This is a genomic window from Pseudomonas canadensis (assembly GCF_000503215.1).
Lineage (GTDB): Bacteria > Pseudomonadota > Gammaproteobacteria > Pseudomonadales > Pseudomonadaceae > Aquipseudomonas > Aquipseudomonas canadensis.
The window spans coordinates 171,124-286,466 of the sequence record NZ_AYTD01000001.1; the positions used below are offsets into that span (position 1 = coordinate 171,124).

The 115,343-nt window shown below is 59.6% G+C and carries 100 protein-coding genes, 2 tRNA genes and 3 pseudogenes (2 of these 105 only partly in view); 67 read left to right on the forward strand and 38 right to left on the reverse strand.

Features of this window, described 5'->3' with window-relative positions; all coding sequences use genetic code 11:
- From U367_RS0100745 to U367_RS0100755, 3 genes are all read left to right on the forward strand, one after another.
- On the forward strand, positions 1-1,889 hold the 3' portion of the coding sequence (locus U367_RS0100745) for an aminotransferase (RefSeq protein ID WP_028615328.1). It extends 1,012 nt beyond the left edge of the window; 1,889 of the gene's 2,901 nt are visible here — the last part of the coding sequence; the start codon falls outside the window, past its left edge; its stop codon occupies positions 1,887-1,889.
- A 122-nt stretch (positions 1,890-2,011) separates the two neighbouring features.
- The gene (aguA, locus tag U367_RS0100750; RefSeq protein WP_028615329.1) at positions 2,012-3,118 is read left to right on the forward strand and encodes an agmatine deiminase; all 1,107 of its coding nucleotides are present in this window, start codon (positions 2,012-2,014) and stop codon (positions 3,116-3,118) included.
- Between the two features lie 234 nt (positions 3,119-3,352).
- Positions 3,353-3,565: a hypothetical protein gene (locus U367_RS0100755; RefSeq protein ID WP_028615330.1), complete on the forward strand. Its 213-nt coding sequence runs from the start codon at positions 3,353-3,355 to the stop codon at positions 3,563-3,565.
- Between the two features lie 115 nt (positions 3,566-3,680).
- On the opposite strand, the gene U367_RS0100760 is transcribed toward U367_RS0100755, so the two are convergent.
- Positions 3,681-5,768, reverse strand: a complete 2,088-nt coding sequence (locus U367_RS0100760; protein ID WP_028615331.1) for a TonB-dependent receptor — start codon at positions 5,766-5,768, stop codon at positions 3,681-3,683.
- A 412-nt stretch (positions 5,769-6,180) separates the two neighbouring features.
- Here U367_RS0100760 and U367_RS0100765 point away from each other — a divergent pair, with 412 nt between their 5' ends.
- The 3 genes from U367_RS0100765 to U367_RS0100775 all read left to right on the forward strand — a co-directional run bounded on the left by U367_RS0100765 (position 6,181) and on the right by U367_RS0100775 (position 8,627).
- Positions 6,181-7,497 carry an OprD family porin gene (locus U367_RS0100765; protein ID WP_010214034.1) on the forward strand — a complete coding sequence of 439 codons (1,317 nt, stop codon included), beginning with the start codon at positions 6,181-6,183 and terminating at the stop codon, positions 7,495-7,497.
- A gap of 204 nt (positions 7,498-7,701) precedes the next feature.
- Positions 7,702-7,905 (forward strand): tautomerase family protein, encoded by a 204-nt coding sequence (locus U367_RS0100770; protein WP_016979078.1) that lies wholly within the window; start codon positions 7,702-7,704, stop codon positions 7,903-7,905.
- A 20-nt stretch (positions 7,906-7,925) separates the two neighbouring features.
- Positions 7,926-8,627, forward strand: a complete 702-nt coding sequence (locus U367_RS0100775) for an SDR family NAD(P)-dependent oxidoreductase (protein ID WP_028615332.1) — start codon at positions 7,926-7,928, stop codon at positions 8,625-8,627.
- A 15-nt stretch (positions 8,628-8,642) separates the two neighbouring features.
- On the opposite strand, the gene U367_RS0100780 is transcribed toward U367_RS0100775, so the two are convergent.
- Positions 8,643-9,017 (reverse strand): helix-turn-helix transcriptional regulator, encoded by a 375-nt coding sequence (locus U367_RS0100780; RefSeq protein ID WP_028615333.1) that lies wholly within the window; start codon positions 9,015-9,017, stop codon positions 8,643-8,645.
- A gap of 94 nt (positions 9,018-9,111) precedes the next feature.
- Here U367_RS0100780 and U367_RS0100785 point away from each other — a divergent pair, with 94 nt between their 5' ends.
- Both U367_RS0100785 and U367_RS1000000130600 read left to right on the forward strand, forming a co-directional pair.
- Positions 9,112-10,008, forward strand: coding sequence for a phage portal protein (locus U367_RS0100785; RefSeq protein WP_032864118.1), 897 nt, complete (start codon positions 9,112-9,114; stop codon positions 10,006-10,008).
- Between the two features lie 246 nt (positions 10,009-10,254).
- A complete protein-coding gene (locus U367_RS1000000130600; protein ID WP_073859983.1) occupies positions 10,255-10,581 on the forward strand; it encodes a colicin E1 family microcin immunity protein in 327 nt (108 codons plus the stop codon).
- Positions 10,582-10,592: 11 nt separating this feature from the next.
- Here the strand turns inward: U367_RS1000000130600 and U367_RS1000000132220 are convergent, their stop codons facing one another.
- The 4 genes from U367_RS1000000132220 to U367_RS1000000131435 all read right to left on the reverse strand — a co-directional run bounded on the left by U367_RS1000000132220 (position 10,593) and on the right by U367_RS1000000131435 (position 15,666).
- Positions 10,593-11,750 carry a colicin-like pore-forming protein gene (locus U367_RS1000000132220; protein ID WP_050587821.1) on the reverse strand — a complete coding sequence of 386 codons (1,158 nt, stop codon included), beginning with the start codon at positions 11,748-11,750 and terminating at the stop codon, positions 10,593-10,595.
- A 439-nt stretch (positions 11,751-12,189) separates the two neighbouring features.
- Positions 12,190-12,480, reverse strand: coding sequence for a DUF3077 domain-containing protein (locus tag U367_RS1000000130610; RefSeq protein ID WP_073859984.1), 291 nt, complete (start codon positions 12,478-12,480; stop codon positions 12,190-12,192).
- A 405-nt stretch (positions 12,481-12,885) separates the two neighbouring features.
- A complete protein-coding gene (locus U367_RS0100805) occupies positions 12,886-14,712 on the reverse strand; it encodes a hypothetical protein (protein WP_028615336.1) in 1,827 nt (608 codons plus the stop codon).
- A gap of 42 nt (positions 14,713-14,754) precedes the next feature.
- Complete coding sequence (locus U367_RS1000000131435) at positions 14,755-15,666, reverse strand: DUF4238 domain-containing protein (RefSeq protein WP_073859985.1); 912 nt, start codon at positions 15,664-15,666, stop codon at positions 14,755-14,757.
- A gap of 264 nt (positions 15,667-15,930) precedes the next feature.
- Between U367_RS1000000131435 and U367_RS1000000130620 the strand changes: the two genes are divergently transcribed.
- Complete coding sequence (locus U367_RS1000000130620) at positions 15,931-16,191, forward strand: ogr/Delta-like zinc finger family protein (RefSeq protein WP_073859986.1); 261 nt, start codon at positions 15,931-15,933, stop codon at positions 16,189-16,191.
- Here U367_RS1000000130620 and U367_RS0100820 read toward each other — a convergent pair.
- The 5 genes from U367_RS0100820 to U367_RS0100840 form a co-directional block, all read right to left on the reverse strand.
- The gene (locus U367_RS0100820) at positions 16,164-16,487 is read right to left on the reverse strand and encodes a hypothetical protein (RefSeq protein ID WP_028615337.1); all 324 of its coding nucleotides are present in this window, start codon (positions 16,485-16,487) and stop codon (positions 16,164-16,166) included. The two genes, U367_RS1000000130620 and U367_RS0100820, sit on opposite strands and share 28 nt — an antisense overlap.
- Before the next feature lie 239 nt (positions 16,488-16,726).
- Positions 16,727-17,035 (reverse strand): hypothetical protein, encoded by a 309-nt coding sequence (locus U367_RS0100825; protein WP_028615338.1) that lies wholly within the window; start codon positions 17,033-17,035, stop codon positions 16,727-16,729.
- 124 nt (positions 17,036-17,159) lie between these two features.
- Positions 17,160-17,411 (reverse strand): hypothetical protein, encoded by a 252-nt coding sequence (locus tag U367_RS0100830; protein ID WP_028615339.1) that lies wholly within the window; start codon positions 17,409-17,411, stop codon positions 17,160-17,162.
- Entirely contained in the window at positions 17,408-18,028 is a 621-nt protein-coding gene (locus tag U367_RS1000000132870; RefSeq protein WP_455566564.1) for a DUF7673 family protein, read from the reverse strand. Before U367_RS1000000132870 ends, U367_RS0100830 begins: the two co-directional genes overlap by 4 nt.
- Before the next feature lie 372 nt (positions 18,029-18,400).
- Positions 18,401-18,476: transfer RNA gene (locus U367_RS0100840), tRNA-Thr, on the reverse strand.
- Between the two features lie 183 nt (positions 18,477-18,659).
- On the opposite strand from U367_RS0100840, the gene U367_RS0100845 reads away from it, so the two are divergent.
- Entirely contained in the window at positions 18,660-19,070 is a 411-nt protein-coding gene (locus tag U367_RS0100845) for a hypothetical protein (protein ID WP_028615340.1), read from the forward strand.
- A 165-nt stretch (positions 19,071-19,235) separates the two neighbouring features.
- Here the strand turns inward: U367_RS0100845 and U367_RS1000000131440 are convergent, their stop codons facing one another.
- Positions 19,236-19,580: a hypothetical protein gene (locus U367_RS1000000131440; protein WP_134743117.1), complete on the reverse strand. Its 345-nt coding sequence runs from the start codon at positions 19,578-19,580 to the stop codon at positions 19,236-19,238.
- A 218-nt stretch (positions 19,581-19,798) separates the two neighbouring features.
- Here U367_RS1000000131440 and bcsQ (U367_RS0100850) point away from each other — a divergent pair, with 218 nt between their 5' ends.
- From bcsQ (U367_RS0100850) to bcsQ (U367_RS0100895), 10 genes are all read left to right on the forward strand, one after another.
- Positions 19,799-20,833 (forward strand): cellulose biosynthesis protein BcsQ, encoded by a 1,035-nt coding sequence (bcsQ, locus tag U367_RS0100850; RefSeq protein WP_028615341.1) that lies wholly within the window; start codon positions 19,799-19,801, stop codon positions 20,831-20,833.
- A complete protein-coding gene (gene bcsA, locus U367_RS0100855; protein WP_028615342.1) occupies positions 20,830-23,049 on the forward strand; it encodes a UDP-forming cellulose synthase catalytic subunit in 2,220 nt (739 codons plus the stop codon). Before bcsQ (U367_RS0100850) ends, bcsA begins: the two co-directional genes overlap by 4 nt.
- A complete protein-coding gene (gene bcsB / locus U367_RS0100860) occupies positions 23,046-25,313 on the forward strand; it encodes a cellulose biosynthesis cyclic di-GMP-binding regulatory protein BcsB (protein ID WP_028615343.1) in 2,268 nt (755 codons plus the stop codon). Before bcsA ends, bcsB begins: the two co-directional genes overlap by 4 nt.
- On the forward strand, positions 25,310-26,506 hold the full coding sequence (gene bcsZ, locus U367_RS0100865; protein ID WP_028615344.1) for a cellulose synthase complex periplasmic endoglucanase BcsZ: 1,197 nt from the start codon (positions 25,310-25,312) through the stop codon (positions 26,504-26,506). The genes bcsB and bcsZ overlap by 4 nt, the downstream gene beginning before the upstream one ends.
- Positions 26,488-30,336 carry a cellulose biosynthesis protein BcsC gene (locus U367_RS0100870; RefSeq protein ID WP_028615345.1) on the forward strand — a complete coding sequence of 1,283 codons (3,849 nt, stop codon included), beginning with the start codon at positions 26,488-26,490 and terminating at the stop codon, positions 30,334-30,336. The genes bcsZ and U367_RS0100870 overlap by 19 nt, the downstream gene beginning before the upstream one ends.
- Before the next feature lie 16 nt (positions 30,337-30,352).
- On the forward strand, positions 30,353-31,018 hold the full coding sequence (locus tag U367_RS0100875; protein WP_028615346.1) for an SGNH/GDSL hydrolase family protein: 666 nt from the start codon (positions 30,353-30,355) through the stop codon (positions 31,016-31,018).
- Positions 31,018-31,683 (forward strand): cell division protein FtsQ, encoded by a 666-nt coding sequence (locus U367_RS0100880; protein WP_028615347.1) that lies wholly within the window; start codon positions 31,018-31,020, stop codon positions 31,681-31,683. The genes U367_RS0100875 and U367_RS0100880 overlap by 1 nt, the downstream gene beginning before the upstream one ends.
- Before the next feature lie 17 nt (positions 31,684-31,700).
- Entirely contained in the window at positions 31,701-33,116 is a 1,416-nt protein-coding gene (locus U367_RS0100885) for an MBOAT family O-acyltransferase (RefSeq protein WP_028615348.1), read from the forward strand.
- Positions 33,117-33,128: 12 nt separating this feature from the next.
- Entirely contained in the window at positions 33,129-34,253 is a 1,125-nt protein-coding gene (locus U367_RS0100890) for an alginate O-acetyltransferase AlgX-related protein (RefSeq protein WP_028615349.1), read from the forward strand.
- 176 nt (positions 34,254-34,429) lie between these two features.
- Complete coding sequence (bcsQ, locus tag U367_RS0100895) at positions 34,430-35,332, forward strand: cellulose biosynthesis protein BcsQ (RefSeq protein ID WP_028615350.1); 903 nt, start codon at positions 34,430-34,432, stop codon at positions 35,330-35,332.
- Between the two features lie 241 nt (positions 35,333-35,573).
- On the opposite strand, the gene U367_RS0100900 is transcribed toward bcsQ (U367_RS0100895), so the two are convergent.
- The 5 genes from U367_RS0100900 to U367_RS0100920 form a co-directional block, all read right to left on the reverse strand.
- On the reverse strand, positions 35,574-36,761 hold the full coding sequence (locus tag U367_RS0100900; protein WP_028615351.1) for a methyltransferase: 1,188 nt from the start codon (positions 36,759-36,761) through the stop codon (positions 35,574-35,576).
- Complete coding sequence (locus tag U367_RS0100905) at positions 36,742-37,431, reverse strand: ABC transporter permease (RefSeq protein WP_028615352.1); 690 nt, start codon at positions 37,429-37,431, stop codon at positions 36,742-36,744. Before U367_RS0100905 ends, U367_RS0100900 begins: the two co-directional genes overlap by 20 nt.
- A 38-nt stretch (positions 37,432-37,469) precedes the next feature.
- Positions 37,470-38,165 carry an ABC transporter permease gene (locus U367_RS0100910; RefSeq protein WP_016979103.1) on the reverse strand — a complete coding sequence of 232 codons (696 nt, stop codon included), beginning with the start codon at positions 38,163-38,165 and terminating at the stop codon, positions 37,470-37,472.
- Positions 38,166-38,239: 74 nt separating this feature from the next.
- Entirely contained in the window at positions 38,240-38,992 is a 753-nt protein-coding gene (locus U367_RS0100915; protein WP_028615353.1) for an ABC transporter substrate-binding protein, read from the reverse strand.
- 13 nt (positions 38,993-39,005) lie between these two features.
- The gene (locus U367_RS0100920; protein WP_028615354.1) at positions 39,006-39,779 is read right to left on the reverse strand and encodes an ABC transporter ATP-binding protein; all 774 of its coding nucleotides are present in this window, start codon (positions 39,777-39,779) and stop codon (positions 39,006-39,008) included.
- 553 nt (positions 39,780-40,332) lie between these two features.
- Here U367_RS0100920 and gabP point away from each other — a divergent pair.
- Positions 40,333-41,724, forward strand: coding sequence for a GABA permease (gene gabP, locus U367_RS0100930; protein ID WP_028615355.1), 1,392 nt, complete (start codon positions 40,333-40,335; stop codon positions 41,722-41,724).
- A gap of 77 nt (positions 41,725-41,801) precedes the next feature.
- Here gabP and U367_RS0100935 read toward each other — a convergent pair whose 3' ends face one another.
- Positions 41,802-42,209 carry a hypothetical protein gene (locus U367_RS0100935; RefSeq protein WP_028615356.1) on the reverse strand — a complete coding sequence of 136 codons (408 nt, stop codon included), beginning with the start codon at positions 42,207-42,209 and terminating at the stop codon, positions 41,802-41,804.
- Positions 42,210-42,221: 12 nt separating this feature from the next.
- On the reverse strand, positions 42,222-43,199 hold the full coding sequence (locus U367_RS0100940) for an alpha/beta hydrolase family protein (RefSeq protein ID WP_032864045.1): 978 nt from the start codon (positions 43,197-43,199) through the stop codon (positions 42,222-42,224).
- A 101-nt stretch (positions 43,200-43,300) separates the two neighbouring features.
- On the opposite strand from U367_RS0100940, the pseudogene U367_RS1000000132875 reads away from it, so the two are divergent.
- The 4 genes and pseudogenes from U367_RS1000000132875 to U367_RS0100955 form a co-directional block, all read left to right on the forward strand.
- Positions 43,301-43,381 (forward strand): annotated as a pseudogene (locus tag U367_RS1000000132875) (antitoxin); the annotation flags it as partial.
- 61 nt (positions 43,382-43,442) lie between these two features.
- The gene (locus U367_RS0100945) at positions 43,443-44,408 is read left to right on the forward strand and encodes an arsenic resistance protein (RefSeq protein WP_028615358.1); all 966 of its coding nucleotides are present in this window, start codon (positions 43,443-43,445) and stop codon (positions 44,406-44,408) included.
- 86 nt (positions 44,409-44,494) lie between these two features.
- Positions 44,495-46,087 (forward strand): ArnT family glycosyltransferase, encoded by a 1,593-nt coding sequence (locus U367_RS0100950; protein ID WP_028615359.1) that lies wholly within the window; start codon positions 44,495-44,497, stop codon positions 46,085-46,087.
- Between the two features lie 88 nt (positions 46,088-46,175).
- Entirely contained in the window at positions 46,176-46,451 is a 276-nt protein-coding gene (locus U367_RS0100955; RefSeq protein WP_028615360.1) for a hypothetical protein, read from the forward strand.
- 126 nt (positions 46,452-46,577) lie between these two features.
- On the opposite strand, the gene U367_RS0100960 is transcribed toward U367_RS0100955, so the two are convergent.
- The 4 genes from U367_RS0100960 to U367_RS0100975 all read right to left on the reverse strand — a co-directional run bounded on the left by U367_RS0100960 (position 46,578) and on the right by U367_RS0100975 (position 50,300).
- A tRNA-Phe gene (locus tag U367_RS0100960) sits at positions 46,578-46,653 on the reverse strand.
- Positions 46,654-46,756: 103 nt separating this feature from the next.
- Positions 46,757-47,029: an oxidative damage protection protein gene (locus U367_RS0100965; RefSeq protein WP_028615361.1), complete on the reverse strand. Its 273-nt coding sequence runs from the start codon at positions 47,027-47,029 to the stop codon at positions 46,757-46,759.
- Positions 47,026-48,093: an A/G-specific adenine glycosylase gene (gene mutY / locus U367_RS0100970; protein WP_028615362.1), complete on the reverse strand. Its 1,068-nt coding sequence runs from the start codon at positions 48,091-48,093 to the stop codon at positions 47,026-47,028. Before mutY ends, U367_RS0100965 begins: the two co-directional genes overlap by 4 nt.
- Positions 48,090-50,300, reverse strand: coding sequence for an AsmA family protein (locus U367_RS0100975; protein WP_028615363.1), 2,211 nt, complete (start codon positions 50,298-50,300; stop codon positions 48,090-48,092). Before U367_RS0100975 ends, mutY begins: the two co-directional genes overlap by 4 nt.
- A 325-nt stretch (positions 50,301-50,625) precedes the next feature.
- Here U367_RS0100975 and U367_RS0100980 point away from each other — a divergent pair, with 325 nt between their 5' ends.
- The 7 genes from U367_RS0100980 (at position 50,626) to U367_RS0101010 (ending at position 56,466) form a co-directional block, all read left to right on the forward strand.
- Positions 50,626-52,287, forward strand: a complete 1,662-nt coding sequence (locus U367_RS0100980) for an OFA family MFS transporter (protein WP_028615364.1) — start codon at positions 50,626-50,628, stop codon at positions 52,285-52,287.
- 306 nt (positions 52,288-52,593) lie between these two features.
- Complete coding sequence (gene hisB / locus U367_RS0100985) at positions 52,594-53,190, forward strand: imidazoleglycerol-phosphate dehydratase HisB (protein ID WP_028615365.1); 597 nt, start codon at positions 52,594-52,596, stop codon at positions 53,188-53,190.
- Entirely contained in the window at positions 53,190-53,828 is a 639-nt protein-coding gene (gene hisH, locus U367_RS0100990) for an imidazole glycerol phosphate synthase subunit HisH (protein WP_016979116.1), read from the forward strand. The genes hisB and hisH overlap by 1 nt, the downstream gene beginning before the upstream one ends.
- Positions 53,829-54,086 (forward strand): DUF2164 domain-containing protein, encoded by a 258-nt coding sequence (locus U367_RS0100995; protein ID WP_028615366.1) that lies wholly within the window; start codon positions 53,829-53,831, stop codon positions 54,084-54,086.
- 39 nt (positions 54,087-54,125) lie between these two features.
- Positions 54,126-54,863 (forward strand): 1-(5-phosphoribosyl)-5-[(5-phosphoribosylamino)methylideneamino]imidazole-4-carboxamide isomerase, encoded by a 738-nt coding sequence (hisA, locus tag U367_RS0101000; protein WP_010213887.1) that lies wholly within the window; start codon positions 54,126-54,128, stop codon positions 54,861-54,863.
- Between the two features lie 9 nt (positions 54,864-54,872).
- Positions 54,873-55,643 (forward strand): imidazole glycerol phosphate synthase subunit HisF, encoded by a 771-nt coding sequence (gene hisF / locus U367_RS0101005; RefSeq protein WP_003171107.1) that lies wholly within the window; start codon positions 54,873-54,875, stop codon positions 55,641-55,643.
- A gap of 67 nt (positions 55,644-55,710) precedes the next feature.
- On the forward strand, positions 55,711-56,466 hold the full coding sequence (locus tag U367_RS0101010) for a substrate-binding periplasmic protein (protein WP_028615367.1): 756 nt from the start codon (positions 55,711-55,713) through the stop codon (positions 56,464-56,466).
- Here U367_RS0101010 and U367_RS0101015 read toward each other — a convergent pair.
- The 5 genes from U367_RS0101015 to gpmI all read right to left on the reverse strand — a co-directional run bounded on the left by U367_RS0101015 (position 56,419) and on the right by gpmI (position 62,875).
- Positions 56,419-57,693 carry a Vps62-related protein gene (locus tag U367_RS0101015; protein ID WP_028615368.1) on the reverse strand — a complete coding sequence of 425 codons (1,275 nt, stop codon included), beginning with the start codon at positions 57,691-57,693 and terminating at the stop codon, positions 56,419-56,421. The genes U367_RS0101010 and U367_RS0101015 overlap by 48 nt on opposite strands.
- Positions 57,694-57,792: 99 nt before the next feature.
- Entirely contained in the window at positions 57,793-58,566 is a 774-nt protein-coding gene (locus U367_RS0101020; RefSeq protein WP_028615369.1) for a divergent polysaccharide deacetylase family protein, read from the reverse strand.
- Position 58,567: 1 nt separating this feature from the next.
- Entirely contained in the window at positions 58,568-59,884 is a 1,317-nt protein-coding gene (locus U367_RS0101025; protein ID WP_028615370.1) for a S41 family peptidase, read from the reverse strand.
- Between the two features lie 30 nt (positions 59,885-59,914).
- The gene (locus U367_RS0101030) at positions 59,915-61,210 is read right to left on the reverse strand and encodes a murein hydrolase activator EnvC family protein (protein ID WP_028615371.1); all 1,296 of its coding nucleotides are present in this window, start codon (positions 61,208-61,210) and stop codon (positions 59,915-59,917) included.
- A 138-nt stretch (positions 61,211-61,348) separates the two neighbouring features.
- Positions 61,349-62,875: a 2,3-bisphosphoglycerate-independent phosphoglycerate mutase gene (gpmI, locus tag U367_RS0101035; RefSeq protein WP_028615372.1), complete on the reverse strand. Its 1,527-nt coding sequence runs from the start codon at positions 62,873-62,875 to the stop codon at positions 61,349-61,351.
- A gap of 151 nt (positions 62,876-63,026) precedes the next feature.
- On the opposite strand from gpmI, the gene U367_RS0101040 reads away from it, so the two are divergent.
- Genes U367_RS0101040 through secB form a run of 3 tightly spaced genes read left to right on the forward strand, consistent with a single transcriptional unit; the run spans position 63,027 to position 64,217 of the window.
- Positions 63,027-63,440, forward strand: a complete 414-nt coding sequence (locus U367_RS0101040) for a rhodanese-like domain-containing protein (RefSeq protein ID WP_010213877.1) — start codon at positions 63,027-63,029, stop codon at positions 63,438-63,440.
- A 1-nt stretch (position 63,441) separates the two neighbouring features.
- A complete protein-coding gene (grxC, locus tag U367_RS0101045; protein ID WP_016979125.1) occupies positions 63,442-63,696 on the forward strand; it encodes a glutaredoxin 3 in 255 nt (84 codons plus the stop codon).
- Positions 63,697-63,737: 41 nt separating this feature from the next.
- On the forward strand, positions 63,738-64,217 hold the full coding sequence (secB, locus tag U367_RS0101050; RefSeq protein ID WP_016979126.1) for a protein-export chaperone SecB: 480 nt from the start codon (positions 63,738-63,740) through the stop codon (positions 64,215-64,217).
- A 121-nt stretch (positions 64,218-64,338) separates the two neighbouring features.
- On the opposite strand, the gene U367_RS0101055 is transcribed toward secB, so the two are convergent.
- Positions 64,339-64,794 carry a tRNA (cytidine(34)-2'-O)-methyltransferase gene (locus U367_RS0101055; RefSeq protein ID WP_010213874.1) on the reverse strand — a complete coding sequence of 152 codons (456 nt, stop codon included), beginning with the start codon at positions 64,792-64,794 and terminating at the stop codon, positions 64,339-64,341.
- On the opposite strand from U367_RS0101055, the gene U367_RS0101060 reads away from it, so the two are divergent.
- Positions 64,793-65,233 (forward strand): hypothetical protein, encoded by a 441-nt coding sequence (locus U367_RS0101060; protein WP_028615373.1) that lies wholly within the window; start codon positions 64,793-64,795, stop codon positions 65,231-65,233. The genes U367_RS0101055 and U367_RS0101060 overlap by 2 nt on opposite strands.
- Positions 65,234-65,770: 537 nt before the next feature.
- On the opposite strand, the gene ntrC is transcribed toward U367_RS0101060, so the two are convergent.
- The 5 genes from ntrC to glnA form a co-directional block, all read right to left on the reverse strand.
- Positions 65,771-67,207, reverse strand: coding sequence for a nitrogen regulation protein NR(I) (ntrC, locus tag U367_RS0101065; RefSeq protein WP_003218003.1), 1,437 nt, complete (start codon positions 67,205-67,207; stop codon positions 65,771-65,773).
- The gene (gene glnL, locus U367_RS0101070) at positions 67,204-68,289 is read right to left on the reverse strand and encodes a nitrogen regulation protein NR(II) (RefSeq protein ID WP_016979130.1); all 1,086 of its coding nucleotides are present in this window, start codon (positions 68,287-68,289) and stop codon (positions 67,204-67,206) included. The genes ntrC and glnL overlap by 4 nt, the downstream gene beginning before the upstream one ends.
- A gap of 286 nt (positions 68,290-68,575) precedes the next feature.
- A complete protein-coding gene (locus tag U367_RS0101075; RefSeq protein ID WP_028615374.1) occupies positions 68,576-69,001 on the reverse strand; it encodes a cupin domain-containing protein in 426 nt (141 codons plus the stop codon).
- Positions 69,002-69,078: 77 nt separating this feature from the next.
- Positions 69,079-69,615 carry a chorismate mutase gene (locus U367_RS0101080; protein WP_028615375.1) on the reverse strand — a complete coding sequence of 179 codons (537 nt, stop codon included), beginning with the start codon at positions 69,613-69,615 and terminating at the stop codon, positions 69,079-69,081.
- A gap of 134 nt (positions 69,616-69,749) precedes the next feature.
- Positions 69,750-71,156: a type I glutamate--ammonia ligase gene (gene glnA / locus U367_RS0101085; protein ID WP_016979133.1), complete on the reverse strand. Its 1,407-nt coding sequence runs from the start codon at positions 71,154-71,156 to the stop codon at positions 69,750-69,752.
- A gap of 334 nt (positions 71,157-71,490) precedes the next feature.
- On the opposite strand from glnA, the gene thiI reads away from it, so the two are divergent.
- Complete coding sequence (gene thiI, locus U367_RS0101090) at positions 71,491-72,945, forward strand: tRNA uracil 4-sulfurtransferase ThiI (protein ID WP_028615376.1); 1,455 nt, start codon at positions 71,491-71,493, stop codon at positions 72,943-72,945.
- A 139-nt stretch (positions 72,946-73,084) separates the two neighbouring features.
- A complete protein-coding gene (gene typA / locus U367_RS0101095) occupies positions 73,085-74,905 on the forward strand; it encodes a translational GTPase TypA (protein ID WP_025859468.1) in 1,821 nt (606 codons plus the stop codon).
- 238 nt (positions 74,906-75,143) lie between these two features.
- Here typA and U367_RS0101100 read toward each other — a convergent pair whose 3' ends face one another.
- Positions 75,144-75,578: a YkgJ family cysteine cluster protein gene (locus U367_RS0101100; RefSeq protein WP_017529542.1), complete on the reverse strand. Its 435-nt coding sequence runs from the start codon at positions 75,576-75,578 to the stop codon at positions 75,144-75,146.
- A gap of 241 nt (positions 75,579-75,819) precedes the next feature.
- Here U367_RS0101100 and U367_RS0101105 point away from each other — a divergent pair, with 241 nt between their 5' ends.
- The 6 genes from U367_RS0101105 (at position 75,820) to U367_RS0101130 (ending at position 85,491) form a co-directional block, all read left to right on the forward strand.
- Complete coding sequence (locus tag U367_RS0101105; protein ID WP_028615377.1) at positions 75,820-78,270, forward strand: glycogen/starch/alpha-glucan phosphorylase; 2,451 nt, start codon at positions 75,820-75,822, stop codon at positions 78,268-78,270.
- Between the two features lie 200 nt (positions 78,271-78,470).
- Positions 78,471-81,989, forward strand: a complete 3,519-nt coding sequence (locus tag U367_RS0101110; protein WP_028615378.1) for a DUF2339 domain-containing protein — start codon at positions 78,471-78,473, stop codon at positions 81,987-81,989.
- Entirely contained in the window at positions 81,989-83,341 is a 1,353-nt protein-coding gene (locus tag U367_RS0101115; protein ID WP_028615379.1) for a DUF3999 domain-containing protein, read from the forward strand. The genes U367_RS0101110 and U367_RS0101115 overlap by 1 nt, the downstream gene beginning before the upstream one ends.
- 108 nt (positions 83,342-83,449) lie before the next feature.
- Positions 83,450-84,460 (forward strand): class 1 fructose-bisphosphatase, encoded by a 1,011-nt coding sequence (locus U367_RS0101120; RefSeq protein WP_003237460.1) that lies wholly within the window; start codon positions 83,450-83,452, stop codon positions 84,458-84,460.
- Between the two features lie 176 nt (positions 84,461-84,636).
- Positions 84,637-84,891 carry a hypothetical protein gene (locus U367_RS0101125; protein WP_010213853.1) on the forward strand — a complete coding sequence of 85 codons (255 nt, stop codon included), beginning with the start codon at positions 84,637-84,639 and terminating at the stop codon, positions 84,889-84,891.
- 30 nt (positions 84,892-84,921) lie between these two features.
- Complete coding sequence (locus tag U367_RS0101130) at positions 84,922-85,491, forward strand: lipocalin family protein (protein WP_028615380.1); 570 nt, start codon at positions 84,922-84,924, stop codon at positions 85,489-85,491.
- 130 nt (positions 85,492-85,621) lie between these two features.
- Here the strand turns inward: U367_RS0101130 and U367_RS0101135 are convergent, their stop codons facing one another.
- Complete coding sequence (locus tag U367_RS0101135) at positions 85,622-86,986, reverse strand: formimidoylglutamate deiminase (protein ID WP_028615381.1); 1,365 nt, start codon at positions 86,984-86,986, stop codon at positions 85,622-85,624.
- A gap of 147 nt (positions 86,987-87,133) precedes the next feature.
- Here U367_RS0101135 and hutC point away from each other — a divergent pair, with 147 nt between their 5' ends.
- From hutC to U367_RS0101245, 23 genes and pseudogenes are all read left to right on the forward strand, one after another.
- On the forward strand, positions 87,134-87,844 hold the full coding sequence (gene hutC / locus U367_RS0101140) for a histidine utilization repressor (RefSeq protein ID WP_232920667.1): 711 nt from the start codon (positions 87,134-87,136) through the stop codon (positions 87,842-87,844).
- Positions 87,841-88,401 (forward strand): HutD/Ves family protein, encoded by a 561-nt coding sequence (locus U367_RS0101145; RefSeq protein ID WP_028615382.1) that lies wholly within the window; start codon positions 87,841-87,843, stop codon positions 88,399-88,401. Before hutC ends, U367_RS0101145 begins: the two co-directional genes overlap by 4 nt.
- A gap of 404 nt (positions 88,402-88,805) precedes the next feature.
- Positions 88,806-90,476, forward strand: a complete 1,671-nt coding sequence (gene hutU, locus U367_RS0101150) for a urocanate hydratase (protein ID WP_028615383.1) — start codon at positions 88,806-88,808, stop codon at positions 90,474-90,476.
- Positions 90,477-90,620: 144 nt separating this feature from the next.
- The gene (locus tag U367_RS0101155; RefSeq protein ID WP_028615384.1) at positions 90,621-92,066 is read left to right on the forward strand and encodes a purine-cytosine permease family protein; all 1,446 of its coding nucleotides are present in this window, start codon (positions 90,621-90,623) and stop codon (positions 92,064-92,066) included.
- Positions 92,067-92,135: 69 nt separating this feature from the next.
- Positions 92,136-93,101, forward strand: a complete 966-nt coding sequence (locus U367_RS0101160; protein ID WP_028615385.1) for an ABC transporter substrate-binding protein — start codon at positions 92,136-92,138, stop codon at positions 93,099-93,101.
- A 71-nt stretch (positions 93,102-93,172) separates the two neighbouring features.
- Positions 93,173-94,024 (forward strand): ABC transporter permease, encoded by an 852-nt coding sequence (locus U367_RS0101165; RefSeq protein WP_028615386.1) that lies wholly within the window; start codon positions 93,173-93,175, stop codon positions 94,022-94,024.
- On the forward strand, positions 94,021-94,845 hold the full coding sequence (locus U367_RS01000000129830; RefSeq protein ID WP_005783958.1) for a quaternary amine ABC transporter ATP-binding protein: 825 nt from the start codon (positions 94,021-94,023) through the stop codon (positions 94,843-94,845). Before U367_RS0101165 ends, U367_RS01000000129830 begins: the two co-directional genes overlap by 4 nt.
- A gap of 137 nt (positions 94,846-94,982) precedes the next feature.
- Positions 94,983-96,491 (forward strand): histidine ammonia-lyase, encoded by a 1,509-nt coding sequence (hutH, locus tag U367_RS0101175; protein WP_028615387.1) that lies wholly within the window; start codon positions 94,983-94,985, stop codon positions 96,489-96,491.
- A 32-nt stretch (positions 96,492-96,523) separates the two neighbouring features.
- Complete coding sequence (gene hutH, locus U367_RS0101180) at positions 96,524-98,062, forward strand: histidine ammonia-lyase (RefSeq protein WP_152537898.1); 1,539 nt, start codon at positions 96,524-96,526, stop codon at positions 98,060-98,062.
- 197 nt (positions 98,063-98,259) lie between these two features.
- The gene (locus U367_RS0101185) at positions 98,260-99,669 is read left to right on the forward strand and encodes an amino acid permease (RefSeq protein ID WP_028615389.1); all 1,410 of its coding nucleotides are present in this window, start codon (positions 98,260-98,262) and stop codon (positions 99,667-99,669) included.
- A 15-nt stretch (positions 99,670-99,684) separates the two neighbouring features.
- A complete protein-coding gene (gene hutI / locus U367_RS0101190; protein ID WP_028615390.1) occupies positions 99,685-100,890 on the forward strand; it encodes an imidazolonepropionase in 1,206 nt (401 codons plus the stop codon).
- A 12-nt stretch (positions 100,891-100,902) separates the two neighbouring features.
- The gene (gene hutG / locus U367_RS0101195) at positions 100,903-101,703 is read left to right on the forward strand and encodes an N-formylglutamate deformylase (RefSeq protein WP_028615391.1); all 801 of its coding nucleotides are present in this window, start codon (positions 100,903-100,905) and stop codon (positions 101,701-101,703) included.
- Positions 101,704-101,893: 190 nt separating this feature from the next.
- The gene (locus U367_RS0101200) at positions 101,894-102,826 is read left to right on the forward strand and encodes a choline ABC transporter substrate-binding protein (RefSeq protein WP_028615392.1); all 933 of its coding nucleotides are present in this window, start codon (positions 101,894-101,896) and stop codon (positions 102,824-102,826) included.
- Positions 102,823-103,758: an alpha/beta hydrolase gene (locus tag U367_RS0101205; protein ID WP_028615393.1), complete on the forward strand. Its 936-nt coding sequence runs from the start codon at positions 102,823-102,825 to the stop codon at positions 103,756-103,758. The genes U367_RS0101200 and U367_RS0101205 overlap by 4 nt, the downstream gene beginning before the upstream one ends.
- 103 nt (positions 103,759-103,861) lie before the next feature.
- Positions 103,862-104,833: a prolyl aminopeptidase gene (gene pip / locus U367_RS0101210; protein WP_028615394.1), complete on the forward strand. Its 972-nt coding sequence runs from the start codon at positions 103,862-103,864 to the stop codon at positions 104,831-104,833.
- Positions 104,830-105,267, forward strand: a complete 438-nt coding sequence (dtd, locus tag U367_RS0101215; protein ID WP_016979155.1) for a D-aminoacyl-tRNA deacylase — start codon at positions 104,830-104,832, stop codon at positions 105,265-105,267. The genes pip and dtd overlap by 4 nt, the downstream gene beginning before the upstream one ends.
- A 267-nt stretch (positions 105,268-105,534) precedes the next feature.
- Positions 105,535-107,271, forward strand: a complete 1,737-nt coding sequence (locus U367_RS0101220; protein ID WP_028615395.1) for a glucan biosynthesis protein G — start codon at positions 105,535-105,537, stop codon at positions 107,269-107,271.
- Positions 107,264-109,834, forward strand: coding sequence for a glucans biosynthesis glucosyltransferase MdoH (gene mdoH, locus U367_RS0101225; protein WP_028615396.1), 2,571 nt, complete (start codon positions 107,264-107,266; stop codon positions 109,832-109,834). The genes U367_RS0101220 and mdoH overlap by 8 nt, the downstream gene beginning before the upstream one ends.
- 186 nt (positions 109,835-110,020) lie before the next feature.
- Complete coding sequence (locus U367_RS0101230) at positions 110,021-110,821, forward strand: transporter substrate-binding domain-containing protein (protein WP_028615397.1); 801 nt, start codon at positions 110,021-110,023, stop codon at positions 110,819-110,821.
- A 220-nt stretch (positions 110,822-111,041) separates the two neighbouring features.
- Positions 111,042-111,839: a transporter substrate-binding domain-containing protein gene (locus U367_RS0101235; protein ID WP_025999974.1), complete on the forward strand. Its 798-nt coding sequence runs from the start codon at positions 111,042-111,044 to the stop codon at positions 111,837-111,839.
- A pseudogene (locus tag U367_RS1000000132280) lies at positions 111,836-111,955 on the forward strand (outer membrane lipoprotein carrier protein LolA); the annotation flags it as partial. The gene U367_RS0101235 and the pseudogene U367_RS1000000132280, both read left to right, overlap by 4 nt.
- Before the next feature lie 25 nt (positions 111,956-111,980).
- On the forward strand, positions 111,981-112,940 hold the full coding sequence (locus U367_RS0101240; protein ID WP_028615398.1) for an amino acid ABC transporter permease: 960 nt from the start codon (positions 111,981-111,983) through the stop codon (positions 112,938-112,940).
- On the forward strand, positions 112,933-113,667 hold the full coding sequence (locus tag U367_RS0101245; protein ID WP_028615399.1) for an amino acid ABC transporter ATP-binding protein: 735 nt from the start codon (positions 112,933-112,935) through the stop codon (positions 113,665-113,667). The genes U367_RS0101240 and U367_RS0101245 overlap by 8 nt, the downstream gene beginning before the upstream one ends.
- A gap of 160 nt (positions 113,668-113,827) precedes the next feature.
- Here the strand turns inward: U367_RS0101245 and U367_RS1000000132620 are convergent, their stop codons facing one another.
- The gene (locus U367_RS1000000132620) at positions 113,828-114,700 is read right to left on the reverse strand and encodes a methyl-accepting chemotaxis protein (RefSeq protein ID WP_371317946.1); all 873 of its coding nucleotides are present in this window, start codon (positions 114,698-114,700) and stop codon (positions 113,828-113,830) included.
- A pseudogene (locus tag U367_RS1000000132625) lies at positions 114,686-115,343 on the reverse strand (methyl-accepting chemotaxis protein) (its annotated part continues 401 nt past the right edge of the window); the annotation flags it as partial. The pseudogene U367_RS1000000132625 and the gene U367_RS1000000132620, both read right to left, overlap by 15 nt.

Sequence of the window (115,343 nt, forward strand, 5' to 3'; positions counted from 1 at the left end):
CCATTCTGGGGTGCGTCGGGCAGGCGCCCGCACCCATCGCCAGCCAGGGCTTTGCGCCGTTGCTGCCAGGGTTGGTTGGGCGTGAGTTTGCGTTGATCGACCTGGGCGTGCTCAGCCCACATTTCGAGGCCGGTAACTGGGAACAACCCGGCGTTGATCAACGCTTGTTGCAGGAGGCGGCGGCGGTGCATGGCCTGGCGGCGAGTCGTTATGGGCAATACCGTTTGTCGCGTACCCAGCCCGACAGCGCGAATGAGCCAGAGACGTTCCCGTTGCATGTCGAACTGCACGTGCCGTCGGGTACATCGGTTGAAGCGCCGTTTGCGGGTGTTGTGCGACGGGGCGCCAACGGTGAGCTTCAGGTGCACAGCAGCGAGGCAAGCGTTTGGCTATGGGGCCTTAAAGTACAGTTGCAGCCAGGTGCCGCAGTGCTCAAGGGCCAGGTGATCGGTGAGGTCGAAGGCCCGCTCACCGTGCAGCTATGCCGTGCTGACATACCCGCACCGTTGTTTTGCACGCCGTCACGGGCACAGGCATGGCAGTCGCTGTGTCCGTCGCCGGCCGCGCTGTTGGGCCTGGCCTGCGACGCCGAACCCGAGTTGGACCCCGAGGCCCTGCTGGCCCGCCGCGACGCCAGTTTCGCCCGTTCGCAAAAGCACTATTACGTTGACCCGCCGCGTATCGAGCGTGGCTGGCGCAACCACTTGATAGACATGCAGGGCCGTTCCTACCTGGACATGCTCAATAACGTCGCTGTGCTGGGCCATGGCCATCCGCGCATGGCGGCGGTGGCCGCGCGGCAGTGGTCGCTGCTCAATACCAACTCGCGCTTCCACTACGCGGCGATTGCCGAATTTTCCGAACGTTTGCTGTCGCTGGCGCCAGAAGGCATGGACCGGGTATTCCTGGTCAACAGCGGCACCGAGGCCAATGACTTGGCGATCCGCCTGGCCTGGGCCTTCAGCGGCGGGCGCGACATGCTCAGCGTGCTGGAGGCCTATCACGGCTGGTCGGTGGCGGCGGATGCGGTGTCCACGTCGATTGCCGACAACCCTCAGGCATTAAGCAGTCGCCCGGACTGGGTACACCCGGTGACCGCGCCCAATACCTATCGCGGCGAGTTCCGTGGGCAGGACAGTGCGCCGGACTACGTACGAAGCGTGGAACACAACCTGGCGAAAATCGCCGCGAGCCAACGCCAACTGGCGGGTTTCATCTGCGAGCCGGTGTATGGGAATGCCGGGGGGATCTCGTTGCCGCCGGGCTATTTGCAGCAGGTGTATGGACTCGTTCGTGCCCAGGGCGGCGTGTGTATCGCCGATGAAGTGCAGGTGGGTTACGGCCGCATGGGGCATTTCTTCTGGGGCTTTGAAGAGCAGGGCGTGGTACCCGACATCATCACCATGGCCAAGGGCATGGGCAATGGCCAGCCGCTGGGCGCGGTGATTACCCGCCGGGAAATCGCCGAAGCGCTGGAGGCCGAGGGTTACTTTTTCTCGTCGTCGGGAGGCAGTCCGGTCAGTTGCCGCATTGGCATGGCCGTGCTGGACGTGATGGAGGAGGAAAAACTGTGGGAAAACGCCCAGGTGGTTGGCGGGCATTTCAAGGCAAGATTGGAGGAACTGATTGACCGTCATCCGTTAGTGGGGGCTGTTCATGGCTCGGGTTTTTATCTCGGGCTGGAGTTGGTGCGCGACCGCCAGACTCTGGAGCCTGCCACCGAAGAAACTACCTTGCTGTGTGATCGCCTGCGCGAGCTGGGTATTTTCATGCAGCCCACCGGTGACTATCTGAACATCCTCAAGATCAAGCCGCCGATGGTCACGTCCCAGCGTAGCGTGGATTTTTTCGTCGACATGCTGTCGAAGGTGCTCGATGAGCATTTGTAATTTGCCGATTGTTATCGGTTAATTGTTGTAATATTTTCCCGTTATTATCTTGTGTCGCTATTAAAGCCGATTTTTATCCATTATAAAGTCGGCCTTCACCCCCATTCGGAGTCCTGATCGCCATGACCACCCTGCACAGCACCCCCCGCGCCGATGGCTTTCATATGCCTGCCGAATGGGCGCCACAGACCCAGACCTGGATGATCTGGCCGGAGCGCCCGGATAACTGGCGCCTGGGTGGCAAACCCGCGCAAGCCGCTCATGTGGCGGTGGCCAAGGCCATTGCGCGTTTTGAGCCGGTCACCGTGGCGGTTTCCGCTGGCCAGTACGAAAACGCGCGCGCGCGCCTGGATGTGCCGAATATCCGCGTGGTGGAGATGTCCAGCGATGACGCCTGGGTACGCGATACCGGCCCGACCTTCGTGATCAACAACAGCGGCGAAGTGCGCGGCGTGAACTGGGACTTCAACGCCTGGGGTGGTTTTGACGGCGGTCTGTATTCGCCATGGAATCGCGACTCCCAAGTCGGCGGCAAGATTCTCGAAATCGAACGCGCTTCGCGCTATCGCACCGAAGGTTTTGTGCTGGAAGGCGGCTCGATCCATGTCGACGGCGAAGGCACCCTGATCACCACCGAGGAATGCCTGCTCAACCGCAATCGCAACCCGCACCTCGTCCGTGCCGAGATCGAAGCGGTGCTGAGCGCCAACCTGGCTGTGGATAAGATCATCTGGTTGCCGGACGGCCTGTTCAACGACGAAACCGACGGTCATGTGGATAACTTCTGCTGCTACGTGCGCCCAGGCGAAGTGCTGCTGGCCTGGACCGACGACCCACAAGACCCGAACTATGCGCGCTGCCACGCTGCCATGGACGTGCTGCAAAGCAGCACCGACGCCCAGGGTCGCTCGTTCACAGTGCATAAAATGCCGATCCCAGGCCCGCTGTATGCGACCGAAGAAGAATGCGCCGGCGTTGACCCGGTTGACGGTACCCAGGAACGTAATCCGACCGTGCGGTTGGCGGGTTCCTACGTCAACTTCCTGATCGTCAACGGTGGCATCATCGCGCCAAGCTTCGACGACCCGCTGGACAGCCAGGCCAAATCCATCCTGCAAGAGCTGTTCCCGCAGCATGAAGTGGTGATGGTGCCGGGCCGCGAACTGTTACTGGGCGGCGGCAACATCCACTGCCTGACTCAACAACAGCCGGCCCCGCACAAAAATTGAGTGCAGTTGTAACAGCGCTATGAGGATGAACCGGCGTTGATCGGTTCAGTCCTCCACAACAAGCCCGCGACCCAGACAGGTCGCGGGCTTTTTTGTGTCCAAACGCCTATGGGCACGAGACATTGGCATAGCTCTTGTATCGCCGTTGTCACAGTGGCCCAAGGCGATGACTGCGCAGTTCTGTCATAAACCTTGAGTAAGTTAGCCGCTCACGCAGTAGGAGAGAGCGCTGAAATGAATGCCGATATCAACCTGATGTACACGCGCACGTTTCACCCTTTGCGGGTCAACGGCGACGCGATCCATGCGCTGGCGCTCTGGTTGAAGGAAAACGGCTCGCGACAGATCAGGCAACAGCCTGACTTGCGCTGCGTGATAAATGAACGTTACCCGGCGGGGTTGTTCAGTGAGGATGAAGTGCACGCGTTGTGCGAGTTGATGAACTGATGCACTTGTAGGAGCGAGCTTGCTCGCGAAGGTCGCCAACGATAACGCAGCGATCCTGGTTAATCGCGGCGCTCTCGGGTTTTTCGCGAGAAAGCTCGCTCCTACAGGAAGACTTTTAGAAGCTGTAGGTAGCTGTCACCACCACACTACGCGGTTCCCCTGGCTGAATCTGCGCCACACTGGTCGCCGACGCGTAGTAGGTTTTATCCGCGATGTTGTTCAGCGCCGCCCTCACGTCCCATTCCTTCTGACGAAACCCGGCCAACGCATCCCAACGACCATAACCCGGCAATACGACGGTGTTGAGGCTGTCGGCGTAACGGTCGCCCACCAGCGTCAGGCCGGTTTCTGCGTACCAGCCCATCTCTGGCTTCCAGGTGATGAACACACTGGCATTGCGCTTGGCCACATCGCTGACGCGTTTGCCTTCGAAGCCGTTGTTGTCCTTCTCGACCTTGGCATCCTGCAGGCCGACACCGCCGCGCACATACCAATTGCCGACGATCTTGCCGGTGGCGGTCAGCTCCACGCCACGTGAGCGCTGCAAGCCGCTGAGCAGGGTGATGGTACGGTCCAGCGGGTCGCTGGTGCGGCGGTTGTAGAGTTCCAGCTCGTACACCGCCAGGGTGGTGCTCAGGCGGTCGTCGAGCCAGTCGCTCTTGACGCCGATTTCCTTCTGCTTGGTCAGCTCCGGGCTCAGGTCGTTGACGCTGCCGGCAGCGTTGGGAGTGATACCGATCAAGCCACCGCCCGCAGGCGAAAATGTCTTGCTCCACGATGCGTAGAACGAGTGATGTTCCAGCGGCGTCCAGACCAGGCCAAAGCGCGGGCTGGTGCTGTGGCTTTTGACGTCCTGTTGGGTGTTGAGCAACTTGTTCTTGGTGTCGACTTCAAAGCGGTCGTAACGCAGGCCGGCCAGGACTTGCCAATGATCATTCAGGCGCAGTTGATCCTGCACATAAAGGGCACGGCTTTCGACTTCGGTGTGGTTGTTACTCGACACGCTCATACGGCCGGTGTGGCTGAGGTTACGGTTGGGTTGGTTGAGGTCCAGGCTCGGCACGGCCTGACCGCCTCTACTGACGGCAGTGGCGGTGTACAGCTTCGGATCGCGGCGCTGGCTGCCCAGTTCGAGGCCGGTAAGCAGGCGGTGCTCCAGGCCGTAGGTGCTGAAGCCACCTTCCAGCTCGACGTTGTTGAAGATGTTGAGGGTGTTCAGGTCTTGCTGCCAGCGTTGGCGTGTGACGCTGTTGTTCGCCGGCACATAGGCGGTTTGGTAGGTATTGTCGAAATCACTGTCGAGCTTGAACACACCGAGTGTCTGGCGCAGTTGCCAGTTGTCGTTGAGCTCATAGGCCAGTTTGGAGCGCAGCGACTGGGATTTGTCGTCGATGTAGTCGCGGTTATCAAAATAGGTGGTGCTGCGGCTCACATCGGCTGGTCGGCCGTTAACCCCCGGAATGCCACGGTCCGGCGTGCGGTTGTAGCGGCTGTATTCGTATTGCACCAGCCAGTTAAGGTCCGGCGTGAGCTGCCAACTCATGGACGGTGCGAACAGCTGGCGATTGCCGCTGACGCCGTCGCGAAAGCTGTTGTTGTCCTGGTTGCCCATGTTCAGGCGCAGGCTGATGTTATCGGTGGGGTCGGTGCTGAGGTCGGCATACAAGCTACGCAGATCGTTGCTGCCGCCCTGCGCCTCGATACTCGATTTATGCCCGGCCACAGGCAGTTTGCTCACGCGGTTGACGATCCCTCCCTGACCGCCTCGCCCGTAGAGTACGGCTGCCGGCCCCTTGAGCACTTCAATGCGCTCGATGTTGTGCAAGTCGCGCACATATTGGCTGTCGTCGCGAATGCCATCCAGATAGAAGTCATTGCTCGCGTCGAAACCGCGGATGCGCAAGCTGTCGAAGCGGGTGTCGGCGCCGCTGCTGACGTTAGGGATGCCGCTCAATGCCTGGCCGAGGTCATTGGTGCCGTAGGAGCGCAGGCTTTCGGTTTTCACGGAGTCGATCGCCTGGGGCACATACCGCACAGGTGTGGCGGTGCGGGTGGCGGTGCTGGTTTCCTTGATGCGCGGGTCGTCTTCGTCAGCTTCGGCGCTGATCGACGTTTCGGGCAAGGTCGTGGCCGCACAGGCAAAACCGGCAGACAGCAGAACGGAAAGCCCAAGGGTGATGGGCGTTAGGCGAGGGGCAGGCATGGAGGAATGTATCCGAATTGTTAGGGAGGAAAAATGCGCGTTAATGGTAATGCTTTGCATTTGCGCGCGTTATCCATTACCAAACGTATCGGCTTTGAAATGTGTTACGAGATGTGTTTTTTGCCGTTTTGCGTGCGGTTTTTTGTCGCTTACAGGACTGCTGTAGGCGCTTGCTTAGAATTATTTCGCCTAAATACAGACGATTCGCGAAATTGACACATAGTTCCGGGCGCGACTAGGATTGCGCCCAACGCCTGTGGCTAACCGCCATGACTCATCCAATAAAAAAGGCCCGCGGCCTGTTAAGTCGTCCGCGGGCCTTCTTTTTTCCGGAATAAGTCGACACCAGAAAAAGCGACACGGAGCCTGGTGTCACAGCGCGTACTCAACCAGGAATAAGGAATACAAGAAAATGTTGAAGCAACGGATGAGTCTGATCGCTCTGGGGATTTTGAGCGCATCGACAGCAATGGCAAACGACCAGGACCAGTCCAAGGGTTTTATCGAAGACAGCCACCTGAACATTGCCGCACGTAACGCCTACATCAGCCGTGACTACAAGAACGGCAAGCAAGACAAAGCCGAGTGGGGCCAAGGCTTCATCGGCAAGCTCGAGTCCGGCTTCACCCAAGGCACCGTCGGTGTGGGTGTGGACGTGATCGGCCAATACGCTATTCGTCTGGACGGCGGTAAAGGCCGTGCCGGCGCTGGCGGTATCGACTTCTTCAAACAGGGCAATGGCACCACCAACCCTGATGGCTCGAACAACCCTGGCTCGGCACCACACGACCTGGCCAAGGGCGGCGCTGCCGTGAAGTTCCGCGTTTCCAACACCGTGCTCAAGTACGGTGATCAGTTCCCGGCCGTGCCTGTGCTGCAGTACGACAACTCCCGTCTGTTGTCGGAAACCTACACCGGTACCTCGATCGTTTCCAAAGAGATCGCCGGTCTGCAACTGGACGCAGGTCACTTCACCAAAGAAGCCCGCAAGAGCATGGAAGGCACCGACAGCGGTCGCCTGAAAAGCATCGACTACATCGGTGGTAGCTACAAATTCACCGAGAGCCTGTCGGCCGCGCTGTACGCCTCCGACATGCAGGACGTGCTGAAGAAGCAATACGTCAACGTCAACTACGTGCTGGCCCTGCCAGAGAAGCAGTCGCTGACCTTTGACTTCAACGGCTACAAAACCAAGCTGGACCGCAGCTTCGCCCTGGAAAACCAGAAAGACGCTGACGCCCGTGACAACAAGATCTGGAGCCTGGGCGCTACGTGGGCTGTCGGCCCGCATAGCTTCACCGTCGCGCACCAGCGCAGCACCGGCGACACCGGTTACCTCTACGGCGGATACCGCAACGCTGGCGGCATCGGCGACGGTGGTAACACCATCTTGCTGGCCAACTCCTACTGGTCCGACTTCAACGGCAAGGACGAGCGTTCGTGGCAGCTTGGCTACGGCATCGACTTCGCCACCTTCGGCGTACCAGGCCTGACCTACAACGTTGCCTACGTTCGCGGTACCAACATCGACGACGGTACCAACCGCGGCGACGGCACCGAGCGTGAGATCTGGAACCAGTTCAAGTACGTGGTCCAGAGCGGTCCAGCCAAAGACTTGAGCCTGCGTGCTCGCGCCTCCTGGCTGCGTGTCTCCAACAACGCTGACCAGTACAACGTAGGCGGTAACGAAATCCGTCTGTTCGCCGACTACCCGATCAACGTTTTCTAATTGATCCGACGTCGCGCCTGATTCCGGGCGATAAAAAACCCCGACTGGTTCGGGGTTTTTTTATGCCTGGCATTCCAGCGCTGTCTTGTTACACCGCAGTACGAATGAAGTACCCGGCCCCGTCTTTATCCCCTCCCGACGCAAGCCTAAATTGACCCCACTGCCCGCCCATCACCCCGATGGCCGGCCACTGGAGTCATTGCCATGCCCTTTGTCAGCCTGCGCATCACCCGTGACGGCGTTACCCCGGAGCAAAAAGCCCAGGTCATCGCCGAGTTCACCGAAACCCTCGAACGCGTCCTGCACAAACGCCCGGACCTGACCCACATCGTCATCGAAGAAGTCGATACCGATAACTGGGGCTACGCCGGAATCACCACCACCGAATACCGCAAATCCCAAGCCTGAATCCCTACCGGAGAACTCTCATGAAAAAAGTCGTCATCATCACCGGCGCGTCCCAAGGTATCGGCGCCGCCGTGGTCCAGGCCTACCGCGCTTTGGATTACCGGGTCGTCGCCACTTCGCGCTCGATCCAACCGTCCACCGACCCGGACATCCTTACCGTCGCCGGCGACATCGCTGACCCGGCCACCGCCCAGCGCGTCATCCGCGAAACCCTGGCCACCTTCGGGCGCATCGACAGCCTGATCAACAACGCCGGTATTTTTATCGCCAAGCCCTTCACGGCCTACACCCAGGAGGACTACGCCAATGTGCTCGCGGTGAACCTCAACGGCTTCTTCTACATCACCCAACTCGCCATTGCCGAGATGGAAAAGAACAACGCTGGCCATATCGTCAACGTCACCACCAGCCTGGCGGACCACGCAATCCACGGCGTGCCATCGGTACTCGCCAACCTCACCAAAGGTGGGCTGAACTCAGCGACCAAGTCCCTGGCGATTGAGTACGCCAAGCGTGGCATCCGGGTGAACGCGGTGAGCCCAGGGATCATCAAGACGCCGATGCACAGCGAAGAAACCCACGCGGCGCTCGGGCAATTGCATCCGGTCGGGCATATGGGGGAGGTGAGTGACATCGCCCAGGCGATCGTCTATCTGGAGCGCGCTGGGTTTGTCACCGGCGAGATTCTGCATGTCGACGGTGGGCAAAGCGCGGGTCATTGATGAACACGTCCCAGCCTACCCCGGCCGGGCGTTATCCTCCCGTGGCGAGCGACCAAAAAAGGCTTTGTAGGCGCGGCTGAACGCCGCCTCGGACTCATAGCCAATCGCAAAGCCAATTTCGCCGATACGAGCGTTCTGTCTGGACAGCATGGTTTTCGCCAAGGTCAGCCGCCATTCATTCTGATAACGCAACGGCGAGCGCCCGACCAGCGTGCTGAAGCGTTCGCAGAAGTTCGACCGTGACATGCCCGCAATCTCCGCCAGCGCGTCGATACCGACGCCACCGGCCACGCCGACATCGCCTGGGCGGTGATGCACGCCCTGGCCCACGAACCCCTCAACGTCCACAAAAAGCGGCGCAGCCGCTGGTCCACCCTCGAAGGCAGCCATGAACGATCACGCGCCACCGGCTACTCCCCGCAAGGTAAAAACATTCAGCTTCGGTGCGCCCGAGTCGGTACTGACCGGCCACCTGGGCGAATACATGGGCGTGTTCGCCAGCGACGATGGCCAGCTCTACACCCCGCCCGAATCCCGCACGGGGCTGGCCAAACTGCTACGCGCCAACGCCCACCACGGCACCATCCCGCGCTTCAAACGCAACCTGCTGCTGCGTGACTTCATCCCCTCGGCCGGGTGCAGCACGCAGACCATGGGGCGTGCGGCGCTGGATTTTATGGTGTTTGGGGAGGGGTACTTTCAGCGCAGAACCAACGTGCTGGGGCATGTTCTGGAGCTGGAGCACCTGCCGGCTTTGAACATGCGCAGAAAGGTCGGCGGCGGGTTTGTGATGCTGCTGCCGGGCGGCAAGCAGATCGAGTTTGACGAGGACCAGGTGGAACACGTGATGGACTACGACGTGGAACAGAACATCTACGGCGTACCTGACTACCTGGGAGGGATGCATGCGCTGTTGCTCAATGAGTCGGCCACGTTGTTTCGGCGCCGGTACTACAACAACGGCGCGCATGCGGGGTTCATCTTCTACACCAATGACCCGAACCTGTCCGAGGCGGATGAGGAACGCATGCAGGCGCAGATTGGGGCGAGTAAGGGCGTGGGGAATTTTCGGTCGTTGTTTGTGAACATTCCGGGGGGCGGGGATAAGGCGATTCAGATTATTCCGGTGGGGGATATTGCGACGAAGGATGAGTTTGAACGGATCAAGAACATCACCCGTAACGACGTGATCGCGGCGTGGCGGATGAACCCGGCGCTGGCGGGGTGCATGCCGGAGAATGCGGCGGGGTTTGGGGATGTGGAAAAGATTGATCGGGTGTATATGAATAATGAGATAAGGCCGATTAGGCAGTTGTTTTTGCAGGTGTACACACGTCTGAGGCAAGACCGAGAAATTAGCTGGAAATCCAGTGTTTTATGAATTTTACTACAAGGATAACAGGAGCGTAATTTCCTAAATTTTATCGGTTTTCTGGAAGTTAATTGGTCATATTGTTGATTGTTTGCTGATAGTTCTTACGTGCGTTGCGTCGCATTTGTACTAGTAGGCAGATCATTGAAAGCTGTAGTAATATGTATTTCGATGAATGGCTCTGGCAGTCAGTAGTCTACACGCATGGGATACGCTCACGTCCCTAATGTAAATGCTCAAAAATAGGTGGTAGTCGTGGAAAAAAGCTATTATTTGAAAAATTTAGTCATTGGGCTGGTTATGTTTGCAATTTGCTTCTTTGTTTTTAAATCTGATGATGATGCGGTTCTTTCTTTTTTAGTAACTGGCGTTAATGCTTTTTTATTTCCATTTGCAAAGCGCTTAGTCGAGGATGTGGTGTTTCGTTATACTCGTAAAGATTTTTGGAGTTCGGGTCCTTTAATGACTGGGGCTGCAAATGGTGGGTATGCACTATTGTATGGCGTCTATTTTGCATTGGCTATTCCGCTTGGTGTGGTGTTTTTTATTCGTATGTACATTGCAAAGAAGGCTGCCATATAGGCAGCCTTTTACTATAGCTCTGCTATGAAGTTATTTATTTTATCAACGTTCGCGTCAGTAATTAGAGCGCCAGTGATAGCCATCAAGAAAGCAAATGTCAGTATGCCCAATGGGGTTACCGCAATAAACCCAAACATTGCACTAACCAGCGCTGTTGCTGCGACACCAAGAGCAATGGATTCGACCTTTACGAAAAAAGGTTTCCAGTCATTTGACTTTTGAGAGTTTTTGTATTCAGTATAGGCATCTTTAAAGTCAAAGGCCGGTCCAATTAGCCCGAAGCCTTTACTAAATTTGGCTGCTGCTTTACTAATGGCTTCAAAGTCCATTGAGTCGATATATTTAGCTGCTGCGGCTCTGTCGCTGGCACTAAATTTTTTATTCAGTGCATCTTTATATTTATCGAACGCCTTAAATGCCTCATCCGCACTGCGAATTTTGCTCCCTTTAGCACTTTCTGCCAGCTCGCTTGCGACAATTAATGCTTTATCACCAAATTTTCCTGCCACCTCTTTAGAAAAGGCTGCTGTGAATTTGATAGGGTCTTCAATATTGTTAGTCGCAATCATCGCTTCTTTGGCTTGTGCGTCCACATTGGCTTTTTTTCTTGTTGCAAAATCAGCTAGGTCGTTGAGTCGTTTTACCTCATATGCAGCGTAAAGCGATTTTAGCCAGTCTTTATAACTGTCCTCCGGAATAGACACACCGTAGGTCAGGCGTGCAGCAGCTTCCCTAATAAAAGTGGTGACGGGCTGATCGAAAAAATTGCGTCGGTAAAAGCTATTGGCAACTGCTTGAAGTGAGACGACGTCAAGGGAGGTTTGTGAGATGATATTTTCTAGAGAGCGCATCTCACTCCAAATATTGGCAACCTCATCCTCAGGCTTAATATTTCGAAGCTTTTTGTCGTCTTCAGTTTTTTTCTGAACATCTGACGGGATTGACTGACGTTTTTTCGCGTATTCTTTTTCTTGGGTTTCGGCCGTGGTAATAATTGATCCTCTGAATTTTTCACTGACTTCTTTTCGGGCGTTCGCGATAATTTTTTTTCCAATAGCGCTGTTACCAAAATCATCGCCATAGCCACCGCCGCTTATTGGTCCGGCTCCATACGTCTGTTCTTTATAGGCGGTAATTACTACCGGACCGATCTCCATAGCTTCGCTCATGGTCGTTCTCCCTTCTTAAGTTGCTCGCGTATGGCCTGCTCATTCGTGAGGTAATGGATGGTACTAGGCAGATCGGCCAGTTGAATGTTCAAACCTTTTCGGGCACTTGCTCCCGTAAGGACGGCGGAGTATTTAAATGTAGTCATCAGTTATATCCTTATCTCAGATGAGTATTTCTATCCATGAAGTGGGCACGATATGGCTCAGTTGCTTTATAAGCATGAGACACGCGTTAACTGTATGCATAAACAGTATTTTGCGCAATCGATTTATGCAGTGGTGCATATTTTTTGGGGTAAATGGTAATGATTGTCAACTGCGGTCGTGCGTTTTGAGCTGACGTTGAGCTACTCAGATTTTGAAAGTGGGCATGGCTGCGTGCTTTAGCGCCCGCTGGAAGAGACGTCCGATGCGCCGTATCGGACGTCTGCGAGCTCAACTACAACGGGTGCGGACCACCTGGCTGAATAGCCAAGTGCAAGTCATCCAGAACCGCTTTGCCCATTTCACACAGGTAATGCGCGGCAAAGGCGAGCCTCGCGTTTCTGGGGTCCATGGCTACTTCAAGCGAAAGGATGGTGGCGCAGTCGAGGACGTGCGCGGCATGTTCAAGGGCTTCACGCAGTGGAACCCCGGCGTTGACACGGAACATCTTCAAATGGTGTTTGCCCTCGCCGCAGTCTGCGAAGGTTTGGACGCCAATGGTGGTTGCTGAGGGTGGGGTGCTCATTGCTGACCTCCCACATGATCGTTGGAGGTATAGGTACGGACGGCGCTACGGTAATCAAGCATGGTGTGAAACCTCTCTGATGACCAACTGAGACGGCCACACATCGTTTCCAGGCGATGGGTGGCAGCCGTGCGCAGGCTGGAAACCGAGACAGAGACTACTCGGCAGACACGAATGTCTCCCACACACGGCCGCCAAAAAGCACAAACGGCAGACATAAAAAAAGCGTCTGCTGATGGTTTGACGACGCTGCGTGCGTCTCGGTGACGGGTTTCCAGGCCCGGTCGCTGATGAGCAGCGACCATCAGAGGTTAACTGGCTACGGGCAGTGCTGCAAGATGCGTGTGCTTTACCCGACGAGCCGAAAAACGAGTGATAAATGTTATTCACGCAATAATGAGTGACTTAATCCATGTTCTGGCGCAGACGGCTTATTAGAACTGCTTCTTGTGTTGTCATAGAGCTTTTTGCTCTGACCCAGTCTAAAATAGGGCCTTGTGCAAATGAATCCGATTGCATGAAAACCTTCTGTAAAATCCATGCGCTTATTGGAATATACGCTGCAGCAGCTACAGCAGCTGGGGCGGTAATAGTCCCTGCAATTGCAGACGCAGCGCTCACTAATCCCAGTAAATCCATTTTTTGTAATTTTCTCTGATTTTTTTCGAATTTTTTGATTTGTATGTTTAGGCTGTGTATATACTCCAGCAGCGCCTCATTAGAACCTGCGTGCTCATAGATAACCTTTTGTAGTAAGAGTAAGTCCGATCCCTTGAACGCCTCTTCAATCTCTACTATTGAAGCGTCATTGTCTAAGCACAGGACTCCATTGATTAAAATGTTCATGTCGCACACTGGTGCGATAAGATTATTTTGTTTTACACCAGTCATGATGCTGGCAGAGAATTCCGCCAGTGGGCCTTCATTGAATTCACGGGTTTGAATTGGGCTGTAAGCTGCACCGAGGGCGGCTGCCCACTCTACTGATGCCATCGTCTCATAGATAACTGCACCTAACTCGACTCCGTGATGTTCTTTTGCGATTCCTTCGGCAACCCTGCTTAACCCATTGCGCATCATTCCGATGGCACCGAGATCACTAAAACTGTACTCAAGCGCTGGCCAGACTTTAGAGAAGTGCTCAATGAAAATTGTTGGCAATGCATTCGATTGCGTATCTTTTATATTTGCCAGTAAGTCTAAAACTGACCTTCTCTCCACATTGTTAAGGTTTGGGAATAATAATGGATTTCGTCTTCTTGATTCCGCAATAGACGCTGCAGCAAGTCTTTTTGAGAAGATTACTGACTTTGGAGACGCTTCAATTATTTTGGCAAGAAAACCTAAAGGGTACATAGGTAACTTTCCGGGTACGATAAAGCCGACTCGTCCATTAAGAACTAAATGTATTATTTCACTTTCTGTGATGTTAAGTCCTTTGAAGAACGAGTCGATGCGCGTATTTATAGGTAGAGCAATCCAGATTAGTTTGTAAAGTGTTAAATATGCTCTTATGTTCTTTGGTTCGAAGGCTGTGCTATTTATAAAGCAGGAGCAGGCCTCTCTAGAGTTGAAGGCGGTTAAGTAATGGTGCCTATCTGTATTTCCTTCTGCGAAAAGCGAGAGTCTACTGTCTACCCAAAAGTCCTCGTCTTCCTCTAGTGCGATTTTTATTATGTTAGGCGGTGAATTTTTTCTAGCATCACTTTCGTGCTTTGTACCACGAGGATGTTGCCAAGCCTTTTGGTTGACTACGATCTCTGCTTCGATGTTGAAGCCTAAATTTGCTAGCGCTAGGTCGACTTCAAGCTTCTGCTCATACGAAATATCCGTCTCGACCTCTAATCTGATTCCACCATGATCGGAGTGAACGCCGAATCTAGGAAAGTCTTTGGGTAATATAGTTTTGAGGAGTTTATTGAACTCAGGGGTCGAAAAAGGCACTCCGTGATGCTGGGACAGTTGAATGCTGGTTCTTGCGGGTACCGAAACAGCACCTTGAGGAGCCTCTCTAACGATCTCTACAGGAGTGCCCATAATCCTACACGATTCATGGAACCAGGCTGAGACCTCGTTGAATTCAGGCTCGGTTATATCCATGCTTTTTTTGTCGATCAATATGTAGTATCGATCATTGAGCTCCCACAAGCCTTCAAAAAATATGTTGTTTTTTTGGAGTATTAATCGTTCGTAGGATTCTTGAGCATAACCACGGATAAAGGCATTTTTCATACGGGTTAATTCCTGTTCTGATCGGATATAATTCAGAATAAGTCACATATGGAACCGTTGGCGGGTTTCTACTCCAGGAAGTCCGTCAATCAAAACATCAAGCGGGCCTTTAGAACCATATTTACGGTGCTCATCAAGGATGAAGTCATCCGTAAGAACAGGACGATCCTTCCTGAAAAACAGGGCGCTTTTTGAATAGATTTGTACGGCTTTGTTACATTCATCTACCTCACTGTCGTTGAGGACAAGCGTTGAGATTCTAGGCTCATTTTTGTATGAGGTCGGCTTGCTTACTATTACGCTCATCATTGGCGTAAGAGCCACCAATATTTTTGGGCTGTGAGGTGGATTAATGCAGCCTGAAATATTGTTAAATATGCCATCTCCGAAAATGAACTCCTTGTTTTCTGAAAGCAGTACAGCATACTTTCCGTCGCATCCAATGCTGTCAGCAATCATTCGTTGGGCATTTCTCATATTCAGTCCGATAATTGCGTTTCTTTCTTGTGATGGTAAACGGCCTCTAAGTTTTTCAGCTATTGCAACCGATGCCTCTCTGTTCATAGGGCTTCTAACTGCAAGAGAGACTACGCATTCAGTGAAGAGTTTAAGTTGGTCGTTAGTCGCTACTTCAGGGGTGAAGCGATCTTTAAAGTCTTTGTCTGGTATTTTTTCGTACCGTAGAGTACTCAACCATTCAATTAAAGTCGGGAAGTTGCTGTCGGCATTGTCAAAGACGTTCTCGAAGCTAGTGTCAAATGGTGAGTCTTCGGAAGGATTGGCGTTCAGCTTTATGTGGTGCCCATTGCCAATCATACCTAATTTCGCAGGTGGAATTTTTTTGCAAGTCCCATCAGGGCTGATCCAGCTGGTGAATCCATCATCATCCGCCCAGTTTTTAGAAACGCATCTCGGCCACCAATGATGCAAAGCAGATTTCATTTTCCGTTGCATACTAATTTCCGTCCTTTGAGGTTGATATAGGTAGCCCTCGATGGGCTAAGTTTTCGTAGTCTTCCGATAGGGCACGCTTGGCAAGAGCACGACGTAGTGCCGGATTTAGTTCTGAATAGTGGCATATCGCCTAGGATGCAAGGAAGTCCAATGCTTAAGGGATTTTCTTGTACGGGGAATAAATTTCGGTATAGCGAATGGTTTTCCGGCAGAGCGTGCTCACAGTGATAAACTGCTATCACATTGTTTCTTATAGAGAAGCCTATGCGGGTTTATTGCAAAGTATGTGGAGAAAAAGGTCGAATCGCCTCCCGCGACGAGCTAACCCTAGAATTCGCCCGCCTCTACTGCCAATGCAGCTCCCCTCACTGTGGCCACACCTGGGTCGCCAACCTGACCTTCTCCCACACCCTCAACCCCTCCGCCCAGGCGGTCGACCGTTTGCTGTTCGACCGCCTGCGCAGTTTGTCCAAGGTCCAGCAGCGCGACCTGTTTGATCAACTCGGCGTGGTCTCCTCCACATAGTTGCGCAGCATCTCTTCGGCTTTTTCAAAGCCATTGAGCTGGGCCACTCCGTAGTCAATCAGGGCGAGTCTGGCGCGTTGCGTCAGTTGTAAACCGGTGGTGAGCAGGGCAACCAGCAGGGCGAAGCTGTCGCCGCATTCCTCAAATTGGTCGCGCATTTTCATGATGCAGACGGGGGCATTCAACACAACGATTTCTCCTTTTTCGATGTAGTTGGCCGGTAGTTTAAGGGCCGGATTTTTCCCCGCCAGTGGGCGTTTGCCCTGCGTTTGTAAGTAGGTAATATCGCCAACCATCCTACGAAAAAACGTTCCATCGTCAGCGCCTTTGCCTCTGTTGCGTACGAACTCAGCTGTGTTCTGCTGAAAATTTTTGAAGCGAATTTGTGCATGTCGATGGCTCTAATTCGGGAGTTTCAGCGAGCCGTAGCGCACTGAATAACGGGGTGCCCAGCGTTCACTGAGTTCTGGCGCTGTTTCATTCATTTACAAAAACAAGGGCGCCGAAGCGCCCCTGTTTCACCTTGGCGTGTGCATCAGGGTGCGCTGAGGTGGATGCTCAAAGCATCGAGGGAGACGACGCCATAGACGCGCTGTCCATCTGGCCCTTCGAACACGACGACCACTTGTTTGCCGGGCAGTGGAATACGGGCCACACCGTAACCGCTGTCGAACTCCAACAACCGGGTAGCGCCCAGCAGGTACGCGTCAGAGCGTAGGCCCAGTTGTTGGCGGGCTTGTTTGAGTTGGTCTTCTGGCACGAATACCAGTTCGCCATCGATGCGCAGGCAGCGGGTGCCGGTGTGTTGTTGGGTGGGGAAGTGCGCAATGCGGCGCTTATCCATGGTGGTGTCCTCGGGCCGTGGTAGCCTTGTGCCCGCTGCTGCGCAGGTGCTGTGCTTGCATGGTGTGGCTCCTTGTTGTGGTGGCAGGTGTCGGGGAGGTGCGAACTCCTCGGCACCGTCTCTTTCAGGCTTGCTGCAAGGCGGTGGCCGTGTACACGGATCGCCATTGGCAGCGCACTTCAAACAACCCCAGGTCGTGGCCCTCGACGTTGTGCAGGTGCACGACGGTGACGAAGGTCGGCCGGCTGTCGGGGTGGGCGCGCCAGTGGTCGATAGTGGCGAATTCGGCCATTTCTTCCGGGGTGCCTTTTTCGCGGTACCAGTTGGGCAGGTAGACGCGGCCCATCAGGCCGTTAGCGCTGTAGTGCAGGATCATGGTGTGCGGCCCTCGGCGTGGGTGAAGTAGTACATGCGCAGCATGCGGAGGCAGTCTTCAAAGAGCTTGAGGTCCAGGCCGCGCAGGTCGGTGAGGTTGAGCCGGTAGTGGTGGGGGTGAATCAGGCTCATCAAAAACAGGCCGGTGATGAGGCTCTGGCCGGTGCCGGCTTCGGCGACGTGGATCAGGTTGTCGAAGGCCCGGATGCCGTCGGTGTTGATCACCTTGGAACGCTTCGAGCACAGCGCTGCTTTGCGTTGATCGGCCGGGCTGCGACCCCTGTATTCCAGGGGCTGGGTGCGCCAGACCTCCATCAGTTCCTTCCATACGGATTCGCCTTCGTCGACGCGTTGGTGCACTTCCACCTCCGGCATGTAGTCCATTTCCAGCACACGTAGGCAGTCTTCAAACTCGCTGAGCTCCAGGCTGTGCAGGTGTTTGAGGTTGAAGCGGAAGGTCGCGCCGTCGTACAGACCCAGCAGAAAGTGGCCGACGGTGTGCGGTTGAGGACGATGGTGCCTGGATGTCGTAGCGGATGATGGCCGGGCGGCGGCGTTGGTAAGCCCATAGGGCCTGATCGGCAGAAGGGCGCAGTCCGGTGTAATTATGATTTTTATGGCTGGGCCATAATTATTGCTGTTTCATCATTTTGAATAAAAGAACTGGGTAGGAATCTGGAGTACAAGTTAGTGCCCTCCTATCGCGTGATTTGAAGGCAGGTTGGGGGGAGCAGATATTTAGGTTGATGCGGTTAGGGCACCTCAGAAACACCCAAGCCTTCACGTGTTTGTCAGGGCTTGGTTGTTTCTGAGTGAGGGGGCGGTGAAGGTGACTCGTACAGCACATGGGTTTTTAGGTGCGTGATGTCGAGGCGTCCCTAAAATGAAATTGGACGAATCTTGGACTGAAGGGGGGGGTGGCGGTTTCAGAAAGATTGATTTTCCAAACCCCAGAAACCACAAAGCCCCGCGTTGCGGGGCTTCGAGATATGGTGCCGGCACCAGGAGTCGAACCCGGGACCTACTGATTACAAGTCAGTTGCTCTACCAACTGAGCTATACCGGCGTGTTAGGGCGACGATTATAGCGATTGGAAAGGTTCTGTAAACCCCTGAATTCTGACTATTTTTGCAGAACCCAAGGTTTTTTCATCTGCGCCCCTTTTTCCGATCAGCAAGGGTAGGATTCTTCCTAGGTCGCCGAAGGGTCTAACCCGGTGCAATCTCATCCCATCCAAAGGAAGCCCCACGTGAAACGGACTCTCTCTCTATCCCTCATCCTCCTCACCGCCGCGCTCAGCGCGTGTTCCTCCAATAAGCCCGGTAATGACCCCGCCCTGGTCGGCACTTGGAAAGGCCTTCGCACCGAAACCGGCAAATGCCAGTTCCTGTCGTGGACCAATAACCTCAAGCCTGACGGTCGCTTCGTCATTACCTTCTACCGCGACGCGCAGCAGACTCAGGTGATCCAGACCGAGCAGGGTTCATGGTCAGCGGCCAATGGCAAGAATGAGTTGCGCACGGACGGCGTACGTTCGCCGGATGTGTACACCTATAAGCTGCTCGACGCCGATACCGTTCACTACGTGAGTGTGTCGTCGGACCCTACCAGCGATTGCCAGGATGACTACGCGTTCACCGAGTGCCGCGTGCGCCAATAAGGCAGGCCCGCTCCAATACTGGGCGCCCGGGTGCCCAGTTGTTATGGGTATCAACGCCCCTTCCCACAGTTCTTCTCGAACTTCTTGTAGCCCACTGCCTATCTCTGTCGGCATTTGCAGCAAAAGCCAACAGCCAACAGGCTGACTGCGATCAATTTAGTTTAGTTAATGGGCGGTATCCTCCGGGCTTAGCAGATTGAGTGCCCTAGGGGAGTCATGCGGCGCGGGTTTTGCTTCGCTGTCCAGCGAGGCGCCGCCTGTACGCACCGATACACGGGCCGTGGCTTCGCGGGTGATTCGAATCAACCGCTCGGCTGGTTTTCCCTTGAATACAGGTGAGGTTTCCGTATTCTGTTGCGCGATATAAACCGTCAGATTAATCGCGGTTTGATGTAGGTAATTTTTCGAGACCATGTTGGGCAATCGAATATTTATTGATGGGTATGTCAGTTTTGCGCCGTTGTTGTCCACGCGGACAGCAATTTTCGCGAAATAACAGCGCAAGTTCATGTTCTTACAGCGAATGAATTTTTTATCACACAAAAGTCATAAAAATGGCGCTATGCCGTTCGTCGGATTAATTTGAACTAAAAGCATCAAAATACTGACACCATCAATGTGATATCACAGAATGCGCCCGACACCACATAACTAGAAAAATACAAGGTCAGCTTATTGCTGACCTTTTTATCGCCTTTAGAGCGCAAACAGGTGGGGAGGGGCAGTGAGTGAGTCGAGCAGATGACATTTCAAAACTATTCAACAAGCTGGGTGCCAACCCGAGTGGCTACCGCGAGATCGACTTTGTCCATGAGTTTATCGAGGACGATGTAGAGGTTCTCGAGACCCCAGCAGTCACTCAAGCCCTGCCTGTGATCGAAGCGCCTTCAGCGCCTTTGTTGCGTCTGCTGGAGGAGCTGAGCCAAGGCGAAGCCGACAACCTGCGGCCGCCCGAAGTGATGGAGGGGCGTGACGGTGAAGTGTATTCGGAGCAATCCAACCCCAACGTCGTGGTGGTTGTCTCGGTGAAAGGCGGCGTCGGTCGCAGTACCCTGACCGCCGCGATTGCCAGCGGCCTGCAGCGCCAGGGTCGCCCGGCGCTCGCCCTGGACCTGGACCCGCAGAATGCTTTGCGTCATCACCTGTGCCTTGGCCTCGACATGCCTGGCGTCGGCGCGATCAGCTTGCTCAATGAAAGCTGGGAAGCCCTGCCTGAACGCGGTTTTGCCGGTTGCAGGCTGGTGGCATTTGGCAGCACCGGCCATGAGCAGCAGCAGAGTCTGAACCGTTGGTTGGGTGAGGATAGCGAGTGGCTGGGCAAACGATTGGCCAGCCTTAAATTGAATGGCCAGGACACTGTGATCATCGACGTCCCGGCCGGCAATACCGTGTACCTCGGCCAGGCCATGTCGGTGGCCGATGCGGTGCTGGTAGTCGTGCAGCCGGATGTGGCCTCGTTCAGCACCCTCGACCAGATGGACAGTGTGCTTGCGCCGTACTTCACTCGCGAAAAACCGCCACAGCGCTTCTACGTGATCAACCAATTGGACGCGGCCCACCGCTTCAGCCTGGACATGGCCGAGGTGTTCAAGACCCGTCTGGGTGCTGCCCTGCTGGGGACGGTTCATCGCGACCCAGCGTTCAGTGAAGCCCAAGCCTACGGTCGCGATCCCCTCGACCCCACCGTCAACAGTATCGGCAGCCAGGACGTCCACGCCCTGTGCCGCACCTTGCTCGAACGCATCGACTCGGACCTTCCATGACCGACAATACGTCCTCCACGCCCTTCGTCGAAGGGCGCGCTGAACAGCGCCTAAATGGCGCGATTGCGCGCTTCAATCGGTGGCCTGCGGCGCTGCGTACGGTACTGGTTGTTGCCAGTTGCGTGCTCGGGGCCCTGCTGTTGCTGGGTATTATCAGCGCACCGCTCGACCTCTACAGCCAATGCCTGTTTGCCGGCGTGTGCTTCTTGGCGGTGCTGGTGCTGCGCAAAATTCCCGGACGCCTGGCGATCCTCGCGCTGGTGGTGCTGTCGCTGGTGGCGTCGTTGCGCTACATGTTCTGGCGGCTCACCTCCACCCTCGGGTTCGAGACCTGGATCGACATGTTCTTCGGCTACGGCCTGGTCGCCGCCGAGTTCTACGCCCTGATCGTCCTGATCTTCGGCTACGTACAAACCGCCTGGCCGCTGCGCCGTACGCCGGTGTGGCTCAAGACCGAGCCCGAAGAGTGGCCGACGGTCGACGTGTTCATCCCGACCTATAACGAAGCGCTGAGCATCGTAAAACTGACCATCTTCGCTGCCCAGGCAATGGACTGGCCCAAGGACAAGCTGCGCGTCCACGTGCTGGACGACGGCCGCCGCGACGACTTCCGTGACTTCTGCCGCAAGGTCGGCGTGAACTACATTCGCCGCGACAATAACTTCCACGCCAAGGCCGGTAACCTCAACGAAGCGTTGAAGGTCACCGACGGTGAATACATCGCCCTGTTCGACGCCGACCACGTGCCGACGCGCTCCTTCCTGCAAGTGAGCCTGGGCTGGTTCCTGAAGGATCCGAAGCTGGCAATGCTGCAAACGCCGCACTTCTTCTTCTCGCCGGATCCATTCGAAAAGAACCTCGATACCTTCCGCGCCGTGCCCAACGAGGGCGAGTTGTTCTACGGCCTGGTGCAGGACGGCAACGACCTGTGGAACGCCACCTTCTTCTGCGGCTCCTGTGCGGTCATTCGCCGTAAGCCGCTGCTGGAAATCGGCGGCGTAGCCGTCGAGACCGTGACCGAAGACGCCCACACCGCGCTCAAACTCAACCGCCTGGGCTACAACACCGCCTACCTGGCTATCCCGCAAGCCGCGGGCCTGGCCACCGAAAGCCTGTCGCGCCACATCAACCAGCGAATTCGCTGGGCGCGGGGCATGGCGCAGATCTTCCGCACCGACAACCCGCTGCTGGGCAAGGGCCTCAAGTGGGGCCAGCGCATCTGCTACGCCAACGCCATGCTGCACTTCTTCTATGGTTTGCCGCGCCTGGTGTTCCTGACCGCACCGTTGGCCTACCTGGTGTTCGGCGCGGAGATTTTCCACGCGTCGGCGCTGATGATCGTTGCCTACGTATTGCCTCACTTGGTGCATTCAAGCCTGACCAACTCGCGGATCCAGGGGCGTTTCCGTCACTCGTTCTGGAACGAGGTGTACGAGACGGTACTGGCCTGGTACATCCTGCCGCCGGTGCTGGTGGCGCTGGTCAACCCCAAGGCCGGTGGCTTCAACGTCACCGACAAGGGCGGCATCATCGACAAGCAGTTCTTCGACTGGAAACTCGCGCGCCCGTACCTGGTGTTGTTGACGGTGAATCTGATCGGCCTGGGCTTCGGTATCCACCAATTGATCTGGGGGGATGAGTCCACCGCTGTGACGGTAGCGATCAACCTGACCTGGACCCTCTACAACCTGATCATCACCAGCGCCGCCGTGGCCGTGGCTTCGGAAGCGCGCCAAGTGCGTTCCGAACCGCGTGTCAGCGCCAAGCTGCCGGTGAGCATCATTTGTGCTGACGGCCGTGTGCTTGAAGGCACGACTCAGGACTTCTCGCAAAACGGCTTCGGCTTGATGCTCTCCGATGGTCACTCGATCACCCAGGGTGAGCGCGTGCGATTGGTGCTGTCGCGCAACGGCCAGGACAGTTTGTTCGATGCCCGCGTGGTATTCAGCAAGGGCGCGCAGATCGGCGCCCAGTTCGAGCCCCTCAGCCTGCGCCAGCAAAGCGAGTTGGTTCGCCTGACCTTTTCCCGCGCCGATACCTGGGCCGCGAGTTGGGGCGCCGGCCAGCCGGATACACCGCTGGCGGCCCTGCGTGAAGTGGGCTCCATCGGCATCGGCGGCTTGTTCACCCTGGGCCGCGCCACCCTACATGAACTGCGTCTGGCCTTGAGCCGCACCCCCACAAAACCGCTTGATACGCTGATGGACAAGCCATGACCTCGAAGATATTCGCTCGCCCTCATCCGCGCCGTGCACTCGCGCTGATGATCGCCTCGCTGATGGGCCTCAACACCCTGGCGCAAGCTGCCGAGCAAGCGGCCACCACCGTGCCGGTACAAAGCACCGATAACGGCTACAGCCTGACCCTCAAGCAGTTGGGTCGTCGCGACACGATGAACCTGCAAGGCGTGGAGTCGTCCGACAGCGTCAACTTCGATATCCGTGCCGATGAAGTGGTGAAGGGCGCGCAACTGCTGCTCAAGTACAGCTACTCGCCGGCGCTGCTGGCCGACCTCTCGCAGATCAACGTGTTGGTCAACGGTGAAGTCGCCGCCAGCCTGGCGCTGCCCAAAGACGGCGCGGGCATCCAGCAGGAGCAACTGGTGCAGCTTCCGCCGAAGTTGATCACCGAGTTCAACCGCTTGAGCCTGCAGTTCATCGGCCACTACACCATGTCTTGCGAAGACCCGCTGCACAGCAGCCTGTGGGCCAAGATCAGCAACAGCAGCGAGCTCAAAGTGCAGGTCGAGCCCATTGTGCTCAAGGATGACCTGGCCGTGCTGCCGCTGCCGTTCTTCGACAAGCGTGACGCGCGCCAGGTCAGCCTGCCGTTTGTGTTCGCCACTGCGCCCGACAGCGCCGCGCTGGAAGCGGCCGGTGCCCTGTCTTCATGGATCGGCGGCCTCGCCAGCTACCGGGGCGCGACGTTCCCGACCACCCTCGGTGAGCTGCCGGCCAAAGGCAACGCCATCGTACTGGTGCAAACCGCCGACGCACTGGACGTGCACGGTGTTGCGGTCGCCAAGCCGACCGGTCCGACCCTGACCCTCATCGCCAACCCCAATGACGTCAACGGCAAACTGCTGATCGTCACCGGGCGTGACGGCGAAGAACTCAAGCGCGCCGCCAACGCGGTCGTGCTGGGCAACCCGGTATTGGCCGGCAACAGCGTGGTCATCACCAAGCTCGACAGCCTGGCACCGCGCCGTCCGTACGACGCGCCCAACTGGTTGCCAAGCAACCGCCCGGTGCGCCTGGGCGAGTTGATCGAACAGCAGAAACTCAGCGTGTCGGGCTACAACCCTGGCGCGATCAGCGTCGATATGCGCCTGCCGCCGGACCTGTTCAACTGGCGTGAAGAGGGCGTGCCGCTCAAGCTCAAATACCGCTACACGCCACAGCAAGTGTCGACCAATTCGTCGCTGCTGATCGGCCTGAATGATCAGTTCATGAAATCCGTGGCATTGCCGTCGGTGACCAACCTGGGCGGCGGCCAGACCCTGCTCGACCAGTTGAAGAAAGACGAAAGCCTGCCGCGCGAAGTGACGACGCTGTTGCCGATCAGCTCGGCATCGCCCAAGTCCAAGCTGCAACTGCGCTTCATGTACGACTACATCAAAGAAGGCGAATGCCGCGACATCATCGTCGACAACATGCGTGGCTCCATCGACCCGGATTCCACCCTCGACGTCACCGGCTACCAGCATTACATCGCCATGCCGAACCTGGGCGTATTCAACGACTCCGGCTTCCCGTTCACCCGCCTGGCTGACCTGTCGGAATCCGCCGTGGTCATGCCCGATAACTTCGGCACCGACGAGATGACCGCCTACCTGACCGTGATGGGCCGCTTCGGCGAAGCCACCGGCTACCCGGCCACCGCCGTCAAAGTGGTGCAGGCCAAGGACGTGCAAAGCGTTGCCGACAAAGACCTGCTGGTGCTCGCCACCGCCGCCAACCAACCGCTGCTCAAGCAGTGGCAGCAATACCTGCCGGCCACCAGCGATGGTGAACAGCACCAGTTCCTGCTGTCTGACCTGCCACGTTATGTCCGTAGCTGGGTCAGCCCGGACCCGGCGGCCAACCAGCACCCAGCCAACGCCGGCATTACCTTCAAAGGCCTGAGCAACAGCACCTGGCTGGCCGGTTTCCAATCGCCACTCAAGAGCGGCCGCAGCGTGGTGCTGATTGCCAGCAACCAGCCGCAGGGCCTGTTGGAAGCCACCTCGGCGCTAATTGGCGGTGACGATTACAAAGACTCGATCCAGGGCAGCCTGGCCGTGGTGCAGGGCACGACTATCAGCTCGCTGGTGGGTGACGAGCAGTACTACGTCGGCAAGCTCAACTACTTCAAATTCATGCAATGGCAGCTGTCGCAGCACCTGGGTTGGATGTTGTTGATCACCTTCCTGGGTCTGGCGGTGGTTACTTCCCTGATCTACCTGTCACTGCGTGCACGTGCAAAACGGCGGTTGGCATGAGCCCGCTCAAGAGCATGGCCCTGGCAGCGCTGGGCGCGGTGATGTTTGCCGGTAGCGCGCAGGCGCAAACCTGTGACTGGCCGCTGTGGCAGAACTACACCAAGCGCTTTGTGCAGGACGATGGGCGAGTGTTGAACTCGTCGATGAAACCCACCGAGAGCAGTTCGGAAGGGCAGTCCTACGCGATGTTCTTTGCGTTGGTCGGCAACGACCGTGCGAGCTTCGACAAGCTGTGGACCTGGACCAAGGCCAACATGTCGGGCTCCGACATCGGCCAGAACCTGCCGGGTTGGTTGTGGGGCAAAAAAGCTGATAACACCTGGGGTGTGATCGACCCGAACTCCGCCAGCGACGCTGACTTGTGGATGGCCTACGCCTTGCTCGAAGCGGCCCGCGTGTGGAATGCACCGCAGTACCGCGCCGACGCGCAATTGTTGTTGGCCAACGTTGAACGCAACCTGATTGTGCGTGTGCCCGGCCTGGGCAAGATGCTGTTGCCGGGGCCGGTGGGCTACGTGCATCCGGGCGGCTTGTGGCGTTTCAACCCGAGCTACCAGGTGCTTGCACAACTGCGTCGCTTCCAGAAAGAACGCCCGAACGCCGGCTGGAACGAAGTGGCTGAAAGCAACGCGCGTATGCTCGCCGATACCGCCAGCAACCCTCATGGCCTCGCGGCCAACTGGGTCGGCTATCGCGCGACCAGCGCCAACGCCGGGCTGTTTGTGGTCGACCCGTTCTCCGATGACCTGGGCAGCTACGACGCGATCCGCACCTACATGTGGGCCGGCATGACCGCCAAAGGCGATCCATTGGCGGCGGCGATGCTCAAGTCGCTGGGCGGTATTTCCCGCGCAACGGCCGCATCGGTCACTGGCTTCCCGCCGGAAAAAATCCACGTGCTGACCGGCGAAGCCGAGAAAAACAACGGCTACACGCCGATGGGTTTCTCCGCGTCCACCATTGCCTTCTTCCAGGCCCGCGGCGAAACCGCCCTGGCGCAGTTGCAAAAGGCCAAGGTCGACGAGGCACTCGCCAAGGCCCTGGCGCCTTCAGCACCCGAGAGTGCGCAGCCGATCTACTACGACTACATGCTCAGCCTGTTCAGCCAGGGCTTTGCCGATCAGAAGTACCGTTTTGAACAAGACGGTACGGTCAAATTATCCTGGGAGGCCGCATGCGCCGTCACACGCTAGCCATTGCGATTCTCGCCGCCCTGGTCTCGACGGCCAGCGTGGCTGAAACCAGCGACCCGCAGTCCCTGCTGATTGAGCAGGGCTACTACTGGCAGTCGAAAAAGAACCCTGAGCGCGCGCTGGAAACCTGGCAGAAACTCTTGAGCCTGTCGCCTGAGCAACCGGATGCGCTGTACGGTATCGGCTTGATCCAGGTGCAACAGAACCGTCCGGCTGAAGCGCAAAAGTACCTGGCCCGCTTGCAAGCGCTGAGCCCGGTGCCGCGTCAGGCGTTGCAGCTGGAGCAGGACATTACCGTGGCTGTGCCGGACAACGCCAAGTTGCTGGAGCAGGCGCGCGAACTGGGCGAGCCGGATGCCGAGCGTGAGCAGGCCGTGGCCTTGTATCGCCAGATTTTCCAGGGGCGTCAGCCGCAAGGCCTGATCGCCCGTGAGTACTACAACACGCTTGGATTCACCGCCAAGGGCACCAATGAGGCCATCGCTGGCCTGCAGCGATTGACCCGTGAGCGTCCCAACGATCCGATCGTTGCGTTGTTCCTGGCCAAGCACCTGGCGCGCAACCCGGCCACGCGGCCTGACGGCATTCGTGCCCTGGCTAAACTGGCACCGAATAACGACGTGGGTGGCAATGCCGATGAAACCTGGCGCTTCGCGCTGATCTGGCTCGGCCCGCCGAAGCCGGACCAGGTGTCGCTGTTCCAGCAGTTCCTCACCGTGCATCCGGATGACGCCGAGATCCGCGCGCTGATGAACAAAGGCATTGCCCAAGGCAAAGGCGGCGGCACCTGGCAGCGTGACCCGCAGATGACCAAGGCTTTCAAGGCGCTGGATGACGGCGACCTGAAAACCGCCGAGCCGTTGCTGGCCGCGCGCCTTGCGCAAAAATCCAATGACGTCGATGCCCTCGGTGGTATGGGCGTACTGCGCCAACAGCAAGAGCGTTACAGCGAAGCCGAAAACTACCTCGTCCAGGCCACCCGCTTGCCCGGTGGTGCCGCGTGGCAGTCGGCCCTGAATGACGTACGCTACTGGAACCTGATCAGCCAAAGCCGTGACGCCCAACGCGCCGGCCGCAGCGCCCAGGCCCGTGACCTGGTGGCCCAGGCCGAGCGCCTGAACCCAGGCCAGCCTGGCGCGGCGGTCGCGTTGGCGGGTTTCCAGTCTCAGGACAACCAGTTCGAAGAAGCCGAAGCCGGCTACCGCAAGGTGTTGGCCCGTCATCCCGGTGACCCGGATGCCTTGAGTGGCTTGATCAACGTGTTGTCCCAATCGGGTCAACCGGATGAGGCCTTGAAGCTGATCGACTCGGTCTCGCCGGCGCAGCGCGCCAAGTTCGCACCGAGTGTGAAAATCAACGCATTGCGCGCGACCCAGGTCGGCAAACTGGCGGAGCAACGCGGTGACGTGAAAGGCGCACAAGCTGCCTATCGCCAGGCTCTCGACGCTGACCCTGAAAACCCGTGGACTCGCTTTGCCCTGGCGCGCATGTACCTGCGCGACGGCCAGATCCGCAATGCCCGTGCGTTGATCGACGGCTTGCTCAAGACCCAGCCCAACCAACCGGACGCGCTGTACACCAGCACGCTGTTGTCGGCGCAACTGAGCGAGTGGAAACAGGCCGAGACGACCCTTGGGCGTATCCCCGCGGCGCAGCGCACGGCAGACATGAACGAGCTGGCGATCGATATCGCGCTGCACCAGCAGACCGACGTGGCCATCGAAACCGCTCGCCGTGGCCAGCGCCCGGAAGCCTTGGCATTGCTGGGGCGTTCCGAGCCGTTGACCCGTCAGAAGCCTGAGCGTGTGGCCGTACTGGCCGCCGCCTATGTAGAAGTCGGCGCCGCGCAGTACGGCCTGGACATGATGCAGAAGGTGGTGGAGAACAACCCCAACCCGACGGTCGACCAGAAACTGCTGTACGCCAACGTGTTGCTCAAGGCCAACAAGTACAGTGAGGCGGGCGAGATCCTGCGCGAAGTGCAAGGCCAGCCTTTGAGCGAAATCGGTCGCCAGCGCTATGACGATCTGATTTACCTGTACCGGGTCAAACAGGCGGATGCCCTGCGCGAGAAGAACGACCTGGTGGCCGCCTATGACATGCTGTCCCCGGCCTTGGCCCAGCGTCCCAATGACGCGCTGGGCGTCGGCGCATTGGCGCGGATGTACGCCGCCAGTGGCAACGGCAAGAAGGCGATGGAGTTGTACGCGCCGTTGATCCAGCAGAACCCGAACAACGCACGCCTGCAGTTGGGCCTGGCGGACATCGCCCTGAAAGGCAATGACCGCAGCTTGGCGCAGAGCGCCAGTGACAAGGCGCTGGCGCTGGAGCCGGGTAACCCGGAGACACTCACCTCGGCCGCGCGCATTTACCAAGGGCTGGGCAAGAACAGCGAAGCTGCCGAGTTGCTGCGCAAGGCCCTGGCGATTGAAAACGCCATGAAGGCCAAGACCCAAGTGGCCCAGGCTGGCGCTCCAGGAACTTCGTACAACCCGTTCGTAGGCTTGCCGGGCCAGCGCCGCCAGGTCACCGACCTGACCGTTGCCGGCGCCGTACCGCCACCGATCGATGCGCCAACCAAGAGCGTGACGTCCAACGCGTTTGCGAGTGCAACGTCCAACGACCTGAGCGATCCGTTTGTGCCGCCATCGAGCATTGCCTCAATCGACAGTCCCGAGCTGAGCCCGGCGCGGCGTGCACTGGATACCATCCTGCGTGACCGTACCGGTTATGTGGTGCAAGGCTTGAGCGCACGCAGCAACAACGGTGAGAAAGGCCTGAGCAAAATCACCGATGTGGAAGCGCCGTTTGAAGCGCGGATGCCGGTGGGTGATAACACGGTGGCGCTGCGCGTGACGCCGGTGCATTTGACGTCTGGTGCGGTTAAAGGCTTCGCAGCACAGCGCTTTGGCGGTGGGACCAACGATGAGCTGGGCAAGCAAAGCGACAGCGGCGTCGGTTTTGCCATCGCGGTAGAGAATCCTGATCAGGGGTTGAAGGCGGATCTCGGGGTCAGCCCGATAGGTTTCACCTACAAGACCTGGATCGGTGGTGTGAGTGTTGCGCGACCGTTTGAGGCGAATTCGAACTTCCGCTACGGCGCCAATATTTCTCGTCGCCCAGTAACTGACAGCGTGACCTCGTTCGCCGGCTCAGAAGATAAGCGCACTGGCGAAAAATGGGGCGGTGTGACCGCTAACGGCGGCCGTGGCGAGTTGAGCTACGACAACCAAAAGCTGGGTGTTTATGGCTATGCCTCGTTGCATGAAATGCTGGGTAACAACGTAGAGGACAATACCCGCCTGGAACTGGGCAGCGGTATCTACTGGTACCTGCGTAATACCCAACGGGACACTCTGACCTTGGGCATCAGTGGTTCGGTGATGGGCTTCAAGGAAAACCAGGGTTATTACACCTACGGTCATGGCGGTTACTTCAGTCCGCAACGTTTCTTCTCTCTAGGCGTGCCGATCCGTTGGGCCCAGAGCTTTGACCGTTTCAGCTACCAAGTAAAAACTTCGGTAGGTGTGCAGCATATCGAGCAAGATGGCGTCGATTACTTCCCGGGGCACAACGATCTTCAAGACAGCCAGACCGTGGGTAATCGCACCTATGCCAGCGACAGCAAAACCGGCCTCGGCTACAGCTTCAACGCCGCCGCCGAATACCGCTTGAGCTCGCGGTTCTACCTGGGTGGCGAAATCGGTGTCGACAACGCCCAGGACTACCGCCAGTACGCCGGTAATGCTTATTTGCGCTACTTGTTCGAAGACCTGAGCGGGCCTATGCCGCTGCCGGTCAGCCCGTACCGTTCACCTTATTCCAACTGATTAATCGGAGTCATTCATGCCTGTTTCTGCGATTGCCGGCCTAACCATGCTGGTATTGGGCGAAAGTCATATGAGCTTTCCCGATTCGTTGCTCAACCCGTTGCAAGACAACCTCACCAAGCAAGGCGCGGTGGTTCACTCCATCGGTGCGTGCGGTGCCGGTGCGGCGGATTGGGTTGTCCCGAAAAAAGTCGAGTGCGGTGGCGAACGCACGCCCACCGGCAAGGCCGTGATCTATGGCAAGAACGCCATGAGCACCACGCCGATCCAGGAACTGATCGCCAAGGACAAGCCCGACGTGGTCGTGCTGATCATCGGCGACACCATGGGCTCTTACACCAACCCGGTGTTTCCGAAAGCCTGGGCCTGGAAAAGCGTGACCTCGCTGACCAAAGCCATCACCGACACCGGCACCAAATGCGTGTGGGTCGGCCCGCCATGGGGCAAAGTCGGTTCCCAGTACAAGAAGGATGACACCCGCACCAAGCTGATGTCGTCGTTCCTGGCCAGCAACGTGGCGCCGTGCACCTACATCGATTCGCTGACGTTCTCCAAACCGGGCGAGTGGATCACCACCGACGGCCAGCACTTCACCATCGACGGTTATCAGAAGTGGGCCAAGGCGATCGGTACTGCCTTGGGTGACCTGCCGCCATCGGCCTACGGTAAAGGAAGCAAATAATGAAACGGATGACCCTGGGCCTGGCGACTTTGCTCGCCAGCGTCAGCGCCTACAGCGCCGACATCCCTTTGTACCCGACGGGCCCGGAGCAAGACGCAGCGTTCCTGCGTTTTGCCAACGGCACGCCTGGCGAGTTGAAGCTGGTGGCCGACGGTTCCAAGGCCAGCCTGGTGTTGAATGGCGACAAAGCCGTTTCGGCCTTCTTGCCAGTGGTCGGCGGTGACAAGCCGATCAAAGGCGTGTTGAGCAGCGCCGGTAAAAACACCGATTTCTCCGTGAAAGTGGCGCCTGGCGAATTCGCCACGGTGGTTGCACTGGTCGATGCCAAGGGCGCCACGCGCCAATTGGTGGTGCGCGAAGTGCCGGACGACTTCAACGCACTCAAAGCCTCCCTGGCCTTTATCAACGCCGACGTCACCTGCGCCGACGCCAGCCTGGAAGCCGTGGCGCAAAAGGCCGAGCTGTTCAAAAAGGTCGCGGAAGGCGCGGTGCAGCGTCGCATGATCAACCCGGTGGAACTCTCGGTGCAGCTCAAATGCGCCGGCGCGCCGGTTGGCCAGCCGCTGACGTTTACCCTCAAGGCCGGCGAGCGCTACAGCGTTTTGGCCGTTCCTTCAGACACAGGCTCGAAGTTGCTGTTCGCCTCTGACGCACTCGCTAACTGATCGGGTCCGACACCACCATGGTCTTTGCCTCACTCGAATTCCTCACGCTGTTCCTGCCGGCCTTCCTGTTGATCTATGCCCTGGCTCGTCCGAGCTGGCGCAATGTCATCCTGTTGATCGGCAGCTGGTTGTTCTACGGCTGGTTGAGCCCGTTGTTCCTGTTCCTGCACATGGTGTTGACCGTGGTGGCGTGGGTCGGCGGCTTGCTGGTGGACCGCTCCCGTGAGGATGGCAAGGGCCGGGTGCGCCTGTTGATCGCGTTGATCGTGTTCAACACGGCGGTGCTGTGTTGGTACAAATACGCCAACATCGTCGCCGGCACGGTGAGTGAGGTGATCACCTGGTACGGCTATATGCCGCTTGATTGGCAGCGTGTGGCTTTACCGGCCGGACTGTCGTTCATCGTGCTGCAGGCGATTTCCTACCTGGTGGATGTGCACCGGCATACGGTGCCGGTGGAGCGCAGCTTCATTAACTACGCCACCTATATCTCGATGTTCGGGCACTCGATTGCCGGTCCGATCATCCGTTATGACTGGGTTCGTCGTGAGCTGAACCAGCGCTATTTCAACTGGGCGAATTTCTCCCTCGGCGCGCGACGCTTCATGATCGGCATGGGCATGAAAGTGTTGGTGGCTGACACCTTGTCGCCGCTGGTGGACATTGCCTTTCACCTGGAGAGCCCAAGCCTGGTGGACGCCTGGATCGGTTGCCTGGCGTACTCGCTGCAACTGTTTTTCGACTTCGCCGGTTACAGCGCCATGGCCATCGGCCTGGGCCTGATGCTGGGCTTCCACTTCCCGGAAAACTTCAACCGGCCGTACCTGGCCAGCAGCATCCAGGACTTCTGGCGGCGTTGGCACCTGTCGTTGTCCAGCTGGTTGCGCGACTACCTGTACATCGCCTTGGGCGGTAACCGCGACGGCGTATGGCGCACTTATCGCAACCTGTTTCTTACCATGGCGATTGCCGGGTTGTGGCACGGCGGCGATAGCTGGAACTACCTGTTGTGGGGTTCGGCCCATGGCGTGGCGTTGTGCGTCGACCGTGCGTGGTCGCGTTCGAGCCTGCCGAGCATTCCGCCGGTGTTGTCACACATCCTCACATTGCTGTTTGTGTGCCTGGCCTGGACCTTGTTCCGTGCGCCGGACTTCCACTCGGCCCTGACCATGTACGCGGGCCAGTTCGGGATGCACGGCATGGGCCTGGGTGACGCGATGGCCGTGGCCATGCGCCCGGCCCATGGCATGGCGGCATTGTTGGGCCTGGTGTGCATCATTGCGCCGATCTGGCAGGTGCGTTGCGAACAGCGTTTCGGCACACAGCCCTGGTTTGTGGTGGCGGCTTCGCTGTGGCCGGTGGCGGGGTTTGTGTTGTCGTTTGCGCTGATTGCCAGCCGCGACGCCGTACCGTTTCTGTACTTTCAGTTCTAAGGACGCCCGACCATGCCTGCTCCTACCGCGCCGACTCCACCGAGCGACCTGGCCGTTCGCACCAGCCCCCTGGCGGCCTGGGTGTTGGTGCCCTTTTTGGCGGCGGGACTGATCTCCTGCGCCTGGCTGATGGTGAAGGGGCCGATCAGTTATATGCCGGCCAAGGTCGACAGCGACATGCTGCTGCACGGCGACCTGACCCACCGTTTTGCCAAGGAGCTGGCCAAGGCACCGATGGCGATCCAGGCCGCGAACCTGGAGCGTGGTGGCAGCTGGCTGGCGTTTGGCGATACCGGGCCGCGCGTGCGTCCGGGGTGTCCTGGCTGGCTGTTTATCAGCGATGAGCTGCGCATCAACCGTCACGCCGAAGCCAATGCTCAGACCAAGGCCCAGGCGGTGATCGACCTGCAAAAACAACTGAGTCAAAAAGGTATTGATCTGCAAGTGGTGGTGGTGCCGGACAAGAGCCGCATTGCCGCCGCCCAACGCTGCGGCCTGTACCGCCCGGCGGTGCTCGATAGCCGGATCCAGGACTGGACCCAGTTGTTGCAGGCTTCCGGCGTTTCCGCGCTGGACCTGACCGATACGCTCAAGCCGCTGGGCGCCGAGGCTTACCTGCGCACGGATACTCACTGGAGCGAAATCGGCTCCAACGCCGGTGCCCAGGCTCTGGCGCAACGTATCCAGCAACGCGGCATCAAGGCCACGCCGGAACAAACCTTCGGCATTACCCAGGCACCGCTCGCCGTGCGCCCCGGTGATTTGGTACGCCTGGCAGGTCTCGATTGGTTGCCGCCCAAGTTGCAGCCAGCCGGCGAATCAGTTGCCGCCAGCACCGCCCATGAAACCGGTGGCGCGACCAGCAATGCCGATGACCTGTTTGGCGACGCGGGCTTGCCCAATGTGGCACTGATCGGCACCTCGTTTTCGCGTAATTCCAACTTTGTTGGCTTCCTGCAGAAGGCCCTGAATGCGCCGGTCGGCAATTTCAGCAAAGACGGTGGCGAATTCTCCGGCGCGGCCAAGGCCTATCTTGAAAGCCCGGCGTTCAAGCAAACGCCGCCTAAGTTGTTGATTTGGGAGATTCCGGAGCGGGATCTGCAAACGCCCTACGATGTGATCAGTATTGGTCAGTAATTTGACTATTTGCCGTTTGTCTAAAAAATAGGCAACTATCTCATCAAAATAATGACACTTTTACGCTCCTGAAGCAGACTGCTTGCACTAGGGCGACCACAAAAAGACCTGCGGTAAGCAGTCGTATCAGCTGACCTTTTCACGTCTTTGAGCTTCGCCGTGATGAGGGGTTTGTTATGGGCATTACTGATGGTCTTTTAGCCTTGCTCGGCAAGGACATCTGCCAGGATGAGCGCGGCATGGAGTCGCGTTTGCATTTCTTCGGCAGTATTCCCCGCGCGGATGATGTTGCCGTCAACCAGGACGCAGACACCGTGCCCCTCAAGCCAAAAGTGGTGGCGCTGGTGTCGATCAATGGCGGCGTCGGCCGTAGCACCCTGGCCACCGCCTTGAGCAGTGGTCTGCAACGTCAGGGTGAGTCCGTCGTGGCTTTGGACCTGGACCCGCAGAACGCCTTGCATCTCCACTTCGGCGTGAGTCCGGCGTTGCCGGGCATCGGGCGCACCAGCCTGGAACATGGGCCATGGAGCCCGCTTCAACAGCTCAGCTTCGCTGGCTGCCAGGTGATCCCCTTTGGCGAAATCGATACCCCACAGCAGGAAAACCTGGAGCGCTGGCTCAAGCACGAGCCGTGCTGGCTGGCTCAACACCTCGCGTCCCTGGACTTGAGTGCGCGGCATACGGTGATCATCGATACCCCCGCCGGTAACAATGTCTACTTCCATCAAGCGCTGAGCGTTGCCGATGTGGTGCTGGTCATCGTGCAGGCAGATGCTGCATGCCTGGGCACCCTTGACCATCTGGATGTACTGCTTGCCCCGCATCTTGAGGGGCAGCACCCGCCTCGCGTGCAAGTGGTCATCAACCAAGTGGATGAAAGGAATGCCTTCAGCCTGGACATGGTCGAGGCCTTCACGCAAAGGCTGGGGAAAGCGGCGCTGCAAGTGCACCGCGACATAGCGATCAACGAAGCACTGGCGTTTGGTGTCGACCCATTGGATAGCGTGGAGAAGGGGCTGGCAGCTGACGATATCAACGATCTTTGCCGGTTGCTGAAGGCGCCAAAAACAAGCGACTGAAGCGTTGGTTATACGCTGAACGCCAGATGCTTATGCACAATCGGTTGGATACAGCTGTCACTAAACAGCCATTTTGTGGAGCTGTTCTCATCACGCCGCAACTGCCTGTTTTGCGTGCGTTTTATTTTGTGAACAAAAAATGACCAGCTCGGTTTGTGACCTGCAGCGCAGATGGCTACAGGCTCCGTAAAGATTTCATCAACAGAGTTATCCACAGGCTGTGCTGCAACAAATTTGCCCTTTATTCGCGCTCGGCAAGCACCATCAAGTTGCGCGGTGTCAGTACGGGTTCGCAGAAAGTGCCTATCTGGACCTTGTAGCCGTTTTCTTCGAGAAATAATGCCCGATCCAGCACCAGCCACACTTCCAGCGGGCGCCTGAATAGACCGCGTACCAATTCCAGATTTCTGACCTCGGCCAGACGGCGCCAGCCGTACGCCTCCAGGCCCGTCCAGTCCTGTTCGCCTGTGGATAACCCTTTGAAGCTGGCCAGTTCCTGGCAATAGTCGGCAAAGGGTTTGTCCAGCCAGCTGGCGGGCAGGGAGGGTGTAGGCAGGTACTCGTCGACGCCACGAAGTTCACGTTGCAGTTGATCGAAACCCAGGCGCCGCGCCATGGACGTGTCCCGTTGCAGACGCACCCGTTTGCCTGCGGTGACGGTTTCGCTTAGCGGCAGGCCGAGGTCATCGATCGATAACTGCAGCCGTGATGCGCGGCCGGCGTTGGACAGTGGTTGGTAGGAATTGGCGTTGATGCGGTTGTAGCAGCAGGGCGCCAATGCAAGCTGTTTGCAGCCGGCCGTGCTCGCCAGTTGCATCAGCCGCACATGCAAGTCGCCACAGGCATGCAGGGCGACGGGCGTGTGTGCTGAGCTGATTGCCACGTCGACCATCACGTCTTGCAGGCGATGGGTGACCGGCAGGCGGTGATGGTCGCTCAAGGCTTGGCCTGCGGCGTTCAGCGCCGGGTCGTATTCCAGGCAGGTCAGTGCTTGACCGGCTTGTAACAGGCGGCGTCCGAGGTGACCCTTACCCGCACACCAATCCAGCCAATGCTTGGGCGTTTGTGCAAACTGCAGCGCCGCGCCGAAGGCTTCGATCTGTTCCCACTTGCGGCCCGGCACATCGACGTTCAGGCGATGGTGAGCCGGGGGCAGGGGCTGCGTCGGTAACTTATCCACAGCACTGAGCTGTCTGGCTTGCACGGCAAGTTGTGGAAAAGGTGCCGGCGCCGGCAGGTCAAAGGGGTGGTTGTGACTGGCTTCCGCATCGTCCAACGAGCGTTGGCGCAGCCACTGGGTGAGTTCCGGGTGCTCGGTTTCCCAAGGTAAGTGCAGGTGAGTAAAGGGCCGTGGTTTCCACAGCCCTTGATGCTCAATCAGGAACGCATCCAGCGCCTGGAAGCGTGCCTCAACGTCCTTGGCAGGCATCGACGCGTAGCCAGCGTTCCAGCAGTTTGAAGCCGCGCACCAGAATGTAGGCCATCAGCAGGTAAAACAGCCCGGCGGCGAAGAATATTTCTACCGGCAAATAGGTGCGGGCGATGATGGTCCGCGCCATGCCGGTCAATTCCAGCAAGGTGACGGTACTGGCCAGGGCGCTGGCCTTGAGCATCAGGATCACTTCGTTGCTGTACGCCGGCAGGCCGATGCGCGAGGCGCGTGGCAGGATGATGTAGAAGAGTGTCTTCGGCTTGGACATGCCCAACGCACGTGCCGCTTCAATCTCACCCGGCGGAATGGCCTGGATCGCGCCGCGCAGGATCTCGGCAATATAGGCCGCAGTGTGCAGGGTCATGGTGGCGGTGGCGCACCAGAACGGATCGCGCAGGTACGGCCACAGGAAGCTCTCACGCACGGAGTCGAACTGCGCCAGGCCGTAGTAGACGAGGAACAACTGCACCAGCAAGGGCGTGCCACGGAAGAAGAAAATGTAGGCATAGGGCAGGGCGCTGACATACCAGCGGCGCGATGAGCGGGCGATACCCAGTGGGATTGCCAGCAGCAGACCGGCGATGACGGCAATGGCTACCAGCTCCAGGGTCAGGGTCGCGCCCTGGGCCAATCTTGGCAGCCACTTGATGATCACGGCCCAGTTCAGGCCCAGGTCGAAATGCGCCAGCCAGCTGTAGTCGCCGCTCATTGGGTGCTCCTTGCAAAGCCGCGGGCGGCGCGTTTTTCCAGGAAGTGCATGCCGGTCATGGCCAGCACGGTCAGGCCCAGGTACATGAAGGCGGCAACCATAAAGAAGGTGAAGGGTTGCTTGGTGACGGTCACGCCGATCTGCGCATGGCGCATGATTTCTTCCAGGCCTATCACCGATACCAGCGCGGTGTCTTTCATCAGGATCATGAACAGGTTGCCCAGGCCCGGCAGGGCGATGCGCCACATCTGCGGCATGATCAACCGGGTGAAGATCCTGAATTTCGACAGGCCCAATGCCACGCCGGCTTCGCGGTGGCCCTTGGGAATGGCGAGGATCGCGCCACGGAACACTTCCGTAGCGTACGCGCCAAAGCACAGGCCCAGGGCGATAACCCCGGCGGCAAAGGCGCTGAGGGAAAGGTCGGGGTTGCCGAAGAACTCACCGAGGGCACGCATCAGGTTGACCGTGCCGAAATAAATCAGCAGCACCCACAGCAATTCGGGAATGCCACGAACGATAGTCGAGTAAGCACCGCCCACCCATTGCAGCGGCTTGTACGGCGAAGTCTTGGCCAGGGCCCCGGCCAGGCCGAGCACCAGCCCCAGGCACAGGGCCGTGAGCGCCAGTTTGACGGTCATCAGCGCGCCAGCGGCAAGCGCCGGGCCGAATCCGTAGAGATCGAAATTCATGGTGTTTTCATATCGCGGCAGGCAGTGCAAAAAGCCGACGCGCTCAAGTGAGCGCGCCGGGCATACCGTTCAGATCATTCGATGCTGAAAGGGAAGTACTTGTCGTTGATCTTCTTGTAGGTGCCGTCTGCCTTGATCTCTGCCAGGGCTTTGTTCAGGCGCTCGCGCAGTGGGTCGCCCTTGCGTACGGCGATACCGATCTTGTCGCTTTCTACCACCGGGTCGCCTTTGAATTCATAGGCCGAACCGTCTTTGCTCTTGAGCCATTCGTACTGCACGTACTTGTCGGCGAGGATACCGTCCAGGCGACCGGAGGTCAGGTCGAGGTAGGCGTTTTCCTGGGTGTCGTACAGCTTGGCGGTGGTGTCTGGCAGTTCGTCTTCCAGATAAGTGCCAGCCAGGGTCGCGCGCTGCGCACCGATGGTCTTGCCCTTGAGGTAGGCAGCGTCGGTCTTGAAGTCGGCGGTGGCCTTAGGCGCGATGAACTGCAGCTTGTTGGAATAGTACGGGTCGGTGAAGTCGACGGCCTGCTTGCGCTCATCGGTGATCGACAGCGAGGACACCAGGAAGTCGAACTTCTTGGCGTTCAGAGCCGGGATGATGCCGTCCCAGTCGGACACATACACTTCGCACTTCTCGACTTTCATCTTGGCGCACAGGGCGTCGCCGATGTCTTTGTCGAAGCCGACGACGTTGCCGCTGGCGTCTTTATTGTTGAACGGCGGGTAAGCCGCTTCGATCCCCATTTTCAAGGTTTCTGCCATGGCCGTGGCGCTGAACGCCATCGAGACGGCCGCGGCCAGAAGGAATTTTTTATAGTTCTGCATGCATGTTGCTCCGTTAGCGGTTGCTGGACATGAATTGTTTGCAGCGCGCCGAAAGCGGGTTTTCAAACACCTGCTGTGGCGATCCTTGCTCTTCGACCAGGCCCTGGTGCAGGAACACCACCTCACTGGACACCTGACGGGCGAAGCCCATTTCATGGGTGACCAGCAGCATGGTGCGGCCTTCTTCGGCCAGCGCGCGGATCACATTAAGTACTTCCTGAACCATTTCCGGGTCAAGCGCCGAAGTGGGTTCGTCAAACAGGATGACTTTAGGCTGCATCGCCAGGGTGCGCGCAATGGCCGCCCGTTGCTGCTGGCCGCCGGACAGTTGCGCAGGGTAGGCGTGACGTTTGTCAGCAATGCCGACCTTGGCCAGCAGGGCTTCGGCCGTTTCGATGGCGTCGCGTTTGCTTTGGCCAAGCACACGGCGAGGGGCCTCGATGATGTTGTCGAGGATGCTCATGTGCGGCCACAGGTTAAAGTTTTGAAACACAAAACCGATTTCGCTGCGCAGGCGATTGATCTGCTTACCGTCGGCGGCCATCAGCTCGCCGTTTTTCGCGGCCTTGAGCTTGAGCTCTTCGCCGGCGACCAGGATCTGGCCCTGATGCGGGTTTTCCAGCAGGTTGATGCAGCGCAGGAAGGTGGACTTGCCGGAACCGGAGGAACCCAGGATCGAGATCACGTCGCCGTCGCGAGCGGTCAGCGAGATACCTTTGAGTACCTCCAGCTCACCATAGCGTTTATGCAAGTTGCGGATTTCAAGCGCGGGCGTGGCCTCGGCCATGTGGGGTCCTCATTGTGTTCGTTGCAATCCTGCTGTTGGGCCGCCTTCCTGGCGAGGCGCCAAGCTAGCATAGCGTCTTGATGGCAGCCAACAGCATGGCCGGCGGTAAACAGGTGGTGTGCGGCAAGGTGTCGCATCGGCACAGCAGCGTGTCGCGCCATCAACAACCGAACATCCGTTTGAACCCGAAAAACCGCAGGCTTCGCGTAAAAAAGGGCGCGATGGTGCCAGCTTTGGCCGGGTGTTGGAAGGGTTAACCGGGCAAACGGTGCATATCAGCCCTTTTGTGGGCGTCACGTACTTTTTGTGTGTGTTTATGGTGCGTTTATTCGTCTTCAATGTGGGTCGCACGGTAACGCTATAGCGGAATGCCATTGTTCTCAATGACTTGCAAGTGATGTTGAAACGTCCTACAGCCCGCGTCAATCGCGGCTCTGTAACATTTTGGCGCAAATCTTGCGTAAAAAATAAAGAACGCCCTGTTGGTTTCTTTTCACGAGAAAGATCCCGGGCCGGGTGGACCGTTTTCGCAATTCCTCGCAAAGGTGTGTCAATGAGTAGTACGCAAAGCTCCAATGACCTCGAACAGGGGCTCAAACCGCGTCACGTCACCATGCTGTCGATTGCTGGCGTCATCGGTGCCGGTTTGTTTGTCGGCTCCGGCCACGCGATTGCTGCCGCCGGCCCGGCCGTACTGCTGGCTTACGCCGCTGCGGGCACGCTGGTGGTGTTGGTGATGCGCATGCTGGCCGAAATGGCCGTGGCGTCGCCGGATACCGGTTCGTTCTCCACCTACGCCGACCGGGCAATTGGCCATTGGGCCGGTTTCACCATCGGCTGGTTGTACTGGTGGTTCTGGGTGTTGGTGATTCCGCTGGAAGCCAACGCGGCTGCGACCATCCTGCATGCCTGGTTCCCGGATGTAGCCATTTGGGCCTTTACCCTGATCATCACCCTGTTGCTGACGGCGACCAACCTGTTCAGCGTGAAGAACTACGGCGAGTTCGAGTTCTGGTTCGCGTTGATCAAGGTCGTGGCGATCGTAGGCTTTGTGATCCTTGGCCTGGCCGCGATTTTCGGTTTCCTGCCGACCAGCCAGGTCAGCGGTGTTTCCCATCTGTTCGATACCCAGGGCTTTATGCCAAACGGCATGGGCGCCGTACTGGCTGCGATCCTGACCACCATGTTCTCCTTCATGGGCACCGAGATTGTCACCATCGCCGCCGCTGAATCGAAGAACCCAGGCCAGCAGATTACCAAGGCCACCAACTCGGTGATCTGGCGCATTGGTTTGTTCTACCTGTTGTCGATCTTCATCGTCGTGTCCCTGGTGCCATGGAACGATCCGACCCTGGCGGCCGTAGGTTCCTACCAGACTGTGCTGGAGCGCATGGGTATCCCGAATGCCAAGCTGATCGTCGACCTGGTGGTACTGGTTGCCGTGACCAGCTGCTTGAACTCGGCGCTGTACACCGCCTCGCGCATGCTGTTCTCCCTGGGTCGTCGCGGTGATGCACCGGCGGTGGCCAAGCGCACCAACAAGAGCGGCACGCCTTACTGGGCGGTGTTGTTGTCTACTGGCGCGGCGTTCCTGGCGGTATTCGCCAACTACGTGGCCCCTGCGGCAGTGTTCGAGTTCCTGCTGGCCAGCTCCGGCGCTATTGCGCTGCTGGTGTACCTGGTCATCGCTGTGTCGCAACTGCGCATGCGTCAGAAACGCACGGCGGCGGGCGAGAAGATTGTCTTCAAGATGTGGCTGTTCCCAGGCCTGACCTACGCGGTGATGGTGTTCATCGTGGGCACGCTGACCATCATGCTGTTTCAGGAAGCGCATCGGATCGAGATTATTGCGACCGGTGTCCTGAGCTTGTTGGTGGTGGTGGCGGGACTGATTGTGGCGAGCCGTCGCAAGGCGCAGAGAGTAGGCGCTGCAGTACTGAACTAAACGATGACTGTAGGAGCCGGCTTGCCGGCGATGGCGTCCTCACAGGCCCCATCGCCGGCAAGCCGGCTCCTACAGGTTCAAGGTTGTGACAATTCTTTTGAGGCCGCCACGTAATCCGCCTGGAATTGCGGAGACTCGATCCACGCCAGTGCTGCGGCTTCATCATCGGTATCTGTAGCCCACTGCCGATACTCGATCAGCGCTGCAAGGATAAAGTCGGTGGCTTCTTCTTCGCCTTCCTGTTCCAGCACCAGTGCCAGCAACGGGTGGGCCAAGAATACGGCGCACAGGGCTTGTTGGCTGGTCTCGCCCGCGGTGCGCATCTCTACGAACAGCTCGGTCAAATCCACTGACTCAAGGTCAATGCGGCTGTCGTCGCCGGCAAACGCATCCGGTTTGGTCGCTACGGCGCGCTGGGTACGGTTCTGCTTGGCCTTGGCCTTTGCCCGGTGGGCACGTTTTTGCTGCTTGTTCGGCGAGGCCATGGGCTCAGCGTCCTAGGTTTCGGATCGGGATGGGGTATTGAAGCGCAGGTTGAGGGAAATCCCAAGGGTATCTGCAGCCAATTGGCCGTTTTGAAGCCACGCCAATGCAATCGGCCACAGCCGATCCTGATACTCGCTGCGAAAAAATGCGAAATGGCCGACTGTCTTTTCACCAATGTCCTCAGGCGCGATCCGCAGATGAGTGAGCTCACTGCCGTCGAAGTAACCCAATAATCGCTCGATGGCGGCCACGGTCCCGAACGGGTCGTCAGTGATGCTGATGGCCAGTATCTGCGCTTTTACACGACTGAATGGCAGCTCGCCCAAGGCCCGCCCGCTGGGACGTGTTTCGTAGCTGGGCGTCGGTGTACTCCAGTCCCTCACCACGCCCGCAGGTGTGTCTTCCAGCCAGCCCAGGCGCTTGCCGGGGAAGTACCCGTACAGTGCCGTCAGCAACGGCATTGCCACATGCCACTTGGCAAACATCCGCCAGCGCACACTCGCTGCGTAGTCGCGCCAGTACGCAAACTGCGCGCCTACGGTCACGATCCGCCGAATGACCGCGCCCGACGCCCCGAGCCCTGCCGCGCAGCCACCGAAGCTATGGCCGACGACATCAATCGGCTGCCCCGGAAACTCCCGTTGCGCGCGCTTCAGCATTGCCTCGAAATCCAGCGCGCCCCAATCCGACCATGAGGCCTTGAAGCCACGCAACGAGCCACTGCGGGATTCGCCGATGCCACGGTAGTCGTAGGTGATGACGTCAACGCCGTTGGCGAACAGGTAGTCGGCAAAGCGGGCGTAGTGGCGGCAGCGGACGGAGGTGGCGGCGTTGATGATCACCACGGGCCGCGTTGGATCGGTTCTGATGTGTCGCCAGGTGAAGCCGCTGATGAGGTGACCGTCGGCGGCGGCCTCCTTGAAGGATTCGCGGTGTTCGCGCGCAGGTGAGGCCGAGGGCAATCGCAAAGAGGCGTCGTTCAAATTCATTGGGTTCTCGGCCTTAATAGGTTTCTTATTTTTTTAGTAACAGTTCACCAGTTTGCCAGCAGTTGCACCGCGTCTGGCAGGCATCCATTAAGGAGGTCTCTATGAGCATCCCGCCATCTCCCATTGTTTCAGAGTTTGAAACTGAAGAGCAGGCTGCCAGCTATGACCGTTGGTTCCGCTCCACTCGACCTTGCGCCAATAGATACATAGGCTTACACCTTTGCGATCTACCAAGGCGTTTTCATGACCCGCGATACCCTCGAACGCAACCAGGTCCCTTTGTACTTCGTAATCGTGCTGCTGGCTGCCGGTTTCGGTCTGCTCGCCCCCTCATTCGCCCACCACCTCGGCAGACTGATCACACCCGCCATCTCGGTACTGATGTACGCAATGTTCCTGCAAATCCCCTTTCTGGACCTACGTCAAAGCCTGACCAACAAGCGCTTCCTGTCAGCGTTACTGTTCGCCAACTTCATCCTCATTCCGTTACTGGTGTGGGCATTGACCCAAGGCCTCGCAGGACGCCCGGCACTGCTGGTAGGAGCGTTGCTGGTATTGCTGACCCCGTGCATCGACTACGTGGTGGTGTTTACTCATATCGGCAAGGGTGATTCGCGGTTGATGCTGGCGGCGACGCCGGTGCTGTTGTTGCTGCAGTTGGCGCTCTTGCCGATCTACCTGGGCGTGATGCTGGGGGCGCAGTCCGGAGTGGTTGTTGAGGCGCAGCCGTTTATCGAGGCATTCCTCTGGTTGATCGTGCTGCCCATGGTTCTGGCAGTTCTCACGGCTTCAGTGGCGCTGCGATCATCACTCGTCAGTGCTTGGAACGGCGGCTGGGCGTGGATACCGGTGCCGGCGATGGCATTGGTGCTGTTTGTGGTGATCGGTTCGCAGATCACGTCGGTGGTGCGGGATATCAACCTGTTGCTGCCGGTGATCCCGGTGTACGTCGGTTTCCTGTTGCTGGCGCCGTTGATGGGCGCGCTGGCATCGCGGCTATTTGCGCTGCCTGCGGTTACGGCCAGGGCGGTGACGTTCAGCGCATCGACGCGCAATTCGCTGGTGGTACTGCCCTTGGCGCTGGCGCTACCCGAAGATGTGCGTGGCTTGGCGGCGACTACGGTGATCCTGCAAACCCTGGTCGAGCTCGTTGGTGAGCTGATTTACGTTCGGTTGATCCCGAAATGGGTGTGGCCCGCAGGTCGGTAAACGCGGGAATGTTCAGGTCTGTTCAGGCGCTATTCAGCAGGGCATTCGGCACCATAAGTCGGCGCCCCTAACTGACAGGTCAACTGATGGATCACCGCAACCGTTTTCGCCTGGAATCCCTGGGCATTTTCCTGTTTGCCCTGCTGCTGTTCACCCTGGGGATCTGGGATCAGCAGCCCCAAGGATTTGACGGACGCTGGGCGCTGTTCCTGCAAGAAATGTTTCGCCATGGCGCGAGTCTTTTCCCGACCACCTATGGTCAGCCCTACGCGGATTACCCTGGAACCGCGACCTTTTTCAGCTTTGTGTTTGCCCGACTGTTTGGCGCGCCCAATCATCTGGCCAATGTGCTGCCCACCGCTCTGGCTTCGGCTGGCGTAGTTGCCTTGATCTACCGCTTGCTGGCCCCGTCGAATCGTCAGTGGGCGCTGCTCACTGTGCTGTTGACCTTGCTTACCACCCAGCTGCTCGAAAAATCCCGCTCTGTCTGCCTGGATCAGATGGTGGCGTTGTTGTGTGTAGGAAGTTTTTACCTGTTGCACAGTGGCGGGCGCTGGAGGCGGCTTGCGGTGTTTGCGTTGTTCATCCTGGGCTTTGCGATACGCGGGCCGCTGGGGTTGATCGAAGTCTGTGGTGTGGTCTGTGTGTACTGGGCGTTGAGCAGTCCAGGGGAGCGAGTGAAGCAGGTGCTGATTCACGGCACTGTTGGCCTGGTGCTGCTGGCAATCTGTTGGTGGTTGCTGATGAAGTTGGCGCGCATCAGTGGGGGCGGCGCCTTTGCAGACGAGGTGTTCAGGATGCAGGTGGGCGGTCGTCTCGATGAAACTGGAGAACCGTTTTATTTCTACTTCCAGTTGAGCCTCTACCGCTACTTCCCGGTGGTGCCGTTGGCGCTGGCCACCCTGATTGCGCTGCGTCATCGCTGGTCCGAGCGGTTCGAAGGCGACATGCAACTGGTGGTGCGACTCGGCGCCTGCGGCTTGATGATCTTGCTCGGGCTGTCGGTGCCGCACTTCAAGCGCGCCTATTACATCCTGCCGATGGTACCGATGTTTGCGGCTGTCGCAGCCTATGGGCTGCTCCAGGCGCCGAGTTGGCTCTCGGGCGTGCGCCGATGCTACGAAGGGCTGGTCGTGGCACTACCGGCGTTGTGCGTGGTTGTAGTCTTCGTCTGTCGACATGCGTGGCAAAAGCATGGTTACTGGCCTGACGTTTCGCTGCCGTTGCTGATTGGCGTGTTAGGGGTGTTGCAAGTGGCGGCGCTGATCGCCTGGCGGCGAGCGGGGCGGTTGGTGTGGCTCAGCCTGATCGCATTGCTGGCGCAATGGTTGTTGTTGGTGACGGTGGTGGAGCCGTCCAAGGATATGCAGTTCGATACCCGCAAGTTTGTCGGTCAGGTAGAAGCACTGCGTGCAGAGACGCCTGGACCGCTGGTGTTTATCAATCTGGGGCGAGACACCTGGGCGGTGCGCTACATGATGAACCTGGACCATGATGAGCAACCGCTGTTTGTCGGCGGTCAACAGCTCGAGGGGTTGGAGGGCTTGCCTCGGCCCGCCTGGGTAATTGTGTCGCGCAAGGAGACCGCATTGCTGCAAGGGACGCCGCTTGAGCGTCAGGCGCCGACCTTTGAGGGGCGGCTGAACGACAATCCACTGATGGTGTTTTTGCTGAAATGACTCAGCAAGTTGCTGTATGTTCGCCAGCTGGGTGACCGATCAGTCATTCAATTGAGCTGTTTTTTGGAATTGCCGTACTGGAAGCCTCATGGATATGACGAAAAAGGACTTTAAGCGGCCTGACTGTGGCCACGTGATCGGCCGTTCGCGAATTGGCTGGTTGAGCATCTGCTTCGACGGCGGCTGCAGCTACCCTGCGATGATCAATGTGCTGAGAGCTGTCTTCAAGCGCTATGGGCGCCTGGTGCGGTTTGGCGAGAAGCTGTCGGCGCAGGGTTGGATTGATCGAGTCGAGGAGCGGGGCTTTCAGATCTCCGATCAGGAGCGGGTGGCGGTGTTTACGTTGATGTGGGATGGAAAGTGAAAGATCTACTGGGGTGATGCTGAATCGCCTCAGGCTAGGCCGATAAATTCCAGGCAACAAAAAACCCGCACTAGGCGGGTTTCTTGTGTGTTTCAGATGACGTTTGCACCACCTGAAACTGAATAGTGGTGCCCAGAGACGGAATCGAACCGCCGACACGGGGATTTTCAATCCCCTGCTCTACCGACTGAGCTATCTGGGCAACGGGGCGCATTAAACGGGTTTTTCAGGGGGTCGTCAAGCAAGTTTTCAAAAAATATTTAATTATTACCGTCGCTTACGTGCAGACCCCGGTTTTTGATCAATTATTGAGCAGGCGGCACGTAGCCGTCAGCCTTGGCGTATTCCTCGCCGGAAAAGAACTTGTCCATCTCGCCTGCCAGGTATTTACGGTCTTCGGCGTTCATCATGTTCAGGCGTTTTTCGTTGATCAGCAGGGTCTGGTGTTTCAGCCAGTCGCCCCAGGCTTTGGCGGAGACGTGCTCGAAAATGTCCTGGCCCTTGGCGCCTGGGTACGGAGGGCGCTCGAGGCCTGGCAATTCTTCTTTGTACTTGCGGCACATGATGGTGCGGGTCATGACGGAACTCCTGCATTCAATACGTCGGCCGCGCGCTTCAGCAGTTTTTTTACCGGGGCGGCAAGGCCCAGGCGCGGCGGGGTGGCGAGGTTATACCAGAGCCAGTCTGCCTCGGCCACGTGATGGGCGGATTCCTCGACCTGGACCAGCCAGGGTTCGATGGCGAGTTGGAAGTGGCTGAAGGTGTGGATCAGCCCTGGCAGCGCCTGTTGCTTGCCCAGCTCCAGCGCGTGCTGGTGGGCCAGGTGTTCCAGGTCTTGCAGGTCGTCCAGCTCCGGCAAACTCCACAGGCCGCCCCACAGGCCTGTAGAGGGGCGGCGATAAAGCAGGATCGCGCCCTCTGCATTGGCCAGCAACGGCATCAGCGTGCGCTTCTGCGGGATAGTCTTGCGCGGCTTGGGGATTGGGTAGCGCGTCTCCAGGCCGAGCATGTGGGCTTCACAGCCTTTTTCCAGTGGGCACAGCAGGCAGCTGGGTTTGCTGCGGGTGCAGAGCGTGGCGCCCATGTCCATCATCGCCTGGGTGTAGGCGTCGACCCGATCATGAGGCGTGAAGCGTTCTGCGGTGGCCCATAGCTGCTTGGCCACCTTGGGCTCGCCTGGATAGCCCTCTTGCGCGGTAAAGCGTGCCAGCACGCGTTTGACGTTGCCGTCGAGGATCGGTGCACGCAGGCCCATGCTCAGGCTGGCGATCGCACCAGCCGTGGACAAACCGATGCCGGGCAGCTCGGTGAGCTTCTCGACATCCTTGGGAAACTCGCCGCCGTACTCGGCCACGACAATCTTCGCGGTCTTTTGCAGATTGCGCGCCCGGGTGTAGTAACCCAGGCCGGTCCACAAGTGCAGCACTTCATCTTCCGGCGCGGCCGCCAAGGCCTCGACCGTTGGCAGCGAAGCCATGAAACGATCGAAATAGTTGAGCACGGTGCTCACCTGGGTCTGCTGCAGCATGATCTCCGAGACCCACACCCGATAAGGCGTGATGCCCTGTTGCCAGGGCAGGTCGTGGCGACCGTGGCGGTCGTACCAGTCCAGCACCGCCGTTGAAAACTGCTCGTTTCTCATCGTTTGAACAGGCCTTTCAAAGCGTCTTTGAGCTGTGGATTAACCTTGTCGAGCTTCTCTTCCAGCTTTTCGTTCAGGCGGTTGCCGGCCGCCTTGATGGCGACCTGGCCCAGGCCGTCCTTGTCCAGGCGGCAGGCCTTGGCGCCCAGCTCCAGTGGGCCACGGCAGCGCAGCGGTACTTCGATACCCTGGAAGTTCGAGCCCACCTGACAGGCCGGGTCCGGCGTTGCACGCTGGTCGCCTTCGACAATGATGCCTACGCGGTAATCCATGCCCAGCACACGCAGGTCGATGTCGCCGTTGCCATTGACGGTCAGGCCGGGGATGCGCACTTTCAGGTCAGGGTTGCTGGCTACGCCGTTACGGAAGGTCAGGTTGCCCTTCAACTCCTGGAACGGCGTGTCCTTGCCTTGCGGTGTGCTGCTCAACGTCTTGCGGTTGAGCAGAGCAATACCGGTGCACAGTTGCTGTTCGAGGTTGGCGTTGAGCAACACACCGTTGTTGATCACAAAGCTGGCGGTGCCGTTGAGGCTGTCGATCAGGGCTTTCTGGCTATTGCCACGGCCCGTGAGGTTGCTGTCGAGGGTGATCTGGCCCTTCACCGGTGGGTTTTGCCCTTGGGCTTGCAGGATGCGTTCGACCGGCACTTGCTTGATATGGCTTTGCAGCGCCAGCACCGGAATATCCTGGCGCACATCGAGGCTGCCGTTGGCCTGGAAAGTACCGTTGTAGAGGCCACCGCTCAGGGTATCGAGCTTGAGTTGACCATCGACGCCCGACGCCTTGAGCGCCGCATTCTGGATTGGCAGCTTGCTCAAGGTCAGTTGGCCGAAGGCCAGGTCGGCGTTCACATCCAGCGTGCGCAGACGCGCCAGCGGCAGCAGTTTGTCGGTACTCCAGGCACCTTTGGTCGGTGCGTCGGGCAGCGGTGTGGTGCCGCCGGCGGCCATGGCACCGGCTTCGCTGTTCTGTACTTCGGCCTGGCGGGCTGCGGCTGCACCCTTGGCGGATTCAGACTTGGCCGGCAGGTAGTTGTCGGCGTTGAAGGTATCGCCCTTGAGCTGGACGCGCAGGGATTGCTTGGCAAAATCCTCCACGGCGAGGCGGCCGGTGAAGGTGCTGCCGTCGAGTTTCAGGTTCAGGTCTTCCAGGGCCACGCTGCTCGGCGTGCCCTTGAGGCGGCTGACCAGTTCGACCTTGCTCAGGCTGCCCTCGGCCATGGGCGGCAGCGGGTGGCCAACACCGTCGAGAAACTTGGCCAGGTCAAACTGGGCTATGGACAGCGCGCCGCTGAGCTGCGGAGTCTTGTCCAGATCGTTGACCTTCAGCTCGCCCAGTGCGCGCAGTTGATTGGCCGACAACTTCATATTGGTCCATTCGGCGATATTGGCCGCCTGGTCCACCAGCAATTGGCCCTGGGTGGAGAACGTCACGGTCTTGCCTTGCAGCGGCTCGCCCGTGGCTTCACCGCTGATCTTCATGTCTTCAAGCTGATAGCGCTTGAGCGCACGCTGGATGCGCAGGTTGCCGTTGAGTTCGGTCTTGACGCGCATCACCGGCTGGTTGCTGCCGAAGAACGCAGTGAGCTTCACCGGAATGCTGGCGCCTTCGTGCACGGCACCGGCGCTCAGTTGGATGCTTTCAGCGCTGAACTGCTTGCCGGTCTGCTCGTCGTTGTATTCGACGCGAGCGTTGTTGACCGTCAGGCTGTCGATGTCCAGGCGAATGGGCTTCGAGGGTTTTTCCGGTTCGGGTTCGGAGGGTTTCTCGGTCGAGCCTGGGCTGCCGACGGTCGCCTCGGTCACGTTCTTGCCGATGTCTTCCCAGTTGCCGTGGCCTTGCTTGTCACGGTTGAGGCGCAGGTTGAGGCCTTCGACGCGCACATCGCTCATCTGTACTTCGCGGCGCAGCAGCGGCAGCACGCGGACAGAGAGACCGAGCATCTGCAGGTCGGCGAATGGCTGGGTCGGCGCGGTCAGGGTCGCCACGCTGGCTTCGTGCAGTTCCAGGCCTAGCCAGGGGAACAGGCTCCAGCCGATATCGCCATTGAGCGTCAGCTCGATGTGGGCCTTGTCGCGGGCAATCTGGCGAATCTCGTCTTTATAGTCGTTGGGATCGAAGAGATGGGTCAGGGCAAAGCCTAGAGCCACAATGATCAGCAACAGCCCGAGAAGTACCAGACCCAGGATTTTGCCGAACGCTTTCATGGGCGAGTCCTTGTATGTCGATTTCAAAATTTAGCCGCAGAGTATAACGCCCGACGGCCTGCGTCAGTGCCCCGATCGTTACATTGTATCCAGGGACGGGAAACGGGTTTTTGGCGTCAAACAAAACAGATTTCCTGAAAAAGGTGATATCAGTTTGGTTTTTCTGTCATCCACAGGTGCTAATCTGCGCAGGTTCGTCTGCCTTCTGCGACATAGCGTCGCGCTCAAATGGAGCTTTACTCAACAACAACGGCCAACGCTTTGCGTGCAAGGCCGAGGGAGAGAGCGCCTGACGGACACATACTAACAACTGGGGGAAACACCAATGAGCACTAGCACTGTGGCAGGTTCAACTGCCGCACAGCCTGCGTTCCTGTCCAAGGAACGTATCATCGCCAAGCCCGGCTTCAACCGCTGGCTGGTTCCACCGGCCGCCCTGGCCATCCACCTGTGCATCGGCATGGCCTACGGGTTCTCGGTGTTCTGGCTGCCATTGTCCAAGGCACTGGGCATCACCAAGCCGGTCGCCTGCGCGCCGGACATGAGCTTCATCACCCAAGTCTTCTCGTCCCAATGCGACTGGCCCATCTCCATGCTGGGCTGGATCTACACCCTGTTCTTCATCTTCCTGGGCTGCTCGGCAGCGATCTGGGGCGGCTGGCTGGAACACGCCGGGCCACGTAAGGCCGGTGTTGTATCGGCATTGTGCTGGTGCGGTGGTCTGCTGATCTCGGCGTTGGGTATCTATACGCACCAGATCTGGCTGATGTGGATCGGCTCCGGGGTCATTGGCGGTATCGGTCTGGGCCTGGGCTATATCTCGCCCGTGTCGACCCTGATCAAGTGGTTCCCGGACAAGCGCGGCATGGCGACCGGCATGGCGATCATGGGCTTCGGCGGCGGTGCGATGGTCGGCGCTCCGTTGGCAGCAGCCTTGATGGGCCACTTTGCCACGCCCGACAGCGTGGGCGTGTGGCAGAGCTTCCTGGTAATGGCTGCGATCTACTTCGTGTTCATGATCGGCGGCGCCTTGTCCTACCGCGTGCCGCCTACCGGCTGGAAGCCTGAGGGTTGGACCGCGCCGGCGAAAAAGGCCAGCAACGCGATGATCACTCACCGTCACGTGCACGTGAACGTGGCGTGGAAAACCCCGCAATTCCGATTGGTCTGGCTGGTGCTGTGCCTGAACGTATCCGCCGGTATCGGCATCCTCGGCATGGCTTCGCCACTGCTGCAGGAAGTGTTCGGCGGCAAGTTGCTGGGTGTGGATGTGCCGTTTGGCCAACTGGATGCGGGCCAATTGGCTTCCATCGCAGCCATCGCTGCGGGTTTCACCGGTCTGTTGAGCCTGTTCAACATCGGTGGCCGGTTCTTCTGGGCGTCGTTCTCCGACTACCTGGGCCGTAAAAACACCTACTTCGTGTTCTTCGCGTTGGGCTTTGCCCTGTACGCGCTGATCCCGAACCTGGGTCACCTGGGCAACGTGGCGCTGTTCGTGGCGGCGTTCTGCATCATCCTGTCGATGTACGGCGGTGGTTTTGCGACCGTTCCGGCCTACCTGGCCGACCTGTTCGGCACCCAGATGGTTGGCGCGATCCATGGTCGCCTGCTGACCGCCTGGGCTGCAGCTGGCGTGCTGGGCCCGGTACTGGTGAACTACCTTCGCGAATACCAGCTGAGCATCGGCGTTGAACGCGCCGCGGCCTACGACATCACGTTGTACATCCTCGCCGGCCTGCTGGTGTTGGGTTTCATCTGCAACCTGCTGGTTCGTCCGGTGGCCGACAAGTACTTCATGACCGACGCTGAACTGGCCGCCGAACAGGCGCTGGGCCACGACAAAGGCGCGGACGCGACTACTTCCCTGGAGTGGAAAGCTGCCCCTGGCACCGTGCCTTTGGCGATTGCCGCCTGGCTGGTGGTGGGTATTCCGTTGGCGTGGGGTGTGTGGGTGACCCTGCAGAAGACCGCAGTCCTGTTCCACTGATGCAAACCCTGTAGGGCCTGGCTTTGTGTGGTGAGCGGGCTTGCCCCGCGTTGGGTCGCGAAGCGACCCCAATGAGACCAGCGCGTTTTTTCAGTTAAAACGCGTAGGTAGGTTTTGGGGCTGCTTCGCAGCCCAACGCGGGGCAAGCCCGCTCGCCACATAAGCCGGTACCCACATGTATGCACATGTCTATCCCCGACATTCCTCGCTTCAACTCGTCAGTCTTATCCCCTTCGATGTTTCTGTTTAGCGCCCGCGCCCCTATAATGGCTGCCTTTTTCGCCCAATGATTTTGCGGAGCTGGTGATGGCCGAACGTAAGGCGTCCGTCGAGCGCGACACTCTGGAAACCCAGATCAAAGCCTCGATCAACCTGGATGGCACCGGAAAGGCCCGATTTGATATCGGTGTACCTTTTCTTGAGCACATGCTGGACCAGATCGCCCGTCACGGGCTGATCGACCTGGATATCGAAGGCAAGGGCGACCTGCACATCGACGACCACCACATGGTGGAAGACGTGGGCATCACCCTCGGCCAGGCATTTGCCAAGGCCATCGGCGACAAAAAAGGCATCCGTCGCTACGGCCACGCCTATGTCCCGCTGGACGAAGCGCTGTCGCGCGTGGTCATCGACTTCTCCGGCCGCCCAGGCTTGCAGATGCATGTGCCGTACACCCGTGCCAATGTGGGCCGCGGCTTTGACGTCGACCTGTTCCAGGAATTCTTCCAGGGTTTCGTCAACCACGCACTCGTCAGCCTGCACATCGACAACCTGCGCGGTACCAACACCCACCACCAGATCGAAACCGTGTTCAAGGCTTTTGGCCGCGCGCTGCGCATGGCCGTTGAGCTGGACGACCGCATGGCCGGGCAAATGCCCTCGACCAAGGGCGTCCTGTAATGCAGACGGTCGCGGTTATCGATTACGGCATGGGTAACCTGCACTCGGTGGCCAAGGCCCTCGAACACGTAGGGGCCGGCAAGGTGCTGATCACCAGCGATGCCAGCGTGATTCGCGAAGCTGACCGGGTGGTGTTTCCCGGTGTCGGTGCGATTCGCGATTGCATGGCCGAAATCCGCCGCCTGGGCTTTGACAGCCTGGTGCGCGAAGTCAGCCAGGATCGTCCGTTTCTCGGCATCTGCGTGGGCATGCAAGCCTTGCTCGACAGCAGTGAAGAGAACGACGGCGTCGACTGCATCGGCCTGTTCCCGGGCCAGGTGAAGTTCTTCGGCAAGGACCTGCATGAAGACGGCGAACACCTGAAAGTCCCGCACATGGGCTGGAACGAAGTCCGCCAGACCGTGGATCACCCGCTGTGGCACGAAGTGCCGGACATGGCGCGCTTCTACTTCGTGCACAGCTACTACATCGCTGCCGGTAAGCCGGGCCAGGTGGTGGGTGGCGGGCACTACGGCGTCGACTTCGCCGCCGCGCTGGCCGAAGGTTCGCGCTTTGCCGTGCAGTTCCACCCGGAGAAGAGCCATACCCATGGCCTGCAATTGCTGCAGAACTTCGCCGCCTGGGACGGGCGCTGGTAAATGGCCAGGAAGCCGAAGCCGCCGATCTTGAACCTCACGCCCGAGCAGGAGAGTGAGGCCACCCTCAAGATCAAGCGCTTCATGGAGGACCGCTTCGAGCTTAAATTGGGCTCGTTCGAGGTCGCCGAGATTCTTGAGCTGTTCACCACCGAAGTGGCTCCGCACTATTACAACAGGGCGATTTTCGATACGCAGACGCTCCTTAAAGAAAGGTTCGAAAGCATCGAAAGCGACCTGTGGTCGCTTGAGAAACCCTGATTTCCCAAGCATTGCTGAATTTCGAATAAGGTTTGCCAGATGCTGATTATCCCCGCTATCGATCTCAAGGACGGCGCCTGCGTCCGTCTGCGCCAAGGCCGCATGGAAGACTCCACCGTGTTCTCCGATGACCCGGTGAGCATGGCTGCCAAATGGGTAGAAGGGGGCTGCCGTCGTCTGCATCTGGTGGACTTGAATGGCGCCTTCGAAGGTCAGCCGGTCAATGGCGAAGTGGTCACGGCCATCGCCAAGCGCTACCCGAGCCTGCCGATCCAGATCGGCGGCGGTATCCGCTCCCTGGAAACCATCGAGCACTACGTCAAGGCCGGCGTGAGCTACGTGATCATCGGCACCAAGGCCGTGAAAGACCCGGCATTCGTCGCCGAAGCTTGCCGCGCGTTCCCTGGCAAAGTGATCGTGGGCCTGGACGCCAAGGATGGCTTCGTCGCCACCGACGGCTGGGCTGAGATCAGCACCGTGCAGGTCATCGACCTGGCCAAGCAGTTCGAAGCTGACGGTGTTTCTGCCATCGTTTATACCGACATCGCCAAAGACGGCATGATGCAGGGCTGCAACGTGCCGTTTACCGCCGCGCTGGCTGCTGCGACCAAGATCCCGGTGATCGCTTCCGGTGGTATCCACAACCTGGGCGACATCAAGTCGCTGCTGGACGCCAAGGCCCCAGGCATCATCGGTGCCATCACCGGCCGCGCGATCTACGAAGGGACCCTGGACGTCGCCGAAGCCCAGGCTTACTGCGATGCCTACAACGGCTGAGGACTGACCATGGCGCTGGCCAAACGCATCATCCCTTGCCTGGACGTCGACAACGGTCGCGTGGTCAAGGGCGTCAAGTTCGAGAACATCCGTGACGCCGGCGACCCGGTGGAAATCGCCCGTCGCTACGATGAGCAAGGTGCCGACGAGATTACCTTTCTCGACATCACCGCCAGCGTCGACGGCCGTGACACCACGCTGCATACCGTCGAGCGCATGGCCAGCCAGGTGTTCATCCCGCTGACCGTGGGCGGTGGCGTGCGTACCGTGCAAGACATCCGCAACCTGCTCAATGCCGGCGCGGACAAGGTCTCGATCAATACCGCCGCCGTGTTCAACCCGGAGTTCGTCGGCGAAGCCGCGCAACACTTCGGTTCGCAATGCATCGTGGTTGCCATCGACGCCAAGAAAGTCTCTGGCCCGGGCGAAACCCCGCGTTGGGAGATCTTCACCCACGGCGGGCGCAAGCCGACCGGCCTGGATGCGGTGGAGTGGGCGATGAAGATGGAAGGCCTGGGCGCGGGTGAAATCCTGCTGACCAGCATGGACCAGGACGGCATGAAAAACGGCTTCGACTTGGGCGTAACCCGCGCTATCAGCGACGCCTTGGGCATCCCAGTGATCGCCTCCGGTGGCGTCGGCAACCTGCAGCATTTGGCCGATGGCGTGATCGAAGGCCACGCCAGTGCGGTGCTGGCGGCGAGTATTTTCCACTTTGGCGAATACACCGTTCCCGAGGCAAAAGCCTACATGGCCGCGCGCGGTATCGTCGTTCGCTGAATGCTGCTGGACACCATGGCAAGTGCGCGGCACTCTTTGCGCTTGCCATGGATTCCGGTCGCCCTTCATGTTCAGACATCTTCTGCTTGCCCTCGCCAGTACGTCCATCCTTTTGGCGGGCCCAGCCCACGCCGAGGAGCTGTCTGACACTTCCCTGGTGTTGCTGACGGAAAACTTCCCGCCGTACAACATGGCGAAAAACGGCAAGAACTTCGCCAAGGAAGACAACATCGAAGGCATCGCCGTGGACATCGTGCGCGAAACCTTCAAGCGCGCCGGCATTTCCTACAACCTCACCCTGCGATTTCCTTGGGAGCGCATCTACAAGCTCGCCCTGGAAAAACCGGGTTATGGCGTGTTCGTGATGGCCCGCCTACCGGACCGCGAAGCCTTGTTCAAATGGGTCGGCCCCATCGGCCCGGACGATTGGGTGCTGCTGGCCAAGGCTGACAGCAAGATCCAGCTCGACGACCTCGAACAGGCGCGCCGCTACAAGATCGGCGCCTACAAAGGCGATGCCATTGCCGAGACCCTTGAAAAACAGGGTCTCAAGCCAATGGTGGTTCTGCGCGATCAAGACAACGCGCAAAAACTGCTGGATGGCCAAATCGACCTGTGGGCTACCGGAGATCCCGCGGGCCGCTACCTGGCGCGCCAGGTGGGCGTGACCGGGCTCAAGACCGTGCTGCGCTTCAACAGTGCCGAGCTGTACCTGGCACTGAACAAGAACGTGTCGGATGAACTGGTGGCCAAGCTACAGGCGGCCCTGGATCAGTTACGGGACGAGGGTGTTGTCGCTGACATCATGGGTCGCTACCTCTAAGGTGGTTTCAGCGGCAGGTGGCAAGGCCTCGGGTTCCACAGTCTGGGCGGGCACCTGTTCGGCAGGCTCGTGAAAGTGCAGCTTCACCTCGCTGAAGTAGCCCAGCTCGGGGCCTGACTGGCTACCGTCCTTTCGTAGCAACGTGTAGTTGCTCTTGGTGATGTAGGCATCGACATATTGGTTGGCGGGCACATAGACGATGACCTCTACGATCGTCATATTTCCCCAGCCGTGAGTCGATGAACCGTGGGTGAACTCGCTGTCGAGCCTGGCAGAGAAATTGAGTGCGGATGCTGGGGTATTCGCGGCCCATTCACCGGATATCTCGATACCGGTCAGGGTCTTGAGTTGCAATGAATAATTATAGCTTTCCCCCTTTGGACTCTGCCAATTGACGATTTTGCTGCTGTCTGTTTCGTTGCGCTCGCTGGCGAATAAGGCATGCCGGTCGGTCCTCTCCAGCCGGTAGATCGGGGAGCTTTGCAGTTGCTCCACGGGGCTCAGTTCAGCGTCCTTTACCGTAAACCATGGCAGTTCATAAGCGCTGGGTGCACTCTCCGGCCCTGGACGCCAGTGTGCCGGTTCCGGCGGTAAGGCGGGATAATGCAGTGTCAGCGCAATACGTAGGGCGTAAGCCGTTGGTTGTAAGCGCGGTTTTGTATAGGAACCTGCCCCGGCAAAGGTGCCGGGGGCAAGCACCGCCTCTCCGGGAGAGGCCAGCGGGGGAGCAACCGTCCAGGCGCTGAAGGATGTGAGAGCGCCACTGCCCTTGTCGTTCCAGATCAAGGCATCAGCCTGGGATTCGACCACGAGATCTGCGCGGATACAGCGCAGGGTACTGCGCGGCGGCTTGTCATTGCCAACACCGCACACCAGCCCCATCGCCACATACCCATTGGGTGCAATCGGCCGCCAGACCGAGCAGGCAGTCGTTACCCTTGGCCCCGAATGCTTCCAGACCAACTCGAAATCATCGGGCATGCGCAGTGCCGTGCCGTTGTCCTTGTCCACTTCGCTGACTACCGCGACGATTTTGTGCTGGTTGATATTTTGGTAGTCACCCACCGCCACGTCGCCCAGGGAATAAAACGGGGTCAGGTGGTCGGCGCTCGTGCTCGGTCGCCAAAAGGTCACGGCCTGCTTGGCGCGAGTGCCTTTGTCATTCCAAAGTTGGGTGAATTCCGTGGTGAAGCTGATCAGCAGGTCTTTGTACTTAAGCGGTTCCATAGGTTTTCCCGATGCCAAAAGTGCACTGTCGTGACGTGGCGTTCTTGCCACATGTACGCGCACTATTCGGGAACATGGAACTGCGTGAGTGGTAACTATCTAGCGATAGATGCCATCTTTGCCGTGACCGGCCATGGCGCGATTGCTGCGCACGCTGATCATCAACTTGATATCAATCCAGTCGACGCCCTGGGCCTTGAGCTTGGGCAGCTCGCGCTCCAGCACCGCCAGGGTTTGTGGATAAGGGTGGCCGATCATCACCGCTGAACCCTGCTTGTGCGCCAGTTTGATTGCGGTCTGCAATTGCGTAGTGATCGCTGCTTCGGTGCGCTCGTCATCCAGGAACACATCTCGCGAGACGTGGGCCAGGCCGATCTTCTGCGCTTCGGCCGCCGCGACGGTCTGTGCGCTGGTGCGGCTGTCGACAAAAAACTTGTTGCGCCGTTGCAGCTCGGCCATCAGCCAGGCCATGGCAGCCGGTTGTGCGGTCATGCGGCTGCCCATGTGGTTGTTGATGCCGGCGGTGTAGGGCACTGCCTTGAAAGCGCCGTCCAGGCGCTTGCCCAGTTCTTCGATGGTCAACTCGGGGTGCCATGCGAACGGACCGGTGGCTGGATCCATGGGCATGTGCAGGATCACGATCTTGCCGGCCTTGTGAGCTTCGCGGGCAAATTCGGCGGCGTGGGGCGTGTCGGGCATGATCGCCGTCGTGACAGGCCCAGGCAGGGCCAGCACGCGACGGTCCCGGGGCAGGTTTTGCCCGAGGTCGTCGATGATGAGCGTCAGGTAGGCTTTGTGAGGCTCGCCGGCTGAGGTCGCTTGGGCGACCCCGGCCAGGCTGCACAGCACAGCGATGATCAGGGCAAAACGCATATCAACGGCTGCGTGTGATGCTCAGGCCTTTGAGCAGGCTCAACGCCTGGGCCAACTGGTAATCGTCATCCTGCGGCATCGGCTTGGCTTTCTTGCTGCTACCGGTTGGCTGGTCGGCGCCACCGTTGCCATTGCCCAAGTGACCTTGCAGGTCTGCCTCTTTGTAGTACTCGCTGTCGATCTCGTTGGTGATCTTGGCCTTGCGCACCTCGATGTCCGGCACGATGCCCTGGGCCTGGATCGAGCGACCGTTCGGCGTGTAGTACAGCGCGGTGGTGATTTTCAGCGCGCGCTCGTTGTTCAGCGGCAGCACGGTTTGTACCGAGCCCTTGCCGAAGCTGGTGGTGCCCATCAATACACCGCGTTTCTGGTCTTGCAGGGCGCCGGCGACGATCTCCGAGGCCGAGGCGCTGCCGCCGTTGATCAGCACGGCCAATGGCACGTTTTCGCTGAGGTCGTTGCCGGTAGCCGAGAAGCGCAGTTCGGAGTTGGCGATACGGCCCTTGGTGTAGACGATCAGGCCCTTGGTGATGAAATGGTCGACCACTTCCACCGCCGACTGCAGCACGCCGCCTGGGTTGTTACGCAGGTCGAGCACGATGCCGTTGAGCTTCTTGCCGTTGTCCTTGCGCAGCTTGGCCAGGGCCTTGGCCACTTCGTCGCCGGTCTTGACCTGGAACTGGGTGATGCGGATGTAACCGTAGCCCGACTCCAGCAGCTGGCTCTTCACGCTCTTGACCACAATGGTCGCGCGGGTCAGCGTCACGTCGAACGGGTTGCCGCCGTCGCGTACCAGGGTCAGGGTGATTTTCTGGCCGATCTTGCCGCGCATCTTGTCGACGGCTTCGGTCATGGTCTGGCCACGGGTCGGCTGGCCGTTGATCTTCACGATGAAGTCGCCGGCCTGGATGCCGGCCTTGGACGCCGGCGTGTCATCAATCGGCGAGACCACCTTGACGTTGCCGTCTTCGGAACCGACTTCAATACCCAGCCCGCCGAACTCACCGCTGGTGCTTTCCTGCAGCTCGGCGAAATCCTCCGGGCCCAGGTAGGCGGAGTGCGGGTCGAGGTTGCTGAGCATGCCCTTGATGGCATTTTCCAGCAGGGTCTTGTCATCTACGGGTTCGACATAGGCGGCCTTGATCCGGTCCATGACCTCGGCAAAGGTGCGCAGCTCGTCCAGCGGCAACGGCGCCTTAGTGGTTGCGGCAGAGGTCGCGGCTGTGGCGGGTGCAGCCTGGTCGGCAAATGCCAGAGGCGCGCCGATCACCAGGGCGATCGTCAGGGCCAGCGAAGTGAGGCGGGACAAATGCAGCATGTCGAACGAACTCCTAATGTAGATGCAGCCCTATCCTTGGGAACGGCACCATTGTGCAGGATCGCTCGGGCGACCCTGCTGACGAATAGCGAAGTACAGCGCCGGCGTGTCCTGGCCACCACTGTTACCGACAGTGGAGATGGATTCACCGGCTTTTACAACGTCACCTGCCGACTTGAGTAAAGTCTGATTGTGGCCGTAAAGGCTCAAATAGCCATTACCGTGGTCAAGAATCACCAACAATCCGGCGCCGCGCAGCCAATCGGCAAACACCACGCGCCCACCGTGGACGGCGTGCACCTGGCTGCCGGCGGAGGCGCTGATCATCACGCCATCCCACTTCGCGCGGGTGTCGTCGCCGCGGGTTTCCCCAAAGCGTGCCAGTAATCGACCATCAACGGGCCATGGAAGTTTGCCGCGAGCTGAAGCAAAAGGGCCGCCGAAGTTCTCACCGGCGCTGGAAACCAGCGGGCCAGGGGCTGCATGTGCCGGTTTATGCGGGGCCGGAGCGTCCGAGCTGGCAGCCAGCTCAGCTTCACGCTGACGCTTTTTTTCGGCTTCCTGCTGGGCGATCAGCGCTTTCTGCCGTGCTTCTTCGGCCTCGCGTGCCTGGCGGGCCAGGGTTTCTTCGATGGTCTTGAGCACTTTGGCCAGGTCGGCCTGGTCCTGCTCGCGGGCCTGCAGCTTGGCGTCACGGGCCTTTACGTCGTCATTGAGTTTGGCCAAGGCCAGTTGGCGTTCCTTGCGGACCTTGTCCAATTCGTTGCGCTGGGTGTCGAGGGCGACTTTCTGGTCTTGCAGCTGGGATTGCTGGTTGCCGATTTCCTGTTCGACGTTGACCAACTGGCGCAGGGTCTCATTGAAGCTTTTCAGTTGCTCCAGGCGGGCCTTGCTCAGGTAGTCGTAGTAGGTCAGGGTGCGCGCGAATTTCTCAGGATTCTGCTGGTTGAGCAGCAGCTTGAGGTATTCCTGGCGGCCGTTCTGGTAGGCGGCACGGGCCTGGATCGCGATCAGGCGTTGCTGTTCAACGCGTGCGCTCTGGAGTTTTTTTTTCTCAGCGTCGAGTCGCTCCAGTTCCGACTCGCTCTTCTTTAATTCTTTTTGCAGCTCCTGGACCTGCTTTTCCAGCTTGCCCATCTCGGTTTCCGTGCCGCGCAGATCTTTCTGCACCCCGGATTTTTCTTCCTGGAGCTTGCCGAGCAGTTTTTTCAGCTCGGTAATGTCCTGACGCGTAGCGTCCAACTGTTGTTGGGTTTGTGCGCGCTCATCGGCAAACGCCGGTTGGAGCAGGCAGACAAGAGCAAGGGTAATCAAGGCGCGAAGCATAGAGGCGGGCGACACCAGGGAAATGGACGGCCTAGTATGCCCGCCAAGCGCAGCAAAAAAAACGCCTCAAAGCCAACTGCTTTGAGGCGTTCGTCATAAAAAGCCGTTTAGGGCGATTTAATCGGTTGGTTTAGAGGTTTAAACCAATATCGAAGTCCCCGTCATCTCCACCGGTTTCTCCAGCCCCATCAGTTTCAGCATGGTCGGCGCCACATCCGCCAGCACGCCGCCATCACGCACCTTGAAATCACGCTTGCCGACATAGATGAACGGTACCGGTTCGGTGGTGTGAGCGGTGTGAGCCTGGCCGGTGGATTCGTCGGACATCTGCTCGCAGTTGCCGTGGTCTGCAGTGATCAGTGCTTCGCCGCCGACCTTTTCCAGGGCATCGACGATGCGGCCGACGCACAGGTCCAGGCATTCCACGGCCTTGGTTGCGGCTTCCAGGTTGCCGCTGTGGCCGACCATGTCGCCGTTGGCGTAGTTGACCACGATCACGTCGTAACGCTGGTGTTCGATGGCGTCGACGATCTTGTCGGTGACTTCCGGCGCGCTCATTTCCGGCTGCAGGTCGTAGGTGGCGACCTTTGGCGATGGGATCAGGATGCGTTCTTCGCCCGGGAATGGCTCTTCGCGGCCGCCGGAGAAGAAGAAGGTCACGTGGGCATATTTTTCGGTTTCGGCAATGCGCAGCTGGGTCTTGCCGTTTTTTGCCAGGTAGTCGCCCAGCACGTTATCCAAGGTGCCTGCTGCAAAGGCGGCGGGGGCCGGGATGCTGGCGGCGTACTGGGTGAGACCCACGTATTGCACTTTCGGCTGGCGGGCGCGTTCGAACTCCTTGAAACCGTCTTCGACAAACACGCGGCTCAGCTCGCGGGCGCGGTCGGCGCGGAAGTTCATGAACACTACGGCGTCGCCGTCTTCTACCTTCACGGGCTCACCAATGGCGGTGGCTTTGACGAATTCATCGCTTTCGCCACGGGCGTAGGCGGCTTCCAGGCCTTCCTGGGCGGTGGCGGCGTGGAATTCGGCCTGGCCGTCGACGATCAGGTTGTAGGCCTGGGCGACGCGGTCCCAGCGGTTGTCGCGGTCCATGGCGAAGTAACGACCCACCAGGCTGGCGATGCGGCCTTTGCCGAGGGCGGCGAAAGTGGCGTCGAGCAGTTCGATGGACGACTGCGCGCTTTTTGGCGGGGTGTCACGGCCGTCAAGGAAGGCGTGCAGGTAGATCTTGTCGGCGCCGCGCTTGAAGGCCAGTTCGGCCATGGCGACCAAGTGATCCTGGTGGCTATGGACGCCGCCATCGGACAGCAAGCCCATGAAGTGCACGGCCTTGCCAGCGGCTACTGCTTTGTCTACCGCGGCGCAGATGGTCGGGTTCTCGAAGAACTCGCCATCGCGGATCGCTTTGGTCACACGGGTGAAGTCTTGATATACCACTCGTCCGGCGCCGAGGTTCATGTGGCCGACTTCCGAGTTGCCCATCTGGCCGTCCGGCAGGCCTACGTCCATGCCCGAGCCGGAGATCAGGCCGTTGGGTACGGTGGCGGTCAGGCGGTCGAGTATCGGCTTCTTGGCCGCGTATACCGCGTTGTCGTGGTGGCTTTCACTGTGTCCGAAGCCATCGAGAATTATCAGGACCAAAGGTTTAGGCGTAGTAGTCATAGATCCTCTCGCGGCGGTAATAAAGGAAGACAATTGAAAAGGGAGTGGCAGTTTAAAGCGAAGTTCCGACCACGTCACCGCTTTACGGGGGTTGGCCCCCCCTGACGGCTGTGTATACTTACCGCCATTTTAACGCCCTGGAACCTCCTTGATGGTTGATCACCTGATTGCATTTGCCACTGCCCACTATCTGCTTGTGGGTGCCTTCGTCATCCTGCTGGCGCTGCTGATCGCTCACGAATTGAGCCGCGGTGGCCGCAGCCTGAGCACGGCGGAGCTGACCGCGCTGGTCAACAAGGACGAGGCCGTTGTCGTGGACATCCGCCCAGCCAAGGATTTCGCCACCGGCCACATCGTCGGTGCCCTGAACATTCCGCAGGACAAGCTGATCGCGCGCCTGGCCGAGCTGGAAAAGCACAAGGCCAAGACCATCATCCTGGTCGATGCCCAAGGCCAGCACGCCGGCACCCACGCCCGCGAAATGCTCAAGACCGGTTTCACCGCTGCCAAGCTGTCCGGTGGCATCAGCAGCTGGCGCGCCGATAACCTGCCGCTGGTGAAGTGATATGACTCAGGTTGTCGTGTATTCCAGCGATTGGTGCCCTTACTGCATGCGGGCCAAGGCCCTGCTGGAGAAAAAGGGCGTTGCCTTCGAAGAAATCAAGGTCGACGGCAAACCCCAGGTGCGCGCCGAAATGGCCCAGAAGGCGGGGCGTACGTCCGTGCCGCAGATCTGGATCGGCGCCAAGCACATCGGTGGTTGCGACGACCTGTTCGCCCTTGAGCGCGCCGGTAAACTCGATGCGCTGCTGCTCGTCTGACTCCTAAACCCTAAAAGACCCCAAGATCACAAGGATCTGCGATGACTGACCAACAGAACACCGAAGCTGCAGAAGCCCAAGCGCCACAGTTCTCGCTGCAGCGCATCTACGTGCGTGACCTGTCGTTCGAAGCGCCGAAAAGCCCGGCCATCTTCCGCCAGGAATGGACCCCAAGCGTTGCGTTGGACCTGAACACCCGCCAAAAAGCCCTGGAAGGCGACTTCCACGAAGTGGTGCTGACCCTGTCTGTGACGGTCAAGAACGGCGAAGAAGTGGCCTTCATCGCTGAAGTGCAACAGGCCGGTATCTTCCTGATCCAGGGCCTTGACGAAGCGTCCATGAGCCACACCCTGGGCGCGTTCTGCCCGAACATCCTGTTCCCCTATGCCCGTGAGACCCTGGACAGCCTGGTCACCCGTGGCTCGTTCCCTGCGCTGATGCTGGCTCCGGTGAACTTCGATGCCCTGTACGCTCAAGAGCTGCAGCGCATGCAAAGTGAAGGTTCGTCGACCGTTCAATAAGTCGACGCGGTAAAAAATGTGGGAGCGGGCTTGCTCGCGAATGCGGTACTTCAGTCGATATCTTCAGTGACTGACACACTGCTTTCGCGAGCAAGCCCGCTCCCACATTTGTTTTGCGGTGTTATTTGAAGCCGAGTTGGCGCCAGCCTTCGTAAACGGCGACGGCAACGGTGTTCGACAGGTTCAAGCTGCGGCAGCCCTCGCGCATCGGCAAACGCAGACGATGGCCGTCCGGCAGTGCGTCAAGCACCTCGGCCGGCAGGCCCCGGCTTTCCGGGCCGAACAGGAAGGCGTCGCCTTCGGCAAAGCTGACATCATGGAACGGCTGCGAGCCCTTGGTGGTGAACGCGAACAGCCGCGGGTGCCCCAGGCTTTCCAGGCAGCTGGCCAGGTCGGCGTGGCGCTTGAGCGTGGCGTACTCGTGGTAGTCCAAACCGGCACGGCGCAGGCGCTTGTCGTCCATGTCGAAGCCCAAAGGCTCGATCAAATGCAGGTGGCAGCCACTGTTGGCGCACAGCCTGATAACGTTGCCGGTATTCGGCGGAATTTCTGGTTGAAAAAGGATGACGTGAAACATGCACGGCTCCGAAGGCAAAGATGCGCTGCATTCTACCTCCGAAGAGGACCCAAGGCCGAAGCTTATGCCGCGGGTCATGGGCTCTTTGGCAATTGTTGGCTTGATGGTGGGCCTGATGATCGGCCGACTGACCACCCCGGACCCGGTCGAATTGCAACAGGTCGAGACTGCGGCGGACGGCGTGGTGGTGTGGTTCAACAGCGAGCCCAAGCTGCACGGCGAGCATATCGACGGCACCGTGGCGCTGCTGTTCGACGCGCAAGGCACGGCAGCCAGTGGGCAACTCAAGGTCAATGAAAAGGATGTGAACTGGCGTGTGCGCAAGACCGACGGCGGCCTGTTGTTAAACCTGGTCGCGGCTCGGCCGTTGCGCGGGGAATGGAAAGGAGAGGAGGCTGACGGCCGCTGGCGGCTGGAGATCCATCTCCAAGAGCAATAAAAGAGGGAATCCCCGGCCTGCCTGTACCAAGGTCCCCAAAACGGGTTGGAGCTATGGGCGCTGTGCCACATAAGCCCCGGGTGTAAAGAAGGGAGTTCCCGGCCTGCCTGTACCAGGGCTCCCAAAACGGGGTGAAGCCTTAAGGGCTTCGGTGTTAAAGAGGGGATTCTCGGCCTGCCTGTACCAAGGTCCCCGAAACTGGGTTGTACAAGGGTTATTGCAGGGCGCGTGCCAGACTCGTCGAGTTGTGCCAAAAAAATTCTTCAAATAGCGCAAAGCCCCGGATTACGGGGCTTTGGTGTTTTTGGCTTTTAGGTTCTTTTCTACGAGGCTGTAGTTTCGGGCTTTGGATTCGTGCCCGATGCCGGTTCATGGTGCATTGAAGCGGTGCACAGTCTTGGGTCCAACACAAAACAACTGTGGGAGCTGGCTTGCCTGCGATGGCGGTGTGTCAGCCATACATCGGGTGACTGACACGGTGCTATCGCGAGCAAGCCCGCTCCCACAGGGGATGTTCAGTGGATCAAGGATGGGTGATCAACCCTCATCACCCTCATCATCATCCCCACCGTCCACCTTCATCCCCAGCTCCTTGATCTTGCGCGTCAAGGTATTACGGCCCCACCCCAGCAACACTGCAGCATCACGCCGGCGGCCGGCAGTGTGCTTGAGTGCCGTCTCGATCATGATCCGCTCGAACGCCGGCACGGCGCTGTCCAGCAGGTTCGACTGACCGCGTGCCAGTGCCTGGTCGGCCCATTGGCGCAAAGCCTGCTCCCAGTTGGTCACAGGGGCGGAGTCCTGCGGCAGGCTCAACAGCTCCGGCGGCAGGTCGCTGATGTGCACTTCGCGCCCGGACGCCATCACCGTGATCCAGCGGCAGGTGTTCTCCAGTTGGCGCACGTTGCCAGGCCACGGCAGGTTCTTCAGGTATTCCTCGGTCTCGCTTTTCAGCAGTTTCGGCTCGACCGCCAGCTCCTGGGCAGCGCGGCTGAGGAAATGGCGGGCCAGGGTCGGAATGTCTTCGCGACGGTCTGACATCCGTGGAATGTGAATGCGGATTACGTTGAGGCGATGGAACAAGTCCTCACGGAATTTACCCGCGTGGACCAAGGTTTCCAGATTCTGGTGGGTCGCCGCGATGATGCGCACATCCACCTTGACCGGCGTGTGCCCGCCCACGCGATAGAACTCACCGTCCGCCAGCACCCGCAGCAAGCGGGTTTGGGTGTCGGCCGGCATGTCGCCGATTTCATCGAGGAACAGCGTGCCGCCGTCCGCCTGTTCAAAGCGGCCGCGGCGCAGGTTGGCTGCGCCAGTGAACGCGCCTTTTTCATGGCCAAACAGCTCGGATTCCATCAGGTCCTTGGGAATCGCCGCCATGTTCAACGCAATGAACGGCGAGGCCGCCCGTGGGCTGTGGCGGTGCAGTGCATGGGCGACCAGTTCTTTACCGGTGCCCGATTCGCCGTTGATCAGCACGGTGATGTTGGAATGGCTCAAGCGCCCGATGGCGCGAAACACTTCCTGCATCGCCGGCGCTTCGCCGATGATTTCCGGGGTACGGGTCAGGGCCGGCGGGGCTTCCTGGTTCTGCTGTTCCTGGGCGTGCTGGTTGGCGCGCTTGACCAGCGCCACCGCCTCGTCCACGTCGAACGGCTTGGGCAGGTATTCAAAGGCTCCGCCCTGATAGGACGCGACAGCGCTGTCCAGGTCCGAGTGCGCGGTCATGATGATCACCGGCAGGCGCGGGTGCTGTTCGCGGATGCGCGCCAGCAGGTCCAGGCCACTGGCGCCGGGCATGCGGATGTCGGAGATGATCACGTCGGGCTGCTGGCGCGCCAGGCGGCTCATCACGCCGTCGGCGCTGTCGAAACTCTGGGTGGTCATGCCTTCCTGTTGCAAGGCTTTCTCGAGGACCCAGCGGATAGAACGGTCGTCATCGACGATCCAGACAGTTTCACTACGGCTCATGTCGATGGGGCTCCTTGTTCCAGTGGCAGAAAGATCGAGAAGGTGGTGTGGCCAGGATGGCTCTCACATTCGATCAGGCCCTGATGCTGGCTGATGATGTTCTGGGTAATGGCCAGGCCCAGCCCGGTACCGTCCGGGCGGCCACTGACCATGGGAAAGAAAATGGTTTCCTGGAGTTCCGCAGGAATGCCCGGACCGTTGTCGATGATCTCGACCTTGGTCACCAGGCGATGGCGCACGTGGCCGATGGTGAACTGGCGCAGGGCGCGGGTGCGCAGGCTGATGCGGCCCAGGCGCAGCTCGTTCTGGCTGCTGATGGCCTGCATGGCGTTGCGCACGATATTGAGTACCGCCTGGATCATCTGTTCGCGGTCGATCAATACGTCGGGAATGCTTGGGTCGTAGTCGCGCACCAAGGTGATGCAGCCTTGGCTTTCCGCCTCGACCAGTTGGCAGACGCGCTCCAGCACTTCGTGCACGTTGGTCATCGCCAGCGACGGCAGCTTGTTGGAGCCAAGCATGCGGTCCACCAGGTTACGCAGGCGGTCGGCCTCTTCGATGATGACGTTGGTGTAGTCCTTGAGATTCTCGTCCGGCAGCTCGCGGGCCAGCAATTGGGCCGCGCCACGGATGCCGCCGAGTGGGTTCTTGATCTCATGGGCCAGCCCGCGCACCAACATCTTGCTGGTCTCCTGCTTGGATAGCTGCGCTTCCTCCTTGGTGATGCGCAGCAGGCGGTCGCGGGGGTGCACTTCCAGCAACAGCAGGGTGGCGCCGTTGCTCAGGATCGGGGTCACGGCGTAATCAACGGTCAGCGTCTGGCCTGTAAGCGCCGTGAGCATCGCTTCGCGCTTGGTGAACGGGTGCGCCTGCTCCACCGCCTGGCGCAACGAACTCAAGGCTTCGGCCGACTCGGTGAACAATTCGCTGATGAACTGCCCATGGCTGCGCTGGCCGCTGATGGCCAGGAGCATCTCCGCCGCCGGGTTCATGTACTCAAGACGCAGGTCGTCATTGAGCAGGATGGTCGCGGTGGTCAGGTTGTCGAGTAGCAATCGGTGCAGTGCATCGCTGATGGTCATCAGGACCTCTTTTGGAGCAAGGCGCGGGCTTGAGGCACACGCTGATACAAGGAAAATGCAAAAACCAAACCAAGGCTCCGAAAAGAAGCGTCCAAGCCCTGAAATGGGGGTTTTAGGCGCGAAACTGTGGCGTTCTGCCAGCTCGCTCGGGAAGTTTCGAACCAAAATGGGCTGGACAGGTGGGTAGGGTGCAGCCTATCGCACCAATATAGTGCGGTTTTGTGAAGGTTGTTCAGGAAGTGGTAAGCGGACCGCTTTCAAGGCGGGTGAAAACGGTCCGTGAGGGTCAGTGTTGCTCTGACAGCGACATGCCCGGTGTGCCCGCATAAAACACCAGAAGCTCCACCGGGGTGTCTCCGGTGACGCCGCGATGCTCGGTGCCCACCATCTCGGCCAGGGTTTGGCCTTGCCTCAAGGTGCGCGTAGCCCCACTGCTGCGGGCCTCGACGGTCAACTCACCTGAAACGATGTAGGCGGCGTTGGGCATGGGGTGGGTGTGCCATGGCAGTTGCGTGCGCGCAGGGATCTTCAGGCGAATCAGCGTGAGCTGCGGCGGGCCGGAGGGGTAGGCTTTGTAGGGTGTGCCATCCCACGACTCGCTGCGTTCAAGCAAAACCTCTTTCTCGATCTGTGCCGCATCCTTTGCCTGCGTGCCGCAGCCCAGCAACGACAAACCTACCGCAGCAGCGATCAAGCACCTGAAGGTGTCCATGGTTCCATCCTGTTCATTGAGTGAACGCTCAGGCTATGGCTGTCGGCCCAGGTGATGATGCAGGACGGTTCCTCAAATCAGGTAGGTCGAACGCAGAGCTCGGCCGTGGCACGGATCATCGCCAGTTGACGCAGCGGATCGTTCAGCGGCTCATGCACGGCTTCGGCCAGCCATTGTGGGCACTGTGGATCGGTGCGCTGAGGGGTGAAGTCAGCCAATTGCTGCAGCAGGCGTTTTTGCAATTCGTCCAACTGCGGGCGGATCTGTTTCACCAGGTCCGGGCGCGGATCGTCAGGTGCCTTGCCCTGGAACTGCCAGTCTGACAGATGGGTGTACTGCACCAGTTTGTTCGCCTCGATCTGCGCCGAGAAAAACTGCTCGACGGCGGCAGACGCCAATTTGTAGCTCGGTGCCTGGGCGACGACGCTGGCGATCACTTCTTGTTCGCGCTTTTTGTCCTCTACCGGCTTGTGGCTGTCCCATTTGCTCAGGGCTACCTGGTCGGCGATCTCCAGGCGTTCGGCGATGCTGTTGAGCAGCGGGGCGAGCGTGGCGGGCGCCGCAGAGGCGTTGGTGCTGATCAATAGCAGGGCAAAGGCGATTCGGAGGTTCAAGGTCGGTTTCCTTGTCGGGCGGTTGGGCGAGGCCTCAATAGTGAAGGTGCCAGGCTTTTATGTCAGGCAAAAAAAAGACCTCCCGGGGGAGGTCTTTTTCGTCACGCCGCTCTCAAGGAAGCAGCGCTACCGGATCAGCAGCTGTAGTACAGCTCGTATTCCAGTGGGTGTACGAAGGTGCGAACCTTGATCTCTTCTTCGCTTTTCAGGCCGATGTAAGCGTCGATGAAGTCGTCGCTGAACACGCCGCCTTTGGTCAGGAACGCACGGCCCTTGTCCAGCTCTTCCAGGGCTTCTTTCAGGCTGCCACACACTTGTGGGATCTCTTTGGCCTCTTCAGGCGGCAGGTCGTACAAGTTTTTGTCGGCGGCGTCGCCTGGGTGGATCTTGTTCTGGATACCGTCCAGGCCGGCCATTACCAGGGCAGCGAAGGCCAGGTACGGGTTGGCTGCTGGATCCGGGAAGCGGGCTTCGATACGGCGAGCGCGAGGGCTGGACACGTAAGGAATACGGATCGAAGCGGAACGGTTGCGCGCCGAGTAGGCCAGCATTACCGGTGCTTCGAAACCTGGGACCAGACGCTTGTAGGAGTTGGTCGACGGGTTGGTGAAGCCGTTCAGGGCCTTACCGTGCTTGATGATACCGCCGATGAAGTACAGGGCAGTGTCGGACAGGCCGGCATAACCTTCGCCAGCGAAGGTGTTCTTGCCATCTTTGGCGATGGACAGGTGAACGTGCATACCCGAACCGTTATCGCCGTACAGTGGCTTAGGCATGAAGGTAGCGGTACGGCCGTAAGCGACTGCAGTGTTGTGTACGCAGTACTTCAGGGTCTGTACTTCGTCAGCCTTGGCAACCAGGGTGTTGAACTTCACACCGATTTCGTTCTGGCCGGCAGTGGCCACTTCGTGGTGGTGCACTTCGATGACCAGGCCCATGTCTTCCATGGCGTTGCACATGGAGGTACGGATTTCGTGGTCGTGGTCGAACGGCGGAACTGGGAAGTAGCCACCTTTGATACCTGGACGGTGGCCATGGTTGCCGCCTTCCACGTCTTGGTCGGACATCCAGGAGCCTTGTTCGGAGTAGATCTTGAACATGGAGCCGGAGATGTCGGACTTGAACTTCACTTGGTCGAAGATGAAGAATTCTGGCTCTGGGCCTACGAATACGGTGTCACCGATACCGGTGGACTTCAGGTATTCCTCGGCACGCTTGGCGATCGCACGTGGGTCGCGGTCGTAGCCTTGCATGGTCGAAGGCTCGATCACGTCGCAGACCAGGATCAGGGTCGGCTCTTCGGTGAACGGGTCGAGTACGGCAGTGCTGTCGTCCGGCATCAGGATCATGTCGGAGGCTTCGATGCCTTTCCAGCCAGCGATGGAGGAACCGTCGAACATTTTGCCTTCTTCGAAGAAAGCTTCATCCAGCGCGTCGCGAGCCGGCATGGTCACGTGGTGCTGAGTGCCTTTGGTGTCCGTGAAGCGCAGATCAATCCATTTAACGTCATGATCTTTGATGAGTTGAACCGACTTCGACATAGTGTCCTCCGGGTGGCTTCGGGCTGGGGTAGTGGAGTTAGCCCTTAGAATGTGGGTGATGCCGGCGCGGATAGTCCGCCATGGCAACCTGCCTCACAAGAGAGCAAATTGCATGCCAGTGCGCCAACATGGGTTTTCTACTCCAAAAACGCCCCTATAAAGGTGCATTGCGACAAAAGCCCAAAAATAGCGCACCGCAATGTAGCGCAAAGGCGCACAAATGCACCTCTTTAGTGCGTTGCGCTTGCGATGCATATTAACTGGTTAAACCTTGAGCGATTTCCGCTATAATCCGCGCCCCCCTTTTTCAGCAGGCCCGGCGCGCGCTGTTTCCATGAAATTAATCGTTAAAGTCTTCCCCGAGATCACCATCAAGAGCCGACCGGTACGGACGCGTTTCATCCGTCAGTTGGCCAAGAACATCCGTGCCGTGCTCCGCGATCTGGACCCGGCTGTGGTGGTGAACGGCGTGTGGGACAACCTCGAGCTGGAAACCCGTGTCACCGAGCCCAAAGCCTTGAAGGACATGACCGAGCGCCTGAGCTGCATGCCGGGCATCGCGCATTTCCTGCAGGTGGATGAGTACCCGCTGGGCGACTTCGACGACATCACCGAGAAGTGCAAACAGCACTACGGCAGTGAGCTTGAAGGCAAGATCTTTTCGGTGCGCTGCAAGCGTGCCGGCAAGCACACTTTCAGCTCGATGGATGTCGAGAAATACGTCGGCAGCAAGCTGCGTCGCGAGTGCGGCGCTGCCGGAATTTCCCTGAAAGCGCCGCAAATTGAAGTGCGCATGGAAATTCGCGACCAACGGTTGTTTGTGATCCACAGCCAGCACAACAGTATCGGCGGCTACCCGTTGGGCGCCCTGGAACAGACCTTGGTCTTGATGTCCGGCGGTTTCGATTCCACGGTTGCCGCTTACCAGATCATGCGCCGTGGCCTGATGAGCCACTTCTGCTTCTTTAACCTGGGCGGGCGTGCACATGAATTGGGCGTGATGGAAGTCGCGCACTTTATCTGGAAGAAGTACGGCAGCTCCCAACGCGTGCTATTTGTGAGCGTACCGTTCGAAGAAGTGCTGGGCGAAATTCTCGGCAAAGTCGATAACGGTCATATGGGCGTGGTATTGAAGCGTATGATGTTGCGCGCCGCGTCGCAGATTGCCGACCGCTTGCAGATCGACGCGCTGGTGACCGGCGAGGCGATCTCCCAGGTGTCCAGTCAGACGCTGCCGAACCTGTCGATCATCGACTGCGTCACCGAGAAGCTGGTGTTGCGCCCACTGATCGCCAGCCACAAGCAGGACATCATCGACCTGGCAGAAGAAATCGGCACCGCCGACTTCGCCAAGCACATGCCTGAGTACTGCGGGGTCATCTCGGTGAACCCCAAGACCCACGCCAAGCGTCATCGCGTGGAGCATGAAGAGAAAGAATTCGACATGGCGATTCTGGAGCGTGCGCTCGAGAACGCCAAGCTGGTCCCGATCGATCGTGTTATCGACGAACTGGGCCAGGACATCAAGATCGAAGAAGTCAGCGAAGCCCTGGCCGGCCAGATCGTCATCGACATCCGTCACCCGGATGCCGCTGAGGATGAGCCGCTGGACATCGCCGGCATCGACGTACAAACGCTGCCGTTCTATGCACTGAACGCGCGTTTCAAGGAACTGGATAACAGCCGTCAGTACCTGCTGTATTGCGACAAAGGCGTGATGAGTCGCCTGCATGCCCACCATTTGCTCAGTGAGGGGCATGCCAATGTGCGCGTTTATCGACCGAGCTAAGAGCCCGGGGCTGTTTGCCTGTGGCCTGCGTCACCGGCCCCCCGACTCTGCCGTCAAGCTGTAACGGCAAGGCCTGACTCTACTGTTAATCGCTGCCACGACCTGTCAGCACACCGAATCCTCTGATCGAGATACACAAGTGATCGAAAATCTACGTAACATCGCCATCATTGCTCACGTTGACCATGGTAAAACCACCCTGGTAGACAAACTCCTGCGTCAATCCGGCACCCTGGAGCGCAACGAGCTCAACGACGAGCGCGTGATGGACTCCAACGACCAGGAAAAAGAGCGCGGTATTACCATCCTGGCTAAAAACACCGCTATCAACTGGAACGGCTACCACATCAACATCGTGGATACCCCGGGCCACGCCGACTTCGGCGGCGAAGTAGAACGCGTAATGTCGATGGTTGACTCCGTTCTGCTGCTGGTTGACGCTCAAGACGGCCCTATGCCGCAAACCCGTTTCGTGACCAAGAAGGCTTTCGAAGCCGGCCTGCGTCCGATCGTGTGCATCAACAAGGTTGACCGTCCAGGCGCGCGTCCGGACTGGGTTCTGGACCAGATCTTCGACCTGTTCGACAACCTGGGTGCCACCGAAGAACAGCTGGACTTCAAAGTCGTCTACGCCTCGGCCCTGAACGGCATTGCCGGTCTGGACCACACCGACATGGCTGAAGACATGACCCCGCTGTACCAGTCGATCGTCGACAACGTACCTGCGCCGGCTGTTGACCGTGAAGGTCCGTTCCAGATGCAGATCTCGGCACTGGACTACAACAGCTTCCTGGGTGTTATCGGCGTTGGCCGTATCGCTCGTGGTCGCGTCAAGCCGAACACCCCGGTTGTCGCTATCGGCGCCGACGGCAAGAAGCGCAACGGTCGTATCCTGAAGCTGATGGGTCACCACGGTCTGCACCGTATCGACGTTGAAGAAGCTGCAGCTGGCGACATCGTGTGCATCAGCGGTATGGACTCGCTGTTCATCTCCGACACCCTGTGCCACCCGGACGCGGTAGAAGCGATGAAGCCTCTGACCGTTGACGAGCCAACCGTTTCCATGACCTTCCAGGTAAACGACTCGCCTTTCTGCGGTAAAGAAGGCAAGTTCGTGACTTCCCGTAACATCAAGGAGCGTCTGGACAAAGAGCTGCTGTACAACGTTGCTCTGCGCGTTGAAGAAGGCGACTCGGCTGACAAGTTCAAGGTTTCCGGCCGTGGTGAGCTGCACCTCTCGGTACTGATCGAAACCATGCGTCGCGAAGGCTTCGAAATGGGCGTTGGTCGTCCAGAAGTGATCATCCGTCAGGTTGACGGCGTGAAGCAGGAACCGTTCGAAAACGTCACCATCGACACCCCGGAAGAATCCCAGGGCAAGGTGATGGAAGAGATGGGCCTGCGTAAAGGCGACCTGACCAACATGGTGCCGGATGGCAAAGGCCGTGTGCGTCTGGAATACAACATCCCTGCGCGTGGTCTGATCGGTTTCCGTAACCAGTTCCTGACGCTGACCAACGGTGCTGGCATCCTGACCTCGATCTTCGATCGCTACGACACCATGAAGTCCGGCGACATGTCCGGCCGTCAGAACGGTGTTCTGGTATCGGTAGAAACCGGCAAGGCGCTGACCTACTCCCTGGAAACCCTCCAGGCACGTGGCAAGCTGTTCGTTGAACACGGTCAAGAGATCTACAACGGTCAGATCGTTGGTCTGAACAGCCGTGACAACGACATGGGCGTCAACCCAACCAAAGGCAAGAAGCTCGACAACATGCGTGCTTCGGGCAAAGACGAAACCATCGCTCTGGTTCCACCTGTTCGCTTCACCCTGGAACAGGCCCTGGAATTCATCCAGGACGACGAGCTGTGCGAAGTCACGCCTAAGTCGATCCGCCTGCGTAAGAAGATCCTGGACGAAGGCGAGCGTACCCGCGCTGCCAAGAAAGCCAAGAACTGAGTTAACTCAGGCTGAATGAAAAACGCCCCCGGTCGAAAGGCCGGGGGCGTTTTTTTGTGCCTGGATTTTTCTGGTGAGCCCGCTTGTTGTGGTGAGCGGGCTTGCCCCGCGCTGGGTGGCGAAGCCGCCCCAAAACCAGGCACCTGAGTTTTATCTGGAGAAATGCAGTGGCCGGGTTAGGGCCGCTTCGCAGCCCAGCGCGGTGCAAGCCCGCTTACCACAGGGGTTCGGCTGTCGATTAGAACTTATCGAGGGTCTTGAACTTGGTCTCGCGCACCACTTCCTTCGGCTTGTACGCGCAATACCCCGGGCGCGGCCCGATCTTGGGGTGATTGCGGCAAGTATCCGGGCGCTTGTCATAAATAGTGCAGAAGCGCGTCTTACGATCCAGGTACAGGCAATCGTTGTTGCTCATGCGCTGCAGGGTAAAAATCTCGGATTTGGAATTGAAGCGCTCGACGATGCCTTCTTTCTGCAGCCGCTTGGCGATGTTCTTCGGCGGGTCGCCACGCTCGAACTCATCGACGATACCGATGCGGATCAGGTCCTTGATCTTCACTTCGACCGGCAGCGTGCAGCAGCTGGACACGCAACCACCGCACATGTGCGCGGAATATTTCTGCCACGTTTCGAGACGGTCGAGTTCCGCGGCGGCGATCAATTGAGGCTTCATCAGGGTTCCAAAAGGTGGGGCTTGTATCCGGGCGCGCGATCATACCGAGATTGGTGATTTTTTGAACAATATTTTGTGGGTTTCGGCCAGAAGGTGCGCGTTTGCCAAAAGCAGGCACGGCCAATGCATCAAAACCCTGCAAAGGTAAATGCGTTAAAAAACTGCCGAACCAGAGCGTCTACCGTCTGTCAGACCGTCTAGGCTCTAGCAACTCCTTCTATCTCGCCCGAGGTCGCAATTGATGTCTCAGGAACCACTTGCACGAGAAGCAGAGGTAGCCGCATTTCGCGATGCCGTCTTGACCAAACTCACCTACGCGGTGGGCAAGGACCCGGATCACGCCTTCGACCACGACTGGTTCGAAGCCATTGCCCTGGCCGCACGCGACCAGATGGTCGATCACTGGATGGACCACACGCGGCGCATCTACCGCAAAGGCCAGAAGCGGGTCTATTACCTTTCCCTGGAGTTCCTCATCGGCCGCTTGCTCTATGACAGCCTGAGCAACCTGGGCGTGCTGGAGATTGCGCGCGAAGCGCTGTCGGAGCTGGGCGTCGACCTGGAGCGCATCCGCCTCCTGGAGCCCGATGCGGCGCTGGGCAACGGTGGTCTGGGCCGCCTGGCGGCGTGCTTTATGGAGAGTATGTCGACGTTGGGCATTGCCGGCCATGGGTATGGCATTCGCTATGAACACGGCCTGTTCCGCCAGGCGATTGTCGATGGTTGGCAGCAGGAGCAGACCGAACACTGGCTGGATTTCGGCAACCCCTGGGAATTCGAACGCCCTGAAGTGGTGTACCCGATCGGCTTTGGTGGCAGTGTTGAAACCCTGGATGACGGCACCGGCAAGATGATTCAGCGGTGGACGCCGAACGAAACTGTGCGCGCCATTGCCTATGACACTCCGGTCGTCGGCTGGCGCGGCGCCAGCGTCAACACCTTGCGCCTGTGGCGTGCTCGCGCAGTCGAAGACTTGCACCTGGAACGTTTCAACGCCGGCGATCACTTGGGCGCCGTCGCCGAAGTAGCACGTGCCGAAAGCATCTCCCGAGTGCTTTACCCGGCCGACAGCACCGAAGCGGGGCAGGAATTGCGCCTGCGCCAGGAATACTTCTTCGTCGCCGCCTCCCTGCAAGACCTGCTGCGTCGCCACAAGAACATGCATGGCTCGGTACTCAGCCTGGGCGAACACGCGGCGATCCAACTCAACGATACCCACCCGTCCATCGCCGTGGCCGAGTTGATGCGCCAATTGGTCGACCTGCACGACATTCCGTGGGAAGCCGCGTGGGATGTGACGGTCGAAACCCTGTCGTACACCAACCACACGCTGCTGCCTGAAGCGCTGGAGACCTGGCCGGTCGGCTTGATGGAACGCATGCTGCCCCGGCACATGCAGATCATCTACCTGATCAACGCCCAGCATATCGATTCGCTGCGCGCCAAAGGTATCCACGACTTTGACGTACTACGCGCCGTGTCGCTGATCGAAGAAGACAACGGCCGCCGCGTGCGCATGGGCAACCTGGCGTTCCTTGGCTCCCACAGCGTCAATGGCGTGTCCGGCCTGCACACTCAGTTGATGCGCAGCACAGTGTTCTCCGAGCTGCACAAGCTGTACCCGGAGCGCATCAATAACAAAACCAACGGCATTACCTTCCGTCGCTGGTTGTACCAGGCCAACCCCAAGCTCACGTCCATGCTGGTGGAAGCGCTCGGCCCGGACATTCTCGACAAGCCCGAAGAGCGGCTGGTAGAGCTTGAGCCGTTTGCCGAAAAACAGACGTTCCGCAAGGCCTTTGCCGAGCAGCGTCTGCACAGTAAGCGTGCGCTGGCGGACATCATTCATGAGCGTCTGGGCATTGCAGTCAACCCGGCGGCGATGTTCGACGTGCAGGTCAAGCGCATCCACGAATACAAGCGCCAGTTGCTCAACCTTCTGCACACCGTGGCGCTGTACCAGGCGATCCGGGCCGAGCCGGGCACCGATTGGGTGCCGCGTGTGAAAATCTTCTCGGGCAAGGCAGCAGCGAGCTATCACCAGGCCAAGTTGATCATCAAGTTGACCAACGATATCGCCCGCACGGTCAACAACGACCCGACCGTACGCGGCCTGCTCAAGGTGGTGTTCCTGCCCAACTACAATGTCAGCCTGGCGGAAAGCATCATCCCGGCGGCGGACTTGTCAGAACAGATTTCCACCGCCGGCTTTGAAGCCTCGGGCACCAGCAACATGAAGTTCGGCCTCAACGGTGCGCTGACCATCGGCACCATGGACGGCGCCAACGTGGAAATGCATGAGCGTGTGGGCGCCGAGCACATGTTTATCTTCGGCCTCAGCGCGCAGCAGGTGGAAGCGCGCAAACACGCCGGTGAATTCAACGCCGGGCCCGACATTGCAGCGTCCCATCGGTTGAATGATGTGCTGCAAGCGATTCGGGGCGGGGTGTTCTCGCCGGATGATCCGGGCCGGTACGTGGGGCTGATCGATGGGCTGATCGACTACGACCGTTTCCTGGTCTGTGCCGACTTCGATTCGTACTGGGACGCTCAGGCGCGGGTCGAGGCGCATTGGCATGACTCCAAGGCGTGGTGGCGTTCGGCGGTGCTGAATACCGCGCGCATGGGCTGGTTCAGTTCGGATCGGACCATCAGGGAGTACGCGACCGAGATCTGGAAAGCCCTCGACTAAACATCGCTGGCCTGCACATGTGTGCGGGTTTATGTGGGAGCTGGCTTGCCTGCGATAGCATCACCTCGGTGTGACGGATACACCGAGGTGTCTACATCGCGGGCAAGCCCGGCCCCCACATAAGCTTGCTTCCACATGGGGTCTGCGTCGATATACTAGGCGCCAGTTTGCCCGCCTCGGGCTGCTTAGGGATATCGACCATGCAATGGATTTTCATGCTGATTGGCCTGGTGCTCGGCTGGACGCTCGATGAGTCGTTCAGTGACGCGGGCATCGGTGCGCTGTTGGGCTTGGGCATTGGCCAGGCGATTCGCCTGTCAAAGCTGGCGACTCAGGCGGACCAACAGGCGCGTCAGTTGGAAACCACGCAGAAGGCGCTGATTGCGCTGGGTGATCGTCTGCGGCAGCTGGAAGTGCCCACGCCGCCGAGCAATATCGTCGTCGAAGCCGCAATCCCTGAACCCACACCTGTTGCCAAAGCGCCCGAGCTGGTTTGGGAGCTGCCGGCCGAATTGGCGCCGGTTGCCATCGTTGCCGAACCAAGCCAGCCGCTGCCGGCTGATGTATGGGCGCCTGCCCCGATACCAGAACCCAAAGAACCTGCCATCCCCCGTGGCCCCAACTTGATCGAGCGCGCCATCAGTGGCGCGCGCAATTGGTTGTTCGGCGGCAACACCGTGCTGCGTGTCGGCGTGGTGCTATTGTTCCTCGGTCTGGCGTTCCTGTTGCGCTATGCCACCGAAGGCATGGTGGTGCCAATCGAATTACGTTACGCCGGGGTGGCTGCTGCTGCATTGGGCCTGCTGGGGTTGGGCTGGTGGCTGCGGCTGCGCAACAGCAACTATGGTCTGATGCTGCAAGGCACCGGGATCGCGGTGCTGTACCTCACGGTGTTTGCCGCGATGCGCCTGCACCCGTTGATCGATCCCGGTGCGGCCCTGGGCTTGCTGGTGGCGGTCACAGTGTTTTCGGCGATCCTGGCAATCACCCAGGATGCGCTGGGGCTGGCCTGTGCAGCGGCGCTCGGTGGTTTTGCGGCGCCGATCCTCACGTCCACCGGCGCCGGCAACCATGTGGCGCTGTTCAGTTACTTTGCCTTGCTCAACGCGGGCATTCTGGCCATCGCCTGGTTCAAGGCCTGGCGCCTGCTCAACCTGATCGGGTTTGTCGGCACCTTTGGGATCGGTTTTGCCTGGGGTCTGCGCTCGTATACGCTTGAATTGCTGTGGAGCACCGAACCGTTCCTGATTCTATTTTTTCTGATGTACCTGGCCATCGGCCTGTTGTTCGCACGGCGTAAATTGCTCGAGATGCGCGACGCGCCCGAGGATGACAGCCGTGGTGCACTGCTGCGCTGGTCGGCGGCCAAGGGCGATTATGTCGACGGCAGCATGCTGTTCGGCCCGCCGCTGGTGGGTTTCGGCTTGCAGTTTGCGCTGGTGCAGCACCTGCAGTTTGCCGCAGCGTTCAGCGTCTTGGGCCTGGGCATCGTCTACATGGGCCTGGCCCGGCTGCTGAGCGGCGGGCGCGCCTTGTTGCTGGCGGAAACCTGCCTGGCCTTGGGGGTGATCTTTGCCAGCCTGGCCATCCCCCTGGGCCTCGACGCGCGTTGGACGGCTGCGGCCTGGGCGGTGGAAGGCGCCGGCATTTTCTGGCTCGGCTTGCGTCAGCAGCGGCCGTTGGCGCGCGCATTTGGCCTGTTGCTGCAAGTGGGTTCGGCGCTGGCGTTCCTCAGTGAATTGCGTTCCGGTGAGCACACCTTGCTCAGTGGCGCGCCGCTGGGCGCGCTGCTGCTGGGCGCTGCGTTGTTGTTCAGCTTTGACCAGTTGCGCAAGGCATCCGAGGAGCAGTCCTCAGACTGGGAGCGCAAAGGCCTCCCGGTGTTGGCGAGCCTTGGCTTGAGCTTTTTGTACCTGCTCGCGCCCTTGTTGCTGGATACCCAAGGCACCGCTGTGAGTTGGGCAATCGCTGGCCTGGTGACGCTGTTTATAGGCCTGCGCATCGGCTCGCGCACCTTCCTGTTCACCGCATTCGCTGTGCAATTGCTGGGTGGCGCGGTGTTCCTGCTGCGGTTGCAAGGTGGCGACGGCGCAGCGGTGTTCAATGCCGGTTGGAGCGGTTTGCTCACGGCGTCGTTGATTGGCTTGGCCTTGATCGGCGGCATGTTGTTGGCGGCGCGTGACGACATCGTGCGCAGCGATGTTCGACTGCTGCGCGGTTTGTCGGTGGTGCTGTTGGCGGGCCTCGTATTGATCAACCTTGCGGTGCTGTTCGTGCTGCCGTGGGAAAGTGCCAGTGGCGTGTGGGCGGCCAGTGGCCTGTTGGTCATCTGGCTGAGCCTGTACCTGCAACAGCGGGTCAGTTTTGTGTTCGGCTTGCTGCTGCAATTGGTGGGCGGCGGTTCTTTCCTGCTGGCGGTACCGGAGTTGCTCGGGCCACTGACCAGCGAGGGGCTGCGTCCGTTGGCCCACAGCGGTTTCTGGACGCCGATGGTACTGGGCCTGGCTGCGCTGGTAGGCGCCTGGCGCTTGCAGCGCGAACCCCATGCGCCGGTGTTTGCCGTGTTGAAGCTGCAACGCCTTTGCGACTTGCTGTTGGTCTGGGGCGCGGCCTGGTGGGCGTTGGCGCTGATCGGCGAAGTGTTGCGGTTTATTCCACAGGAATTGCAGGGGGCATTCCTGCTGGGGTGCGCGGCAATCAGCGTCGCGATCTGGATGCTGCTGGCTGCGCGCCTGAAGTGGGTGTCGCTGGGGGTTTTGTCCACCCTGCTGATGCCAGCGGTGGGCTTGGTGTTGCTGGTGTACGGACATACTTATTACCACCCCGCGGCGGAGTACGGCTGGCTGGCGTGGTCGGCGGTATTTGTGGTGCATTTCATCTCGCTGCGACGCCTGGCGGTGATTGTGCCCGCCAAGGCGTTGAGCGTGGCCCACGTACTCGGCTGCTGGATGCTGATCGGCATATTGGCGCTGGAGTTGCGCTACGGTCTGCTGAGGTTTACTGCCGAGTACAACGCCTGGCGCTGGCTGGGCTGGGCGATCCTGCCAAGTCTCTATCTCGTGCTGGCCGCTTCGCCACGTCGTTGGCCATGGCCGGTGGCGGCGTATCCAAGGGAATATCGGGTGTTGGCGGCCGTGCCATTGGCGGTGCTGATGCTTGGCTGGTTCTGGCTGGCGAACAGCTTCAGCGACGGCACGGCCAAACCGCTGCCCTATGTGCCGCTGGTCAACCCGCTGGACCTGGGCCTGCTCTTTGCGCTGCTGGGTGTGTATTGGTGCGCGCGAAGTGTCGCGCCGCTACGGGGCCCGCGTATTGAGCTTGTCGCCCAAGGTGTCGCGGGTGTTTCGCTGTTTGCCTTCTTTACCGCGCTGGTCATGCGTACTGCCCACCATTGGGGCGGCGTGCCGTTTCAACTGGATGCGTTGCTCGAATCCATGCTGGTACAGGCCGGTCTGTCGATCGTCTGGACCCTGATCGCTCTCGGCCTGATGATCGGCGGCCACCTGCGCCATCGCCGCGAGGTGTGGCTGATCGGTGCAGTGTTGATTGCGGTGGTGGTCGCCAAGTTGTTCTTTGTCGAACTGAGCAACCGCGGCGGTCTGGCGCGGATCGTGTCGTTTATAGGTGTGGGTGGGCTGTTGCTGGTGGTGGGTTACTTCGCACCGCTGCCACCCAAGCGCGTCGAACCGGTGTTGGACACTGAAGGAGCATCCTCTTGATCGGTAAGTTGAGCGTGGCCGTGCTGGGCCTGTGTACGACCTTGTCTGTGTGGGCGCAGGAAACGCCGGCTGACTTCACCTCCCAGGTGCCGCTGAACGTCAGCGGCAGCGGCCCTTGGTATCGCCTGGAGCTGCCGCTGGCGGTGCAATTGAACGCGCGCCAGGCCGATCTTGGCGATGTGCGCGTGTTCAACGCCGCCGGCGAGCCGCAGGCCTATGCGTTGTCGCGTCAGGCCTCGCAGCGCAGCGAAAGTCGCAACGTTACGGCGGTGAAGTGGTTCCCGCTGTACGCCGCCGACACCCAGCAAGCCCTGCCAGACGTGGTAATGAAGGCCACCACTTCCGGCACCCTGGTGGAAATCAAACCGTCCACAGCCCCCAAGCCCGGCAAGCAAGTGCTGCGGGGCTGGGTATTGGACGCCAGTGCAATCAAGGCGCCCCTGCAGCAATTGAGCCTGGACTGGAGTCGCGAGCAGGAGGGCTTCCAGCGTTTCAGCATTGAAGCCAGTGATGATTTGCAGCACTGGAAAGCCTGGGGCGATGGGCAAGTGGCGCGCTTGTCATTTGCCGATGACCGGGTCGAGCAGCATGACGTGAACTTGCCGGGGCAATCGGCGCGTTATTTGCGGCTGGTGTGGCAAGGCCAGGCAGCGCCGTTGTTGACGTCGGCGAAGCTGGAGAGCGCCACTAGCAGCACCTTGCCGATGCCGTTGGTGTGGTCGCAAGCCTTTCCAGGGGAGCGGCTCAAGGCGGGAGAGTACAGCTGGCAATTGCCGACGGGGCTGAATGTCGAGCGCTTGCGGGTCGAATTGAAGCAGCCCAATACGCTGGCGCCGGTGACGTTGTCGGGTCGAAGTGACGCCAAGCAAACCTGGCAGCCGTTGAGCAATGGCCTGCTGTACCGCCTGACCCAGAACGGCAAGGACGTGGTGCAGGATGAATTGCAGTTGCCGGGCCAGACGGTTGCCCAGTTGAAGTTGCAAGTGGACGAGCGGGGCGGTGGACTGGGCGTCGAAGCCCCCGCCTTACGCGTGGCCGTGCGTGCCACGCAACTGGTGTTTCTGGCGCGGGGTGAGCCGCCCTTCAGCCTGGCGCTGGGGAACGCATCCGTGAACGCCGCGAGCCTGCCACTCTCGACGCTGATTCCCGATTACAGTCCCGAGCGTTTGAAGGCGCTGGGCCAGGCTACCTTGGTGGGAGAAATCACGGTCAAACCGCCTGCGTTTGCCGCCTTGCCCGAAGCCGGCACCGACTGGAAAAAACTCGGCCTGTGGGTCGTGTTGCTGCTCGGCGTGGCGGCACTGGGTGCCATGGCCTACAGTTTGCTGCGCAAGCCGCCGGTGGCAGGTTAAATAAAGTCCATGAACTCTATTGGGTTTAAATCCTCTGATAGGAGGAAATACGCCCCGACTCGCGTTAAACTGCGCGGGTTTTCAGCCCCCCATTCTCCGGAGCCTTACATGTCCCGCGTTACCTTGAGTCGCTATTTGATTGAGCAGACCCGCAGCAACAACACGCCTGCCGATCTGCGCTTCCTTATCGAAGTGGTGGCGCGTGCTTGCAAGGAAATCAGCCACGCCGTGTCCAAAGGCGCACTGGGTGGTGTCCTGGGCAGCATGGGCACCGAAAACGTGCAGGGCGAAGTGCAGAAGAAACTCGACGTGATCTCCAACGAGATTCTGCTCGAAGCCAACGAATGGGGCGGTCACCTGGCCGGCATGGCGTCCGAAGAAATGGACAATGCCTACCAGATCCCCGGTAAATACCCGAAAGGCGCCTACCTGCTGGTGTTCGACCCACTGGACGGTTCCTCCAACATCGACATCAACGCCCCGGTCGGCACCATCTTCTCGGTACTGCGTTGCCCCAACGAATACCTGAGCCAGAACGAAGCCCTGAACGAAAAGGCCTTCCTGCAGCCAGGCACCGAGCAGGTTGCTGCCGGTTACGCCATCTACGGCCCACAGACCATGCTGGTGCTGACCCTGGGCGACGGCGTCAAAGGCTTCACCCTGGATCGCGAGATGGGCAGCTTCGTACTGACCCACGAAGACATCACCATTCCTGCGTCCACCCAGGAATTTGCGATCAACATGTCTAACCAGCGCCACTGGGAAGAACCTGTGACCCGCTACGTGGGCGAGTTGATGGCCGGCGAAGAAGGCCCGTTGAAGAAAAACTTCAACATGCGCTGGGTTGCCGCGATGGTTGCCGACGTGCACCGCATCCTGACCCGTGGTGGCCTGTTCATGTACCCACGCGACAGCCGCGAGCCGTCCAAGCCGGGCAAACTGCGCTTGATGTACGAAGCCAACCCGATGTCCTTCCTGGTTGAGCAGGCGGGCGGCGCATCCACCGATGGCCACCAGCGTATCCTCGACATCCAGCCTGAAGGCCTGCACCAGCGTGTGGCGGTGTTCCTGGGTTCGAAGGAAGAAGTTGAGCGTGTGACGGCTTATCACAAGAAGTAAGTTGATGCGATAAGTGAGCGGCGTTGTTGTGAGCCGGTTCACCCTTGAAGAAGCCCCGAAACGTTTCAGCGTTTTCGGGGCTTTTTTGTTTTCGTTCATCGGGAACCAGACACCTCTTTTCCCTTCTAAGCTTCTGGCAGATACCCACGCTGCTTCGTCCCTCCAGGAGTTTTTCCATGTCGTTACGCCGTCTCGCTTTGCTGGCTTTTTGCGTGTTGTTGGGCGCTTGCAGCAAGGTCAACCAAGAAAATTACGCGAAGTTGTCGGCTGGCATGGCCAAGGCTGAGGTGGAGTCGTTGCTGGGTAAGCCGACCGATTGTTCCGGCGCGCTGGGCATGTCCAGTTGCACCTGGGGCGATAAAACCAGCTTTATCAGCGTTCAATATGCCGGTGACAAAGTTCTGATGTTTTCCGGGCAAGGCCTGAAGTAAACCGGGGCGAGAGCCTGCGGGAGAAGAAGAATGATGCGTTTTGTTTTGTTCCTTTGTGCCAGCCTGTTTTTGGCGGGCTGCGCCAGCCATTCTGGCGATGATCTGCAACCCAAGACAGCGAGCAACGTCAACCTCAAGCGTTACCAGGGCACCTGGTATGAGTTGGCCCGATTGCCGATGTACTTCCAGCGCAACTGCGCGCAGTCCGAAGCCCGCTACACCCTGTTGCCCGATGGTGACATGTCGGTGTTCAACCGCTGCCTGACGACCGAATGGAAGTGGGAAGAAGCCAAGGGCACCGCCACCCCGCAAGTGCCGGGCAAGACCGACAAGCTCTGGGTGGAATTCAATAACTGGTTTACCGCGTTGTTGCCGGGCGTTGCCAAGGGCGATTACTGGGTGTTGTATGTCAGCGATGACTACAAGACCGCAATTGTGGGCAGCCCGAGCCGGCGTTATATGTGGATCCTGTCGCGCACGCCGACGGTCAGTGCGGACACCCGCGAAGACCTGTTGAGCAGGGCGCGGCAGCAGGGGTATGACACCACGCGATTGATCTGGCGTACGTCGGACAAGCAGATGGCAAAGACCTCGCAGTAACCCTGGGCCACCGCCGATCAATACATGTGGGAGCTGGCTTGCCTGCGATAGCATCACCACGGTGTAACTGATACACCTTGGTGCCTGTATCGCAGGCAAGCCAGCTCCCACATTTGTTATGTGTCGCGTGTTAGCCCAGTAGCGCTCTCAAAACTTGCGTGAACGCCCGGCTGCTTTCTTCTTCGCCGGCATGATGCCCATCGCGCACCACCCACTTTCCATTCACCAGCACATCCCGCACCTGCCGATCCCCGCCCGCAAACAGCCAGCGATTCAGAATCCCATCCTCTGTTGCCGTCGCCAGGTATGGATCATTGCCATCCAGCACAATCCAATCCGCACGCTTGCCCACTTCCAGCCGGCCAATCGGTTGCCCCAACGCTTGGGCACCGCCGTCCAGCGCGGCATCAAACAGCGTACGGCCGACCATCGGCTGATCACTGCGGTACAACCGATTACGCCGCTGATCGCGCAGGCGCTGGCCATATTCCAACCAACGCAACTCCTCCACCACGCTCAATGACACATGGCTGTCGGACCCGATACCCATGCGTCCGCCTTGGGCCAGAAAATCCACCGCCGGGAAAATCCCATCACCCAGATTAGCCTCGGTGGTCAGGCACAAGCCGGCAATCGCGCGGCTCTTGGCCATGCGTGCGACTTCATCCGCATCGGCATGAGTGGCATGCACCAGGCACCAGCGCTCATCCACTTCAACGTTGTCATACAGCCATTGCAGCGGGCGTTTGCCGCTCCAGGCCAGGCAGTCTTCAACTTCCTTCTGCTGTTCGGCGATGTGGATATGCACCGTGCACGCCTTGTCGCTGGCGGCCAGCACGTCATTGATTTGCTGTGGCGTCACCGCGCGCAACGAGTGGAAACACAGCCCCAACTGCTGCGCCGTTTGTGCGGCGAGGATGGGTTTGAGCTGCGCCTGCAGGTCCAGGTATTGCTCGGTGCTGTTGATAAACCGCCGCTGGCCTTCATTCGGGGCTTGGCCGCCAAAACCGGAGTGGGTGTAAAGCACAGGCAGCAGTGTCAGGCCAATCCCGCTGCTGGCCGCCGCCTGGCTGATCTGCCGTGACAGTTCCGTGCGATCGGCATACGGCTGGCCGCTGACGTCGTGATGCACATAGTGAAATTCTGCCACCGAGGTGTAGCCGGCCTTGAGCATCTCGATATACAGCTGTTGCGCGATCACCTGCAATTGTTCCGGGCTGATCTTGCCGACCATGCGGTACATCAGGTCGCGCCACGTCCAGAAGCTGTCATTCGGATTGCCCGCCACTTCGGCCAAACCGGCCATGGCGCGCTGGAATGCATGGGAGTGCAGGTTCGGCATGCCCGCCAATACCGGGCCCCTCAGCCGTTCGGCACCCTCTGCGCTGGCATTGGCCTCAACCTTTGTCAGCAGGCCCTCAGCGCTGACTTCAAGACGTACATCATTGGCCCATCCATTAGGCAGCAGCGCGCGTTCGGCAAAGAAAGCGGACATGATCAAGGCACCCCGGTCGTGTGTTTATTTGTATATACATATACAGACGTTTGCCTGCTCGGTAAACTCCGGCAATCTATGCATCTTTTCCCCCTGCAAGGATTCCCTGTGCCGACTCCGCCTGCCAAGTCTTCGCTGGCTGCCCACATGGACGAAAGTCCGGCGCCCTTGTATGCCCGCGTCAAACAGATGATCAGCCAGCAGATTCTCAACGGCAACTGGCCACCCCATTACCGCGTGCCGTCCGAGAGCGAACTGGTCAGCCAGCTGGGTTTCAGCCGCATGACCATCAACCGTGCCCTGCGCGAGCTCACCGCTGAAGGTTTGCTGGTGCGCATGCAAGGTGTCGGCACCTTTGTCGCTGAGCCCAAGAGTCAGTCGGCCCTGTTCGAAGTGCACAACATTGCCGATGAGATCGCCTCGCGCGGTCATCGACATACCTGCCAGGTCATCCACCTGGGCGAGGAGGCTGCCGGTTCCGAGCGCGCTGTCGCCTTGGAGATGCGTGAAGGCGGGCGTGTTTTCCATTCGTTGATCGTGCACTTTGAAAACGATATTCCCGTGCAAATCGAAGACCGCTTCGTCAATGCCCTGGTCGCGCCGGAATACCTGCAACAGGATTTCACCCAGCAAACGCCGTATGCCTACCTGAACCAGGTGGCACCGCTGACCGAAGGCGAGCACGTGGTCGAAGCCATTCTTGCCGACGCTGCCGAGTGCAAGCTGCTGCAGATCGAACCTACCGAGCCGTGCTTGTTGATTCGCCGACGCACCTGGTCGGGCCGCCAGCCGGTGACCGCTGCGCGTCTGATCCACCCCGGTTCCCGTCACAGCCTGGAAGGACGTTTCAGTAAATGAGTGCAGTGAAAGTCTGGCGCGCCACCGATTACGTGCGCATGCCTTGGAAAAACGGCGGTGGCAGCACCGAAGAAATCACCCGTGATGCCGGTACCGGCCTGGATGGTTTTGGCTGGCGACTTTCGATTGCCGATATTGCCGAGTCGGGCGGGTTTTCGACTTTCGCCGGCTACCAGCGCGTGATCACCGTGATCAAGGGCGCGGGCATGGTCCTGACCGTGGACGGTGAGGAGCAGCGCGGTTTGTTACCGCTCCAACCCTTCGCGTTCAAGGGTGACAGTCAAGTGTCATGTCGCCTGATCACCGGGCCGATCCGCGACTTCAACCTGATCTATTCGCCACAGCGCTACCACGCACGGTTGCAATGGATCGATGGCGAGCAACGTTTCTTCAGCACCGCGCAGACAGTGCTGGTGTTCAGCGTGGCGGATGAAGTGAAGGTGCTGGACCACAAGCTGGGGCATCACGACTGCCTGCAAGTGGACGGTAACACTGGCCTGCTGGATATCTCTGTCAGTGGCCGCAGCTGCATTATCGAACTGACTGCTCGCGATTAAAAACTGTGGGAGCGGGCTTGCCCGCGAATGCGGTGTATCAGTACCAGAGAGGCTGGCTGACCCACTGCATTCGCGGCAAGCCTGCTCCCACATTTGTTTTTTGGTCAGCAACAGAACTGTTTCCAACGCCCGCACCAATTTGTTACCGAATGCCCCAGCGTGGCGCAAAACCACGCCATCGCGCCAAACCTCCCTTGCTGTAAAAATCCTCCGTAAGAAATTTCATTAAGTCTCCAAGCCTTAATTTCCAAGGCTTGCGCCCACTTTCGAAAAAAATCTCAACAGCACCCTCAGCAAGTTGGCCGCTTGATTGCATATGCTTGTATGTACAAGTAAAGATGTGTGCGTAAGACTCTCCTTCGCACCATCCATGTTCGCGCATCGATCGCCGAGGAGTTCTTGTTGTGACCAAGCCTACAAAATACCGTGACGTCGAAATCCGTGCCGCCCACGGTAACAAGCTCACTGCCAAAAGCTGGCTGACTGAAGCGCCGTTGCGCATGCTGATGAACAACCTCGACCCGCAAGTGGCCGAGAATCCGAAAGAATTGGTGGTGTACGGCGGTATCGGCCGTGCGGCGCGCAACTGGGAGTGCTACGACCAGATCGTCGAGAGCCTCACTAACCTGAATGACGACGAAACCCTGTTGGTGCAATCCGGCAAGCCGGTCGGCGTATTCAAGACCCACAGCAACGCCCCGCGCGTACTGATCGCCAACTCCAACCTGGTGCCGCACTGGGCCAGCTGGGAACACTTCAACGAACTGGATGCCAAGGGCCTGGCCATGTACGGCCAGATGACCGCCGGCAGCTGGATCTACATCGGCAGCCAGGGCATCGTCCAAGGCACCTACGAAACCTTCGTCGAAGCGGGTCGCCAGCATTACAACAGCGACCTGACTGGCCGTTGGGTGCTCACCGCCGGTCTCGGCGGCATGGGCGGCGCGCAACCTTTGGCCGCAACGCTGGCCGGCGCGTGCTCGCTGAACATTGAATGCCAACAAGTCAGCATCGACTTCCGCCTGAACAGCCGTTATGTCGACGAACAAGCCACCGACCTCGACGACGCACTGGCGCGCATCGCCAAGTACACCAAGGAAGGCAAGGCTATCTCCATTGCCCTGCTGGGTAACGCGGCGGAAATCCTGCCGGAACTGGTCAAGCGCGGCGTGCGCCCAGACATGGTCACCGACCAGACCAGCGCCCACGACCCACTCAACGGCTACCTGCCGGCCGGTTGGACCTGGGACGAATACCGTGCCCGCGCCAAGACCGAGCCCGCCGCCGTAATCAAAGCCGCCAAGCAGTCGATGGCCGTGCACGTCAACGCCATGCTGGAATTCCAGAAGCAAGGCATCCCGACCTTCGACTACGGCAACAACATCCGCCAGATGGCGCAAGAAGAAGGCGTGGAAAACGCCTTCGACTTCCCAGGTTTCGTACCTGCCTACATCCGCCCGCTGTTCTGCCGTGGCATCGGCCCGTTCCGTTGGGCTGCGCTGTCGGGCGACCCGCAAGACATCTACAAGACCGACGCCAAAGTCAAAGAGCTGATCCCGGACGACGCCCACCTGCACAACTGGCTGGACATGGCGCGCGAGCGCATCAGCTTCCAGGGCCTGCCGGCGCGTATCTGCTGGGTGGGCCTGGGCCAGCGCGCCAAGCTCGGCCTGGCATTCAACGAAATGGTACGCAGCGGTGAGCTGTCGGCGCCGGTGGTGATCGGCCGTGACCATCTGGACTCCGGCTCGGTATCTAGCCCGAACCGCGAAACCGAAGCCATGCAGGACGGTTCCGACGCCGTGTCCGACTGGCCACTGCTCAACGCCTTGCTCAACACCGCCAGCGGCGCGACCTGGGTGTCGCTGCATCACGGTGGTGGTGTGGGCATGGGCTTCTCGCAGCACTCCGGCATGGTGATCGTCTGCGACGGCACCGACGAAGCGGCTGAGCGAATTGCCCGTGTACTGCACAACGACCCGGCCACCGGGGTAATGCGTCACGCAGACGCCGGTTACCAGATCGCGATCGACTGCGCCAAGGAGCAGGGCCTCAATCTCCCGATGATCAAATAACCCATGTGGGAGCTGGCTTGCCTGCGATGGCATCCCCTCGGTTCTACTGATAGACCGAGTCGCCCGCATCGCAGGCAAGCCAGCTCCCACAGAAAAGCGGTTTTACACAGGCTTTATGAACAATCCATCAGAGGTTGAACCGACATGGCTGCAAATGACACCACCCCGTTGATCGAAAGGCGTTCGATCGACTACATCCCGGAAGCGGAAAGACACGGTCGTCTATTGAGCCAGTTCACCCTGTGGATGGGTGCCAACCTGCAGATCACCGCGATTGTCACCGGGGCCCTGGCCGTGGTGCTGGGCGGTGATGTGTTCTGGTCGTTGATCGGCCTGTTTATCGGCCAACTGTTGGGCGGCGGCGTCATGGCGTTGCATGCGGCGCAAGGGCCTAAGCTCGGCTTGCCGCAGATGATCTCCAGCCGGGTGCAGTTCGGGGTGTATGGCGCAGCCATTCCTATCGTGCTGGTGTGCCTGATGTACCTCGGCTTCACCGCCACCGGCACGGTATTGTCCGGTCAGGCGCTGGGCCAGTTGTTCGGGGTCAGCGACAGCGTCGGCATCCTGATCTTCGCCAGTGTCATCGTGCTGGTGACGGTGCTCGGTTATCGGGTGATCCACTTCATCGGTCGTGTCGCCAGCGTCATTGGCGTGATCGCCTTTGTCTACCTGTTCAGCCGCCTGATGAGCCAGACCGACGTTGGCGCACTCCTGCAGATCCGCCACTTCAGCTGGAGCAGCTTCCTGCTGGCGGTGTCGCTCGCGGCCTCTTGGCAGATCGCGTTCGGCCCGTACGTGGCGGACTACTCACGCTACTTGCCGAGCAATACCTCGTCGGTGAAAACCTTCCTCGCCGCTGGCGCAGGTTCGGTGATTGGCGCCCAGGTGGCGATGGTCCTCGGCGTGTTTGCCGCGGCCATGTCCAACGGGCAATTCGCCGGTCACGAAGTGGCCTACATCGTGGGCTTGAGTGGCACGGGGGCCACCGCTGCGCTGCTGTACTTCAGCATCGCGTTCGGCAAGGTCACCATCTCTACGCTCAACTCCTACGGCAGCTTCATGTGCATCGCGACCATCATCAGCGGCTTCCGTGGCCGCCTGGAGGTCACGCGCTTGCAACGCCTGGTGTTCGTGCTGGTGATTGTCGGCACCGCGACTTTGATCGCCTTGCTCGGCCAGCATTCGTTCCTCGGCGCGTTCAAGTCTTTCATCCTGTTCCTGCTGGCGTTCTTCACGCCCTGGAGCGCGATCAACCTGGTGGACTACTACTGCATCACCCGCGACCGCTATGACGTGCCGGCGCTGGCTGATCCGAACGGTCGCTACGGTCGCTGGAACCTGCTGGGGATCAGCGTGTACGTCTTCGGCGTGTTGGTGCAATTGCCGTTCATCTCCACCAAGTTCTACACCGGCCCTTTGGTAGCTGCGCTGGGTGATGTCGACATTTCCTGGATCATCGGTCTGGTCCTGCCGGCAGCGCTGTACTACCTGTGTGCGAAAAAATGGCACGGCACGGTGCCCGATCGACTGATCCTGCCGACAGAGCAGTGCGCTATACCAAGAACAAACGGGCTGGCTGCACAAGCCTGATGGGACGTGGACAGGGCAGGATGCCTACTGACTGCCGTAATCCATTTCAAGATTGGGAGCGTCACAACAATGAAAATGCATAAGACCCTGATGGCCACCCTGCTCTCGGCAGGTTTGCTGGCAAGCGCTGGCGCCCAGGCGGCTGGCTGGTGCGAATCCGGCAAGCCGGTGAAATTCGCAGGCCTGAACTGGGAAAGCGGCATGCTGCTCACCGACATCCTGCAAACCGTGCTGGAAAAAGGCTACGACTGCAAAACCGACAGCCTGCCGGGCAACTCCATCACCATGGAAAACGCCCTGAGCAGCAACGACATCCAAGTGTTTGCCGAAGAGTGGGTAGGCCGCAGTGAAGTCTGGAACAAGGCCGAGAAGGCCGGCAAAGTCGTCGGCGTCGGCGCCCCGGTTGTCGGCGCTATCGAAGGCTGGTACGTGCCGCGCTACGTGATCGAAGGCGACGCCAAACGCAAGCTGGAAGCCAAGGCACCCGACCTGAAAAACATCGCTGACCTGGCCAAGTACGCCGCGGTGTTCAAGGACCAGGAAGAGCCCTCCAAGGGCCGTTTCTACAACTGCCCGGCCGGTTGGACCTGCGAGCTGGACAACAGCGAAATGCTGAAAAGCTACGGCCTGGAAAATGCCTACACCAACTTCCGTCCAGGCACCGGCCCGGCGCTGGATGCGGCGGTGCTGTCGAGCTACAAGCGTGGCGAGCCGATCCTGTTCTACTACTGGTCGCCAACCCCGCTGATGGGCCAGGTCGACCTGGTCAAGCTGGAGGAAAAACCCGGTGTGGATAAGAGCGTGAGCATCAAGGTCGGCCTGTCCAAGACCTTCCACGAACAAGCCCCGGAACTGGTGGCCGTGCTGGAAAAGGTCAACCTGCCAATCGACCTGCTGAACCAGAACCTGGGTCGCATGGCCAAGGAGCGAATTGAGTCGCCAAAACTGGCGAAAATCTTCCTCAAGGAACATCCTGAAGTCTGGCACGCATGGGTGAGCGACGACGCAGCCAAGAAAATCGACGCGGCCTTGTAGGTTGAGCGTTTCCGGTTGCCTTCACCGGCAACCGGACGCCCAGCCACAACCCACTGGATCGAGAGCACGATATGTTTCCTGAGAGTTTTACGTTTTCCATCGCCGACTGGGTCAACGGTTGGGTGGATTCACTGGTCACCAACTACGGTGATGTGTTCCGACACATTTCCGACACCCTGCTATGGGCCATCGTCAACCTGGAAGGGTTGCTGCGCGCAGCGCCCTGGTGGCTGATGCTGGCTATCGTCGGCGGTGTCGCCTGGCACGCTACCCGCAAGGTGGTGACCACGGCGGTGATCGTCGGTTTGCTGTTCCTGGTAGGCGCGGTTGGCCTGTGGGACAAGCTCATGCAGACCCTGGCCTTGATGATGGTCGCCACGGTGATCTCGGTGCTGATCGGTATTCCGCTGGGCATTCTGTCCGCACGTAGCAATCGCCTGCGTTCGGTGCTGATGCCGCTGCTCGACATCATGCAGACCATGCCGAGCTTCGTGTACCTGATTCCGGTGCTGATGCTGTTCGGCCTGGGCAAGGTCCCGGCGATTTTCGCCACGGTGATCTACGCCGCGCCACCGCTGATCCGTCTCACTGACCTGGGTATTCGCCAGGTCGACGGCGAAGTCATGGAAGCCATCAACGCCTTCGGCGCCAACCGTTGGCAGCAACTGTTCGGTGTGCAACTGCCGCTGGCGTTGCCAAGCATCATGGCCGGTATCAACCAGACCACCATGATGGCGCTGTCGATGGTGGTGATCGCCTCGATGATCGGCGCCCGTGGCTTGGGTGAGGACGTACTCGTCGGCATCCAGACCCTCAACGTTGGCCGAGGCCTCGAAGCCGGGCTGGCGATCGTGATTCTCGCAGTGGTCATTGACCGCATTACCCAGGCCTATGGTCGTCCACGGCATGAGGCGAGCAAATGACTACTGTCAGCAAAATCGAAGTTAAAAACGTCTTCAAGATCTTCGGCGCGCGCTCCAAGGATGCGCTGGCCATGGTCGGGCAGGGCAAGACCAAGGACCAGGTCCTGGCCGAGACCGGCTGCGTGGTCGGCGTGAACGACTTGTCCCTGAGCATCGGCACGGGTGAGATCTTCGTGATCATGGGCCTGTCGGGTTCCGGCAAGTCCACGTTGGTGCGTCACTTCAACCGCCTGATCGACCCCACCAGCGGCGCGATCCTGGTGGACGGCGAAGACATCCTGCAACTGGACATGGAAGCCCTGCGCCAATTCCGGCGACACAAGATCAGCATGGTGTTCCAGAGCTTCGGCCTGCTGCCCCACAAGAGCGTGCTCGACAACGTTGCCTACGGCCTGAAGGTACGTGGCGAAACCAAGCAGGTCTGCGCCGAACGCGCCCTGCACTGGATCGAAACCGTGGGCCTCAAGGGTTACGAAAACAAATACCCGCACCAGCTCTCCGGCGGCATGCGCCAGCGCGTGGGCCTGGCCCGTGCCTTGGCGGCCGACACCGACATCATCCTGATGGACGAGGCTTTCAGCGCCCTCGACCCGCTGATCCGCGCCGAGATGCAGGACCAGTTGCTGGAGCTGCAAAAGACCCTGCACAAAACCATCGTGTTCATCACCCACGACCTCGACGAGGCCGTGCGCATCGGCAACCGCATTGCGATCCTCAAGGACGGCAAGCTGATCCAGGTCGGCACCCCTCGGGAGATCCTGCATTCGCCGGCGGATGAATATGTGGACCGGTTTGTTCAGCGCCGGGCGGCGGTGGTCTGAGCTGAAAGGTGTAATGAGGCTGCTGGCGCCATCACTGGCAAGCCAGCTCCTACATGGAGCGCGCAATCCTCTGTAGGAGCCCGGCTTGCCGGCGATGAGGCCAGTGAAGCCACACAAGAATTCAAGAAGGTATGAAGATGTCCCAGGCAACAAAAATCACCATCGCCGATACGCCACTGCGCTGGCAGGACGTCGTCGCCGTGGCCCGCCACGGCGCGGTGCTCGAACTCTCGGGCCAGGCCTGGGCGCGCATCGACAATGCCCAGGCCATCGTGCAGCGCATCGTCACCAGCGGTGAGCGCGCCTATGGCGTGAACACCGGCCTGGGTGCGCTGTGCAATGTGTCGCTCAAGGGCGAACAACTCAGCCAACTGTCGCGCAACACCTTGCTGAGCCATGCCTGCGGCGTCGGCCCGGCGCTGAGTGACGAGCAGACCCGCGCGATCATCTGCGCGGCGATCATCAACTACAGCCACGGCAAATCCGGCCTGCATCCACAGGTGGTGCACTCGTTGCTGGCGCTGCTCAACCACGGCATCACACCGCAGGTGCCGTCCCAGGGTTCGGTGGGTTACCTGACCCATATGGCCCATGTGGGCGTGGCCTTGTTGGGCGTGGGTAATGTGAGTTACCGAGGTCGAATCGTCCCGGCTCAAGACGCCTTAAGTGCAGAGGGTTTGCATCCGGTAGTGCTCGGCGCCAAGGACGGGCTGTGCCTGGTCAACGGTACGCCGTGCATGACCGGCCTGAGCTGCCTGGCCCTGGCTGACGCCCATCACTTGCTGCAATGGGCCGACGTAATCGGCGCCATGAGCTTCGAGGCACAGCGCGGCCAGATCGACGCGTTTGACGAAGAGATCATCGCCCTCAAGCCGCACCCCGGCATGCAGCAAGTGGGTATCAACCTGCGCGCCCTGCTTGATGGCAGCGAAGTGATCGCCAGCAGCAAGGGCATTCGCACACAGGATGCGTTAAGCATTCGCTCGATCCCGCAGATCCATGGCGCGGCTCGCGACCAGGTAGAGCACGCCACCCGCCAGATCGAGACCGAACTCAACAGCGCCACCGACAACCCGCTGGTACTCGGTACGCCAGACAATTACCGCGTAGTGTCCCAGGCCAACCCCCACGGACAATCCGTGGCATTGGCGGCGGACATGCTCGCGATTGCCATGGCCGAAATCGGCTCGGTGGCCGAACGTCGCCTGGACCGCCTGATCAACCCGCACGTCAGCGGCTTGCCGGCGTTCCTGGTGAGCAACCCTGGGGTCAACTCCGGGATGATGATCGTGCAGTACGTCGCCGCCTCGCTGTGTGGGCAGAACCGCCAGTTGGCGCAACCGGCGGTGCTCGACAATTTCGTCACCTCGGGCCTGCAGGAAGACCACCTGAGCATGGGCACCAATGCCGCGCTCAAGCTGCACCAGGTGTTGGCCAACGTGACGCAGATCCTCGCCATCGAGTACTTGCTGGCAGCCCAGGCGTTCGAGTTTCTCAAAGAACAACGCTTTGGCGCCGGCACCGGCCGCGCCTGGCGCTTGCTGCGTGAAGTAGTGCCGGCCTACGAGCAGGATCGCTGGCTGGCGCCGGACATTGCGGCCACCGCCCAGCTGCTCAAAGACACCGACTTGCCGAATTTCCACTGAAGACTTATTCAAAAGAACAATTCAAAAGGAGTATGAATGTGACTGCGCTAAACCTGATTCCAGGCCAACTGAGCCTTGCCCAACTGCGAGCCATCTACCAGCAGCCGGTAACCCTCAGTCTGGATGACAGCGCCACGGCGCAGATCGAAGCCAGTGTCGCCTGCGTGGAGCAGATTCTCGCCGAGAACCGCACCGCCTATGGCATCAACACCGGTTTCGGCCTGCTGGCCTCGACCCGCATCGCCAGCGAAGACCTGGAAAACCTCCAGCGTTCGCTGGTGCTGTCCCACGCCGCTGGCGTCGGTGAGCCGATCAGCGATGCGCTGGTGCGGCTGGTCATGGTGCTCAAGGTCAACAGCCTCAGCCGTGGGTTCTCCGGGATCCGCCGCCAGGTGATCGACGCGCTGATCGCGCTGATCAACGCCGAGGTGTACCCGCATATTCCGTTGAAGGGCTCGGTCGGTGCCTCCGGCGACCTGGCACCCTTGGCGCACATGTCTTTGGTGCTGCTGGGCGAAGGCAAGGCACGCTACAAGGGCGAATGGCTGGAAGCCACCGAAGCGCTGAAGGTCGCCGGCCTCACGCCGCTGACCCTCGCCGCCAAAGAAGGCCTGGCGCTGCTCAACGGCACCCAGGTGTCCACCGCGTACGCCCTGCGTGGCCTGTTCGAAGGTGAAGACCTGTTCGCCGGCGCCCTGGCGTGTGGCGCACTCACCGTGGAAGCGGTGCTGGGTTCGCGCTCACCCTTCGACGCACGCATTCATGACGCACGCGGCCAGCGTGGGCAGATCGATTCGGCAGCGGCCTATCGTCACCTGCTGGGTGAAAGCAGTCAGGTATCCCAGTCGCACCAGAACTGCGACAAGGTGCAGGACCCGTACTCGCTGCGTTGCCAGCCGCAAGTCATGGGCGCGTGCCTGACCCAGTTCCGCCAGGCCGCCGAGGTGCTGGTGGTCGAGGCCAACGCCGTGTCGGATAACCCGCTGGTCTTTGCCGCCGAAGGTGACGTGATTTCCGGTGGTAACTTCCACGCCGAACCGGTGGCCATGGCCGCCGACAACATGGCGCTGGCCATCGCTGAAATCGGTTCCCTCAGCGAGCGCCGTATCTCGCTGATGATGGACAAGCACATGTCGCAACTGCCGCCGTTCCTGGTGGGCAATGGTGGCGTGAACTCCGGCTTCATGATCGCCCAAGTGACCGCCGCCGCGCTCGCCAGCGAAAACAAGGCGTTGGCCCATCCCCATAGCGTCGACAGCCTGCCGACCTCGGCCAACCAGGAAGACCATGTGTCCATGGCCCCGGCTGCGGGCAAGCGCCTGTGGGAAATGGCTGAAAACACCCGTGGCGTTCTCGCCGTGGAATGGCTGGCCGCGTGCCAGGGCCTGGACCTGCGCGAAGGCCTGAAAACTTCGCCTGCGCTTGAAAAGGCACGTGGGATTCTGCGTGACAAAGTGGCGTTCTATGAGAAGGACCGTTTCTTTGCACCGGACATCAACGCCGCCAGCGAGCTGTTGGCCAGCCGCTGCCTGAATGAGCTGGTGCCGGCCAAGTTGCTGCCGAGCCTGTAGCCCATTCGCAGGGGGGCATGCCTCCTGTGGTGAGCGGGCTTGCCCCGCGTTGGGCTGCGCAGCAGCCCCATCTGCCGTCGTCGGGTTTGGGGTCGCTTCGCGACCCAACGCGGGGCAAGCCCGCTCAGCACAAAAGAAGGCATTCATCACGCAGCCGTTCGGATTTTTCTCGGGATAAAAATAACTAGGGAAGAGAAATGCACCAGCAAGAGAAAGGGTTGAAACGCGGGCTCAGCGCCCGACATATTCGCTTCATGGCACTCGGTTCTGCGATCGGCACCGGGCTGTTCTATGGCTCTGCCTCCGCCATCCAGATGGCCGGCCCCGCGGTGCTGCTGGCCTACCTGATCGGCGGCGCCGCCGTGTTCATGGTGATGCGTGCCCTCGGCGAAATGGCCGTGCACAACCCGGTGGCTGGTTCTTTTGGCCAGTACGCCAGCACCTACCTGGGCCCCATGGCCGGCTTTATTCTTGGGTGGACCTACGCGTTTGAAATGATCATCGTCTGCCTGGCTGATGTGACCGCCTTCGGCATCTACATGGGCTTCTGGTTTCCCGAAGTCGCGCGTTGGGTCTGGGTGCTCGGCATTGTGTTTTTGATCGGCGGCCTGAACCTGTGCAACGTCAAAGTGTTTGGCGAAATGGAGTTCTGGCTGTCGCTGCTCAAGGTAGGCGCCATCGTGGCGATGATCCTCGGCGGTTTCGGCATCATGCTGTTCGGTATTCATTCTGCCGGTGAAACCCAGGCCAGCGGCCTTAGCAACCTGTGGGCCCACGGCGGCTTCATGCCTAATGGCGTCGGCGGCCTGATCGCCTCGTTCGCAGTGGTGATGTTTGCCTTTGGCGGCATCGAAATCATTGGAATCACCGCCGGCGAAGCCAAGGACCCGCAACGCGTGATCCCCAAGGCGATCAACGCGGTGCCGCTGCGTATCCTGCTGTTCTACGTACTGACTTTGTTTGTGCTGATGGCCATCTATCCATGGCCGCAGATCGGCAGCCAGGGCAGCCCGTTTGTGCAGATCTTTAGCAACTTGGGCATCGGGTCGGCGGCGACCATCCTCAATATCGTGGTGATCTCGGCGGCCGTTTCGGCCATCAACAGCGACATCTTCGGCGCTGGCCGCATGATGTACGGCTTGGCCCAGCAAGGGCAGGCGCCCAAGGGCTTCGCGCAATTGTCCAAACACGGCGTGCCGTGGATGACCGTGCTGGTGATGGGCGCAGCGCTGCTCGGCGGCGTAGTGCTTAACTACCTGATCCCGGAAAACGTGTTCCTGCTGATCGCCTCGATTGCCACCTTCGCCACCGTGTGGGTGTGGCTGATGATCCTGTTCACCCAGGTCGCCATGCGCCGTTCGATGACTAAAGAGCAGGTGGCCGAACTGAAATTCCCCGTGCCGTTCTGGCCCTATGCGCCGGCGGCCGCCATTGTGTTCATGCTGTTCGTGTTTGGCGTGCTGGGTTACTTCCCGGACACCCAGGCCGCTTTGCTGGTCGGTGCTGTGTGGATCGTGCTGCTGGTGGTGGCTTACCTGCTGTGGGTCAAGCCCGCTGCCGGGCAAGCGGCCAAGGTCCATTACGACCCGGCTTTGTCTCATCGTTAATCTAGGGAGGCGTTGATGAAAACGCTTTGGCAACACTGCCACGTCGCAACCATGGCACAGGGAAAATACTCGATCATCGAGGATGCCGCCATGGTGACCGTCGGTTCGCTCATCGAGTGGATCGGCCCCCGCAGCCAGGCACCCACGGCGGATTACGCCCAGGTGCATGACCTGCAAGGCGCGTGGGTCACCCCCGGCCTGATCGACTGCCACACCCATACGGTGTTTGGCGGTAACCGCAGCGGCGAGTTCGAGCAGCGCCTCGAAGGCGTGAGCTACGCCGAGATCGCGGCCAAGGGCGGCGGTATTGCCAGCACTGTGCGTGCCACCCGTGCGGCGACGGAAGATGAACTGTTTGCCAGCGCTGAAAAGCGCCTGCGCAGTCTGCTACGGGACGGCGTGACCACCGTAGAGATCAAGTCCGGCTACGGCCTGGACCTGGCCAATGAACGCAAAATGCTGCGCGTAGCCCGTCGCCTCGGTGAAGCGCTGCCGGTCAGCGTGCGCGCCACGTGCCTGGCGGCCCACGCGTTGCCGCCGGAATACAAGGACCGCGCCGACGACTACATCGAGCACATCTGCATCGAAATGCTGCCGGCCCTGGCGGCGGAAGGGCTGGTGGACGCGGTGGATGCGTTTTGTGAATACCTGGCGTTTTCCACCGAGCAGGTTGAGCGCGTGTTCAAAGTCGCCCAGCAACTGGGCCTGCCGGTGAAGTTGCACGCCGAGCAGCTTTCGTCGCTGCACGGCTCCAGCCTGGCCGCGCGTTACCACGCGCTGTCGGCGGATCACCTGGAATTCATGACCGAAGAAGACGCCATCGCCATGGCTGCCGCCGGCACCGTCGCGGTCTTGCTGCCGGGCGCGTTCTACTTCCTGCGCGAAACCCAGTTGCCGCCGATGGACGCCCTGCGCAAGCACGGCGTGAAGATTGCCATCGCCAGCGACCTCAATCCCGGCACCTCGCCAGCGCTGTCGGTGCGTCTGATGCTGAATATGGCCTGCACCCTGTTCCGCATGACCCCGGAAGAAGCCCTGGCCGGCGCCACGCAACATGCCGCCACTGCGTTGGGCATGGGCGACACCCACGGCTCCCTGGAAGTGGGCAAGGTGGCGGACTTCGTCGCTTGGCAGATTGATCGTCCCGCAGACCTGGCCTATTGGCTGGGCGGCGAGCTGGATAAACGCGTCGTACGCCATGGCGTCGACGTCACTGTTTGAGGAGTACTGCTCGTGGATAAGGTTCTGAACTTCAAACAAGGCCGTGTGCCGCTGCTGATCAGCATGCCTCACGCCGGCCTGCGCCTGACGCCTGCTGTCGAGGCAGGGTTGATCCCCGAGGCGCAAAGCCTGCCGGACACCGACTGGCACATTCCTGCGCTGTATGACTTTGCCGATGCACTGGGTGCCAGCACCTTGTCGGCTGAATATTCACGGTTTGTGATCGACCTGAACCGGCCATCCGACGACAAGCCGTTATATGCCGGCGCCACCACCGGCCTCTTCCCGGCGACGCTGTTCGATGGCGTGCCCTTGTTTCGTGAAGGGCATGAGCCGTCTGAAGAAGAGCGCGTGACCTACCTGCAAAAAATCTGGGGCCCGTATCACCGAACCCTGCAAGAAGAGCTGGCGCGGCTCAAGGCTGAGTTTGGCTATGCACTGTTGTTTGATGCGCACTCGATCCGCTCGGTGATCCCGCACCTGTTCGACGGCAAGTTGCCGGACTTCAACCTCGGCACCTTCAACGGCGCCGCCTGTGATCCAACGTTGGCCAGCCAGTTGGAAGCCATCTGCGCCACGCATCCGCAGTACACCCACGTACTCAACGGGCGCTTCAAGGGCGGCCACATCACCCGGCATTACGGTGACCCGGCCCAGGATATCCACGCGGTGCAGCTGGAGTTGTGCCAGAGCACCTACATGGAAGAAGTTGAGCCGTTCCGTTATCGACCAGATCTGGCCGAACCGACGCGGGTGGTGCTCAAGCAATTGCTCGACGGGTTGTTAGCATGGGGGCAACAGCGTTACGGCTGAAATAGCTATCGCAGGCAAGCCAGCTCCCACATTGAATCGGGTTCACACGGTCAAAATGTGGGAGCGGGCTTGCCCGCGATGACGGCCGCACAGTCGCCCCAGTGCAACTGCCCGTCGCCCCAGTTCGTGTTGACTCAGGCTCCACTGGTTAAGGTTGTGGAATAACAACAGCCAAGTGAGACCACCCCCCATGCAAAAAACCTTGTTGAGCCTTATCGGCGCCGCACTGTTCAGTGCACACGCCATGGCCGCTGAGCCGGCCTCCTGCAAGAACATCCGCATGGGCGTGGTCAGTTGGACTGACGTGGTCGCCACCTCCGGTATGGCCGACGTGTTGCTCAATGGCCTCGGCTACGACAGCAAACAGACCAGCGCCGTGCAGCAGATCATCTTTGCCGGCATCCGCGACAAACGCCTGGATATCTTCCTCGGCTACTGGAAACCGGCGATGGACAACAATATCGCGCCGTTCCTGGCGGCCAAGCAGGTCAATGTGTTCGATACGCCTAGCCTCGCCGACGCCCAGGCCACCCTGGCCGTGCCGCAATACGTGGCCGACGCAGGCTTGAAGACTTTCGCCGACATCGCCCGCTTCAGGGATAAGCTGGGCGGCAAGATCTATGGGATCGAGCCAGGCAGCGGCGCCAATACCGATATCCAGAAAATGATCGACACCAACCACTTCGGCCTCGGCGGCTTCAAGCTGGTGGCTTCCGGTGAAGCCGGAATGCTGGCAGCGGTGCAGCGGGCGGTGAATCGCAAGGAGTTTGTAGTGTTCGTCGGTTGGACCCCGCACCCGATGAACATCAATATGAAGATGGCGTACCTCACCGGCAGTGAAGACGTGTTCGGCCCCGACGAAGGCCGCGCCACCGTCTCCACCGTCACCGCGCCGGATTTTGCCGAACGCTGCCCCAACGCCAATCGCTTGTTGGAGAACCTCACCTTCACCGCCGCCCAGGAAAGCCAGTTGATGGTGCCGATCATGGAGCGAAAGTCGCCGCAGGATGTGGCCAAGCAATGGTTGCGTGACCATCCCGAGGATTTGCAGCGCTGGCTGGCTGGGGTCAAGGCGTTTGATGGCAGCGACGGTGCCACGGCGGTCCAGGCGAGTTTGAAATGAGTCGATACCCTATTTCGCCTGAGTTGGCAGCGTTCGTGGAGAAGACGGAGTCCTTCACCAGCGAGGACTCTTCGCTGGCAGGCTTACGTCAAAATTACGACCGCATGTGCCAGGCGTTTACCCCGCCGAAACCAGAAAGCTTGCAGGTCGAGGACTTCGCCTTGGCCGGCGTAGGCGTGCGCAGTTATCTGCCGGCCGCGCCGGTGCCTGCTGACGGCTGGCCATGCCTCCTTTATATGCACGGCGGCGGCTGGGTGGTCGGCGACCTGGATTCCCACGATTTCATCTGCTTCGAACTGGCCACGGCCTTGCAAGTCTTGGTGATCGCCATTGATTATCGGCTGGCGCCTGAACACCCGTTCCCGGCCGCCTACGAGGATTGTCGTGCCGTGTGGCAGGCAATCCAGGCAGGGCAGGGGCCCTATGCCATCGACGTGCAGCGTATGGCGGTCATGGGCGACAGTGCGGGCGGCAACCTGGCGGCAGCATTGTGTACGGGATTGCGTGACGACGGGCAACCGTTGCCGCGAGCCCAAGTCTTGATCTATCCGGGGTTGGGCGGTCCCTCCGACCTGCCATCGCGGGGTGACTGCATGGACGCGCCCCTGCTCAGCAGCGCCGACACCGACTGCTACTTGGCGCTGTACCTGCAGGGCAGCGGCAAACCGTCGCCCTACGCCATGCCGCTGCTGGCCGCAGACTTCAGCGGTTTGCCCAAGGCGTTCATCGCCGTGGCCCAGTTCGACCCGCTGCGCGACGACGGCATGCTTTACGCTGAACGCCTGCAAGCGGCGGGCGTAGCCACCGTGCTGTATCCCGGCAAAGGCCTGGTGCACGGCTGCCTTCGGGCGCGGCGGCAGGTGCCGGAAGTGGACCGGCTCTACGATTACCTGCTGGATTACCTGGGGAGCGAAGGGCTGACACAGGTCTAAGCGCTCTAGGACATGCTCATTGCACAATTCGGGTTTATAGTGCCAGACGGCAAAATAAAAGACGTCCCCCCAGGGATGAACCCGACCCCTTACGGAGCGCGCAATGCAGACTTGGTTCCCGCAGATCAAACCCCACGCCCGGCACGATCTGGCTGTCGATGACACCCACACGCTGTACGTCGACGAAAGTGGCTCCCCCGAAGGTTTGCCCGTTGTCTTCATCCATGGTGGCCCTGGTGCCGGTTGTGATGCCCAGAGCCGCTGCTATTTCGACCCGAACCTGTACCGCATCGTTACGTTCGACCAGCGTGGTTGCGGGCGCTCCACCCCGCGCGCCAGCCTGGAAAACAACACCACTTGGGACCTGGTCGCCGACCTAGAGCGCATCCGCGAGCACCTGGGCATCGACAAGTGGGTACTGTTCGGCGGTTCCTGGGGCTCGACCCTGGCCCTGGCCTACGCGCAAACCCATCCGGAGCGGGTGCTCGGCCTGATTGTGCGCGGCATTTTCCTGGCACGTCCGCAGGACATTCACTGGTTTTATCAGGAAGGGGCGAGCCGCCTGTTCCCTGATTACTGGCAGGACTACCTCGCGCCGATCCCGCCGGAAGAGCGCCACGACATGATCGCGGCCTACCACAAGCGCCTCACCGGCAACGATCAGATCGCCCAGATGCACGCGGCCAAGGCCTGGTCCGGCTGGGAAGGGCGCATGCTTGGCCTGTGCCCGAGCCCACAGCATGTGGAGCGGTTTTCCGAGCCGCAACGCGCCCTGTCCATCGCGCGGATCGAGTGCCACTACTTCACCAACAACTCGTTTCTGGAGCCCAACCAGCTGATCCGCGATATGCACAAGATCGCCCATCTGCCTGGCGTAATCATCCACGGGCGCTACGATATGATTTGCCCTTTGGATAACGCTTGGGCGTTGCACCAGGCGTGGCCCAACAGTGAGTTGCAGGTGATTCGCGAGGCCGGCCATGCGGCGTCCGAACCCGGCATCACCGATGCCTTGGTGCGTGCGACCAGTGAGATGGCACGGCGCTTGCTCGACCTGCCGCCTGAAGAAGCATGAAGGGTCTGCTGCAACGGGTGCGCGGCGCCCGAGTCGAGGTGGCGGGCGAAATCGTCGGCGCCATCGACCAGGGTTTGCTGGTGCTGGTGGCCGTCGAGCCTGCGGATACGCCGGAGAGTGCCGATAAGCTGTTACACAAGCTGTTGAACTATCGGGTGTTCAGTGACGACGAAGGCAAGATGAACCTGTCGTTGAAGGATATCGACGGCGGTTTGCTGCTGGTGTCGCAGTTCACCTTGGCGGCCGATACCAAGAGCGGGCTGCGGCCGAGCTTCTCCACAGCGGCCCCGCCGGCCTTGGGAGCAGCGCTTTTTGATCACTTGCTGTTACAAGCGCAACAATTGCATGGCAAGGTGGCGTCAGGGCGTTTTGGCGCCGATATGCAGGTGCATTTGGTCAATGATGGCCCTGTGACCTTCCTCTTGCAGACGTGAATGTATTAAAAACGACTTTTAATGCCTAAAAACGCAGGGTTTCGCTACAAATACTTCGTTGTCCCTGATGCGTTGTCTCGCGGGCTACTAGATAATCGCGCGCTACGGGGATCAGCGTTGTTTGGTCCATTTTTGACTTAGGTAGAGACTTGTCCGATCGCCAATGGGGAATCATTTTGCCCCAGGGGAGTCGGAACAATGCTCGCCAACCTGGCATATAGATAGCTGGCCGTTGGTTTTTTGATCTGTTTTCGGCGAGGGTTGCTCGTGATTGTTAGTCCCTGTAATGCACCAAAATTGTCTGCCAAACGGTTACGAAACGCACTGGTGACGGGCTCCGCCCTGTTTTGCCTGTTCGGCGCGGGTCAACTGTGGGCATTCAGTCTGGATGATGTGTCGGCCAAGGCAAAAGAGCTGGCCGGGCAGAAATACGAAGCTCCGCGCAGCAATCTGCCGAACGAATTCCGTGAAATGAAGTTCGCGGACTACCAGAAGATTCGTTTCCGCAACGAAAAAGCCGAGTGGGCTGATCAGAACACCCCGTTCAAGCTGTCCTTCTATCACCAGGGTATGCACTTCGATACACCGGTGAAAATCAACGAAGTCACCGCCGACAGCGTCCAGGAAATCAAGTACGACCCGACGCGCTTCGATTTTGGCGACGTGAAGTTTGATCCTAAAGCCACCGAACAGCTGGGTTATGCCGGCTTCCGTGTGCTGTACCCGATCAACAAGGCCGACAAGCAAGACGAAATCATGACCATGCTGGGCGCGAGCTACTTCCGCGTGGTCGGCAAGGGCCAGGCGTATGGCCTGTCTGCCCGTGGCATGGCGATCGACACCGCATTGCCGTCCGGGGAAGAGTTCCCGCGGTTCACCGAGTTCTGGATCGAGCGTCCAAAGCCGGGTGAGAAACAATTGGTGATCTTTGCCTTGCTGGATTCCCCGCGGGCTACTGGCGCTTATCGCCTGATCCTGCGTCCGGGCACCGACACCATTGTCGACGTGAAATCCCAGATGTTCCTGCGTGACAAGGTCAGCAAGCTGGGCGTCGCCCCGTTGACCAGCATGTACCTGTTCGGCGCGAACCAGCCTTCCAAAGTGCTGAACTACCGTCGTGAACTGCACGACTCCAGCGGTCTGTCGATCCATGCCGGCAACGGCGAGTGGATCTGGCGCCCACTGAACAACCCGAAACACCTGTCGGTCAGCAACTTCACCGTAGAGAACCCGAAAGGTTTCGGCCTGCTGCAACGCGGTCGCGACTTCAGCCACTACGAAGACCTCGACGACAACTACGACAAGCGCCCAAGCGCCTGGATCGAGCCTGAGGGCGACTGGGGCAAAGGCACCGTCAACCTGGTGGAAATCCCAACCGCCGACGAAACCAACGACAACATCGTTGCGTTCTGGAGCCCGGCCGAGCTGCCTGAAGTCGGCAAGCCACTGGATGTTTCCTACCGCCTGCACTGGACCATGGACGAAAAGTCCCTGCACCCGAGCGACAGCGCCTGGGTCAAGCAAACCCTGCGTTCTACCGGTGACGTGAAGCAATCCAACCTGATCCGCCAGCCTGACGGCAGCGTGGCCTACCTGGTGGACTTCGAGGGCCCATCCCTCAAGGCCCTGCCATCGGATGCCCCGGTGCGCAGCCAAGTGAGTGTCAGCGACAACGCCGAACTGGTTGAAAACAGTGTGCGCTACAACGAACACACGAAAGGCTGGCGCCTGACCCTGCGCATGAAGATCAAGGACGCAGGCAAGCCGACCGAAATGCGCGCTGCACTGGTGCAGGACGTTCCGCCGCCCGCTCCTGAGCAGGATTCCAGCCACGTGCTCAAGGCTGACAAGGTCCTGGCCAAGCAGCACGAGAAACAGGCCAAGAAAGACGCGAAAGACAAGGAAGCCAAGCAGCCAGAAGCTGCCCCAGCCACACCGGAGCCGATCAAGACCGAACAAGTCCTGACCGAAACCTGGAGCTACCAGTTGCCTGCCGATGAGTAATTCTCAAGTCCAGCCAGAAACTCTGCAGGAGTATCTGGCGCATCTACCGATGACCGCTGAGCAGCGCGCCGAACTGGCGGGTTGCACATCCTTCACCGAGTTGCACGAACGCTTGTCGTCGTCGACCTTCGATGCGCCGGTCGATGCCGCCCAGGCGTCGGTTGGCCGCCGATTGACCCTCAACACTGCCGAAGAGCTGCAAGACGCCGAAATGCTGGCGGTCGACGCCGCCGGTCGCGTGTGCTTGAAGGCCACGCCGCCGATCCGTCGTACCCGCGTGGTGCCGGAGCCGTGGCGCACCAATATCCTGGTGCGCGGCTGGCGCCGTATCACCGGGCGCAGCAATCCTCCGGCGCCGCCGAAGGATGAGCGTGTATTGCCGGCCGCGCGCTGGCGTACGGTCGGTTCGATCCGTCGTTACATCCTGCTGGTGCTGATGCTCGGCCAGACCATCGTTGCCGGTTGGTACATGAAAGGCATCATGCCGTACCAGGGTTGGTCGCTGGTCGACTTCGACGAAATCCGCAACCAGACCCTGCTGCAAACGGCTACCCAGGTACTGCCTTACGCCCTGCAAACCAGCATCCTGATTATGTTCGGGATCTTGTTCTGCTGGGTGTCAGCCGGTTTCTGGACTGCGTTGATGGGCTTCCTGGAACTGCTGACCGGTCATGATAAATACCGCATCTCCGGTAAAAGTGCCGGTGACGAGCCCATTCCGAAAGATGCCCGTACCGCGTTGGTGATGCCGATCTGCAACGAAGACGTGCCTCGGGTATTCGCCGGTTTGCGTGCGACGTTCGAGTCGGTCGCCGCCACGGGTGATCTGGATCGCTTCGATTTCTTCGTGCTCAGCGACAGTAATGACGCCGACATCTGCATCGCCGAACAGCAAGCCTGGCTCGACGTGTGCCGCGAGGCCGGTGGTTTCGGCAAGATCTTCTATCGCCGTCGCCGCCGTCGCGTAAAGCGTAAGAGCGGCAACCTCGACGACTTCTGCCGTCGCTGGGGCGGTGAATACAAGTACATGGTTGTGCTCGACGCGGACAGCGTGATGAGCGGCGAATGCCTGACCAGCCTGGTACGTTTGATGGAAGCCACGCCGGATGCGGGGATCATCCAGACCGCGCCGCGTGCGTCGGGCATGGACACCCTGTATGCGCGCATGCAGCAGTTCGCTACCCGCGTGTATGGCCCGCTGTTCACCGCCGGCCTGCACTTCTGGCAACTGGGTGAATCCCACTACTGGGGTCACAACGCAATCATCCGCATGAAGCCGTTCATCGAGCACTGCGCCCTGGCGCCGTTGCCGGGCAAAGGCGCGTTCGCCGGTTCCATTCTGTCCCACGACTTCGTTGAAGCTGCGCTGATGCGCCGTGCCGGCTGGGGCGTGTGGATTGCCTACGACCTTCCGGGCAGCTACGAAGAGTTGCCGCCGAACCTGTTGGACGAACTCAAGCGTGACCGTCGTTGGTGCCACGGTAACCTGATGAACTTCCGCCTGTTTCTGGTCAAGGGCATGCACCCGGTGCACCGTGCGGTGTTCCTGACCGGCGTGATGTCTTACCTGTCGGCGCCGTTGTGGTTCCTGTTCCTGGTGCTGTCCACGGCGTTGCTGGCGGTGAATACCCTGATGGAGCCGCAGTACTTCATGGCACCACGCCAGTTGTACCCGCTGTGGCCGCAATGGCATCCGGACAAGGCGGTGGCGCTGTTCTCTACCACCATCGTGCTGCTGTTCCTGCCGAAACTGCTGAGCATCATCCTGATCTGGGCCAAGGGCGCGAAAGAGTTCGGCGGCAAGTTCAAGGTGACCTTGTCGATGCTGCTGGAGATGCTGTTCTCCATGCTGCTGGCGCCGGTGCGGATGATTTTCCACACCCGTTTCGTGCTCGCCGCGTTCCTCGGCTGGGCCGCAACCTGGAACTCGCCGCAGCGTGACGACGACTCCACCCCATGGAGCGAAGCGGTCAAGCGCCACGGTCCGCAAACCGTGCTGGGCTTCCTGTGGGCCCTGTTGGTAGTGTGGTTGAACCCGAGCTTCCTGTGGTGGTTGGTGCCGATCGTGGGTTCGCTGATGCTGTCGATCCCGGTCTCGGTGATCTCCAGCCGTGTCGGGCTGGGCCTCAAGTCCCGCGACGAGAGCCTGTTCCTGATCCCCGAGGAATACAATCCGCCGCAGGCCTTGCTGTCGACCGAGTTGTACACTCACGAAAACCGTTGGCACGCGCTGAACGACGGCTTCGTGCGTTCGGTGGTCGACCCACAGCAGAACGCCCTTGCCTGTGCCCTGGCGACGTCGCGTCACCGTGAGGCCGAGCCGATCGAGTACCTGCGTACCGAACGTGTGCGTCACGCGTTGAAAGTCGGCCCCGCTGGCCTCAACAACGGCGAACGCCTGGCCCTGCTGAGCGACCCGGTCGCCCTGGCGCGCCTGCATGAGCACGTCTGGAACGAAGGCCATGTCGAGTGGCTCGCCGCCTGGCGTGACTCGATCAAGGCTGATCCGCACGCGCCGTTGCTGCCACTGCAACCGTTGTCGTCCCAGGCCCAACCGGCCTGATTCAGACGCCCCCGAGGGTTCTCCTCGGGGGTGTTCGAAGCGCTGGTCCTACAGCGTTTTCCCCTTCTTCCTTCCTTACGCCAAGCTCTTGTTTTTTCGAAACAAAAGACCCTTGTTCGAGGCGTATTGCCGTGCCTGTGACTGAGTTAGCATCGCCCCGGATTTGGACTTGCCACAGGGGTATTTATGAGCAAAGGCTATTGTCTGGCACTGCTGCTAAGCGCTGCCGCATTGATTCACACGGGGTTGGCGCAGGCCGGCGCGATTGACGACGCCGTTCGACGCGGCGTGCTGAAGGTCGGCACTACGCCCACCTATGTGCCCTTCGAAATGACCGACAAACAGGGCCGCATCGTCGGCTTTGAAATCGACCTGCTCAACGTCATGAGCCAAGCGTTGGGTGTGGAGCTTGAGCTGGTCGCGGTGCCTTACACCGAACTGGTAGCGGGGTTGCAGGCGAAGAAGTTCGACCTGATCGGCAGCGGTATGACCATCACCCAAGAGCGCAACCTCAAGCTGAACTTCAGCGATTCGTTCATTGTGGTCGGCCAGTCCGCGTTGCTGCACCCACGCCTGGCGGGCAAGGTGAGCAGTGTGGAAGACCTGGATGACGCCAGCTACCGGATCGCCGCTACCGAAGGCACTACCGGCGAGGCGGCCGCGCGACGGTTTCTAGGGGCGGCCCGACTCAGCAGTTTTTCAACACCGGAGGAAGGAGTACGCCAAGTGGTACAAGGCAAGGCCGATGCCTTTATTCATGACGCGCCCTACAACCTGATCGCCCTGAGTCGCGCGGAGAACGGCACCCTACTGGCGCTTGAGCAACCTTTCACGTTTGAACCCCTGGCATTTGGCTTGAAAAAAGGTGATTTCGACAGCCTCAATTGGATTAACCATTTCCTCAACCAGATTGCCCAGGACGGCACCTACGATCATCTTCACGATAAGTGGTTTAAAGACACTGCCTGGCTGGCAGAGATCGACTGAAAGTCATAACTGCTTACATATCAAACCGTTGCTTCAATCGCCCCTGCACGTGTCTACGCCTGCCCTTTGCTGTCCTGTCGTGGGGGCTTTTCCGACATACGCCGATAACAAATAGCCGTGAAACCTTTGTGACAGCAGACGAGTGGGTTAGGATCGCACCCCGAAATGGTGCAGCCCGTTTGCGCGCCGACCTTATAAGAATCGTTCAGGGGACTTGATGATGAAAAAGTATCTTTCGATGCTGCTGCTAGGCGTCACCGCGCTGGTCGCGGTCAATGCGGCCCAGGCCGGCGCCATCGATGATGCGGTCAAGCGCGGCACGCTGAAAGTCGGCATGGACCCGACCTACATGCCGTTCCAGATGACCAACAAGCGCGGCGAAATCATCGGTTTCGAAGTGGACATCCTCAAGGCCATGGCCAAGTCCATGGGCGTCAAGTTCGAACCGATCTCCACCGGCTACGACGGCATCATCCCGGCGCTGCTGACCAACAAGTTCGATATGATCGGCAGCGGCATGACCCTGACCCAGGAACGCAACCTGCGCCTGAACTTCAGCGAACCCTTCATCGTGGTCGGCCAGACCCTGCTGATCCGCAAGGAGCTGGAAGGCACTATCAAGTCCTACAAAGACCTGAACGACGAGAAATACCGCCTGACCTCCAAGCTCGGCACCACCGGTGAGATGGTCGCCAAGAAGCTGATCTCCAAAGCCAAGTACCACGGCTACGACAACGAGCAGGAAGGCGTGCTGGACGTGGTCAACGGCAAGGCCGATGCCTTTGTGTATGACGCGCCTTACAACGTGGTTGCCGAGAAGAAAGTCGGTAACGGCAAGCTGGTATACCTCGAAGAACCCTTCACCTTCGAACCCCTGGCGTTCGGCCTGAAAAAAGGCGACTACGACAGCATCAACTTCATCAACAACTTCCTGCACCAGATCCGTAACGACGGCACCTACGATCGCATCCATGACAAGTGGTTCAAGAGCTCCGAGTGGCTCAAGGACATGGAATAAGCGCTGATCCAGAACCTGTAGGAGCGAGCTTGCTCGCGAATATCGCCAACGATGACGCGGGAAACCTGACATCCCGTGGCGCTCTCAGGTTTTTCGCGAGCAAGCTCGCTCCTACAAGTGCGACACACTCCGAGAGTTGAAATGAAACAGAAAAAAGCCCAATGGCCCTGGCACCTGCTGACTGTGGTCGTGCTGGTCGGCCTGGCTGGCGCCTTGTACTACGCCACCTCGTTGATGTCCTACGAGTGGCGCTGGAACCGCGTGCCGCAGTACTTCGCCTACCAGGCTGAAACTTCCCAGCGCGCCGCTGATATCTCCACCGTTGTCGAGTTGGTACGCAAAGGCGATGTCGCCGAAGTGACCCTGCGCAACGACGCAGGCGCCGAGCAGAAGCTGACCGTTGCCGACAACAGCCTGCAAGTGGCGCGTGGCGACGATGTGGCCGAAGGCGACGTGGTGGGCGTGACCCGCCATTGGGCGCTGGGCCCGCTGATGTGGGGGTTGTGGACCACGTTGTGGCTGTCGGTGGTATCGGGCATCCTGGGCCTGGCAATCGGTTTGGCGACCGGCTTGTGCCGGTTGTCCAGCAACCCGACCTTGCGAGATCTGTCGACGATCTACGTCGAGCTGGTGCGCGGTACGCCGCTATTGGTGCAAATCTTCATTTTCTATTTCTTTATCGGCACGGTGCTCAACCTGTCCCGGGAATTTGCCGGGATCGCCGCACTGTCGCTGTTTACCGGCGCTTATGTAGCGGAAATCGTGCGCGCTGGTGTGCAGTCCATCACCCGCGGCCAGAATGAAGCCGCGCGGTCCTTGGGCCTGAGCGCGAGCCAGTCGATGCGCCATGTGGTACTGCCGCAAGCGTTCAAGCGCGTGTTGCCACCATTGGCCGGGCAATTTATCAGCCTGGTAAAAGACACTTCGCTGGTCTCGGTGATTGCGATTACCGAACTGCTCAAAAGCGGCCGCGAAGTGATCACCACCTCGTTCTCGCCGTTTGAAATTCTGTTCTGCGTCGCAGGCCTGTACCTGCTGATCAACCTGCCGCTGTCGAAAATGGCCAGCCGGCTTGAGCGGAGGCTCGCGCAAAGTGATTGAAGTCCGCGATCTGGTAAAAGTCTTCGATACCCGTGGCCATGTGGTCCGTGCGGTCGACAACGTGACCACCCAGGTAGCCAAAGGCGAAGTGCTGGTGGTGATTGGCCCGTCCGGCTCCGGCAAGTCCACCTTCCTGCGCTGCCTCAATGGCCTGGAAGAATTCGACTCGGGTTCGGTGAGCATCGACGGCCTGCAACTGGCTGATCCAAAAACCGACGTGAACGCCTATCGCCGCGAAGTCGGTATGGTGTTCCAGCATTTCAACCTGTTCCCCCACATGACGGTGCTGGAAAACCTGTGCCTGGCGCAAAAAGTCGTGCGCAAGCGCAGCAAGAAGGAACGCGAGGCCAAGGCCCTGGCATTGCTGGAAAAGGTCGGAATCGCGCAGAAGGCCAACGAGTTTCCATCACGCTTGTCCGGTGGGCAGCAGCAGCGCGTCGCGATTGCCCGGGCTCTGGCGATGGACCCCAAGGTCATGCTGTTCGACGAGCCGACCTCGGCGCTGGACCCGGAAATGGTCGGCGAAGTGCTGGACGTGATGAAGACCCTGGCCTTGGAAGGCATGACCATGGTCTGCGTCACCCACGAAATGGGCTTTGCCCGTGAAGTGGCTGACCGGGTGCTGTTCTTCGACCATGGCAAACTGTTGGAAGACGCTGCCCCGGCCGCGTTCTTCGATGCGCCGAAGGACCCACGGGCCCAGGCCTTCCTGCGTCAGGTCCTATAGCCTGTTCCTGTGCGGGCTTGAGGCGGACGCTGGCATTGACCAGCAGAGAAAACATGGTGGCCTCCGAATCTGAAGAAGCGTTTCGCAACTAAGGAAACGCTAATTCGATTCGGCACACTGCTGGGCTGATAACTACGTAGGACGTTTCATAAAGTGTGGCTCAGATCCGGAAGCGCCCCACCAGCGTTTGCAGATAAATCCCCAGGCGGGCCAGTTCTGCACTGGACGCGGCGGTTTCTTCACTGGCTGACGAGGTCTGCTCCGACACATCACGCACGTTCAACACGCTGCGGTTGATCTCTTCAGCCACCGCGCTTTGCTGCTCGGCGGCGGTGGCGATCTGCGAGTTCATCGCCTGGATGGTCGAGACCGTGCGGGTGATGCTCGCCAGGGCGCTGCCGGCACGACGGGTCAGTTCGACGCTGCTGTCGGTCAGGCCGCGGCTGTTGTCCATGATGGTCGCTACTTGCTGGGTGCCGCTTTGCAGGCCAACGATCAGCTCTTCGATCTCTTCGGTGGACTTCTGCGTGCGCTGGGCCAGGCTACGCACCTCGTCCGCCACCACGGCGAAGCCACGCCCGGCTTCCCCGGCGCGCGCAGCTTCAATCGCGGCGTTGAGGGCCAGCAGGTTGGTTTGCTGGGCGACGGACTTGATCACATCGAGCACGCTGCCGATCTTGTCGCTTTCGCGCTTCAGGTCGCCCATGGCGACCGTGGAGTTACCCACCTCGGTGGCCAGGCGTTCGATCTGGGCGATGGCTTCGCCGACGACCTTGTCGCCTTCTCGGGCCTGTTGGTCAGCCGCTACGGCGGCTTCAGAGGCTTCCTCGGCGTTGCGCGCGACTTCCTGCACAGTGGCGGCCATTTCGTTCATGGCGGTGGCGACCTGGTCGGTCTCGACCTTCTGGCTATTGACCCCGGCGCTGGTCTGTTCGGTCACGGCCGACAATTGCTCGGCAGCGCTGGCGATCTGAGTGACGCCGTCGCTGATACCGCCTATCAGCTCGCGCAGGCCGACGGTCATGCTTTGCATGGCCCGTTGCAGTTGGCCCAGTTCGTCCTGGCGTGTGGAGGTCAGGTTGTGGCTCAGGTCGCCGGAGGCGACGCGCTCCGCCACCTTGAGAGTCTGGTTCAGCGGGATGACGATCTGGCGCGTGATCGCCCAGGCGGCCACCAAGCCGAAGATCAGCGCCAGCACGGTCGCCAGCAGCAAGAGTTGTTTGGCCTGCGCGGCGTCGGTATCGCGCACCACCGTTTGCGAGGTGGTGAGTTTTTCGCTGTGAGCTAGCAGGATGTCGCCCTGGGCGCTCATGACTTTCAGCGCCTCGGCGGCAGCGGTCTGGGAGTCACGGTACTGGCTGACGGCCGCGCGGTAGGCTTGCAACGAGGTGCTGGCCTCCTGCAGATTGGCTTGGTACTGCGCGGGCAGTTGGCCTTCCAGCTCGGTGATTTTCTTCACCGCGTTATCAATGGCGTCGAGGGCCGGTTGTTCAGCCTCGACTTTGGCGCTGTAGGTATAGCCGCGCACTTGGAAGCGCGCTTGCTGAATCAGTTTGCTCAGGTCGACCACGCTGTTGAACTGCGTGACGCTGTCACCTTGCAGCAGGCTTTTCTCGACCTCGCTGACCTTCGCCACGGCGTTGTCGGCGGTGTCGCCCAGTTTGCTGCGCGCACCT

Excerpts from the sequence above, each read along its gene's own strand:
- aguA (WP_028615329.1), top strand. The coding sequence starts at position 2,012 with ATGACCACCCTGCACAGCACCCCCCGCGCCGATGGCTTTCATATGCCT.
- U367_RS0100755 (WP_028615330.1), top strand. The coding sequence starts at position 3,353 with ATGAATGCCGATATCAACCTGATGTACACGCGCACGTTTCACCCTTTG.
- U367_RS0100760 (WP_028615331.1), bottom strand. The coding sequence starts at position 5,768 with ATGCCTGCCCCTCGCCTAACGCCCATCACCCTTGGGCTTTCCGTTCTG.
- U367_RS0100765 (WP_010214034.1), top strand. The coding sequence starts at position 6,181 with ATGTTGAAGCAACGGATGAGTCTGATCGCTCTGGGGATTTTGAGCGCA.
- U367_RS0100770 (WP_016979078.1), top strand. The coding sequence starts at position 7,702 with ATGCCCTTTGTCAGCCTGCGCATCACCCGTGACGGCGTTACCCCGGAG.
- U367_RS0100775 (WP_028615332.1), top strand. The coding sequence starts at position 7,926 with ATGAAAAAAGTCGTCATCATCACCGGCGCGTCCCAAGGTATCGGCGCC.
- U367_RS0100780 (WP_028615333.1), bottom strand. The coding sequence starts at position 9,017 with ATGGCTGCCTTCGAGGGTGGACCAGCGGCTGCGCCGCTTTTTGTGGAC.
- U367_RS0100785 (WP_032864118.1), top strand. The coding sequence starts at position 9,112 with ATGGGCGTGTTCGCCAGCGACGATGGCCAGCTCTACACCCCGCCCGAA.
- U367_RS1000000132220 (WP_050587821.1), bottom strand. The coding sequence starts at position 11,750 with ATGAGCGAAGCTATGGAGATCGGTCCGGTAGTAATTACCGCCTATAAA.
- U367_RS1000000130610 (WP_073859984.1), bottom strand. The coding sequence starts at position 12,480 with ATGAGCACCCCACCCTCAGCAACCACCATTGGCGTCCAAACCTTCGCA.
- U367_RS0100805 (WP_028615336.1), bottom strand. The coding sequence starts at position 14,712 with ATGAAAAATGCCTTTATCCGTGGTTATGCTCAAGAATCCTACGAACGA.
- U367_RS1000000131435 (WP_073859985.1), bottom strand. The coding sequence starts at position 15,666 with ATGCAACGGAAAATGAAATCTGCTTTGCATCATTGGTGGCCGAGATGC.
- U367_RS1000000130620 (WP_073859986.1), top strand. The coding sequence starts at position 15,931 with ATGCGGGTTTATTGCAAAGTATGTGGAGAAAAAGGTCGAATCGCCTCC.
- U367_RS0100820 (WP_028615337.1), bottom strand. The coding sequence starts at position 16,487 with ATGGTTGGCGATATTACCTACTTACAAACGCAGGGCAAACGCCCACTG.
- U367_RS0100825 (WP_028615338.1), bottom strand. The coding sequence starts at position 17,035 with ATGGATAAGCGCCGCATTGCGCACTTCCCCACCCAACAACACACCGGC.
- U367_RS0100830 (WP_028615339.1), bottom strand. The coding sequence starts at position 17,411 with ATGATCCTGCACTACAGCGCTAACGGCCTGATGGGCCGCGTCTACCTG.
- U367_RS1000000131440 (WP_134743117.1), bottom strand. The coding sequence starts at position 19,580 with ATGAACTTGCGCTGTTATTTCGCGAAAATTGCTGTCCGCGTGGACAAC.
- bcsA (WP_028615342.1), top strand. The coding sequence starts at position 20,830 with ATGACCGACAATACGTCCTCCACGCCCTTCGTCGAAGGGCGCGCTGAA.
- bcsB (WP_028615343.1), top strand. The coding sequence starts at position 23,046 with ATGACCTCGAAGATATTCGCTCGCCCTCATCCGCGCCGTGCACTCGCG.
- bcsZ (WP_028615344.1), top strand. The coding sequence starts at position 25,310 with ATGAGCCCGCTCAAGAGCATGGCCCTGGCAGCGCTGGGCGCGGTGATG.
- U367_RS0100870 (WP_028615345.1), top strand. The coding sequence starts at position 26,488 with ATGCGCCGTCACACGCTAGCCATTGCGATTCTCGCCGCCCTGGTCTCG.
- U367_RS0100875 (WP_028615346.1), top strand. The coding sequence starts at position 30,353 with ATGCCTGTTTCTGCGATTGCCGGCCTAACCATGCTGGTATTGGGCGAA.
- U367_RS0100880 (WP_028615347.1), top strand. The coding sequence starts at position 31,018 with ATGAAACGGATGACCCTGGGCCTGGCGACTTTGCTCGCCAGCGTCAGC.
- U367_RS0100885 (WP_028615348.1), top strand. The coding sequence starts at position 31,701 with ATGGTCTTTGCCTCACTCGAATTCCTCACGCTGTTCCTGCCGGCCTTC.
- U367_RS0100890 (WP_028615349.1), top strand. The coding sequence starts at position 33,129 with ATGCCTGCTCCTACCGCGCCGACTCCACCGAGCGACCTGGCCGTTCGC.
- bcsQ (WP_028615350.1), top strand. The coding sequence starts at position 34,430 with ATGGGCATTACTGATGGTCTTTTAGCCTTGCTCGGCAAGGACATCTGC.
- U367_RS0100900 (WP_028615351.1), bottom strand. The coding sequence starts at position 36,761 with ATGCCTGCCAAGGACGTTGAGGCACGCTTCCAGGCGCTGGATGCGTTC.
- U367_RS0100910 (WP_016979103.1), bottom strand. The coding sequence starts at position 38,165 with ATGAATTTCGATCTCTACGGATTCGGCCCGGCGCTTGCCGCTGGCGCG.
- U367_RS0100915 (WP_028615353.1), bottom strand. The coding sequence starts at position 38,992 with ATGCAGAACTATAAAAAATTCCTTCTGGCCGCGGCCGTCTCGATGGCG.
- U367_RS0100920 (WP_028615354.1), bottom strand. The coding sequence starts at position 39,779 with ATGGCCGAGGCCACGCCCGCGCTTGAAATCCGCAACTTGCATAAACGC.
- gabP (WP_028615355.1), top strand. The coding sequence starts at position 40,333 with ATGAGTAGTACGCAAAGCTCCAATGACCTCGAACAGGGGCTCAAACCG.
- U367_RS0100935 (WP_028615356.1), bottom strand. The coding sequence starts at position 42,209 with ATGGCCTCGCCGAACAAGCAGCAAAAACGTGCCCACCGGGCAAAGGCC.
- U367_RS0100940 (WP_032864045.1), bottom strand. The coding sequence starts at position 43,199 with ATGAATTTGAACGACGCCTCTTTGCGATTGCCCTCGGCCTCACCTGCG.
- U367_RS0100945 (WP_028615358.1), top strand. The coding sequence starts at position 43,443 with ATGACCCGCGATACCCTCGAACGCAACCAGGTCCCTTTGTACTTCGTA.
- U367_RS0100950 (WP_028615359.1), top strand. The coding sequence starts at position 44,495 with ATGGATCACCGCAACCGTTTTCGCCTGGAATCCCTGGGCATTTTCCTG.
- U367_RS0100955 (WP_028615360.1), top strand. The coding sequence starts at position 46,176 with ATGGATATGACGAAAAAGGACTTTAAGCGGCCTGACTGTGGCCACGTG.
- U367_RS0100965 (WP_028615361.1), bottom strand. The coding sequence starts at position 47,029 with ATGACCCGCACCATCATGTGCCGCAAGTACAAAGAAGAATTGCCAGGC.
- mutY (WP_028615362.1), bottom strand. The coding sequence starts at position 48,093 with ATGAGAAACGAGCAGTTTTCAACGGCGGTGCTGGACTGGTACGACCGC.
- U367_RS0100975 (WP_028615363.1), bottom strand. The coding sequence starts at position 50,300 with ATGAAAGCGTTCGGCAAAATCCTGGGTCTGGTACTTCTCGGGCTGTTG.
- U367_RS0100980 (WP_028615364.1), top strand. The coding sequence starts at position 50,626 with ATGAGCACTAGCACTGTGGCAGGTTCAACTGCCGCACAGCCTGCGTTC.
- hisB (WP_028615365.1), top strand. The coding sequence starts at position 52,594 with ATGGCCGAACGTAAGGCGTCCGTCGAGCGCGACACTCTGGAAACCCAG.
- hisH (WP_016979116.1), top strand. The coding sequence starts at position 53,190 with ATGCAGACGGTCGCGGTTATCGATTACGGCATGGGTAACCTGCACTCG.
- U367_RS0100995 (WP_028615366.1), top strand. The coding sequence starts at position 53,829 with ATGGCCAGGAAGCCGAAGCCGCCGATCTTGAACCTCACGCCCGAGCAG.
- hisA (WP_010213887.1), top strand. The coding sequence starts at position 54,126 with ATGCTGATTATCCCCGCTATCGATCTCAAGGACGGCGCCTGCGTCCGT.
- hisF (WP_003171107.1), top strand. The coding sequence starts at position 54,873 with ATGGCGCTGGCCAAACGCATCATCCCTTGCCTGGACGTCGACAACGGT.
- U367_RS0101010 (WP_028615367.1), top strand. The coding sequence starts at position 55,711 with ATGTTCAGACATCTTCTGCTTGCCCTCGCCAGTACGTCCATCCTTTTG.
- U367_RS0101015 (WP_028615368.1), bottom strand. The coding sequence starts at position 57,693 with ATGGAACCGCTTAAGTACAAAGACCTGCTGATCAGCTTCACCACGGAA.
- U367_RS0101020 (WP_028615369.1), bottom strand. The coding sequence starts at position 58,566 with ATGCGTTTTGCCCTGATCATCGCTGTGCTGTGCAGCCTGGCCGGGGTC.
- U367_RS0101025 (WP_028615370.1), bottom strand. The coding sequence starts at position 59,884 with ATGCTGCATTTGTCCCGCCTCACTTCGCTGGCCCTGACGATCGCCCTG.
- U367_RS0101030 (WP_028615371.1), bottom strand. The coding sequence starts at position 61,210 with ATGCTTCGCGCCTTGATTACCCTTGCTCTTGTCTGCCTGCTCCAACCG.
- gpmI (WP_028615372.1), bottom strand. The coding sequence starts at position 62,875 with ATGACTACTACGCCTAAACCTTTGGTCCTGATAATTCTCGATGGCTTC.
- U367_RS0101040 (WP_010213877.1), top strand. The coding sequence starts at position 63,027 with ATGGTTGATCACCTGATTGCATTTGCCACTGCCCACTATCTGCTTGTG.
- grxC (WP_016979125.1), top strand. The coding sequence starts at position 63,442 with ATGACTCAGGTTGTCGTGTATTCCAGCGATTGGTGCCCTTACTGCATG.
- secB (WP_016979126.1), top strand. The coding sequence starts at position 63,738 with ATGACTGACCAACAGAACACCGAAGCTGCAGAAGCCCAAGCGCCACAG.
- U367_RS0101060 (WP_028615373.1), top strand. The coding sequence starts at position 64,793 with ATGCACGGCTCCGAAGGCAAAGATGCGCTGCATTCTACCTCCGAAGAG.
- U367_RS0101055 (WP_010213874.1), bottom strand. The coding sequence starts at position 64,794 with ATGTTTCACGTCATCCTTTTTCAACCAGAAATTCCGCCGAATACCGGC.
- ntrC (WP_003218003.1), bottom strand. The coding sequence starts at position 67,207 with ATGAGCCGTAGTGAAACTGTCTGGATCGTCGATGACGACCGTTCTATC.
- glnL (WP_016979130.1), bottom strand. The coding sequence starts at position 68,289 with ATGACCATCAGCGATGCACTGCACCGATTGCTACTCGACAACCTGACC.
- U367_RS0101075 (WP_028615374.1), bottom strand. The coding sequence starts at position 69,001 with ATGGACACCTTCAGGTGCTTGATCGCTGCTGCGGTAGGTTTGTCGTTG.
- glnA (WP_016979133.1), bottom strand. The coding sequence starts at position 71,156 with ATGTCGAAGTCGGTTCAACTCATCAAAGATCATGACGTTAAATGGATT.
- thiI (WP_028615376.1), top strand. The coding sequence starts at position 71,491 with ATGAAATTAATCGTTAAAGTCTTCCCCGAGATCACCATCAAGAGCCGA.
- U367_RS0101100 (WP_017529542.1), bottom strand. The coding sequence starts at position 75,578 with ATGAAGCCTCAATTGATCGCCGCCGCGGAACTCGACCGTCTCGAAACG.
- U367_RS0101105 (WP_028615377.1), top strand. The coding sequence starts at position 75,820 with ATGTCTCAGGAACCACTTGCACGAGAAGCAGAGGTAGCCGCATTTCGC.
- U367_RS0101110 (WP_028615378.1), top strand. The coding sequence starts at position 78,471 with ATGCAATGGATTTTCATGCTGATTGGCCTGGTGCTCGGCTGGACGCTC.
- U367_RS0101120 (WP_003237460.1), top strand. The coding sequence starts at position 83,450 with ATGTCCCGCGTTACCTTGAGTCGCTATTTGATTGAGCAGACCCGCAGC.
- U367_RS0101125 (WP_010213853.1), top strand. The coding sequence starts at position 84,637 with ATGTCGTTACGCCGTCTCGCTTTGCTGGCTTTTTGCGTGTTGTTGGGC.
- U367_RS0101130 (WP_028615380.1), top strand. The coding sequence starts at position 84,922 with ATGATGCGTTTTGTTTTGTTCCTTTGTGCCAGCCTGTTTTTGGCGGGC.
- U367_RS0101135 (WP_028615381.1), bottom strand. The coding sequence starts at position 86,986 with ATGTCCGCTTTCTTTGCCGAACGCGCGCTGCTGCCTAATGGATGGGCC.
- hutC (WP_232920667.1), top strand. The coding sequence starts at position 87,134 with ATGGACGAAAGTCCGGCGCCCTTGTATGCCCGCGTCAAACAGATGATC.
- U367_RS0101145 (WP_028615382.1), top strand. The coding sequence starts at position 87,841 with ATGAGTGCAGTGAAAGTCTGGCGCGCCACCGATTACGTGCGCATGCCT.
- U367_RS0101155 (WP_028615384.1), top strand. The coding sequence starts at position 90,621 with ATGGCTGCAAATGACACCACCCCGTTGATCGAAAGGCGTTCGATCGAC.
- U367_RS0101160 (WP_028615385.1), top strand. The coding sequence starts at position 92,136 with ATGAAAATGCATAAGACCCTGATGGCCACCCTGCTCTCGGCAGGTTTG.
- U367_RS0101165 (WP_028615386.1), top strand. The coding sequence starts at position 93,173 with ATGTTTCCTGAGAGTTTTACGTTTTCCATCGCCGACTGGGTCAACGGT.
- U367_RS01000000129830 (WP_005783958.1), top strand. The coding sequence starts at position 94,021 with ATGACTACTGTCAGCAAAATCGAAGTTAAAAACGTCTTCAAGATCTTC.
- hutH (WP_028615387.1), top strand. The coding sequence starts at position 94,983 with ATGTCCCAGGCAACAAAAATCACCATCGCCGATACGCCACTGCGCTGG.
- hutH (WP_152537898.1), top strand. The coding sequence starts at position 96,524 with ATGAATGTGACTGCGCTAAACCTGATTCCAGGCCAACTGAGCCTTGCC.
- U367_RS0101185 (WP_028615389.1), top strand. The coding sequence starts at position 98,260 with ATGCACCAGCAAGAGAAAGGGTTGAAACGCGGGCTCAGCGCCCGACAT.
- hutI (WP_028615390.1), top strand. The coding sequence starts at position 99,685 with ATGAAAACGCTTTGGCAACACTGCCACGTCGCAACCATGGCACAGGGA.
- U367_RS0101200 (WP_028615392.1), top strand. The coding sequence starts at position 101,894 with ATGCAAAAAACCTTGTTGAGCCTTATCGGCGCCGCACTGTTCAGTGCA.
- U367_RS0101205 (WP_028615393.1), top strand. The coding sequence starts at position 102,823 with ATGAGTCGATACCCTATTTCGCCTGAGTTGGCAGCGTTCGTGGAGAAG.
- pip (WP_028615394.1), top strand. The coding sequence starts at position 103,862 with ATGCAGACTTGGTTCCCGCAGATCAAACCCCACGCCCGGCACGATCTG.
- dtd (WP_016979155.1), top strand. The coding sequence starts at position 104,830 with ATGAAGGGTCTGCTGCAACGGGTGCGCGGCGCCCGAGTCGAGGTGGCG.
- mdoH (WP_028615396.1), top strand. The coding sequence starts at position 107,264 with ATGAGTAATTCTCAAGTCCAGCCAGAAACTCTGCAGGAGTATCTGGCG.
- U367_RS0101230 (WP_028615397.1), top strand. The coding sequence starts at position 110,021 with ATGAGCAAAGGCTATTGTCTGGCACTGCTGCTAAGCGCTGCCGCATTG.
- U367_RS0101235 (WP_025999974.1), top strand. The coding sequence starts at position 111,042 with ATGAAAAAGTATCTTTCGATGCTGCTGCTAGGCGTCACCGCGCTGGTC.
- U367_RS0101240 (WP_028615398.1), top strand. The coding sequence starts at position 111,981 with ATGAAACAGAAAAAAGCCCAATGGCCCTGGCACCTGCTGACTGTGGTC.
- U367_RS1000000132620 (WP_371317946.1), bottom strand. The coding sequence starts at position 114,700 with ATGCAAAGCATGACCGTCGGCCTGCGCGAGCTGATAGGCGGTATCAGC.